Here is a 111,427-nt window from a genome sequence, read left to right as displayed (position 1 = left end):
ACCCAGGCCGGATCCGTCCCGGCGGCGTCCACAGGGGTGGGGAACTCCCCCGCCGCGGGGTCGTCCACGAGCACCACACCGGGCGCGGCCTCCAGGATCTCCCGGGCGTGCGCGGCCTTCACCTCGTTCTCGAAGCCGGCCCGCACCGTCAGCGAGTCACCGGTCAGCACCGGCACCCGGACACAGGTCACCGACACCGGGAGCGTCTCCAGCTGAAGGATCCGGCGGGTCTGCGCCCGTACGGCGAGCTCGTGCGAGGACCAGCCGTCCTCGTCGAGCTCACCGCACCAGGGCACGACATTGAGGGCCAGCGGGGCCGCGAAGGGCCCGGTGTCCTCGCCCACGGCGCGGCGTACGTCGCCGGGCTGCTCGCCCAGGGAGGTCCCGGCGACCAGCGACAGCTGGCGGCGCAGCGCCTCGGAGCCGGCCCGGCCGGCCGCGCTCGCCGCCTGGTACGTGGAAACGGCCAGCTCGGTCAGGCCGTACTCGGCGTGCAGCGCGCCCAGGGAGGCGACCATCGCGGCGGTGACGGTGTCCGGCGCGGCGACGATCCCGCGCGGCCGGATCCGCGCCGCGTGGGCGTTGATCTCGGGGACCACGAGCGGCACCTCGGGATCGTCCCGGAAGGCGGCGGACTGGTCGACGACGACCGCACCGCGCGCGGTGACGACGGGGGCCCACCTGGCCGAGATCTCGGCGGGAGTGAGGAAGAGGGCGACGTCGCCCGGGCCGAGGCCGTCGAAGGCGTCCTCGGTGAGGGCGAGCACCTCGCACTCCTGCCCGCGGACGGACAGCATCCGGCCCGCCGAGCGGCCGGAGGCGATCAGGCGTATGTCGCCCCAGACGTCGGCCCGCTCGGACACCATCCGGAGCAGGACCGAACCGACCGCTCCGGTCGCCCCGACGACGGCGAGTGCCGGAGCCGGGGTCGACCGGGCTGCCGTCATCGTCCGGTGCCCCCGTAGACGACGGCCTCGTCGCTGTCGGAGTCGAGCCCGAAGGCGGTGTGCACGGCGCGGACGGCCTCGTTGACGTCGTCCTGGCGGGTCACGACCGAGATCCGGATCTCCGAGGTGGAGATCAGCTCGATGTTGACTCCCGCGTCGGACAGCGCCTGGAAGAACGAGGCGGTGACGCCCGGGTTCGTCTTCATGCCGGCGCCGACCAGGGAGATCTTGCCGATCTGGTCGTCGTAGCGCAGGGAGTCGAAGCCGATCGCGCTCTTCGCCTTCTCCAGGGCGTCGATGGCCTTGTGGCCCTCGGCCTTGGGGAGGGTGAAGGAGATGTCGGTGAGGCCTGTCGAGGCCGCGGAGACGTTCTGCACGATCATGTCGATGTTGATCTCGGCGTCCGCGATGGCGCGGAAGATCGCCGCGGCCTCGCCCGGCTTGTCCGGGACGCCGACGACCGTGATCTTGGCTTCGGAGACGTCGTGCGCGACTCCGGAGATGATGGCGTGCTCCACCTGCGCGTCCCCTTGCGGATTCTCGTTGCTGACCCAGGTGCCCGGCAGTCCCGAGAAGGACGAACGGACGTGGATCGGGATGTTGTAGCGGCGTGCGTACTCGACACAGCGGTGCAGCAGCACCTTGGAGCCGGAGGCGGCCAGCTCCAGCATGTCCTCGGAGGAGATCCAGTCGATCTTCCGGGCCTTCTTCACGACGCGGGGGTCCGCGGTGAAGACGCCGTCGACGTCGGTGTAGATCTCGCAGACCTCGGCGTCCAGCGCCGCGGCGAGCGCCACGGCGGTGGTGTCCGAGCCGCCCCGGCCCAGGGTGGTGATGTCCTTGGAGTCCGCGGACACGCCCTGGAAGCCGGCGACGATGGCGATGTTGCCCTCGTCCAGCGCGGTGCGGATACGGCCCGGCGTGACATCGATGATGCGCGCTTTGTTGTGGACCGAGTCGGTGATGACGCCTGCCTGGCTACCGGTGAACGACTGGGCCTCGTGGCCCAGGTTTTTGATCGCCATGGCCAGCAGGGCCATGGAGATCCGCTCTCCGGCGGTCAGCAGCATGTCGAATTCACGCCCGGCAGGCATCGGGGAAACCTGCTCGGCGAGATCGATCAGCTCGTCCGTCGTGTCGCCCATCGCAGACACCACGACGACCACTTGGTGGCCGTTCTTCTTGGCGTCCACGATCCGCTTGGCGACGCGCTTGATGCCCTCGGCATCGGCTACGGAGGAGCCTCCGTACTTCTGCACGACAAGGCCCACGTGCGCTCCTCGCTCAGTCCGTCTCATTGCTGGTGCAGTCTAACGAGCGACCGGGATCCGACCGCCTCGTACCGCATCATGAGACGAACAGATCAAAATCCGGGTTCCCGTGCCGGACGATCACTTTCGCCGGGTCATCCGGGGCGGGTCACCCGCGGCAGGTCATGCGCGCGGGTCACCTGCGGCCCAGGCGGCCCAGCTCCTGCGCCATGACCTGTCCGGCCTGTTCGGCGAGGTCGTCCTCGGTCAGGTCCTCGTCCGTGTCCAGGCCGTCCAGCGCCGCCAGTGGCTGGTTCAGGCGCACGTGCGAGATCAGGGACTGCAGGGCCCGCAGGGTCGCCGAGGCGGTCGGGCCCCAGTTGGTGAAGTACGAGAACTGCCACCACCACAGGGCCTCCGTGATGCGGCCCGCCTGGTGGTGGATCAGCCCGTGCCGCAGGTCGGCGACCACGTCGGCCAGGTCGTCGGAGATCCGGTGCGCCACCGGGGCCTTGCGCGGCTCGTACGGGTCGAAGACCTCGGAGTAGACGTCCACCGGCTCCAGCATGATCGCGAACCGCTCGCGCAGGTCGTCGACGTCCGGCTCCGGGCCGAGATCGGGCTCGTAGCGCTCGTCGGGCAGCACGTCCTGGTACGCACCCAGCCGGCCGCCCGCCAGCAGCAGCTGGGACACCTCCAGGAGAAGGAAGGGCACCGCACTGTCCGGGTCCTCGCCCTTGGCGACCTCGGTGACCGCGACGATGAACGACTCGATCTGGTCCGCGATCGAGGCGGCGAAGTCGTCCGGATCCTGGCCGAGAGCGTGCAGCGTTGCGTCAGACATCGAGAAGTCGCCTTCCTTCAAAGGCCCGCCCCAGCGTGACCTCGTCCGCGTACTCGAGATCTCCCCCGACGGGGAGCCCGCTGGCCAGGCGGGTGACCTTCAGGCCCATGGGCTTGATCATGCGGGCGAGGTAGGTGGCGGTCGCCTCGCCCTCCAGGTTCGGGTCGGTGGCGAGGATCAGCTCGGTCACCTCGCCGTCCGCCAGGCGCGCCAGCAGCTCGCGGATGCGCAGGTCGTCGGGGCCGACGCCCTCGATCGGGCTGATCGCGCCGCCGAGGACGTGGTACTTGCCCCGGAACTCGCGGGTCCGCTCGATCGCGACCACGTCCTTCGGCTCCTCGACGACACAGATGACCGTCGCGTCCCGGCGCGGGTCGCGGCAGATGCCGCACCGCTCCTCCTGCGCCACGTTCCCGCACACCGCGCAGAACCGGACCTTGTCCTTGACCTCCAGCAGCGCGTGCGCGAGGCGGCGGACGTCGGTGGGCTCGGCCTGCAGGATGTGGAAGGCGATCCGCTGCGCGCTCTTGGGCCCGACGCCGGGCAGCCTGCCCAGTTCGTCGATCAGGTCCTGGACCACGCCTTCGTACAACGGACTGCCTTCTTTCGGATGGGATGCGTCGGGTGGGAGGGACGAGGGAGGGTACTGCTAGAACGGCAGCCCGGGAATCCCGCTGCCGCCGCCCAGGCCCTGCGCGAGCGGGCCCAGCTTCTGCTGCTGGAGCGCCTGCGCGTTCTCGCCCGCGGCCTGGACCGCCGCGACCACGAGGTCGGCGAGCGTCTCCGTGTCCTGCGGGTCCACGGCCTTCGGGTCGATCACCAGCGCGCGCAGCTCACCGGAGCCGGTCACGGTCGCCTTGACCAGGCCGCCGCCGGCCTGGCCCTCGACCTCGGTCCGCGCCAGCTCCTCCTGGGCGGCAGCGAGGTCCTGCTGCATCTTCTGGGCCTGCTGGAGCAGCTGCTGCATGTTGGGCTGGCCACCACCGGGAATCACAGGGCACTCACTTCCGTACGTCGGTACCGTCAGGACCCTCGCGCCCCGAGACCTTCGGAACGCTTGGTCAATCCGAGCCTACGTGCTCCCCGGGCGCAGCGCCCTACGCCGTGAGGACCAACTCTTTCGAGTGAGAGACGGGGCATGCGCGTACCTGATGGAGCCCTCCTTGCGAGCGGAAATCCCGGGATTCGTTGTCCATCGCCCGTCATTCGAAGGTAGGAAGAGCATGCGCATCATTGCGCACACGCGCACCACCACACGTCAGCGCAGGCAGAGGGAGTGCCGGGTGAGCCAGCCGGAGATGCAGCCCGAGGGGCCACCCCGGGATCCCCGGGAGGAAGGCGGCGGGCCGAAGGCGGCGGGCGATCTGACCGGCCGGCCCTTCCCGCTCGGCGACTGGGGGGAGCCCGCCGAGCGGCTCGACGAGCTCTACCGGCGGGTCGAGGCGGACGCGCTGCGCACGGCCGAGTGGTACCTGTCCGACCGGGCCTGGAAGCGCCGCGGGGCGCGCGTCCTGCGCGTCGGCGCGGCCCTGGGGGCCGTCACCGGCGCCGCGATGCCGGTGCTGGAGCTGACGGGCTCGGCGCCGGGCGGATCGACGTACGGGTACCTGGCGCTGCTGCTGGGCGCGGCGGCACTGGCCTGCGACCGGTTCTTCGGGCTGACGTCGGGCTGGATGCGGGACGTGGCCACGGCCCAGGCGGTGCAGCGCAGGCTGCAGACCCTCCAGTTCGACTGGGCGTCGGAGAACGTCCGCGAGGTGCTCGGGCCCACCGAGGGCACCGCCAGCGAGGCCGCCGAGCGGTGCCTGACCGTGCTGCGCCGCTTCTCCGAGGACATCACGGAGCTGGTGCGCTCGGAGACGGCGGACTGGATGGTGGAGTTCCGGGCCGGGCCCGCGCCGCTGGTGATGCAGTCGCTGGGCGCCTCCGGGGCGCGCGGCGCGGACGCGTACATCCCGCCGGCCCGCTTCCCGCTGCCGCCGGGCACCCGCCCGAACATGCCGCGGCAGCGGCCCCCGGAGCAGCCCCGCTGAGAGGGGGAGGGGCGGGGCGGTGGCGCCCCGCCCGCCGGCTCGGTACCGGGCGTTCGTTGAGCCGGTTCAGCCGGTTCAGCTTGGTCAGCTTGGTCAGCTGAAGATGATCATTGAGCCCTGGCCGAGACTGCGGGTGGCCGCCGCGTGCAGTCCCAGCCAGACGTGCCGCTCGCGGGCGAAGGGGCTGCCGTCGTACGGGATCGGTCCCGCCGGCTCCTCCAGCGACGTCGGCCGCCCGGGAGGCGCCGGAGCCGCGGGCGGGTTCCCGGGGTCGATCCCGATGGCGGGTGCGACGAACATCAGCTCCCGCAGGAGGCCCTGTGCGGACCCCAGCGGGCCGCCTCCGGCCAGCAGTTCCTCGTTCGCCAGCGGTGCCGCGAAGTCGACGGGCACGTAGGCGCCCGCGTGGTCGTAGTGCCACACCAGGTGCGACTGCTGCGCGGTGGGCTCGAACATCTCCAGCAGCTGTTCGTAGTCCCCGCCCAGTTCGTCCACCGGGGTCACCGGCAGGCCGCAGAGCTGGAGCAGGTAGGCCCGTCTCAGGAAATGCAGGGCGTCGTAGTCGAAACCGGCGACCGGAGCGACGTCCCCGCTCAGACCCGGCATGTACGCGAACACGGGCACGGACGGGAGTCCGGCCTCACCCAGCGCCTTGTCGTACGAGGCGATCTCTTCCGCGAAGGGGTTGTCGGGGCTGTGGCACAGCACGTCGACAAGGGGGACGAGCCACAGGTCACAGGCCAACACGGCCTCCGATCAGTCGTTGTCGCCGATCCGGCCAGCGTAGTGCGCCGAACACCCTCCGCGAAGGGGTGCGCAGAACTGCGCGCCCCCGCAGCCCGCTCAGGGCTCACGGGACCGACCGCAACGGACCGGGACCGACCGGGACGCCCCACCGGGAACGACGCGGCTCAGAGCCGGTCGGCCCAGGCCAGCGCGTGCTCGTTGTAGCCCTGCACGATGCGGCGTACCTCGTCCGCGTCCGCCAGCGTCACGGCGTCCACCAGATCGCCGTGCCCGTCCCAGAGGGCCTCCCGCAGCCGCGGCTCGCGCTGGAGGTGGGGAACGGCGAAGACCCAGCACTGCACACGGATCCGGTGCAGGAACTCGGTGATGTAGGTGTTGGCCACCAGCCCGCTCAGCTCCCGCCAGAAGCGCAGGTCGTAGCCGATCAGCACCTCCAGGGAGCCGCTCTGGGCGGCCCTGCGCGCCTCCTCGCCCCGGCGGCGCACCGACACCAGCATCTCGCCGGAGCCCGGGGCGGCGCCCTGCTCGGCGAGCCGGCGGAATATCCCGTCCACGACCAGCGAACGGGCCTCGATCATTCCGCGGAAGTCGTCGACCGTGAGGATCCGCACGCGGAATCCCCGGTGCTGGACCAGTTCGAGCAGCCCCTGGGCCGACAGGTCCACGAGCGCCTCGCGCACCGGGGTCGCGGAGACCTCGTACTGCTCGGCGATCTGCTTCACGGTGAACTCGGTCCCCGGAGGCAGACGTCCCGCGAGCACCTCGTCACGCAGCGCGTCCGCGATCTGCTGGCGAAGTGTGTTGCGGGTGACAGCCGCGCTGCCTGGCATAGGGGTCCGTCCTGTCGTCGAGCTTCGGACACCATAGGCCAGACAGCGAGGCTGAAACCGAGCGGTTTGTGATCGTTATGTGGAGGTCAGGACCGTTATGCGGACGAGAGCCGTATCTAGGTCGTGGTGTGGCGGTCGGCGACCGTCAGCGCCTCGTCCAGCAGGGCCAGACCCTCCTTCGCCTCCGCCTCCGTGATGGTGCACGCGGGGACGACGTGGGTCCGGTTCATATTGACGAAGGGCCACAGGCCGGAGGCCTTGCAGGCCGCCGCGAACTCGGCCATCGGGGCGTTGTCCGCACCGGCCGCGTTGTACGGGACGAGCGGCTCGCGCGTCTCCTTGTCCCGTACGAGCTCCAGGGCCCAGAAGGCGCCGAGGCCGCGGACCTCGCCGACCGAGGGGTGGCGCTCGGCGAGCTCCGCGAGCGCCGGGCCGAGCACGTTCTCGCCGAGGTGGGCGGCGTGCTCGACGACACCCTCCTCCTCCATCGCGTTGATCGTCGCGACGGCGGCGGCGCAGGCCAGCGGGTGGCCGGAGTACGTCAGTCCGCCCGGGTAGGGGCGGGTCGCGAAGGTCTCGGCGATGGCGCCCGAGATGGCCACGCCGCCGAGCGGCACGTAGCCGCTGTTGACGCCCTTGGCGAAGGTGATCAGATCGGGGGTGACGCCCCAGTGTTCGGCGGCGAACCACGTGCCGGTCCGGCCGAAGCCGGCCATGACCTCGTCGAGGATGAAGACGATGCCGTAGCGGTCGCAGAGCTCGCGGACGCCCGCGAGGTAGCCGGCCGGCGGGACCATGATGCCCGCGGTCCCGGGCACCGTCTCGAGGATGATCGCCGCGATCGACTGCGGGCCCTCGAAGGCGATGGTGTCGGCGAGGTGGGCGAGGGCGCGCTCGCACTCCTCGGCCTCGGTGGTCGCGTGGAAGGCGGAACGGTAGAGGTACGGGCCCCAGAAGTGCACGACGCCGGCGGCGGCCGTGTCGGACGGCCAGCGGCGCGGGTCGCCGGTCAGGTTGATCGCGGCGGCGGTGGCCCCGTGGTACGAGCGGTAGGTGGAGAGCACCTTGGCGCGGCCCGTGTGCAGACGGGCCATGCGGACGGCGTTCTCGACGGCCTCGGCGCCGCCGTTGGTGAAGAAGATCTTGTCGAGGTCGCCGGGGGTGCGCTCGGCGATGAGGCGTGCGGCCTCGGAGCGCACGTCGACGGCGAAGCCCGGCGCGAGGGTGCAGAGCCGGGCGGCCTGCTCCTGGATCGCGGCGACGACCTTGGGGTGCTGGTGGCCGATGTTGGTGTTGACCAGCTGGGAGGAGAAGTCGAGGTAGCGCTTGCCCTCGTAGTCCCAGAAGTAGGAGCCCTCGGCCCCCGCGACGGCGAGCGGGTCGATCAGGGCCTGGGCCGACCAGGAATGGAAGACGTGCTTCCGATCTGCGTCCTTCACGGCGGCAAGGGTGTGCGGGGTGGCATGAGGGGTCATGGGGTCACGCTAGAAGTGCGCAGGTGGGGAGGGATATCGGCGGACTGTATGGGGGTGGCGGGCGGGTCTCGGCAGTCTGTCTGCGCCACCCGAGCACCCGGAGGAAGTATTGACAGCATCCTGTCGTTATGACAGTCTCTTGTCATAGGCGCCTTTCGTGGAAGGCCGGCACAGGGACGGCCCGCGACACCCGCCGCAGGCACCGCAGGCAACGCACGTACCACGAGCACCGCAAGCGCCACGAGGCACTACGAGCACCGCAAGCACCTGGCACCACCCGACGCTGGAGGCGAACCACCATGAGCGAGACCGCACACAAGCCCGTCCACCTCGCGGTCTACGACACGTACGCGGACTGGGAGACCGGCCACACCACCGCACACCTCACCCAACGCGGCCACGCCGTGCGGACGGTCGGCTTCGCAGCCGAAGCGCCGGTCACCACCATGGGCGGCGTCCGGATCCAGCCTGACCTGGCCCTGGCGGAACTGCGACCGGAGGACTCCTCGCTGCTGATCCTCACCGGGGCCGCACTGTGGGACGCGGGTGACGAGCTGGCGCCCTTCGCGGCGAAGGCGCGGGAGTTCCTGGACGCCGGTGTGCCGGTCGCGGCGATCTGCGGAGCCACCGCGGGCCTCGCCCGCGAAGGCCTGCTGGACGAGCGCACCCACACCAGCGCGATGTCCCTCTACCTGGCCGAACAGCCCGGATACGAGGGCGCCGAGCACTACGTCGAGGCCGATGCCGTGACCGACGGGAACCTGATCACGGCGGGCCCGACGGAGCCGGTCGCCTTCGCCCGCGAGGTCTTCGCCCGCCTGGACGTCTACAAGCCGGACGTCCTGGACGCCTGGTACGGGCTCTTCCACCACTCGGACGAGAACGCCTACCCGGTCCTGATGGCGGCGTCGGAGGCCGGCGATGCTTGAGCCGTCACCGTCACCGTCGCCGATACGCGAGCCGTCACCGTCGCCGAGACGTGAGCCGTCGCCGACGCTTGAGCCGTCTGAGCCGTCGCCCACCGGGTCCGCCCGGACCCGGCAGGACCTGCTGAGCCGCACCGCACTCGGGGTGTTCCGGCTGAACGGCCAGTTCCTCTCCCTCTCCGAGGAGCTGGCGCGGCCGGCCGGGCTGACCGCCGCGTGGTGGCAGGTGCTGGGAGCGGTGCTGCGGGAGCCCCTGCCCGTCGCGGGAATCGCCCGGAACATGGGGATCACCCGGCAGAGCGTCCAGCGCATCGCGGACCTGCTCGTCGCCAAGGGCCTCGCGGAGTACGCGCCGAACCCCGCCCACCGGCGGGCGAAGCTGCTGCGGCCGACGGAGGAGGGCCGCGCGGCCGTGGACCGGATCGGCCCGGGCCACTCGGCCATGGCCGCCCGCCTCGCGGCGGAGCTGGGCGACGCGGCCTTCGCGGAGACGGTGGGCGTCCTGGAGCGCCTCGCCGCGGCACTGGACACCCTGCCCGCGGCGCACGATCCGGCCGATGCGGCTGGTCCGGGCGGTCCTGCCTGAGCCGCCGCTCCGAGGGGCCGGCCGGGCAGGGGTCTGCGGGCAGCCCCCTTTCCGGCCGGCGCTCCGGTTCGCGCAAGGATTCGGGCCCCCCGAGGGGGTGACCGGAGGCAACCGGCGGGCGCCCCCGGCCGTCTTTCCCGGCGGAGCTGTTCGGCCAGCAGGGGGAGGACCACCCGGCCATGGAACAACTGCAGCCGCACGACCCGCACCGCATCGGCCCCTACCGCCTGCTGTCCCGGCTCGGCGCCGGCGGCATGGGCCAGGTCTACCTCGCCCGCTCCGACCGCGGCCGCACCGTCGCGGTCAAGCTGGTCCACCACGAACTCGCCGCGCGGGAGGAGTTCCGCATCCGCTTCCGCCAGGAGGTCGCGGCGGCCCGTCGGGTCGGCGGCGAATGGACCGCCCCGGTCCTCGACGCCGACACCGAGGCCGCGACCCCCTGGTTCGCCACCGGCTACGTCGCCGGACCGAGCCTGCGCCGCGTCGTCGCCCACGACATGGGCCCGCTGCCGGCCCGTTCGTTACGGATCCTGGCCGCGGGCCTGGCGCACGCCCTCCTGGACATCCACCGCGCCGGGATCGTCCACCGCGATCTGAAGCCCTCGAACGTCCTGATCACCCTCGACGGCCCGCGCGTCATCGACTTCGGCATCGCCCGCGCGCCCACCGGGTACGACGCGGGCCTGACCCGGGCCGGCGAGGTCATCGGCTCCCCCGGATACATGGCCCCCGAGCAGATCCGCGGCGAGCCCGTGACCGCCGCGTGCGACGTCTTCTGCCTCGGCGCCGTCCTGGCGTACGCGGCCACCGGGCGACTTCCCTTCGGTGACGCGGAGCAGCCCGGCGGTCTGGCGGCGCTCCTGCTGCGCAGCACCGAAGCGGAACCCGACCTGGCCGGCGTACCGGGCGAGCTGCTGGACCTCGTACGGGACTGTCTGCACCGGGATCCGGGCGCGCGGCCCGGACCCGCCGAGGTACTGGCCCGGGTCGGCGCCGACGACACCGTGGCCGACGGGAGGGCCCTGGAGCCCTGGTTACCGGCTCCGCTGGTGGCCCTGCTCGGGAGGCACGCCGTACAGCTGCTGGACCGCGAGGACGCCGGGCCGGACCGCGCGGTGCCGACGACGCCTCCGCTGCCGCCCTCCTACTCCGCGTGCCCGCCGCTGGAACCGGAACCTCCGGCCAGGCCCTGGACGGCGTCCACCGCCGTGCTCCTCGTGGTCGCCGCGGTCGTCGCGGGCCTCTCGGCCGGCACGGTGTACGCGGTGATGAGCGGGGCCGAGGATCCGCGACCGCCTGTCACGGGCCCCCGTACACCGGTGTCGACCGGCGCGGGCTCGATCGTGGGTGCGGGGTCGGAGACGGGGTCCGGATCGGCCTCCGGGTCGGCGTCCGGATCGGCGGCCGGATCGGGCACGACGTCGGGTGCTGGCTCCGCTTCGGCTTCCGCCTCGCCCCTGGGTGCCGCGCCGGCCCCGGTGGCTTCGGTTGCCCCGGTGTCCGGCAGCCTGCCCGAGGCCTACGTCGGCACCTGGCAGGCCGTACGCGGCAGCCAGACCTGGCGGCTCACCCTCACGCGCGGCGGAGTCGGCGAGCCGGTGATGGCGCTGTCCGTCCTGGACCCCGGATTCGGCTGTGCCTGGACCGCGCCCCTGCGCAGCGCCCACGACCCTGTGGAGCTGGAAGCATCCACCGTCACCTCCGGCGCCCCGCCGACCTGCACGGCGGGCGGCCGGAGCCGCCTCCTGCTGCTGCCCGGTGGCGCCCTGCGCAGAGAGCTCGCGGGCAGCGACAGCCCCCCGCTCGACTACCGCAGGCAGTGACCGGGACCCGTTTGTGTCGAGGTCAATAAGCCTGCAAACAAAGCTTGTTGCGCACGAAGGTGCTGTCGGACACTGCGGCACATGGAGCCGTTGAGGGTTGTGGCACGACTGTGGGAGCGGATCGAGGCACGTGACTGGGACGGCGTGGCCGGGCTCATCGCCGAGGACGCCGTCATCGAGTGGCCCGTGAGCGGTGAGCGCATCGTCGGGCGCGCCAACTTCATCGCGGTGAACAGCGACGACGGCTACTCGGACGAGAAGCCCGTGAGAGTGCTGCGGATCCTGGCCGACGGGGACGACGTCGTCACCGAGGTCGAGATGCCCCAGGATCACGTCGTCTACCGGGCCGTCTCCCTGTGGACGGTGCGCGACGGGGAGATCGTGGGGGCGAGGGAGTACTGGACGAGCCCCGGCCAGGACCCGGCCCCGCGCTGGCGGGCGGGATACGTCGAACCCATGGCGGCAGACTGAGCCGCGTGCTCACCGCGCTCCTCGGCGCGACCGGGGTGCTGGCGCTCCTCACTCTCGTCCCCGGTCCCGACCCGGGTCCCGACCCGGTCCCGCCCGGTCCAAACTTGGTCCCGACCGGTCCAAACTTGGTCCCGACGTGGGCGATCGTCACCCGGCGCGCCGTATCCCGCTGCCACGGGTGACGGGGTCGTCCTGATCGGCTTCGGTGTGCGAGTGGCGACGACGCGACCGGGAGCCGCCCGCCGGTCAGGCCCACGGGCCGACTGCTCCGAGCCGGTCCAGTTCCTCGCCGATCGCCGCCCGCAGCGCGTCGTGGCGCGGAGCCAGCGCGTGCCGCTCGCCACGCCAGCACTCCTCCTCGTCGTACAGCCACACGGGCCGCCGGACGCGGTCGGCCGGCTCCCAGTCGTAGCGGGGCCAGACGTGGGCGTGGAGGTACGGGTCGGTGTTGCCGAGGATCTCGATGTTCACCCGGCGGAAGGCCGGATCGAGCCGCGCACAGGATCGCTCGACGGCCTCGGCCAGGCGTTCCGTGTCCGCTAGGTACGCGGCCCTGCGGGGCCGGGGCAGGTCCGAGAGCCGGGTCGCGGCCGGGTCGTCGGTCAGCAGGACCGAGTAGCCGGGGAGGAACTGCCGGTCCCCGATGACCGCGAAGGCGGCGTCGAGGCGGCGCAGGACGGTCGGGTTCGTCCCGCGGTGTGCGCTGCCGATGCGATCGTGACGCCAGTCTTCCTCGGTCATCGCCTTCCTCCAAGTGGTCTTGTGCGGCTCGATGTTGGCTTCTCGTCGAGGCGGGCCGCCGGACGCGTCGTGGCTCTGGAGTATCTGCCGTCATACCTAAGAGCTACGTACGGACACGGCTCCGTGGCGGGACGCCGACGAGGGGCGGCGATTTCTAACTTCGGCAGTGGAGAAGGGCGCTGACGGCTCTTCCGGGAGACCGAAGGAACACCTCATGGCGACGGGGACGGCGGCACGGACGGCGGGCACCGCCGGGACCGCGGGCACGGCACGGACGGCGGCGGGGGCTGGGTCGGAGGGGGCGGGGGCGGGGGCTGCGGGGGCGGGGGAAGTCGGCTCGGGTGCAGCCGCGTTCGGCTCCCGGCGGGCGGGGGCCCGTGGGGGGCGGCTGCGTCGTACGCTGCTGGCGTCGCTGATCGCGGCCGCCGTGGTCGTCCCGGTATCCGCCGCCGCCTCCGCGCAGGCGCCGGCCCCGGCGCCCGCCGTGTTCACCGAGGACGCCTCGCTCCGGAGCCGGTATGCCGCTCACCGGGCCAACCTCGCCGAGGCGGTCCGTATGGCCGAGGACGCCGACCGCGTCGGACGGGCCGACCGGCTGCGGGCCATGGCGGCGGCCGGCACGGCGCAGTTCCTGACCTTCGACGGCCGCGGCAGGGGCCGGGCCGTGGAGGTGTTCGGTGACCTGGAGACCGCCGAGCGGGTCGCCGTCCTGGTGCCCGGCTCCGACACCACCCTCGACACGTACGAGAGGTTCCGGTCCGGTGCGGTCGCCCTCCAGCAGCGCCTCCAGGCGGAGCGACCGCGCTCCGCCGTGGTCGCCTGGCTCGGGTACGACACCCCGGGGACGGTCAGCACGACCGTGCTGACCGCCGGCCGGGCCGACGATGCCGCGGCCGAACTGGCGCCGTTCCTCGACCGGTTGGCGGGCATGGCGGCGCCCGGCGCCCGGCTCTCGCTGCTCTGCCACTCCTACGGTTCCGTCGTCTGCGCGCGGACCGCGACGGGACCGGCGGTCGGAGACATGGTCCTGTTCGGCAGCCCAGGCACGGGGGCCGCGTCGGCCCGGGAGCTGCCCACCACGGCCCGGGTCTGGAGCGGCCGCGGCGGTGCCGACTGGATAGCCGGCGTGCCGCACGTCCGGCTCGGCGGGCTGGGCTTCGGCACCGACCCGGTCGACCCCGCCTTCGGTGCGCGGGCGTTCAACGCCGGATCCGGCGGGCACAGCGACTATCTCAAGCCGGGCACCCGGTCCCTCGACACCCTGGCAGCCATCGTCCTCGGCACCGCTCCCGTCGAGGAGGCCGGCCATGCGTGAGCTTCGCGCGCGCTGGTCCGCTCTGGCGGCGGACATCGAGGCGGCCACGCCGGCCGGCCGGGACCGGGCCGTGGACGCCCTCCGGGCCCTGGCGATCCTCGGGGTCGTCCTCGGCCACTGGCTGGTCACCTCCCTGACCGTCGCCGACGGCGGTCTGCGCGGCACCAGCCCGCTGCTGCACATGCCCTGGCTGGCCCCGGTGTCGTGGGTGTTCCAGACGCTGGCCGTCTTCTTCCTCGTCGGCGGCCGCGTCGCCGCCCGCGGGTACGCCTCGGCGCGCGAGCGGGGCATCTCGTACGGGGCCTGGGTCGGGCAGCGGCTGGGCCGGCTGTTCCGGCCGGTCGCCGCGGTGCTCGTCCTCTGGACGGTCGTGGCGGGCGGGATGCTCCTCGGCGGGGTGGAGTTCGACACCGTACGGACGCTGGTCCGGCTGGTCCTGTCGCCGCTGTGGTTCCTGCTGGTGTTCGCCGCGCTCACCGCCGCGACTCCGCTCGTGGCCCGGCTCCACCCGCTGTGGCCGGCCGCCGTGGTGGCGGGCGTCGACCTGTGGCGCTTCGGGCCCGGCGGGCCCGAGTGGATCGGCTGGGTCAACGTGGCCGCCGGCTGGCTGGTCCCCTTCACGCTGGGCGCCGCGTGGTCGCGCGGGGCCTTCGCCCGGCGCGGCCGGCTCCTGCTCCTCGTCGCGGCGGCCGCGGCGGCCGCCTGCGCGCTGGTGCTGTGGGGCGGGTATCCGGCGTCCATGGTGGGCGTGCCGGGGGCGGACGTCTCGAACCTGGACCCGCCGACCCTTGCCGTGGTCGCGTTCGGACTGGCCCAGTGCGGGCTGGCCCTGCTGGCCCGCGACCGACTGGCCCGGCTCATGCGCAGGCCCGCCGCCTGGGCGAGGGTGGCGTGGGTGAACCGCTCCGCCATGACGGTCTTCCTGTGGCACCAGACCGCCATGATGGCCGTCACCGCCCTCGGGCTGCTGCTCCCGGCCCGGCTGCCCGGGCTGCACACCGCGCCCGACTCGGTGGGCTGGATAGCGGTCCGGGTGCTGTGGCTGCCGGTGTTCGCGGCCGCGCTGGGGCTCTGCTGGGCGGCGTTCCGCATACACGAACAGGACCGGCGTTCCCGGGCGGGCGCGGTCACCGCCGCCCGCCGTGCCCCGGGGCCTTCCGCCAAGGAGATCACCCATGCCTAGGCTGACCGACGTGAACGAGCAGCGCCTGTCCCCGGCCGAGCCGAAGCCCGCCGTGCCCGCCCAGGGCGTGGGACCGCGCATGGCGTTGGCCCTGGAACTGTTCACCATGCGGCGCGATCCCCTTCCCGGACTGGGGCGGCCGAAATGGCTGGCCCGGCTGCCGCACGTGTTCGTCGCGTATGCGGCGGTGTTCTTCGGGTTCCTCACCACCGAGCAGCTCATGGACCACTACCACGTCAAGGGCGGGCCGCCGCTGGCGGTCGCGCTGCTGACGGCGCTGTCCATCTGGCTGGCGATGTTCCGCCCGATCGCGGCCTGGTGGCTGGGACTGCTCGCCGCGGGCTGGATCGCCTGGATGATCCACGACAACGTCGGACAGGGCCAGACCTGGCCCTGGACACCGGGCGGGATGTTCGCGTTCGCCCCCGTACTGCTGCTGGTCGCCCTCCGGGTGCCGCCGCGGGTGACCATATGGGTCGTCGGCGTCTCCGTCGCCCTCACCGGCGCGGCCGAGCTGACCTTCCATCCGGACGGAAGCCAGATCTCCTCCCTGCCGGCATCCGTCCTCTTCGGCTTCGTCGGGCTCCTCGGGTACGCGCTGCGCGCCCTGCGGCTGGCCCGTGGCGAGCTGGTCGAGCAGGAGACCCTCACCGCGGAGGAACGGGCCCGGCGCACCCTGCTGGAGGAGCGCAGCCGTATCGCCCGCGAGCTGCACGACGTCGTCGCGCACCACATGTCGGTGATCTCCATCCAGGCACAGGTCGCCCCGCACCTCGTGGAGAACCCGTCGGAGGAACTCAGGGAGAACCTGGCGGGCATCCGGGAGAACGCGCTGGAGGCCCTCACGGAGCTGCGCCGGGTGCTGGGGGTGCTGCGCTCGGAGCAGCCCGGTGATCCCGCCGCCCCGCAGCATCCGCAGCCGACCCTCGCCGAGCTGGCCGGCCTCGTGGACAACGTGCGGGGGGCGGGGCTGGACGTCACCACCGAGGTCGCGGGCATCCGCCGGTCGCTGGCCCCCGGCGTCGAGCTCACCGCGTACCGGATCGTGCAGGAGGCGCTGAGCAACTGTCTTCGCCATGCGCCCGGTTCGCGGGTGGAGGTGGGTGTCGCCTACGGCCCGCGCGAGCTGCACCTGTGCATCGCCAACAGTGCGCCGACCCGGCCGGCCCCGCCGTCGCAGGGAGCGGGGCACGGGCTGCTGGGGATGCGGGAGCGGGCGGGCATGCTGGGTGGCGAACTGGCCGCGGGCCCACGTCCCGACGGCGGGTACGAGGTCAGCGCCGTGCTTCCGATGGATCCGCAGAACCCGGCCGCCGGTACCGGCCACGAGACGAAGAAGGCCCCATGAGCACCCCGATCAAGGTGATGATCGCCGACGACCAGATGATGGTGCGGCAGGGCTTCACCGTGCTGCTCGACGCCCAGCCCGACATAGAGGTCGTGGGGCAGGCGGTGGACGGGGCGGACGCCGTCGCGAAGGTCGCCGAGCTGGCTCCGGACGTGGTGCTGATGGACATCCGCATGCCGGGCATGGGTGGCATCGAAGCCACGTCCGTGATCACCCGCGTCCCCGACTCCGCGGTGAAGGTGCTGGTGCTGACCACCTTCGACCTCGACGAGTACGTGTACGAGGCGCTGCGGGCCGGGGCTTCCGGGTTCCTGCTGAAGGACGCTTCCGCCGATCAGCTCGCCGAGGCGGTGCGGGTGGTGGCCGCGGGCGAGGCGCTGCTCTCCCCGAACATCACCAAACGGCTGATCACGGAGTTCTCCCGGCTGGGGGCGCCGCGCGCGCCGTCGCGGGCCCGGATCGACGCGCTGACCGAGCGGGAGACCGAGGTGCTGTCGCTGATCGCGCAGGGCCTGTCGAACGCGGAAATCTCCGAGCACCTGGTCCTGGCCGAGCAGACGGTGAAGACGCATGTGAGCCGGATCCTGGTGAAGCTCGGCCTGCGGGACCGGACGCAGGCGGCGGTCTTCGCGTACGAGACCGGTCTGATCCGTCCGGCGGGCTACTGACGGGCCCGCGTAGTACTTGAGAGGGACCCGGGGAAATCCCCATCAGCGGCGACGCGGACGAAGGCGGTACAGACCTACGGTTGTGCGTATGACCGAGACGACCACCGGGGGGACAGCCCGGACGCCTGAATTCCGACTGGCATCGGAGGCGATCGCGACCCTGCGCCAGGACCTCCTCACCGATGCCTTCGCCTACCGGCCGCTGCCCCTGGCGGGCCCCCCGGGGCGCTTCTCGCGGCTGCTCCCCCGGGCGATACGCCAGTACGCGCCGTGGCGGCGGCACATGGCGGTGGGACTGCTGGCCTTCGTCGCCGTGCTCTTCACGGTGGAGGGGCAGTCGAGCTATCTCGGTGATCTGGGGCAGTTCGTCATGGGTCTGACAGCCGCGGTTCCCGTCCTGATGACGCTGGTGCGGCCGATCGGGGCGTGGTGGGCGGCCGTCGCGATGACGGTGGTCCTGGCCGCCCTCGGTGGTAGCGGCAACTGGCCCTGGACCCCCGGCGCCTTCTTCTCCTACATCGTGGTCATGGTCCTCGTCACGCTGCGGACCGGCCCCCGGGTGGCGGCCTGGATGTGGGCCCTGACCCTCGCGCTGGGCACCGCGCTCTCCGTGGTCTTCAGCGGCGAGTGGGGGTCGAACGCGCCGGCGATGGCGGTGACCTCGGCCTTCGCCCTGGTGGTCGCCGGCAGTTTCCAGATACGCCGGCACGCGAAGGCGGAGGTGAGCGCGCAGCAGGAGGTCACGGCCGTCGAGCGGGACAAGCGGACGCTGCTGGAGGAGCGGACCACGATCGCGCGGGAGCTGCACGATGTGGTGGCGCACCACATGTCGGTGGTGGCGATCCAGGCGGAGGCCGCTCCGTACCGGGTGAAGAACCCGCCACCGGAGCTGGAGGCGGCGTTCGCCACCATCCGGGAGAACGCGGTGGCGGCCCTGACGGAGCTGCGGCGGGTGCTGGGTGTGGTGCGGTCCGCGGACTACGAGGCGCCGGAGGCCCCGCAGCCGACGCTGGCCTCGCTGGACGGGCTGCTGGCCAATGTGCGCGAGGCCGGACTGAGCGTGGAGAAAACGGTCACGGGTGCGGTGCGGGAGCTGCCGCAGGGCGTGGAGCTGTCGGCGTTCCGGATCATCCAGGAGGCCCTGAGCAACACCCTGCGGCACGCGCCGGGCGCGGCGGCCGGGGTGGAGGTGTCGTACGTGCTGGGCGGTCTGGGGATACGCGTCGTCAACGAGGCGCCGACCGGGGACGTGCCGCCCTCCGCCGGGGCCGGCCACGGGATCACCGGGATGCGGGAGCGGGTGGCCATGCTGGAGGGGGAGATGACGGCCGCGCGGACGGAGTCGGGCGGGTACGAGGTCGCGGTGTTCATTCCGGTCCCCCACCGTCCCGAGCCGGCGCCCGAGCCTCGGGAGGGGACGGTATGACGATCAGAGTGCTGATCGTCGACGACCAGATGATGGTCCGCGAGGGGTTCTCCGTTCTGCTGAACGCCATGGACGGTATCGAGGTGGTCGGCGAGGCGGTCGACGGCCGGGAGGCCATCGCGCAGGTGGCCGCGCTGCGGCCGGACGTGGTGCTGATGGACATCCGGATGCCGCAGATGAACGGCCTGGAGGCGACACGGGAGATCGTCGCCGCGGACACGGACGCGAAGGTGCTGGTCCTGACGACCTTCGACCTCGACGAGTACGTGTACCAGGCACTGCGGGCGGGAGCGTCCGGATTCCTGCTGAAGGACGCGTCGGCCCGTCAGCTGGCCGACGGGGTAAGGGTGGTGGCGGCCGGCGAGGCGCTGCTGGCGCCCTCGGTGACCAAGCGGCTGATCGCGGAGTTCTCGAAGATCTCCGAGGCGCGCAAGCTCGCGGATCCGGAGGGGGTGGGCGAGCTGACGGAACGGGAGACCGAGGTGCTGATCCTGATCGCACAGGGGCTGTCCAACGCGGAGATAGCCGACCGGCTGATCGTCGCGGAGTCCACGATCAAGACTCATGTGAGCCGGATCCTGGTGAAGCTGGGCCTGCGCGACCGGACGCAGGCGGCGGTGTTCGCCTATGAGACCCGCCTGGTGACACCGGCCTGATCCGGCAGGCACAGCCCTCAGCGGGTGTCCGGCGGCCCGGCCCGGCCCTGATCCGGCGGGCACCCCCTAGGCTGCGGGGATGGGCTTTGATCCGTGGGATGCCGCGTTCGTCGCCGATCCGTACCCGGCCTACCGGGAGTTGAGGGAGCGGGGGCGAGCCATCTGGTGGGAGGCCACCGGGCAGTGGCTCGTGCCGCACTACGCCGATGTGAGCGCACTGCTGCGGGACCGGCGGCTGGGGCGGACCTACCTCCACCGGTTCACGCACGAGGAGTTCGGGCGGCAGGCGCCGCCGCCGGAGCACGAGCCCTTCCACGTGCTCAACGGCAACGGCCTGCTGGACCTGGAGGATCCCGCGCACGCGCGGGTGCGCAGGCTGGTGGCGAAGGCCTTCACCCCGCGGACGGTGGAGCGGCTGGTGCCGGCCGTGCAACGGATGGCCGGGGAACTGGTGGGGCGGCTGCTCGCGGACGGGGGCGGGGACCTGCTCACGGTCGTCGCCGAGCCGCTGCCGGTGGCGGTGATCGCGGAGTTGCTGGGGGTGCCGGAGGCGGACCGGGGGCTGCTGCGGCCCTGGTCGGCGGACATCTGCGGGATGTTCGAGCTCCGGCCGGACGAGGAGACGGCGCGGCGCGCCGTGCGGGCGAGCGTCGAGTTCAGCGCGTACCTGCGGGAGCTGATCGCGGAGCGGCGGGCGCACCCCGGCGAGGATCTGATCTCCGGACTGATCGCCGCCCATGATGACGAGGGGCGGCTCAGCGAACAGGAGATGATCTCCACCTGTGTCCTGCTGCTGAACGCCGGGCACGAGGCCACCGTCAACACCACGGTCAACGGGTGGTGGGCACTGTTCCGCAACCCCGACCGGCTCGCCGCGCTGCGTGCCGGTCACGATCCCGAAAAGTTGTCCACAGCTGTGGATGAACTCATGCGGTACGACACTCCGCTCCAGATGTTCGAACGCTGGGTGCTCGACGACATCCGGGTCGGCGACACCGACATCCCTCGCGGGGCCGAGGTCGCGCTGCTCTTCGGATCCGCCAACCGGGATCCCGCGCGCTTCGAGGACCCCGACACCCTGGACCTGGAACGGGCCGACAATCCCCACCTGACCTTCGGGGCCGGGATCCACTACTGCCTGGGGGCGCCGCTGGCGCGGCGGGAACTGGAGGCCTCGTTCGGGGCGCTGCTGGCGGACGGCGTCCCGCCGATGCGGCTCGTCGAGGAGCCGCGGTGGCGGGACGGGTACGTCATCCGCGGGCTGGAACGCCTGCTCGTGGAGTTCTGAGCGTTCGGGACTCAGCCGGTGATGTCGCGGCGGCGCAGGGCGGCGAGGCCGGCCGCCGTCAGGGCCGCCGCCGGGGCGGTCAGGACCAGGAGCGGGGACCACGACACGATTCCCCGGTCACGGCACCGGCCACCGCCCCGTCACCGGCTCGGGTCACGGCACCGGCCACCGCCCCGTCACCGGCTCGGGTCACGGCACCGGCCACCGCCCCGTCACCGTCACCGTCACCGGCCCCGGTCACGGCTGCGGCGCCGGTCACGGCTGCGGCGCCGGCCCCGTCACGGCCCCGGTCACGGCCCCGCCTCGGCCGCGGCCTGGGTCAGCGGGGCAGGGTCAGCGTCCATGCCCCGGGGCGCAGCGTCCACGTACGGCGGCGGACCGGGCCGGTCATCGCGCCGTCGGCGCGGTAGCGGAAGTCCGCCCCGGACACCGTCACCGTCTTCGCCCGGGCCGTCACCGTAGAGCCGCCGAATCCGCCGCCCGTGCGCACCGACACCTCCGCCGGTTCCCCGTCGCCCCGCGTGCGCACCGAGACGTCCGCCACGGGCTGGTCCACATCGGCCAGCACGACCCCGTCGGCCTCCACCCGCAGCCGGTGGTGCCCGCCGCCCACCCCGCCCGCCGCCGCCACCGGGCGGACCAGCGTGCGCACCAGCGAGCGGTACGCGCTCCACACCGACGGCCCGGCCGGCCGCGGGACCCCCCGCTCCGGCCCCCGCAGCGGCGGGATCCGCAACTCGCCCAGCACCACCCCGTCACTGTCGTCGACCAGCAGGTCGCACACCCGCACCGACCCGTCGAGCACCGCCCGGGCCGCCGCCACGGCGGACTCGGGCACGCCCAAAGACCTCGCCAGCGCCAGGGACCCCACCGGCCCCACCGGAACCAGCGCCAGAGCGCTCTCACCCAGCCCCCGCTGCCGGTGCAGCAGCGCCACGGTGCGCACCAGCGCCCGGTCGTCGCCCACGACCACCGGCTGCCGATGACCCCGGCGGGCGAGCGCCCGCGCAAACTCCTCCTGCGAATCCGGGAGGCAGATCTTCGCCGCCGCGCCCGCTGACAACACATCTTTCGCGATCCGCACGGACTCGCCGTCAAGACGGCGGGCGACCGGGTCGACGAGCACCAGCAGACCGCCTACCGGCGCGCCCGCTTCGCTCATGGTGGGCTCTGGAGCCGACACCTCGGTCCTTCCTCGGGTAGCATCTTTGTGCAAGAGGCCCTTGCGCTATTGCGCCAGGGCCTTCGTCTATTCCGGGGCAACCCGTCCGACGGTTCAGCCCGCGTACATCGTCGTACGCCCCCCTGACCTTGGACATGCCCCATCCGGAAGAGGTGTACGCCTGTGCCCGCTCTTGTGCTGCTCGGAGCTCAGTGGGGTGACGAGGGCAAGGGAAAGGCCACCGACCTGCTCGGTGGATCCGTTGACTATGTAGTGCGCTACCAGGGTGGCAACAACGCCGGCCACACGGTCGTCGTCGGCGACCAGAAGTACGCGCTGCACCTTCTCCCTTCCGGCATCCTCTCCCCCGGATGCACCCCGGTCATCGGTAACGGCGTCGTGGTCGACCCGGCCGTCCTGCTCTCCGAGCTGCGCGGTCTCAACGAGCGCGGCATCGACACCTCCAAGCTGCTCATCAGCGGCAACGCGCACCTGATCACGCCGTACAACGTCACCCTCGACAAGGTCGGCGAGCGCTTCCTCGGCAAGCGCAAGATCGGCACCACCGGTCGCGGCATCGGCCCGACCTACGCGGACAAGATCAACCGCGTCGGCATCCGGGTCCAGGACCTCTACGACGAGTCGATCCTCACGCAGAAGGTCGAAGCGGCGCTGGAGGGCAAGAACCAGCTCCTCGCGAAGCTCTACAACCGCCGCGCGATCGAGGCGGGCCAGATCGTCGAGGAGATGCTCCAGTACGCGGAGCAGATCAAGCCGTACGTCGCCGACACCACCCTGATCCTCAACAACGCGCTGGACGAGGACAAGGTCGTGCTCTTCGAGGGCGGCCAGGGCACCCTGCTCGACGTCGACCACGGCACCTACCCCTTCGTCACCTCGTCGAACCCGACCGCCGGCGGCGCCTGCACCGGCACCGGCGTCGGCCCGACGAAGATCAGCCGTGTCATCGGCATCCTCAAGGCCTACACCACCCGTGTCGGCGCGGGCCCGTTCCCGACCGAGCTGTTCGACCAGGACGGCGAGGACCTGCGCCGCATCGGCGGCGAGCGCGGCGTGACCACCGGACGTGACCGTCGCTGCGGCTGGTTCGACGCGCCGATCGCACGTTACGCCACCCGGGTGAACGGTCTCACGGACTTCTTCCTCACCAAGCTGGACGTGCTGACCGGCTGGGAGCAGATCCCGGTCTGCGTCGCGTACGAGATCGACGGCAAGCGTGTCGAGGAGCTCCCCTACTCGCAGACCGACTTCCACCACGCGAAGCCGATCTACGAATACCTCCCCGGCTGGTCCGAGGACATCACCAAGGCCAAGACCTTCGCGGACCTGCCGGCGAACGCCCAGGCCTACGTCAAGGCCCTGGAGGAGATGTCGGGCGCCCCGATCTCCGCGATCGGCGTCGGCCCCGGCCGCACCGAGACGATCGAGATCAACTCCTTCCTGTAAGCAGGACACGCACCACCGGCAGGGGCGGGACGCGCACACGGCGTCCCGCCCCTCCGGCGTATCGGCCGCCCGGCCGACGCCGTCTCGGGGGGCGCGGTCGGGGTGGGCGGAAATATGATGGGCTGGTCCTTTCCACGGCGGAAGCAGGGACGGATGCACCATCGTCGGAGCCATCCATGAGCCGGCGCCGTCCCCCGCGGGTGGCCAGCGCAGACCTGCTGAGCATGCTCGGCAAGCTGACCGCGCAGGCGCGGCAGGGCGTGGAACTCCAGCAGGCCCGCGTGGAACTGGCCGAGGCCCTGCAGCGCGAGATGCTGCCCACCGCGCTGCCGTGTCTGCCGGGGCTGCGCACGGCGGCCCGGTACTCGCCCGCCCGGCACGGCCTGGACATCGGCGGCGACTGGTACGACGGCTTCCGGCTGCCGGAGGGCGCCCTCGCCTTCTGCATCGGCGACGTCCAGGGGCACGACGTCGACGCCGCCGCCTTCATGGGGCAGGTCAGGATCTGCCTGCGCGCCGTGGCGGCCGTGGTCGTCGACCCCGGCGAGGTACTGAGCCGGGCCAATGAGGTGCTGCTCTCGATGAACCGCGACCTCTTCGCGACCTGCAGCCTGCTCCGTTTCGACCCTGACACCTGGGAGCTGGAGAGCGCCCGGGCCGGTCACGTCCCGGCCGTCTGGGCCACGGTCGACGGCCGGTACGGCATAGCCGAGGACCGCGGAGGGCTGCCGCTGAACCTGGTACCCGGATCGCCGTACACCGTGACCCGGCGACGGCTGACACAGGCGGGATCGATCGTGCTGCTCACCGACGGCGTGGTCGAGGGCCCGCGGTTCCCGCTCGAAGCGGGCCTGGAGCGCGTGGTCAGGGTCGTCCGGGAGGCGGCCGGCACCGACCCGGCCGAGCTCGCCGCCGAGGTGATGAAGGTGGCCGATTCGACGGGCCACGCCGACGACGCCGCGGTGCTCGTCCTCAGCCACGACGCGGCGGCACCCGCCCCGGCAGCGGATGACGCCGACCTTCCCTAGCGCGTGTCACGCCCCGCGCGGTGCGTGGGCTGTTGTCTGATGATGCGGTGCGCACCGAGGGATGGCGACGTCCGGCCGAACTGCTCCTGCTGATCCTCGCTGTCGCCGTCGCCTACTACATCGGCGGGCGGATCGGCCTGCGCCAGAGCGTGACCGTCGACGGCGCCGAGGTCACCCCGCTGTGGCTGCCCACCGGGATCGCGCTCGCCGCGCTGCTCTGGCTGGGCCTGCGGGTCTGGCCGGGGATCTCCCTCGGCACCTACTTCGCCATCGAACGCATCAGCGAGTTCGATTTCAGCGACCTCGGCATCCTCGCGGGGAACACCCTCGCGCCGGTGTGCGCGTACCTGATGCTGCGCCGGGCGGGCTTCCGTCCGCAGATGGACCGGCTGCGGGACGCGCTGGCGCTGGTCTTCCTGGGCGGCCTGCTGCCGATGCTGCTCAGCGCGACGGCCGGGACCTGGACCCTCGTCCTCACCGGCGATCTGCCCCGGGGCGAATTCTGGCCGGTGTGGGCGGCCTGGTGGGTCGGGGACGCCATGGGGGTGCTCGTCGTGACCCCGCTGCTGCTGGTCCTGCGCCGGGCCCGGCTGCCCCGGGACGACTACCGGCTGGCCGAGGTGTCGGCCCTGGCGGTCGCGTCCGTGATCGTCACCCTCGTGGCCACCCGGAGCCACCTGTCCGTGCTCTTCCTCGTCTTCCCGCTGCTGATCTGGGCGGCCGTACGCTTCCAGTTCGCCGGGAGCGCGCCGTGCACCCTGTTGATCTCGGTCCTGGCGATCTCGGCGGCGCACGATCACGTCGGACCGTTCACCGAGTACAGCCTGCTGGAGCTGATGGTCAACCTCCAGGCCCTCAACGGAGCGGCCGCGCTGACGGGGCTGCTGCTGTCCGCACTGGTCACCGAGCAGAACAACGTACGGCTGCGGATCGAGCAGGTCTGCGAGGACCTGGCCGAGCTGGTGGAGCACCTGGCCCCGGGCGGCAGACCGCCCGAACGCTGAACGCCCCGGGGCGGCCGAGGCCGTCCCCGGGGGCACCCGGCGGTGGATCAGTTGCTCTCGTAGTAGCCGAAGATGTCGACGACGAGATCGGTCCTGTCCCAGCCCTGGTTCCAGAAGTCGACGATGCCGTTCTTCCCGGAGCCCGCCTGGACCAGGTTCGGAACGGTCTTGCCGGCGGTCCAGTTCAGGGTCGAGGCGGTGGGGCGCTCCGGGAGGACCCGGCGGCCCTCCCGGTACTGCTCCAGCGTGTTGGGGTCCTGGGCGACCGACAGGAAGCCCGCACCGGCGGTGTTGGTGACCGTCGCGTTGAGGACGTAGCCGGCGATACCGGGCTCGCCCGGGGACAGCGCCTGCCAGATGTAGCCGCGGCCCATCAGCGGACCGTGGGTCCAGCGCGGGTCGCGGGTGTCGAGCACCCGGACGGGCTTGAGGCCCATGTAGGCGGCCTTGCTGTCGGTGCTGTAGTAGCCGACGACGTCGACGATCACGTCCGTACCGGCCCAGGCGCCGTTGCGGACGTCGATGGTGCCGTCGGGACCGACCGGCACGATCACCGAGTTGGCGATCGTCTGGCCGGCGGTGAAGTTCAGGTTGGAGGTGCTCGGGACGTTCCCGCCGCCCGGGAAGACGGACAGGTGCCCGGCCTCCCTCGGGTTGGTCACCGTCACGTTCAGCGCCACGGCCGTGATGCCCTCCGGCACTCCGCGCAGGCCGCTGATCCTCGTACCGAAGGTCTTCTGCCCGGCCACCTGGCCGGGGGCGGTGCCGAGGCCCTCACGGGTGTCGACGAACCGGACCGGCGTCATCGGCGTGTAGCCGGCGGCATCGGTGCGCGTGAAGTAGCCGGTCACATCGGCGATCAGGTCGACGGACTCCGAGCCGCGGTTGGCGAGCTCGACGTAGCCGTTCTTGCCGACGGGCACGATGACCAGGTTCGGGACGGACTGGCCCGCCTCGAAGTTCACGTTCGAGGTCGTCGGCCGCTCGGTGTCCTCCGCGAAGGCCGTGATGTGGCCGCCGCTGGTGGTGTTCGTGACGGTCACGTTGAGGGCGACGGCGGTGACCCCCTCCGGAATCGCCCCGTTGCCGCCGACCTTCACGCGGGTCGAACCGTACGCCGGGACCTTGCCCCGGACCGCGCCGGTCCCGTCGCGGGTGTCCAGCAGGCGGGTCGGGGTGTGCGCGACGAAGTCCGAACCGGCGGTCATGACCTGGAAGTCGTTGACGACCTCGGCCTGGTTGGCGGGGTCGGTCACGGTGACCCGGACGGTGTACCGGCCGAGCCTCGCGTAGGTGTGACTGCTCTTCAGCACGGTCGAGCCGTACGCGTCCATGCCGTCCGGGGTGCTGCCGTCGCCCCAGTCGACGGTGACCTTCAGGGTGGAGTCGGCACTGATGACGGTGGTTTCCAGGTCGAACGCGTGGGCGGTGGTGGCCGCGGCGTTCAGGACGAGGGCCAGGTCCGGGTTGCCGGCCGCCTGCTGGGCGGAGACCCCGCCCTTGGCGCCGGGCAGGGCCTTGCGGACGGAACGTTCCGCCAGGCTCTTGAAGGTGCTCAGGTTCGGCGCCGCGGCCTTGGCCAGGTCCACGGCGGGCGCGCCCACCCCTTGTGCGACCGGCTCCTGCGCGACCGGCTCCGCGGCCTGGGCGATGCCCGGCGCGAGACCGATGGTGGCCGCAATGACGGCGACGGAAATTACGAGACGGCTGCTGCGCACGGATCCCCCATTTTTGAACGTGCTCAGGTCTGGGCTTCAGGGTACACAGATCTTCAGCCGCGAGATCGCGAAGACGTGTGCGCTCAGGGGGAGTTGGCTCGTTTCTGCCCCGAACTGATCCCAATGTCCGGGAAGAACGGGCGAGGGCCCCGGCCGATCGTGGGATCGGACGGGGCCCTCGCCGTCGTGCGCGGACCGGCGGATCAGTCGGTCTCGTAGATGCCGTAGTAGTCGACGATCAGGTCGGCGTCCTTCCAGCCCTGGTTCCAGAAGTGGACGATGCCGTGCTCGCCGCTGCCGGCCTGCACCAGGTTCGCGACGGTGGCGCCCTTCGTCCAGTTCAGGCTGGAGGAACCGGGCCGGGGCGGCACGGGCGCCCCTGGCTGGTCGTTCACCAGCCACGGGAAGGGGCTCGGGGCCACGGAGAGGAATCCGGAGTCCACCGTGTTGGTGACGGTGGTGTTGAGCACGAAGGCCTCGTCGGCCGCGGGGTCGTCATCGGGCGCGTACCACTGGGGAACGTACCCCCGAGCCGGCAGGCGGCCGCCCCACCAGCTGCTTTCCGGGTCGCGGGTGTCCAGGGTCCGCCACGGACCGATCGGCCGGTACGCCGCCCTGCTGTCCTTGTTGTAGTGGCCCACGACGTCGACGATCACGTCCGCACCGGCCCAGGCGCCGTTGAAGACACTGATCGTGCCGTCCGCGCTCACCGGCACGATCACGGAGTTGGCGACCGTCTGGCCGGCGGTGAAGTTCAGGCTCGACGCGGTCGGGGCCGGGCCACCGGGGAAGACGGACAGGTGTCCGGCCTCCTTCGGGTCGGTCACCGTCACGTTCAGCGCCACGGCCGTGATGCCCTGGGGCACCCCCTTCAGGCCGGCGATCTGCGTGCTGAAGGTACCCCGCCCGGCGAGCCGGCCCTGGGGCGTGCCCAGGCCCTCCCGGGTGTCGACGAACCGCGCCGGGGTCATCGAGGTGTAGCCACTGCCGCCGGCACGGACGAAGCGGCCCGTGATGTCGGCGATCAGGTCGACCGAGCTCCAGCCGCCGTTGAAGAGCTCCACGTAGCCGTCGGCGCCCACCGGCACGATGACCATGTTCGGGACGGACCCACCGGCCGTGTAGTTGAGGTTCGACGTGTCGGGCCGGCCGGCGTTCTTGTCCCCCGACCACACCGTGACGTGGCCGCTGTCGGTGGTGTTGGTGACGGTGACGTTGAGGGCGACCGCAGTGAGTCCGTCCTGGACGTCGCGACCGGACGCCACCTTCACGCGGGTCGAACCCCGCCCGGGAACCTTGCCGGCGTCGGCGCCCGTACCGTTGCGGGTATCCAGCATCCGGGTCGGTTCGAGCGGTACGAACTTGGCGCCCGGGGTCACGAACGCGACCTCATTGGCAGCCTGGACTCCGTTGGCGGCGTCGGTCGCAGTGACCTTCACCGTGTAATTGCCGAGCTCGGCGTACGAGTGCCCGTGGGACAGCGCGCCGGACCCCTTGATGCTCGCCTTCTCCGTCCGGCCGTCGCCCCAGTCGATGACGACGTCGAGCGAGGAGTCCGGTGCGGTGATCTTGGTGTCGATCACAAGCCCGTACGCGCTGTCACTTCGGCCATCGATCTCCACCGAGATTCCCGGGTGGTCGGCGGCGGCCTTGGTGGCGGCGCCCGGCGATGCCGTGCGGACCGTGCGGTCGGCAGGGCTGTGGAACTTCTTGCCCGCGGACTTCGTTCCCTTCCCCGCCTTGGCCGCGCCCGGCGCGCCCGGCGCGACGGGCTTCGACGGCCCTTCGGTGGCCGAGGCCATGCTCGGGACGAGCCCGAGACCCGCCGCCACGAGGGCAGCGGTCATTACGAGTCGGCGATTGCGCACCGGCCCCCCATTTTTGTGTGCTCTTCAGCGTTCTCCGGTCAAAGCCTGATCAGCGTACCGAGCGGGCAGACGATCTCCGTCACGGGTTTTCGCCCTGGTCACAAGGGGTGTGCGCGGAAGGCCGGAGTCCGCTACCAGGCCAGCTGGGAGATCTCCTCCGCGACCACCGCGCAGGCGTCCGCCGCCGGATCGATCAGCGGGAAGTGCCCGACCCCGTCGAGGAGGGTCAGCCCCACCATCTCCCCCGCCTTCGCCGCCGCCGCCACGTACGCCTCGGCCACCTGCTGCGGGACCACGATGTCGTCCCGGCCGTGGACCACCGTCGTGGCGATGCCGGTCGGCAGCAGCGACGCCGGGTCGGCCGACGGCAGCCGCTCGTCCCAGTGGTCGGCGCCGCCCAGGAGTTGCGCGCTCGCCCCGCCGCACACGCCCAGCTCCTCCGCCACCGCGAAGTCCGCGATCGGCGCCAGCGCCACCACTCCGCGCAGCATCGGCGGGTCCGGCAGCCGCCACGGGGAGCCGTACGGGAGCACGTGCCGGGCGGCGGCCCACAGCGCGAGGTGGCCGCCCGCCGAGTGCCCGGTGACGACCACGCGGCGGAGATCGGCCTGCGGCAGGGCGGTCCCGACGAGGCCCGGGAGGGCGTCCATCGCGGCGGCGACGTCGTCGAAGGTCTCCGGCCAGCGCCCGGCGACCGGCCCTTCGGCGTTCTGGCGCGGCAGGGAACTGCCGCGGCGGTACTCGACGTTGGCGACGGCGAAACCGCGCCGGGCCAGGAAGTCCGCGAAGGGGGTGACGTGTTGCCTGTCGTAGGGCGCCCGCCACGCCCCGCCGTGCAGGACGACCACCAGCGGGACCGGTCCCCCGCTCTCGCCGCGCGGGGCGTAGAAGTCGACGACGTGGTCGGGGTGTTCCCCGTACGCGGCCGTCACGTCCGGTGCGACCGCCGGATGGGCGAAGGCCGAGGCGGCCTCGGCGGCGTCCCGTTCCACGGCGGCGGGGTCCGTCATCGGCTCAACCTCTCGGTAACGCGTGGGACAGCGGGGACAGATGTTCCGGTGTTCCGGCAGAGCGGGACCGTATCAGTCTGGAACAGCAGGTTCCGTGCGGGGCCCGGAATATGACCGGGCGGACGGAGCCGTAGCCCCGCCCGCCCAGCGATGTGACGTTTCGCTACCCCGTCACCCGAAAATGTGACCCAGGGTGCGCGCTGCGCGCTCCGCGTCGGCGAAACCAACGTAGAGCGGGGTGAAGCCGAAGCGCAGGACGTCGGGTGCGCGGAAGTCCCCGATGACACCCCGGGCGATGAGCTCGCCCATGACCTCGCGGGCGTTCTCGCACCGCAGCGAGACCTGGCTGCCGCGGTGCTCGTGCTCGGCCGGGGTGACCGACTCCACCAGGCCCTGCGGGACGTACGCCGCCACGCATGCGAGGAAGAAATCGGTCAGGGCGAGGGACTTGGCGCGCACCGCCTCGACGGCGACGCCGTCCCAGGCGTCGAGCGCCGACTCCAGCGCCAGCATGGACAGGATGTCCGGGGTGCCGACGCGGCCGCGGGTCGCGCCCCGCGCCGCCTCGTAGTCCGGGGTCATCGCGAAGGGATCCGCGTGACCGTTCCAGCCGGGGAGGGGGGAGTCGAAGGCGTCCTGGTGACGGGCGGCGATGTACAGGTACGCGGGCGCGCCGGGGCCTCCGTTGAGGTACTTGTACGTGCAGCCCACCGCGAGGTCGACGCCGTGCTCGTCGAGCCCCACGGGCAGGGCGCCCGCGGAGTGACACAGGTCCCAGACGACGACCGCGCCGGCTGCGCGGGCCGCCGCCGTGAGGGCCGGCAGGTCGTGGAGCCGGCCGCTGCGGTAGTCGACGTGGTTCAGGAGCACCACGGCGGTGTCCGCGTCCATCGCCTCCGCCGCCCGCGAGGGGTCGACCGGGACGACGGTCAGGCCCGCCAGCCGGGCCGCCGACCGGGCGATGTAGCCGTCGGTGGGGAAGGTGGCGGAGTCGACGAGCAGCTTCGTCCGGCCGGGAGCTGCGAGGCGGGCGCCTCCGACCAGGGCCTTGAAGAGGTTGACGCTGGTGGAGTCGCCGACGACCACCTGACCGGGGGCCGCGCCGACCAGCGGGGCGATCTTGTCGCCTATTCGCTCCGGCGCGGTCCACCAGCCGCTCTCCTCCCAGGAGCGGATGAGGAGCTCGCCCCACTGCCGGGCGACGACGTCGGCGGTGGTCGCGGCCACGCCGGCCGGGAGCGCGCCGAGCGAGTTGCCGTCCAGGTAGACGACACCGTCGGGGAGCGTGAAGCGCTCGCGCAGCTTCGCGAGCTCGTCGGCGGCGTCCAGGGCCGCCGCGCGGTCGCGCAGGTCGGTCCCGGGGTCCGTGGAGGTCTCAGACATGGCTGCGCGCCGTCCAGAGCTCCGGGAAGACGTTCTTCGTCGCGCGCTTCTCCAGCCAGGTCACGCCGGCCGAACCGCCCGTGCCGGTCTTCGCACCCATCGCGCGGCGGGTGGCCACCAGGTGGTCGTTGCGCCAGCGCCAGACGAGTTCGGCGACGTCGGTGAGGACCTCGCCGAGCCGGTGGAGGTCCAGGTGCTCGTCGGGGGCCGCGTACAGGCCGGTCCAGACGGCCTCGACCTCGGCCGAGGCCTCGTAGCGCTGCGAGAGGTCGCGGTCCAGGACGGACTCCGGGACCGGCAGGCCGCGGCGGGCCAGCAGGCGCAGCACCTCGTCGTAGAGGCTCGGCTCCTGGAGGGCCTTCTCCAGCTCCGCGTGGACGCGCGGCGCGCCGCGGTGCGGCACCAGCATGGAGGCGGACTTCTCACCGAGCAGGAACTCCATCCGGCGGTACATGGCCGACTGGAAACCGGAACCTTCACCGAGGGCGCCGCGGTAGGCGTTGAACTGCGCCGGGGTGAGCTGGGCGAGCGGGCGCCAGGAGGCGTTGAGTGCCTCCAGCTCACGAAGGGAACGTTTCAGCGCGTCCATCGCGACCGGGATGCGGTCCTCGCGCAGCGCGTTCGCGGCGGTTTCCCACTCGTGGACGATGACCGTGAACCACAGCTCCATGACCTGGGTCGTGACCAGGAAGACCATCTCGCCGGGGTCGTCCGAGCGGAGGTGCTGGAGGTGGGTGAGGACGTCCGCCTGGACGTAGTCCTCGTACGGGGTCGTGCCGTCGAAGTCGAGGTTCGGGGTGTCCCCGCCGACTCCGGAGGCATCAAGGGTGTTCGACATCGCTGTCTCCTCGACACGTGCTTCCGGGTAGCGGTCCGCTCCTTCCGTGAGGTGAGTGGAGCCCCGGTCCCCTGCCCGCATCATAGGACCCCGTCGCGCCGGCGCTCCAGCGGGGAGTGACGCAGACCACACGACATGTCGGCGCGTCACTCCCCGCTGTACGGCCTCAGGCGCTCAGCGTGTCCGCGGCCGTCGGGGACGAGTCGCGCAGGAAGGTCGTGCAGCGCTCGTACTCCTCCTTCTCGCCGATGGCCCCGGCCGCGCGGGCCAGGGCGTGCAGGGCGCGCAGGAAACCGCGGTTCGGCTCGTGCTCCCACGGGACCGGGCCGTGGCCCTTCCACCCGGCGCGGCGCAGCGCGTCGAGACCGCGGTGGTAGCCCGTACGGGCGTAGGCGTACGACTCCACCGTGCTGCCGGCGGCGAAGGCCTCGTCGGCGAGGACCGCCCAGGCGAGGGAGGAGGTGGGGTGCGCGGCGGCCACCTCGACGGCCGGGGTGCCGGCGGCGATGGCCTCGCGGCCGGGCTCGTCGGGGAGGTGGGTGGGGGCGGGGCCCCCGAGGAGGTTCTGGTGAATGGACATGCCCCCAGTCTGCCGGGTGCGGTGATCCGCAAAACCCGCCGTCTCCCCCTGGCAGCTCCGGCCGGGTCCGGTGACAACCCTGCCCCGGTCGGCCCCCGGCCGGGTCGGCCCCGGTCCGGGGGATACCCCGGCCCGGTCGGCACCCGGCCGCGGTCCGGGTGGGCCAGGTCGGGTCGGCCAGGGTCGGGTCGGCCGCGGTCGGGTCGGGCCCCGGTCCGGACGGGCCCCGGTCCGGTCGGCCCCCGGTCCGGTCGGGCCCGGCACCGCCGGACGCGGTGGTCCCGCGGGAACGGGCGGCCGGCGTCCAGCGGCTTCGGTGAATGCCGGAGGGCCCGGCCTCCGTCGTGGGACGGGGGCCGGGCCCTCCTGTGCGTCTGCTGCCGCGACTGCGGCGGCCGACTACTTGATCCGGGTGCCGGCGGAGCGCAGGTTCGCGCACGCCTCGACGACACGCGCGGCCATGCCGGCCTCGGCGGCCTTGCCCCAGGTGCGCGGGTCGTACTTCGACTTGGTGCCGACCTCGCCGTCGACCTTCAGGACACCGGCGTAGTTGGTGAACATGTGGTCCACGACCGGCCGGGTGAAGGCGTACTGGGTGTCGGTGTCGAGGTTCATCTTCACGACGCCGTTCTCCAGCGCGGTGGCGATCTCCTCTGCCGTGGAGCCCGAACCACCGTGGAAGACGAAGTCGAACGGCGAGGCCTTGCCGAACTTCTCCGCCACACCGGCCTGGAGGTCCTTGAGCAGCTCGGGGCGCAGGACGACGTTGCCCGGCTTGTACACGCCGTGGACGTTGCCGAAGGAGGCGGCCAGCAGGTAGCGGCCCTTCTCGCCCAGGCCCAGGGCCTCGGCGGTACGGATCGCGTCCTCGACCGTGGTGTAGAGCTCGTCATTGATCTCGTGGCTGACGCCGTCCTCCTCGCCGCCGGTCGGGGTGATCTCGACCTCGAGGATGATCTTCGCCGCGACGGCCTTGGCGAGCAGCTCCTGGCCGATGGCCAGGTTGTCGGCCAGGGTCTCGGCGGAGCCGTCCCACATGTGCGACTGGAAGAGCGGGTTCAGACCGCGGGCGACGCGCTCGGCGGAGATGTCCAGGAGCGGACGTACGTAGCCGTCCAGCTTGTCCTTGGGGCAGTGGTCCGTGTGCAGGGCGACGGTGATGTCGTACTTGGCGGCGACGATGTGCGCGAACTCCGCCAGGGCGACCGCGCCGGTGACCATGTCCTTGTTGTACTGGCCACCCAGGAACTCCGCACCACCGGTGGAGATCTGGATGATGCCGTCGCTCTCGGCCTCCGCGAAGCCCCGCAGCGCGGCGTGCAGGGTCTGGGACGAGGTCACGTTGATGGCCGGGTAGGCGAACTTGCCTGCCTTCGCCCGGTCGAGCATCTCGTTGTAGACCTCGGGGGTTGCGATGGGCATCTGTCCGCTCCTTGGATGTGCGGGGAGTGTGCTTATTACGGGCCCTGACCTGGGGGCGACGTCATCGTCGCGCTTATCTTTCCAGACTCCGCGCAAGGGTCCAGCCCGCCGGTCTCACGTGGTGGGCGAACGGCCCGGGATGTTTCACGTGAAACATCCCGGGCCGCAGGGAAAGGCCAGGTCAGCGCCGTCTCACCGGCGGCCGGGGACCTGTGTCGCCAGATGTCGCAGTGGCCGGTCAGGACAGGCCGAGGTCCTCGAGGCGGTAGCCGGTGAGGTACTGCAGGCCCGCCTCGGCGATCGCGTCGGCCGCACCGCGGTCGACGATCGTGGCGACGGCGACGACCTCGCCGCCGGCCTCGCGGACGGCCTCCACGGCGGTCAGCGGGGACCCTCCGGTGGTCGAGGTGTCCTCGACCACCAGGCAGCGCTTGCCCTTCACGTCGGTGCCCTCGATGCGGCGCTGCATACCGTGCGCCTTCTGCGCCTTGCGGACGACGAAGGCGTCCAGGCGCTGACCGCGCGCGGCGGAGGCGTGCAGCATCGAGGTGGCGACCGGGTCGGCGCCGAGGGTCAGGCCGCCGACGCAGTCGAAGTCGAGCTCGGCGGTGAGGTCGAGCATGACCTGGCCGACCAGCGGGGCCGCCTCGCCGTCGAGGGTGATCCGGCGGAGGTCGATGTAGTAGTCGGCCTCCCGGCCGGAGGAGAGGATCACCTTGCCGTGCACGACGGCCTTGTCCTTGATCTGCTGCAGAAGCGCATCCCGTACGTCACTCATGCCGACGAGCTTAGTTGCGGGCTAGCCGAGCCGCCGCCACGTCCAGGTCGTGGAGACCTCCAGCGGGTCGACGGGGGTGACCAGGCGCGGAGCGGTGTTGATCCCGTTCGGCGGGCCCGACTGCGGCTCGACGCAGACGGCCTCGTCCTCCTGGTCGTAGACGACCACCCATTCGGACCGGCTGGTGATGCGCAGTTCCAGGGCGCCGGGCCAGGTGAGGGTGACGTCGACCCCGTCGGGCATGCCGAAGCAGTCGTCCCAGGGGCCGGGCTTCCGGTCGATGCGGTGGCCGGTGGGGAGGTGGTCGGCGCCGCGCTCCTCCTGCCAGGCGGGGTCGAAGGAGATCTCCACGTCCTGGCCGCCGAGGTTGCGCAGGAACCAGGGGTGCCAGCCGGCCTGGGCCGGGAAGGAGTCCCCGTACGTCTCGACGCCCATGGTGAGGGTCAGCGAGTCCTCGGTGAGCGTGACGACCTGCGTGACCCGGCCGGGGGTCGGCCACGGGTCGACGAGGTCGTAGGTGAAGGCGGCCTCGGTGGCGGTGGCGCCGGCCGGCCGCCACCGCGCGTCACGGCCGAGGCCGTGGAGGGCGTGCGGCGGGTGGTCGAGGGGCATCTGGTGCACGGTCGCACCGTTGTGGAAGCGGCCGTCCTTCATACGGCCGCACCACGGCACCATCGGGAACGATCCGTACCGCGGCCCCTGGCGCAGCAGCTCGGTCCCGTCGATGCGCAGACTGCCGATCCGGCAGCCGTTCTCCTGGTCGACAGTCACCTCGGTGCCGCCGGCGCTCAGTTGCGTACTCATGCGGTCGACATTAGGGGGTGTCTTGTCGATCGAGGGGTCGAGGGCGCAGGTCAGCGGCGGCGGCGCAGGGCCCGGCCGATGACGACGGCCGAGGCGACCGCGAGCGCCGCGGCCGGGGCGATCCAGCGCATGCTGTCGCCGGTGACGGTCGCGGCGGGCGCGGGCACCGGGGCGTACCGGCCGCGCGGGGGCGCGTGGTCCACCTCCTCGGCGCTGCGGCCGATCATGGTGCGGCGGGCATGGGCGGCCTCGGCCGGCGGCCGTGCGGCTCCGGCCGCGTCGAGGTCCTCGAAGCCGCCGGCCAGGAACGGGTCCAGGGAGGGGTCCAGGGACGGGGGCGGCACCTCGGTCTCGAAGACCGTGGCACTGACCTCGGTGACGTCGTCGTCCGGCCCCGCCGGACCGGCGACGTCCTCGGCCTCGGACTCCTCGTTCCCCGCCGCTTCCTCGGCCTCGGCGACGGGGTCGCCGATCACGGACCCGGCGGCCAGCCGGCCCGCGGCCCGGTCGAGCAGCCTGCGCAGGGCGGTGGCGGCGGCCTCGGGGGCGAAGGCGGCGGCCCGCCCGTCGGCGGTGGCGTGGGCGGTGACGTCCAGCCGGGTCCCGTCCGGGGCCGGGGTCAGACGCAGGTCGAGCGAGAACTTCACGGTGCCGCTGCCGCGTACCTCCGTGCCCTCACCCTCAATGGTGAAGTGGCCGGGGTCCTGCTCGATGACGGCCGCGGACCCCCGGTAGGTCACCGTGCTCCCGCCGGCCCGCACCTTGAGCCGCCCGGAGAGCGGGCCGACGCCCGTGTCGGCGTCCTGCTGGAGTCCCGGCACGCACCGGGCCACCCGTGCGGGGTCGCGCAGCACGGCGCGGAGGTCGTCTGCCGGTACCGGGACGAACACCTGATGCTCCATGCGGTCGAGCCTACGGCCTGGACCCCACCGGGTCACGAATACCGCGGATGCGGCAGCGTCGACGGCGGAAGTCCGTTCATCCGGAAGCGTTCGGCGTCGCGCGCCGCGTCCTGGAGGGAGCCGGTCGTCAGCGAGCTCAGCGCGGACATCCCGTGGTCCACGCGCAGCCGGGGCTCCTGGTCGCGGGCGGCCAGGACGAAGCCCCAGTCCCGGGGCGGCTCGCCGGTCCCGCCGAGGGGGGTGCGGTCGGGTCCGGCGGCGAAGCCCGTGAGGCGGCCGCCCGCACTGTAGGGGGCGGTGCGCAGCCCGGCGGCGCGCAGCGTGGAGTCGACGGTCCAGTACGTACGGGGGCGCGTGGCCAGCGGCCCGGCGTGCACGGCCATCCGGCCGCCGGGGGCCAGGGCCCGCGCGGCCAGCCCGTAGAACTCCTGCGAGTACAGCTTCGTGCTGGGGGTGATGCCGGGGTCGGGGAGGTCGGAGACGATCACGTCGAAGCGGTCGTTCGCGGCGGGCCCGCGCAGCCAGCGGAAGGCGTCCTGGTGGACGACGGCCAGGCGCGGGTCGGCGTACACGCCGGCGTTGAGCGCGGAAAGCATGGGATCGGTGCGGGCGAGGCGGACCACGCCGGGGTCGACCTCGACGACGGTGACGGAGGAGACGTCCCGGTAGCGGAGCACCTCGCGGGCGGCGAGCCCGTCTCCGCCGCCGAGGACCAGGACCCGGGCGTGCGGGCCGGTCATCGCGGGGTGGACCAGGGCCTCGTGGTAGCGGTGCTCGTCGTAGCCGCTGACCCGCAGGCGGCCGTCGAGGTACAGGTCGAGGGAGCGCGGGGAGCCGGTCGCGGGGCCGGTGAGCACCAGTTCCTGCACCCCGGTCTGGACGGCGACGCGCACCTCGGAGCCGTAGACGGCGCGCCGGGCGACCCGCTCGAAGTCGTCGGCGAGGACGGTCGCGGAGGCCAGCACGACGAGGACGGCGAGGTTCACGGCGACGAGCAGCCAGCGGCAGCGTCTGCTCAGGTCGTGGCGGAACAGCCACAGGACCAGCCCGCCGCCGACGACGACGTTGACGGTGCCGGTGAGCATGGCGCCGGTGAGCTGGCCGAGCATCGGCAGCAGCAGGAAGGGGAAGGCGAGGCCGCCGACGAGGGCGCCCACGTAGTCGGCGGCGAACAGGTCGGCGACCGCGCCGCCCGCGTCCTGTCTGCGGATGCGCTGGATGAGGACCATCAGCAGCGGGATCTCCGCGCCGATGAGCATGCCGATGGCGAAGGAGAACGCGACGAGCGCGGGACGGGACTCGCCCAGCCAGGCGAAACTCGCGTACAGCGCCATGGCGGAGAGGCCTCCGAGGAGGGCGAGCCCGGCCTCGATGGCGGCGAAGCCGAGGGCGGGCCGGTGCCGCAGGCGTTTGGCGAGCAGGGAGCCGACGCCCATGGCGAAGACCATGACGGACAGCACGATCGACGCCTGGGTGACGGAGTCGCCGATGAGGTAGGTGCCCAGGGCGAGGAGCTCCAGCTCGTACACGAGCCCGCAGGCGGCGCAGACGAACACGGTGGCCAGGACGAGGAGTCGGCCGGTCCGGGGCCGTACGGGCAGGGCGGCCGGGACGGCCGCGGCGCCTCCCGGCTCCGGAGCCGGGAGGACCCGGCGCGGGACGGAACGGTCGATCATGAAGCGAACCGTACGTCACCGCACACGCACATCCGGTCACCCACATGGGTGTAAGTGGGGCACTGATCCGGCCAGTTGGCGTAACCACATCGCGCACCCCGCACCACAGAACGCCGATCGGCCACGCCCGCCCGTCGGCCCGTCCCTCGCATGGCCTAAAGCAGTGCGGGCGATTCCAGAGGCGGCGTCGCGGCGCCCATCGGGAGCCCGACCCGGGTCCGGGTGGCCACCAACTGCCCCTCCTGCGGGTACGCGTGCCAGGTGCGCCACCGCACCTGGCCCTCGTACCGCTGGGCGAGCATGGCGGTGAAGGCGTGCGGGCTTCCCGGGAACGTCCCCGCCAGTCCGTTCGGGTGATCCGCGACCAGTGCGAGCAGTTCCTGTGCCCGCCCCGCGAAGGAGCCCCGGGACAGGGTCTCGACCCGCGCCGCGAACTCGTACTCCCAGTCGCCCACCCGCTTCGCGACGCCCAGCGGCAGCGGCGTACTGCTCCCGGGCATGCAGGCGACCGTCTCCGAACAGAGCACCTCCCGCTCCTCCAGCAGAACCTGATGGGAGGCCCCGAGCAGGCGCAACTCCACCTTCGCACCCGAAAGTTCGAGGTTCAGTACGGCCAGGGCGGGCAGCCGGTCCCGACCCAGGGCCCAGGCGAGATCGGCGGCACGCGTGTCGGTGTATGAGGTCTGGAGGGTCGTGAGCATGAGTCGGCTCCGCAAACGCGCGAGGGAGATGGGCCGGGGCCCGCCAGCGGTAGCAAGCACGGGTGGGGGGAAACCGGCACGGGTCCACAGGAAGTCCCGGGAGGTCCGAGGACTGGTCTACTCAACCGAGGGAATCATGAAAGGCACGGCACTCACAGCGTTTTTACCCAAGTTGAAGGGGTTTACATCCCCCCGGGGGCTCGGCAGTTCACGTGTTCAACAGGTTGCGTCCCGCGCGTCGGGATGCATGGACAACGCACGGGACGCCCGACGGGAAACGAACCGTCGGACGCCCACGTCAGGACGGCGCCGGCCGCCCCGTGCCACGCACCGCGTCAGCTGCCACCGCCGCACCCCCCGCCCCCGCAGGAGGACGAGCTGCAGGAGGAGGACGACGACCCGCAGCCCGCCGAGCCGCTGTCACCCGCCCACCAGCTGCGCCTGCTGCTGCGCCTGCTGCGGCGCGGCCGGCTCGCACGCGAAGCGTGCACGGACCGGGGCCGGACCAGCCGGCTCCAGAGGAAGGCGATCCCCAGACACAGCACGAGCACTACCAAGACGAACTCCATGTCCGCCCCTCTCTCACGCCCCGGTCCTCCCGGGGAGCGGGATCCCCGCGTCCCGCGTGAAGGGGGAATGCCCCCGGCCCGCACGGCCCAAAGCACACTTGAGCAAGTCCAGAGGTTGCCCGCAGGATGGCGCCCATGAGCGCACCCGTGAGCAGCGACCGCCCCTTCCTGAACCGCCGGCTGGCAGCCTTCGGAACCACGATCTTCGCCGAGATGTCGGCACTGGCCGCACGCACGGGGTCGATCAACCTCGGCCAGGGCTTCCCCGACACCGACGGCCCGGCGCAGATCGCCGAGGCGGCCTCCCGCGCGGTCCTCACGGGCCTCGGCAACCAGTACCCGCCCGGGCCCGGCGTCCCGGAGCTGCGCACCGCGATCGCCGCGCACCAGCAGCGCTTCTACGGCCTCGGCCACGACCCCGACACCGAGGTCCTCGTCACCGCGGGCGCCACGGAGGCCATCGCCGCCTCCCTCCTGGCGCTCCTGGAGCCCGGTGACGAGGTCATCGCCCTGGAGCCGTACTACGACTCCTACGCGGCGTGCATCGCGATGGCCGGCGCCACCCGCGTCCCCGTCACCCTGCGCCCCCACGACGGCGGCTTCGCCCTCGACCTGGACGAGCTGCGCGCGGCCGTCACCCCGCGCACCCGGCTGCTCCTGCTGAACACCCCGCACAACCCGACGGGCACCGTCCTGACCGCGGACGAGCTCACGGCGATCGCCGCGCTGGCCGTCGAGCGCGATCTGCTGGTCGTCACCGACGAGGTGTACGAGCACCTGGTCTTCGAGGGCTCCCACCTCCCCCTGGCGGGCTTCCCCGGTATGCGCGAGCGCACGGTCACCATCGGCAGCGCGGGCAAGACGTTCTCGTTCACCGGATGGAAGGTCGGCTGGGTCACCGCCCAGCCGGCGCTCGTCTCCGCGGTCCGCTCGGCGAAGCAGTTCCTCACCTACGTCTCCTCGGGCCCCTTCCAGTACGCCGTCGCGGAGGCCCTGCAGCTGCCGGACGCCTACTACGACGCCTTCCGCGCCGACCTCGCCGCCAAGCGCGACATCCTCGCCGACGGCCTCGCGTCGGCCGGCTTCCAGGTCTTCCGCCCGCAGGGCACCTACTTCATCACCACCGACATCACCCCCCTCGGCGAGAAGGACGGCCTCGCCTTCTGCCGCGCCCTGCCCGAGCGCTGCGGGGTCGTCGCCATCCCCAACTCCGTCTTCTACGACGACAAGTCCGCCGGCGCCACCCAGGTCCGCTGGGCCTTCTGCAAGAGGACCGAAATCCTCGAAGAGGCCGTGGAGCGGCTGCGGGGGCTCTGAGCCGGGCGCCCGGGGCGGGGGCCGGCGGGGCCGCGGGCCGGGGTGCCCGATGTCACGCGGGCTTCCGGGCCATTCGGCCACGGCGGGAGGCGGGGACGCTTAAGGTGCCCGAGGCTCCTCCTGGTCCGGAGAGGCGTCCTCACGCACGCGCGCAGGAAGTCGGGGTAGATGACGGCGACGGGCAGTACGTCTGTTTTCGTGCGGCCGCGGGACGTCAGGACCGCCGGTGTGCCCACGGCCGCGCTCGCGCTCGGCGTGTTCGCCGCCGTCCGCGTGGCCGGGGCCGCCGTGCTGGCCCTCGCCGCGTGGTGGGCCGGGCGCAGCCCCGTACGGGTGCTGGGGCACTCCTGGGACTCCGTCTGGTATCTCGCCATCGCCCGGCACGGCTACGGCCGCACCCAGATCTGGCCGGTCACCGGGCTGGTGCAGAGCGACCACGCCTTCTTCCCGCTCTACCCGGCGCTGGTGCGCCTGGCCGGCGGCGGCGAGTGGGGCGGGCTGCTGGTCTCCTGGACCGCGGCCGCCGTGGCCGCGGTCGGCGTGTACCGGGTCGGGGAGCTGGTGGCCGGGCGGCGCGTCGCGCTGCTCCTGGTCGCGCTGTGGGCGGCGGTGCCGCACGCGGTGGTGCTCACCCTCGCCTACACCGAGCCGCTGCTGGTCGCGCTCGCCGCCTGGTCGCTGTACGCGCTGCTGCGCGGGCGCTGGCTGCTCGCCGCCTCGCTGGCGCTGGTCGCGGGGCTGACCCGGCCGACCGGGATCGCCGTGGCGGCGGCCGTGTCCGTCACGGCCCTGCACGCGCTGCTCGTCCGAAGATCCGCCAGATCCGGCAGATCCGGCAGATCCGGCGGATCCCGCGAGCCCGAGGTGTGGGCGGCCGGGCTGCTGGCCCCGGCGGGCTGGCTGGCGTACGTGGTGGCCGTCGGCGTGCACAGGGGGGACCCGGCCGGGTACTTCACCGTGCAGCGGCAGTGGGGATCCCGCTTCGACGGGGGCGGGTACGCGCTGTCCATGACCTGGCGGGTGCTGAGCGGCGAGCCCGTGGCGCTCGCCACCGCCGTCACCGCGGTGCTGCTGGGCACCGCCCTGCTGCTGGCGGTCCTGCTGCTGGTCGACCGGCCGCCACTGCCGCTGCTCGTCTACACCGCGGTGCTGCTGGTGATCGCCGTGGGCGGGGCGGGGTACTTCGAGTCGAAGCCGCGCTTCCTGCTGCCGGCGTTCCCGCTGCTGCTCCCGCTGGCCGCCGTGCTGGCACGAGCCCGGCCGCGCTCCGCGGTCGTGGTGACCGCGGGGCTGGCCGGGCTCGGTTACGGCTACGGGGTCTACCTCCTGGTGTTCGCCAAGATGCCCCTGTGAGACCGGGACCGCGGGATCAGTTGTCCCCGCCGTCCTCGTCCTCGCCGTCGGCGGAGTCGATGTCCTTCTCCAGTCCGAGCTGCTCCGTGAGCCACTTGTCGAACTCGATGGACGCGCGGACCCAGCTGACCGTGGAGGACACGAAGTGCTCCAGGTTGACGCCGGTGCCGATCAGCATCTGCGCCTCGCCGATCAGGCGGACGGAGCCGTCGTCGTGCGTGTGGCTGTAGACCTTCGGCCACAGGGTGCGACGGTTCCAGTCGTCGATCGACTCGAGGAGCTGCGGCTTCTCGTCGATCTTGTGCGGACGGTCGTAGAAGGTCCGCACCGAGAAGACCTGCTGCTCCGCTTCGCCGCGGAACATGAAGTACGTACGGAACTCCTCCCACGGCGCCGCGAGGTCACCCTCGTCGTCGACGACGTACTTGAGCTCCATCTGCTCCAGCAGCTGCTTGACCAGATCCTGGTCGGGGACGACGGGGCCCGCCGGTCCTGTGGCCTGCGGATCGGGCTGCTGCCCTCCGAAGTTCGGAATCGAGGCCGGGTCGATGCTCACCGTGTACTTCCCTTCGTGCGGATACTTGCATCCTCCCCCATCCCGCCCACCCCATGTCCAGCCCGACGGTCACGGATCCGCTGCGGGCGGACAGGAGTGCACCCCGCGCACGTTCCTGTACGCGGGGTGCAACGGCGCTCGGAGTGGTCAGAGTGCCTTGCCGACCAGCAGGTCCTCGCCGGCCACGTCGACCCGTACGGTGTCGCCGTCGCGCACCGCGCCGGAGAGGATCTCCTTCGCCAGGCGGTCGCCGATCGCCGTCTGGATCAGGCGGCGCAGCGGCCGGGCGCCGTACGCCGGGTCGTTGCCCTTGTCCGCCACCCAGGCCAGGGCTTCGGGGGTGACGTCCAGGGTGAGCCGCCGGTCGGCCAGGCGCTTGGCCAGGCGGCGGATCTGGAGTTCGGCGATGTGCGCCAGCTCGTCCCGGCTCAGCGCGGAGAAGACCACCAGGTCGTCCAGGCGGTTGAGGAACTCCGGCTTGAAGCTCGCCCGGACCACGTCCAGGACCTGCTGCTTCTTCCGGTCGGCGGGGGTGGCCGGGTCCATCAGGAACTGGCTGCCCAGGTTCGAGGTCAGGATCAGGATGGTGTTGCGGAAGTCGACGGTGCGGCCCTGGCCGTCCGTGAGCCGGCCGTCGTCCAGCACCTGGAGCAGGATGTCGAAGACCTCCGGGTGGGCCTTCTCCACCTCGTCGAGGAGCACCACGCTGTACGGGCGGCGGCGGACGGCCTCGGTGAGCTGGCCGCCCTCCTCGTAGCCGACGTAGCCGGGCGGGGCGCCGACGAGCCGGGCCACGCTGTGCTTCTCGGAGTACTCCGACATGTCGATGCGGACCATGGCCCGCTCGTCGTCGAAGAGGAAGTCGGCGAGCGCCTTGGCCAGCTCCGTCTTGCCCACGCCCGTCGGCCCGAGGAAGAGGAAGGAGCCGGTCGGCCGGTCCGGGTCGGCGATGCCGGCGCGGGTGCGGCGCACGGCGTCGGAGACGGCCCGTACGGCCTCCGTCTGGCCGATCAGGCGGCGGCCCAGCTCGTCCTCCATGCGGAGCAGCTTCTGGGTCTCGCCCTCCAGCAGGCGGCCCGCGGGGATGCCGGTCCAGGCACCCACCACGTCGGCGATGTCGTCCGGGCCGACCTCGTCCTTGACCATCGTGTTCTTCGAGGCGCCGGCCTTGGATGCCTCGGCCTCCTCCTCGGTGGCCTCGGCCAGCTCGCGCTCCAGGGCCGGGATCTCCCCGTAGAGCAGCTTGGAGGCGGCGTCGAAGTCGCCGTCGCGCTGGGCCCGCTCGGCCTGGCCGCGCAGGTCGTCCAGGCGCTCCTTGAGCTCGCCGACCCGGTTGAGGGACTGCTTCTCCTTCTCCCAGCGGGCGGTCAGGCCCCGCAGCTCCTCCTCCCGGTCGGCGAGGTCCTTGCGGATCTTGTCGAGGCGCTCGCGCGAGGCCGGGTCGGACTCGTTGTTCAGCGCCAGCTCCTCCATCCGCAGGCGGTCCACCGAGCGCTGGAGCTCATCGATCTCGACGGGCGAGGAGTCGATCTCCATGCGCAGCCGGGACGCGGCCTCGTCGACGAGGTCGATGGCCTTGTCGGGCAGGAAGCGGGAGGTGATGTACCGGTCGGAGAGGGTCGCGGCGGCGACCAGCGCGCTGTCGTTGATGGCCACCTTGTGGTGGGCCTCGTAGCGGCCCTTGAGCCCGCGCAGGATCGCGATGGTGTCCTCGACGGACGGCTCGGCGACCAGCACCTGCTGGAAGCGCCGCTCCAGCGCCGGGTCCTTCTCGATGCGCTCGCGGTACTCGTCGAGGGTGGTCGCGCCGACCATGCGGAGCTCACCGCGGGCCAGCATGGGCTTGAGCATGTTGCCCGCGTCCATGGCGGAGTCACCACCGGCGCCCGCTCCGACGACCGTGTGCAGCTCGTCGATGAAGGTGATGATCTGGCCCTCGCTGGACTTGATCTCCGCGAGGACGGTCTTGAGCCGCTCCTCGAACTCACCGCGGTACTTGGCGCCGGCGACCATGGCGCCGAGGTCGAGGGAGACGAGCCGCTTGTTCTTCAGGGACTCGGGCACGTCGCCCTTGACGATGCGCTGGGCCAGGCCCTCGACGACGGCCGTCTTGCCGACGCCGGGCTCGCCGATGAGCACCGGGTTGTTCTTGGTGCGGCGCGAGAGCACCTGGACGACGCGCCGGATCTCGTGGTCGCGGCCGATGACCGGGTCGAGCTTGCCGTCGCGGGCGGCGGCCGTGAAGTCGGTGCCGAACTTCTCCAGGGCCTTGTACTGGCCCTCCGGGTCGGGGGTGGTCACCCGCCGTGCTCCTCGTGCGTTCTGGAAGGCGTCCAGCAGCTTCTTCGCCGTCGCGCCCTGGGCGGAAAGAACCTCACCGGCCGCGCCGCCCTTGGCGGCGACGGCGATGAGCAGGTGTTCGGTGGAGAGGTACTCGTCACCGAGCTTGCCCGCCTCGCTGTCGGCCTCGGCCAGTACGGCGAGCAGCTCGCGGGTGGGCTGCGGGGGCGCCACCGTGGAGCCGGTGACGCTGGGCAGTGCGGCGAGGAGGCGTTCGGCGCCGCTGCGCACGGCGGCCTGGTCGGCGTCCGTCGCGATCAGCAGGTCGATCACGTTCTCGTTGTCCTCGCCGGCGAGCAGGGCCAGCAGCAGGTGCGCGGGGGTCAGATCCGCATGGCCTTCCTTGACGGCCCTGCTGGTCGCCGCGTTCAGCGCGTCCCGGCTCTTGTTGGTCAGCTCGGCGTCCACTGCGTCTTCTCCTCTCCGAAGGATGCACAACTGGGTCTGACAGAGTCAGCGTATGCAAAGTTGAGTCTATTCCACTCAAGGCAGGTGAGGGGACGCCTTGCCCGTACCCTTCGGGCCATGTCCCATGACGTACTCAACCCGACGCCCGAATACCTCGCCTTCTGGCGGGAGCGGCACGTCTGCACGCTGACCACCCCGCGCCCCGACGGGACCCCGCACGTGGTGCCGGTGGGCGTGACGTACGACCCGGAGGCCGGCCTGGCCCGGGTGATCAGCAACAAGCACAGCAAGAAGGTCCGCAACGTCCTGGCGGCGCAGGCCGCGCAGGACGGCGGGGCGCGGGTGGCGGTCTGCCAGATGGAGGGGCGCCGCTGGGCCACGCTGGAGGGCCGTGCGGTGATCCGCACGGACGAGGCGTCGGTCGCCGACGCGGTGGCGCGCTACGCGCAGCGGTACGGGCGGACCCCGTCGCCCAATCCGGACCGCGTGGTCGTGGAGATCACCCTGGACCGGGCGATGGGGCGGGCGTGAGCCGCCGGTCCTCGCCGGCCCCTGGCCCTCGTTGATCCTTCGGCCCTCGTTGATCCTTCATCTTGTCCGGATCACGCACTGGACGCAGGCATCACAACGGCGCCATCGTGGTCAGGTCCACGATGGCGCCGTTGTGTGGGGGTAGCGCCTGAGCGATCTGAAACGACGGGGGAATCGCGTCAGGCACTGCGGGGGGTGGCGGTGGTGATGTCGGGCTCGAAGAGCTGGTGGTCCCGCTGATCGAGATTGACGAAGACCATTCCGTAGCGCACCTCGCAGCGGACGGGCTGCGGCGCGCCGCGCGGGCGGCGCAGGCACCGGTAGGCACGTACGTCCTCGTCCTCCTCGCGCACGATGACGATCGGCTGGCCGAACAGGGTGACCATCAACGAGTCGCCGGGGTGGGGGATGGCCGTGGCGAGGTCGATGAACTGCCAGCCCGAGCGGTACGCCGACGCCATCTCGCGGCGGAAGCCGCGGTCGTCGGGGGTCATGCGGACACCGTCGCAGGAGCCTCGGTCCAGCCCGTGTCGTCCTTACCGCCCAGCTCCGCGGCGGTCCAGCCGGTGTCCGCGTACTTGCCCACGGGCGCCGTGGTCCAGCCGGTGTCGAACTCCGTGCTCGTCAGGCTCGTACCCTGACCGTCCCTAGCGCTCCCCGCGTCACTTTCGACGGCGCTGACTGCCCCAAAAACCGCAACGGCGGAGAAACCTATGGCAAGCACCGAGCGAAGCATTCTCTTGTACATGGTCGGCTTCGTCCTCACTTGATGGAATCCTCTCCCCCGCGTGTCAGACGATGGCTCATTCAGGCACGTCAATGCCACAGGGACGATGCATCATGTTCTTGCATGTTCAGGACCCTGGGGGGTGGAGATTTGACGCAAAAACCGACAATGGCGACACATCCCCACCCCGTCACGTCCATGTGCGCCGAGGGGACCCGCCTCTACGCGGCTGCCCTGAGCACCGGCCGGATCGCCCGGGGAGAGATCCAGAACGCCCCCTGCCTGCTGGAACTCGCTCTTCTGCAGCCCGACCCGGATGACGCGAACCAACTCCGCCCGGTTCCCCCGTCCGTGGCTTTGGCTCAACGGCTCCATCCGATTGAACGCGAGATCCAGGACCGCCGACGCAGCGCTGTAGATCTCACCGACACTTTCGAGCCTTTCCTGGCCATCAGCGCACAGAGTCCGGCCGACACCCATGCCATCACGGTGCTGGAGGGTTTCGAAAGGATCAACGCCGCGCTGAACCTCGCGACGGCCGAATGTCACACCGAGGTGCTGACGGTCCAGCCGGGCGGAGCACGGCCCTCCGAGGCTCTCACACAGGCCCTGGAGCGCGACCAGCCGCTGATCGACCGCGGGGTCAGCATACGGACCCTCTACCAGCACACCGCACGGCACAGCCAGGGCACCCTCGCCTACGTGGACCGCATCTCCACCGGCAAGGTCGAGATCCGCACCCTCGAAGAGCTGATAGAGCGCCTCATCATCTTCGACCGCACGGTCGCCTTCATCCCGGTCAGCGACGACCGCCGGGTCGCGCTGGAACTGCGCCACCCCGGCCTCGTCGACTACCTCATCAAGGTGTTCGAGCAGCTGTGGCACCGCGCCGTGCCCCTGACCGAGGAGGTGACGTACCGCAGCACCCCCGGCGGCGTCACCGGCGTGCAGCGCACCATCGCCCAGCTCCTCATCGAGGGGCACGTGGACGAGGCCATCGCCCGGCGCCTGGGGATGAACGTACGGACCTGCCGCGCCCACATCGCCAAGCTCGCCACGACCCTCGGCAGCGGCAGCCGGGCCCAGCTCGGCTATCTCATCGCCCGGTCCGGCATCCTGGGCCGCCCCTCCGCCGCCCAGGAGTGCGAGGACCCCGCCGCCGGCCGGGAGCCGGAGCACGGCCCGGAAGGCCTCTAGAAAGCCCTCGCAAAAGCCTTCCGGCCCCGCCCCGGGAGGGGCGGGGCCGGAAGGTGTGCTCCGGGGGTCCGGGGGCCGGGACGACCCTGCCGGTCAGTCCATCGGGCGCTTGGGGCTCGGCCGCCAGACGACCAGGGCGCTGCCCGGCTGCGGCGGCTGGTACGGGACCAGGTCGCGCCGGTACGAGGCGTGCACCTGGGCCTCGCGGGCCCGCAGCGTGGCGGCGGCGCCGTCCACCGCGGCCGAGAGCTCGGCGACGCGCTGCTGGAGCGCGGCCACCTGGTTCTCCAGTTCGATGATCCGTTTGATCCCCGCCAGGTTGATGCCCTCGTCCTGGGACAGCGTCTGCACCGTGCGGAGCAGCTCGATGTCCCGGGCCGAATAGCGCCGGCCGCGGCCGGCCGTGCGGTCCGGGGAGACCAGGCCGAGACGGTCGTACTGGCGGAGGGTCTGCGGGTGCAGGCCCGAGAGCTGGGCGGCCACCGAGATCACGTAGACCGGGGTCTCGTCGGTGAGTGGGTAGGCACCGCTCCCCAGACGGGAAGACTGTCGTCGGCGGCCGTCCATGTCATGCTCCCTTCGCGGACTCGAACAGCGCGGAGCGCGGGTCCTGCGACTCCGTCGCCTCGCGGTACATCTCCAATGCCTCGCGTGCCTTGTCGGACAGCTCGGTCGGAACCGCCACTTCCACGGTAACCAGCAGGTCCCCGCGGGTACCGTCCTTGCGGACCGCACCCTTGCCGCGGGCCCGCATCGTACGCCCGTTCGGGGTGCCCGGGGGAAGTTTCAGCGTCACGGACGGTCCGTTCAGGGTCGGGACCTTGATGTCGGCGCCCAGTGCCGCCTCCGCGAACGTCACCGGAACGGTCACCGTCAGGTTGTCGTCCTTGCGGCCGAACACCGGGTGCGTCCCGACGTGCACCACCACGTAGAGGTCACCGGCGGGACCGCCGCGCTCGCCCGGGGCGCCCTTGCCGCGCAGCCGGATCCGCTGGCCGTCGGAGACGCCCGCCGGGATCCTGACCTGCATGGTGCGGGAGCTGCGGGCCCGACCACTGCCCTTGCAGACCTCACAGGGGGTCTCCGCGATCAGGCCGCGGCCCTTGCAGTCCGCGCACGGGTCGGTCAGCGAGAAGCCGCCGCCGCTGCCGCGCGAGACCTGACCGGTGCCGACACAGGTCGGGCACACCCTGGGCGTGCCGTTCTTGTCGCCGGTGCCCGAGCAGGCCTTGCAGGGCGCCTGCGAGGACATCCGGAGCGGGACCGTGGCCCCGTCCACCGCCTCCGTGAAGGAGAGGGTGACCTCCGACTCGATGTCCTGGCCGCGGCGCGGCTGGGTGCGGGTGCCCGCACCCGGGCCGGCGCCGCGGTTGAAGAGGCCGCCGAAGACGTCGCCCAGGCCGCCGCCGAAGCCGCCGGCCTGACCGCCCTGCTGGGTGCCCCCGAAGAGGTCGCCCAGGTCGAAGTTGAACGAGCCGCCGCCGCCCGGCCCGGGGCGGAAGCCGCCGTTGCCGAACAGCGCGCGCGCCTCGTCGTACTCCTTGCGCTTCTTGGCGTCCCCGAGGACGTCGTTCGCCTCGGAGATCTCCTTGAAGCGCGCCTCGGCGGAGGCGTCGCCCTTGTTGGCGTCCGGGTGGAACTCGCGCGCGAGCTTCCTGTACGCCTTCTTGATCTCGGCCTCGGTGGCGTCCTTCGGGACACCGAGGACCTTGTAGTAGTCCTTCTCGACGAAGTCCTTCGTGCTCATCCCCGGTGTCCCTCCTCCCGTGCCGCTACGTGTCCTGCGTCAGCCCTGGTCGGCTGCATCCGCGTCCTCGCCGGACGGCTTGTCGCCCTCCGCGGACTCGGACTTGGGGGCCGCGCCCGGCTGGGGCTCGGCCACCGCGACCCGTGCGGGACGGATCGTACGCTCGCCGATCCGGTACCCGGGCTGCAGGATCGCCACGCAGGTCGTCTCGGTGACGTCCGGCGCGTACGAGTGCATCAGTGCCTCGTGGACCGTCGGGTCGAAGGGCTCGCCCTCCTTGCCGAACTGCTGCAGGCCCATCTTGGCGGCGACCGTCTCCAGGGATTCGGCCACCGACTTGAAGCCGCCGACCAGTTCGCCGTGCTCGCGCGCCCGGCCGATGTCGTCGAGCGTCGGCAGGAGCTCCGTCAGGAGGGACGCGACCGCGATCTCCTTGACGGTGATCCGGTCCCGCTCCACCCGGCGGCGGTAGTTCTGGTACTCCGCCTGGAGCCGCTGGAGGTCCGCGGTGCGCTCACCGAGCGCGGTACGGGCCTGGTCCAGCTGCGCCAGCAGGGCCACATCCTGTGCGCTGTCCCCGGCCGGGGCCGCCCCCTCCGCCGTGTCGGCGGAGTCGGCGGCCTTCGGCTCGGCGTCGTCCTGAGCGGCGTCGGCGGGGACTTCGGGCTTCTCGTCGAAGCCCGGGGTCTCCTCCGACATCAGGCAGCGCCACCCTTCGGCTTCTCGTCGTCGACGATCTCGGCGTCGACGACGTCGTCGTCGGCCTTGGCCTGGCCCGCGTCACCGGCGCCGCCGGCGGCGCCCTGGGCGGCCTGCGCGTCGGCGTAGATCGCCTGGCCGAGCTTCTGGCTCACCGCGGCGAGCTTCTCGGTCGCGGTGCGGATCTCGCCGGTGTCCTCGCCCTTGAGCTTCTCCTTCAGCTCGGCGACGGCGGACTCGACCTCGGTCTTGACCTCGGCCGGGACCTTGTCCTCGTTGTCCTTGACGAACTTCTCCGTCTGGTAGACGAGCTGCTCGCCCTGGTTGCGGGACTCGGCGGCCTCCTTGCGGCGCAGGTCCTCGTCCGCGTACTGCTCCGCCTCCTGGCGCATGCGGTCGACCTCGTCCTTGCCGAGCGAAGAGCCGCCGGTGACGGTCATCTTCTGCTCCTTGCCCGTGCCGAGGTCCTTCGCGGTCACGTGCATGATGCCGTTCGCGTCGATGTCGAAGGAGACCTCGATCTGCGGGACGCCACGCGGGGCCGGCGGCAGGCCGGTCAGCTCGAACATGCCGAGCTTCTTGTTGTACGCCGCGATCTCGCGCTCGCCCTGGTAGACCTGGATCTGCACGGACGGCTGGTTGTCCTCGGCCGTCGTGAAGATCTCGGACCGCTTGGTCGGGATCGTGGTGTTGCGCTCGATGAGCTTGGTCATGATGCCGCCCTTGGTCTCGATGCCGAGGGACAGCGGGGTCACGTCGAGGAGCAGGACGTCCTTGACCTCACCCTTGAGGACACCGGCCTGGAGGGTGGCGCCGATGGCGACGACCTCGTCCGGGTTGACGCCCTTGTTGGCGTCCTGACCGCCGGTCAGCTCCTTGACGAGCTCGGCGACGGCCGGCATGCGGGTGGAGCCGCCGACCAGGACCACGTGGTCGATCTCGGACAGCTGGATGCCGGCGTCCTTGATGACGTTGTGGAACGGGGTCTTGCAGCGGTCGAGCAGGTCGGCGGTCAGCTGCTGGAACTGGGCGCGCGTGAGCTTCTCGTCCAGGTGCAGCGGGCCCTCGGCGGACGCCGTGATGTACGGCAGGTTGATCGAGGTCTCCGTGGAGGAGGACAGCTCGATCTTCGCCTTCTCGGCGGCCTCGCGCAGACGCTGGAGCGCCATCTTGTCCTTGGACAGGTCGACGCCGTGGCCGTTGGCGAACTGCTTCACCAGGTAGTCGACGACGCGCTGGTCCCAGTCGTCACCACCGAGGTGGTTGTCACCGTTGGTGGCCTTGACCTCGACGACACCGTCGCCGATCTCCAGGAGCGACACGTCGAAGGTGCCGCCACCGAGGTCGAAGACGAGGATGGTCTGGTCGTCCTTGTCGAGACCGTAGGCCAGGGCGGCGGCCGTCGGCTCGTTGACGATGCGCAGGACGTTCAGGCCCGCGATCTCGCCGGCCTCCTTGGTCGCCTGACGCTCGGAGTCGTTGAAGTAGGCCGGGACGGTGATGACCGCGTCCGTGACCTTCTCACCCAGGTAGGCCTCGGCGTCGCGCTTCAGCTTCTGCAGGATGAAGGCGCTCATCTGCTGCGGGTTGAAGTCCTTGCCATCCAGGTTGATCTTCCAGTCAGTGCCCATGTGGCGCTTGACGGAGCGGATGGTCCGGTCCACGTTCGTGACCGCCTGGCGCTTGGCCACCTCGCCGACGAGGACCTCGCCGTTCTTGGCGAAGGCGACGACGGACGGCGTGGTCCTGGCGCCCTCGGCGTTGGTGATGACGGTGGGCTCGCCGCCTTCCAGAACGCTGACGACGGAGTTAGTGGTGCCCAGGTCGATGCCGACCGCACGTGCCATTTCGATTCCTCCAGCTGACTTGAGTGGAACGGACTCAACCATGCCGCATCGCCGCGCCTGCGTCAACAGAACTGAGTCGGGTCGACTCAACCTTTAGCTGCCGCTTACGCGCAACCTTGGGTTCTTCCGGCGGCGGGACGGCCGGACGAGGGACCCACGCCGCGCGGCACGCCGGGGTCCGGCCGCCCGTGCGGCAGCGTGCTGGCATGCCGCTCACACTCACCGCCCCCCGGCTCCGGGTACGGCTGCCCGCGGCCCCGCCGGCGAAGCGGGTGCTCGACCTCGTCGGGGCGGTGGCCCTGCTCGCCGCACTCGCCCTCCCGCTCGCGGCCGTCACCGCACTGCTGTGCGCGGTCCGGGGCGGCCGCCCCTTCGTACGGGAGCCCGCCGCCGGCCTCGCCGGACGGCCCTTCCGGACCTGGCGCTTCGACACGGCCGGGGCGGGGCGGACGGGCGCGCTCCTGGAGCGCTGCGCCGTCGACGGGCTCCCCCAGCTGCTCAATGTGATCCGCGGGGAGATGTCGCTGGTCGGCCCGCGCCCCGAGGCCCGTACGGACCGCCCCGACCGGCTCCTCGTACGTCCCGGAATGACCGGGTTGTGGCAGGTGAGCGCGCGCTCCGACCTCCCCTGGGAGGAGATGCCACTGCTGGACCGGCATTATGTGGAGAACCACTGGCTCGGGATGGACCTCGCGATCCTTGCTCAGACCCCGCGGGCGGCCTACCGACAAAGGCTCGCCTGAGCGACACAGATCACCGCACGCTCAGCTACATTGCGGCGTCGGGAATGGGTAACCTCAAGCCTTGACTTCATAAGTTACCGCTTAGTAAGTGCCGCCCGAGGAGCCCTCCCATGCAACTCGCCGCGATCATCGTGTCGCTGGTCCTGACCGTGGTCGGCGTCGCGCTGCTCGCACGAGCCGTGGCGCAGATCTACCGCTTCGTGAAGATCGGCCAGCCCGTGCCGGCCGGCAGCCGCACGGACGACCCGAAGGCCCGAACGTTCACCCTCGTCCGGGAGTTCCTCGGCCACAGCCGCATGAACCGCTGGGGCATCGTCGGCTTCGCGCACTGGTTCGTCGCGATCGGCTTCCTGACGCTCCCGCCGACCCTGGCGCAGGCCTACGGCCAGCTCTTCCAGGCCGACTGGACGCTGCCGGTCCTCGGCGGCTTCCTGCCGTTCGAGCTGTACATCGAGTTCATCGGCCTGATGACGGTGCTCGGCATCCTGGTCCTGATCGCGATCCGCCTGCTCAGCCTGCCCTCGCGGGCCGGCCGCAAGTCGCGCTTCGCGGGCTCGAAGGCCTGGCAGGCGTACTTCGTCGAGTACATCATCCTCACCATCGGCCTCGCGATCCTGTGCCTGCGCGGCCTCGAGGGCGCGATCCACCACGTGGACAGCTGGGAACCGGCGTACTTCATCTCGTACCCGCTGGTCATGGCCTTCGACGGGCTCTCGGCGAGCGCACTGCAGAACGCCATCTACTTCACCGCGATGATCAAGATCGGCACCTCGCTGATCTGGATGATCGTGGTCTCCCTGAACACCAACATGGGTGTCGCCTGGCACCGCTTCCTCGGCTTCCCGAACATCTGGTTCAAGCGCAACGCCGACGGCGCGAGCGCGCTGGGCGCGCTCCAGCCGATGACCAGCGGCGGCAAGGAGATCGACTTCGAGGACCCGGGCGAGGACGACGTCTTCGGCGTCTCGCAGGTCGAGCAGTTCTCCTGGAAGGGCATCCTCGACTTCTCCACGTGCACCGAGTGCGGCCGCTGCCAGTCGCAGTGCCCCGCCTGGAACACCGGCAAGCCGCTGTCCCCGAAGCTCCTCATCATGTCGCTGCGCGACCACGCGCACGCCAAGGCCCCGTACCTGCTGGCCGGCGGCGGCAAGACGATGGAGGGCGAGGAGAAGGCGTCCCAGGAGCAGCTGGCCGGTGTGCCGGCCGCCGCTCTCGCGGAGGCCGAGCGCCCGCTGATCGGCACCGTCGAGGAGAACGGCGTCATCGACCCGGACGTGCTGTGGTCCTGCACGACCTGCGGTGCGTGCGTGGAGCAGTGCCCGGTCGACATCGAGCACATCGACCACATCGTCGACATGCGCCGCTACCAGGTGATGATCGAGAGCGCCTTCCCGTCCGAGGCGGGCACGATGCTCAAGAACCTGGAGAAGAAGGGCAACCCCTGGGGCCTGGCGAAGAAGCAGCGCGTCGAGTGGACGAAGGAGGTCGACTTCGAGGTCCCGATCATCGGCAAGGACGCGGAGGACCTCTCGGAGTTCGACTACCTCTACTGGGTCGGCTGCGCCGGCGCCCTGGAGGACCGGGCCAAGAAGACCACGAAGGCCTTCGCGGAGCTCCTGAACATCGCGGGCGTCAAGTTCGCGATCATGGGCGGCGACGAGAAGTGCACCGGTGACTCGCCGCGCCGCCTGGGCAACGAGCCGCTGTTCCAGCAGCTGGGCCAGGAGAACGTGGCCATGCTGAACATGGCGTTCGGTGAGGACGACGAGGACCCGTCGACGAAGAAGCCGAAGTCGGCGAAGCGGATCGTCTCGACCTGCCCGCACTGCTTCAACACCATCGCGAACGAGTACCCGCAGCTGGGCGGCGAGTACGAGGTCATCCACCACACGCAGCTGCTCCAGCACCTGATCGACGAGGGCCGGCTGACGCCGGTGACGCCGGTCGACGGGCTGATCACGTACCACGACCCGTGCTACCTGGGCCGCCACAACAAGGTCTACACGCCGCCGCGCGAGATCATGTCGGCCGTGCCGGGCCTGCGCCAGCAGGAGATGCACCGCCACAAGGAGCGGGGCTTCTGCTGTGGCGCCGGTGGCGCGCGGATGTGGATGGAGGAGCGGATCGGCAAGCGCATCAACAACGAGCGCGTCGACGAGGCCCTGTCCCTGAACCCCGACATCGTCTCCACCGCCTGCCCGTTCTGCCTGGTCATGCTGACCGACTCGGTCAACGGCAAGAAGAACGAGGGCCAGGCCAAGGAGTCCGTGCAGGTCGTGGACGTGGCCCAGCTGCTGCTGGAGTCCGTCAAGGCCCCGGGCCCGACGGAGGAGGAACTGGCCGCCCTGGCAGCCGAGGCCGAGGCGGAAGCCGCTGCGGCAGCCGCCGCGGCGGAGGCGGAAGCCGCGGCCGAGGCGAAGGCTGCCGAGGAGGCGAAGGCCAAGGCGGAGGCTGAGGCGGCCGAGGCCAAGGCCAAGGCGGAGGCCGAGGCGGAAGCCAAGGCGAAGGCAGAGGCTGAAGCCAAGGCGAAGGTAGAGGCTGAGGCGAAGGCTGCAGCCGAGGCCGCGCCGGACGCCGAGACCGAGGCTGAGCCCGCGGCGGAGGCGGAAGCCGAGCCGGAGACCGAGCCCAAGGCCGATGCCGACGCCGACGCCGAGCCGGCGGCAGCGGCGGACGCCGAGACCAAGACGGACGGGGCGGCGGACGCCGAGGCCAAGGACGAGGCGGCCGAGGCGAAGGCCGAGGACGCCAAGTAGGCAAGGCCCTGCACGACGCGCCGGAACGGCCGGTCCCCACTCGGGGGCCGGCCGTTCCGGCGTTTCCGGCCGGCCCCGGTCAGCCCCGGGCCGGCACGACGGCGAAGCCGAGCCCCGCCGCGCCGGCCGAGGCCCGGGCGGGACGCTTCGCCGGCTTCGGCGCGTCGACCGTGTACTTCTCGATCAGCCGGCCGTCGAAGTCGTACACCCAGCTGTTCCCGCCGCCCTTGCCGTCGATGACGACGAACTTCACGCGCTTGCCGTCGCGGAGGAGCCTGTACGTCCAGCCGTCGTTCTGCGTGCTGGGACGCTTCAGGTCGATGGTGCCGAGGACGTGTCCGTTCGGCATGGAGATCACCGCGTACGTGCCGCGCGGACCGTCCACCAGCTTGGCGATCCGCCCGTCCGGCATCCCGACCCGCACCGAGCTCTCCACCCCGACGCGCTTCTCGGCCTGCGGCACCGGCTCGGGCTGCGGCTCGGGCTGTGGCGCCCCGTCCATCCACGACGTCACGGTGCCGTTCGGCCGGAGCACCACGTGCAGGCCGGTGTTCTGCCCGTACGACGCCGCTCCGCCCCGGCTGACCAGGGTGTCCAGCCTGGTCGAGCCCGCGAGGATGTCGGCCTCGAAGTGGCTCCCGCCGACCTTGTGGACCTTGTGGACCTCGGCGACGGACCCGTCCGCCAGCCTCACGGCCGTGACGAAGGTACGGACGACGCCCTTCGGGTCTGCCGAGGGCCTGGCGGGCGGCTGGACGGGAGGCACCACGGGCGGTTCCACCGAAGGCCGCTCGATACCGGGCAGCACCCCCGGCTCCGGCACGGCCGGGGAGTCCGCGAAGGCGGATCCGGCCGGCAGCGCCAGGACGGTGGCGGCGCCGGCGACGACGGCGGCGGCGGCGGCGGCGGTACGGAGGGTGGTGCGGCGGATGCTGCGCATGACGGGACTCTTCCTCGTGCTCGTTCGTACTCGTTCGTGCTGAGTGGAGGCGACGGACACGAAGCTACGGGCCGGATATGTGGGTGTTCCGTAGAGAACGTAACGAAGAGCCGCAGAAAGCGACGCAAGCACGTAAACCAGACAGGCGACAAGGATGGCCGGGAGGTGGGGACAACCCCCCGGGGAACCCCTAGGGGATGTCACAGGTCAGCCGCAAAGGGTGCTTGTTACCCCCGCCCGGCCACCGGGGCGCTCCGGACCAGGTACGTTCGATCACGTGGCTGGATTCAGGATCGGACGCGGCCGGGACGACAACCGCGGTCCGCAACAACCCCCGCAGCAGCAGCAGTCGTACGGTCAGCAGCAACCGCCGCCGTACGGCCGCCCGTCGTACCCTCCCGTCGGCGGCCCGCCACCGCAGCAGCAGTGGCCGCAGCCGAACGCCGGGGACCACGGCGAGCCGGAGTACTTCGACCCGTACGGGCAGCAGCACCCGCCCGCGCAGCAGCACCCGTACGGCCACGGAGGCGGCGGGCACTACTCGAACGACAACCCCGGGCACACGCAGGTCTTCGCCGTCGGCGAGGACCCGTACAGCCAGGGCGGCACGTACCAGGCGGGCGCCGTCGCCGCGGCGCCGTCCGGTCCGCGACTGCCGTGGAAGGACCTGCTCCGCGGCATCGTGACGCGGCCCGGCCAGACCTTCCTCCAGATGCGCGACTACCCCGTCTGGGGTCCGGCGCTGACCGTGACCTTCCTCTACGGCCTGCTCGCGGTCTTCGGCCTCGACGAAGCCCGCGAGGACGCGATCAACGCGACCCTGTCGAAGGCCGTCCCGATCGTGCTGTCCGCCGGTGTGGCCTTCGTCGTCTGCGGTCTGCTCCTGGGCGCGGTCACGCACACCCTGGCCCGTCAGATGGGCGGTGACGGCAGCTGGCAGCCCACCGTGGGCCTGTCGATGCTGGTCATGTCCATCACGGACGCCCCGCGTCTGATCTTCGCCGTGTTCCTCGGCGGCGACAACATGATCGTGCAGGTACTGGGCTGGGCCACCTGGGTCGCCGCGGGCGCGCTCTTCACCTCGCTGATCAGCAAGTCGCACGACCTGCCGTGGCCGAAGGCGCTGGGCGCCTCCGCGATCCAGCTGATCGCCCTGCTGTCGATCATCAAGCTCGGCACCATCTAGCGCGGAAGCTCACGCGCAGGCACGCGCATACGAGAGGGGCCCCCGGCCGTGGCCGGGGGCCCCTCTCGCACGTCCTGGTCACGGACGATCAGGCGTCGAGGACCTGACCCTCGCGCTTGACGACCGGCGGCTCGACCGACCAGGGGAAGTTGATCCACTCGTCGGTCTTCTTCCACACGTACTCGCACTTCACGAGGGAGTGGGACTTCTCGTAGATGACCGCGGAGCGCACCTCGGCGACGTGGCCCAGGCAGAAGTCGTGCACCAGCTTCAGCGTCTTGCCGGTGTCGGCGACGTCGTCGGCGATGAGGACCTTCTTGTCAGTGAAGTCGATCGCCTCGGGGACGGGCGCGAGCATGACCGGCATCTCCAGCGTGGTGCCGACGCCGGTGTAGAACTCCACGTTCACCAGGTGGATGTTCTTGCAGTCCAGGGCGTAGGCCAGACCGCCGGCGACGAACACGCCGCCGCGGGCGATGCTCAGGATGATGTCGGGCTCGTAGCCGTCGTCGGCGATGGTCTGCGCCAGCTCGCGCACGGCCGCGCCGAAACCCTCGTAGGTCAGGTTCTCGCGTACTGCGTCGCTCATGCCTCGTGCCTCACCTGGGTGCGGTGGAAGTTCTGGAAGGAGCGCGAGGCGGTCGGCCCGCGCTGCCCCTGGTACCTGGAGCCGTACCGTTCGCTGCCGTACGGGAACTCCGCGGGCGAGCTGAGCCGGAACATGCACAGCTGCCCGATCTTCATGCCGGGCCAGAGCTTGATCGGCAGCGTGGCCAGGTTCGACAGCTCAAGGGTCACGTGACCCGAGAACCCGGGGTCGATGAACCCGGCGGTCGAGTGCGTCACGAGGCCGAGGCGGCCCAGGCTGGACTTCCCCTCCAGCCGGGAGGCGATGTCGTCGGGCAGCGTGATGACCTCGTAGGTCGACGCCAGGACGAACTCGCCGGGGTGCAGGATGAACGCCTCGTCCCCCTCGGGCTCGACCATCCGGGTCAGGTCCGGCTGCTCGACCGCGGGATCGATGTGGGCGTAGCGGTGATTCTCGAACACCCGGAAGAACCGGTCGAGACGCACATCGATGCTGGAGGGCTGCACCATCGCCTCGTCGAACGGGTCGATGCGAACCCGTCCGCTGTCGATCTCGGCCCGGATGTCTTTGTCAGAGAGAAGCACGTCCCGAGGATACGCAGAGCGCGCGGGCCTCCCCCAATCGAGAGGGAGCCGCCCGCGCGCCCGGCCGTACGTCTGAGAGGTGTCTAGCGCTTGACCGCACCACCGACGGGCACCGCCTGGCGCAAGCGCGCGCACCGCGGACACCGCAGCAGCCGCCCGGGCCCGATCCGGCCGGCACCGAGGTGCTGCAGCGGGAAGGAGGCGGTACTGAAAACGTGCCCTTCGGCACAACGGACGACGGTGTGCTCCATCGAGTCCCTTTCCCAACGAGCCGTACTGCGACGAATCGCCACATTAGGGGATGATCGGCACCCGGCTCCAGCCGCCGCTCCGCCACCCCACGGTACGCCCCAACTCCCGCCCCCACACGCCTCGGTGCACACGGCAGACAACAACGACCCCGCGGCGAACGCACCGGGGGTCGATCATGGGGTAGAGTGTACAACGGTAGGGCTCCAGGCAACTGGCCCGCTACGCGGATGTAGTTTAATGGTAGAACATGAGCTTCCCAAGCTTATAGCGCGGGTTCGATTCCCGTCATCCGCTCTTGAACGAAGGCCCAGGTCAGCGACCTGGGCCTTCGTCGTTGTCTAGACCTCTCGGCGGGCGCGTGTCTTTCAGGGATCAGTGGAGCCGGATCGAGCTGGCCGCATCGTTCATCACGGTCAGGCGCGGGACCGCGTTCTCGTAGTAGGCGTGTGCGCCCTTGAAGTAGGTGTCTTCGAACAGTTCGACATGACAGTTGCCGGCGGTGAAGAAGGAGGAGACCGCGTCGTTGTACTTGAGCGTGGAATAGCCCCAGTCCCAGCCTCCGTCGTCCTTGCACTTGGCGGGAGCGGTGAAGGTCAAGCTGGAGCCCTGGTAGTTCCAGTGCTCGAAGAACGTGGCAACGATGACCCCGCCCGAGTCCGCGACGGCCATCGCTGCGGGACGCGGGCCGTCGGCCTTGGCGAGCGGGGGCGCGCCGCCAGGGCTGTTGTAGATGCGGTCGGCCAGCTTCCTGTCCTTCAGGGCCTTGGCGGGGTCGGCCGGAGCGTCGATGACGCGGCCGCCCGTGGCCCTCGCAATGGCTGCCGTGAAGGAGGTGACACAGACGGGCTGCGCCGCCGGGCCCTGGGACAGGTCCACCACGCAGTGCCGGGGCGCCTCGGCAGCCAGGGTCGGCGTGGGGGTGGTGAGGGCAACGGCGGTGCCGATGGCGGCGAGGCTGGCCAGGGTGCGGATTCTCATGCGGTTCCCGGGGTGTTGACGGGGCGTTGGGAGTTCTGACAGGCGTCGTCGTGGGGGTGCGGGCGGGTCAGGAGAGCTTCGCGGCCAGGACGTCGACGGTCAGGATCTCGGGGGCCTCGGCGAGCAGCTCGGGGGCGTGCTCCATGAGCGCCGCCGCGATCTTGCCCTGAAGGTGTGCTTGGCGGCCCTCCTCGGTGGCGAAGGCATCGAAGATGCCGAAGGTGGTGGGGCTCAGGCGCAGGGCGAACCAGACGGTGGTGCCGGCCTCTTCCCGGGCCAGGGCGAGGGCACCGGTGAGGAGTTCCTCGACCTCGCGGACGTACTCCGGCTTGGCCTCGATGCGGGCGAGCAGACCGATGCGAGTGGTCTCGGGGACAAGGGCGTTGGTCATGGAGTGCTCCTCGGTGCATGGTGGGTTCGGGGCGACTCGGTGGGGTGTCGCGCCGTCGTGCGATGTGATCACCGTATGAGCGGCCGAGGGGCTCCGGTCAGTGGCGGATCCGCCGGATGTTTTACCGTTTCCGACATGAGGATTTCGGTACTGGTCATGGATGGCCTCTTCGACTCCGGGCTGGCCACGGTCCTCGACGTCCTGCAGATGGCCAACGAATTGCGTGAGGAACTACCCCACCCCCCACCGCGCTGGGAACTGACCCGCGTCAGCGGGCGGGGTGCCGTCCGTACGGCCTCCGGGCACGTGATCGAAGCCCAGGCCGCCGGCGACGGACCCCGGCCCGACCTCCTCATCGTGCCCGGGGCCGGCCCCAAACAGCCCGCACCCCTGCTGGAGTGGGTGGCCGCGCCGGAACGCGAACCCGAACGCGAGGCGCTCCGGCGGGCCCGGGGCGAGGGCGTCCCCCTGGCGGCGGCGTGCACGAGTACGTTCCTCCTCGCCGAGGCAGGGGTGCTGGACGGGCTCGCCGCCACCACCAGCTGGTGGCTGGCCCCGGCCTTCCGGCAGGCGTACCCCCACGTGACCCTGGACGAGAGCCACATGCTGGTCCACGCCCCGGGGGTGACCACTGCCGGAGCCGCCATGGCGCACCTCGACCTCGCCCTCGCCCTGGTGCGGCAGGCAAGCCCGGCCCTCGCCGACCTCACAGCCCGCTACCTCGTGGTCGACGACCGCCCCACCCAAGCCGGCTACGCCATTCCCAGCCACCTCGCCCGCACCGATCCCACCGTCAGCGCCTTCGAGAGCTGGGTCCGCGCACACCTCGACCAGCCCCTGCGGATGGCCGAAGCGGCCCGGGCGGTCGGCGCGAGCGAGCGGACCCTCCAGCGCGCCGTGGACAAGGTCCTGGGCGTCTCACCCCTGCGGTTTGCACAGACCATCCGGCTCGAACAGGCCGCCCACCTGCTGCGCACCACGGACCTGCCCACGGAGACCGTCGCCCGCCGCGTCGGCTACGAGAACGCCTCCACGCTCACCACCCTGCTGCGCCAGCGCCTCGGCACCACCCCCGGCCACCTCCGCAACAGAACCGCGCCCGCCGGCGCTTAGGCCGGGACGGCGCCCTGGAGCGCCGCGCACATGCGGCGCAGTGGCCTCGATTCCGTCCTCCGCTCTTCCACGAAGCCCCAGGTCAGCGACCTGGCGCTTCGTCGTTGTCTAGACCTCTCTGTCCTTGCCGTGCCCTCCGCGTGCCTGAGCTCGCGGAAAGCCCCTGGCCGGAGGGCTCTTCGCGCACCACTTGCACCGCGCGGGCCCACGCCGTCCCGCATCGCGAGACGCGCTCTCGATGACCTGCGTCACACCCCAGCCGCTGCCGCGCGAATTCGCTTTCCAAAAAGGGCGGTTGGCCGGAGGAGCCGGCGCAGTCCCGCCGCGGGACCATCTGGTCCTCTCTCCCCGCCAACACGCGATCGGCGGCTTAATGCGGGCAGGAAGGGAGGTGCCACGTCACCGTCACCCGGCGCCGGTCGGCGGCGATGGTACGGGCCTGCCGAGTGGCCGGGCAGGCCGCGCAGTGCGGGCACACGACGGTTTGGAACTTCAGCTCAGCCATCACCCACACCACCTTCCCGGCCGATGGTGCTCGCGACGAGAGTGCCACGCCTCTCAGCGGGACAGGCTTCACACACCGGTCCCCACTGATGCAGGTCAGAGGGCGGCGCACCGGGACTCGGGGGCGGCTCGGTCCGGCGGTCACGTGTGGGCCACGGTCGGCCCACCATGCCTTCCCGCTGAGGCGGCCGCCACCATCGAGGCCATCGTGCGGGCTGTGCACCATGACGATGGCGTTCGTATCCGGATCCTGGTGGCAGCCCTGGCGACATCGCAGACACCGAGGTTCTCCTCCACCTGCGGGAGCAGCTTCGCGAGCGACCGCAGTGACGGTCAGGCGCTGCGGACCCACCCCGCAGGCTCACGTCTCCTGGACTGCACGTCGCAGCTGGCGGACGCCCGTGCTCGCGAAACGCTGTACTCGGTGGGAACCAATATCTATTCCCGCGGTCAGAGGGTTCAGTGGACCCCGCAGGGAGAGTTTTTCCGCACCGCGCACGATGGAGATATTCACCGCACACGAAGCGCTGCGGCGTGCTACTGTCGGTCTCGGTTGCAGTTTTGGTACCCAAAAACTTCAAGCGCTCCAGTCGGCCTTCACCACATTCGAGCGCTTCATATTTCCGGTCTTTTTCCGGCGGGGCATCATCGCGGCGACACGGTGTCCGTATGGTGCGGATGCCGGTGTACTGCCCCAAGGGAGATATGACATGGCATCTGGCACCGTGAAGTGGTTCAACGCGGCCAAGGGTTTCGGTTTCATCGAGCAGGACGGTGGCGGCGACGACGTCTTCGCCCACTTCTCGAACATCGCCACCCAGGGCTTCCGCGAGCTGTTGGAAGGCCAGAAGGTGACCTTCGACATCGCGCAGGGCCAGAAGGGCCCGACGGCCGAGAACATCGTTCCCGCCTGACTCTGACGCGCATTTCGTAGCTGGGGCCCGCATCCCTCGGGGTGCGGGCCCCAGCTGCACTTATTTCCCGCAGTGGCATCAACTGCGCGGCGAAGCATTCAGGGTTACGACCCGCTCGGCGCTTCACCCCCTCAAGTTTTCCTGGCTTCGCGTCGGCATGACGCCATCCCACCTGAGCGCAGGCACCCGCACCGAATCCCGGTGGACCGGAGTCGCTTTCGCATTCCATTCGGCCCGTTCTTGTGATTTCCCGCGCCGCGTTTCCGCTGCGGAAATTCCTTGATATGAGCCGCATCAAGGAAGGTTCTCAATGAACCGCACACGTACGAACGGCCGTTCCTCTCGCACCCTCAACCGCGCCCGCGTTCCCGTCTTCGGGACTGTCTCCGGTCCGGAACGAGGCAGCCGTTTCGGCTCGTCAGCCCCGAGCCGTACCGGAGTTCCGAGCCGCTCGGGCGGCTACGGCCGCCGGCCCGCTGCGGTCCAGGGCGAGTTCGCCCTGCCGAAGACGATCACTCCCGCGCTGCCCGCCGTCGAGGCCTTCGCCGACCTGGCCATGCCGGCCGAGCTGTTGGCCGCCCTCACCGCGCAGGGCGTGACCGTACCCTTCCCGATCCAGGGCGCGACCCTGCCCAATACCCTTGCGGGCCGTGACGCGCTCGGCCGCGGACGCACCGGCTCCGGCAAGACACTCGCCTTCGGCCTCGCCCTGCTGGCCCGCACCGCCGGGCAGCGCGCCGAGCCCCGCCGGCCGCTCGCCCTCGTCCTCGTCCCCACCCGCGAGCTGGCCCAGCAGGTGACCGACGCCCTCACGCCGTACGCCCGCGCCGTGAAGCTGCGCCTGACCACGGTCGTGGGCGGCATGCCGATCGGCAGGCAGGCCGCGGCGCTGCGCGGAGGCGCGGAGGTCGTCGTGGGCACGCCCGGACGGTTGAAGGACCTCATCGACCGCGGTGACTGCCGGCTGGACCAGGTCGGGACCACCGTGCTGGACGAGGCCGACCAGATGGCCGACATGGGCTTCATGCCGCAGGTCACCGCCCTCTTGGACCAGGTGCGTCGTGAGGGGCAGCGGATGCTGTTCTCCGCCACCCTGGACCGCAACGTCGACCTCTTGGTCCGCCGCTACCTGACCGATCCCGTCGTGCACTCGGTGGACCCCTCGGCCGGTGCGGTGACCACGATGGAGCACCACGTGCTCCACGTCCACGGCGCCGACAAGAACCGCACCACCACGGAGATCGCGGCGCGCGAGGGCCGGGTGATGATGTTCCTCGACACCAAGCGCGCCGTGGACCGGCTGACCCAGGACCTGCTGAACAGTGGTGTCCGGGCCGCGGCCCTGCACGGCGGGAAATCGCAGCCGCAGCGCACCCGCACCCTGGCCCAGTTCAAGACCGGCCACGTGACCGTGCTGGTCGCGACGAACGTGGCGGCGCGCGGCATCCACGTCGACGACCTCGACCTCGTCGTCAACGTCGACCCGCCCACCGACCCCAAGGACTACCTCCACCGCGGCGGCCGCACCGCCCGCGCAGGCGAGTCCGGCAGCGTCGTGACCCTCGTCACCCCCGACCAGCGCCGCGATATGACCCGCCTCATGCAGGCCGCGGGCATCACCCCGCGGACCACCCAGGTCCGCTCCGGTGAAGAGGCCCTGAAACGGATCACGGGCGCCCAGGCACCCTCCGGGATCCCCGTCGTCATCACCGCACCGGCCGTCGAACGCGCCAAGCGCGGCTCGGCCTCGCGTGGCAGGCGACGGCCCGCTGCGACGGCCCGGCGCGTGAGCGTGCGGCAGTCCGCCCTCGACGCGGCGGCCTGAGAAGCACGTGATCAGGGAACTGACCCATCTCTGCAGGAGGCACCTTTTGACGCTGATCCAGATGCAGCCCCGCCCGGCGAACGCCCACCCTGTGCACCGGACGGTGGAGGACGCGATGGAGGCGGCCTGTCCACAGGTGTGTGACGACATGACGGTCGAGGTGGCCCTTGCCGTCATGGCCAGTGCCCGCACGGAGCACCTGCTCGTCTGCGACGAAGACGGCCTGTGCACCGGGCTGGTCACCCGGGCCGGGCTCGCCACCGTCCGCGACAGCGCGGCGTACACGGACCAGGTCCGTCTCCGCGACCTCCCGGGAGAGCGCGGACCGGTCGCCTCTCCCATGACCACGATGGCCGAAGCCCAACATGCGATGCGCTACCGCCGGCTCGATGCCCTGCCGGTCGTCGACGCCCAGGGCAGCGCTCTGGGCGTCCTCGCCGTGGCCCACTGAACCACCTCCGGCCGCCGTGCCTGCGGACCGCCCGAGCCCCTGACCTGCTGTGCAAACCGCTCTGCGGATCCTGAACCCACCGTGTAGGTCTAGCTCTCCTCGACGGAGTCGAAAATCTATGACGGCCAGAGTAGACATTGCGCGGTGACGTGGTTATGGTTTCTCTCGTAGCCCAGAGAGACAGCAGGGCCCGGCAGAGACGAACTGCCGGGCAGCGGTCACCGCAGTTGCAGTACGCAGGACGGTGCGGTGGTGGAGTTCCGAAGCCAGGGTTGTTGCAGGACGGCGACGGGGCTGACGACCGGACCGGGTGGCCCGCAGTCACAGGGGCGCCGAGAGCAGTACCGCAGTCAACGCATGGCAGTACCCGCACGTGCAGTCCGCAGTACCAGCGGTAAGCAGTTGATCACCGAGGAAGAACGGAGGAGCCGATCACCATCAGGATCGCCCGGACAGAAGTCTTGAGTCCGGGTACCGCAGGACATCGATAGCGAGGTGGTCTCCGGTCAAGCAACCGCGATCCCCGCACTCCCGGCAGCGTGTCGGCCGGGTCGGCGGAAACATAGGGTCGGCGCAGTATCAGGGCCGACAGATGGTGTAGTAGTTCCTTCGGGGCCCTGGTGCCGTACGGCACCAGGGCCCCTCCGTGCGTTCCATAAGAGAGGTTCAATGACAGCAGACGCCTCGTTCGGCCGTCTCGACGACGACGACTACCCCGCCTACACCATGGGCCGGGCCGCAGAAATGATCGGCACCACCCAGGGCTTCCTCCGCGCCCTCGGAGAGGCCCGCCTGATCACCCCGCTCCGCTCGGAGGGCGGCCACCGCCGCTACTCCCGCTACCAGTTGCGCCTCGCGGCCCGCGCCCGGGAACTCGTCGACCAGGGCACCCCCATCGAGGCCGCCTGCCGCATCATCATTCTCGAGGACCAACTCGAGGAAGCCCAGCGCATCAACGCCGAGTACCGCCGCGCCGCCGGCTCGTCCACGCCGCCGCCCTCGGCCTGAACCGAGCGTGCCCGTCGAAGTCGGCGGTCGTGGACGTACTTCGACACCCCTCCGGTCCTGGTCGGTCTTCTCGCTGAGCAGGTGCGCCCAGAGGCCGCCGGTACACCGTGGGGCGGGTCGCTCACGCGCTCGGTGGCGCCGTGCGCAAGCCTTCGAGGAGGGCGGCGAGGTAGCGGTGTGCGGTGTCGACCCGGTCGGCGGGGGTGCCGCCGTGGACGCTCACGGCGTGGGCGATGCCGCACATGAGCGGGACGAGGTCGGCGGCGGCCAGGTCGGGGCGGACCGCTTCCGCATCGCGGGCCCGGGCGAGGAGGGTGGCGCCGGCCGACGCCACTGACTTCTTGAGTTCCGTGGTGCGCGCCAGGGCGTCCGTGGCCGCGGCGGCGACGGGGGGCAGAGCGGCGTCGGTGACCTGCGCCTCGACGGTGTGGAAGAGGAAGCCCGTCAGGCCGCGCCAGGGGTCGGCATCGGCCAGCGCCTGCCGGCCGTGGGCGGCCAGGGCTTCCAGGCAGGGCGCGGCGACGGTCTCCAGCAGAGCCTCGGGCGTGGCGAAGTGACGGTAGACGGTGCCTACCCCGAGTCCTGCCCGGCGTGCGACGTCGTTGAGTTGCAGCGGTGTCCCCTCGTGGACCAGGTCGCGGGCGACGGAGACGATCCGTTGCCAGTTGCGGGCCGCGTCCTTGCGTAGAGGCGTCGTCATGGGGCCCATGCTAATCGGATGGTTCATCCGGATGGTTCCGTCGCCCGCCCGGTGGCCGCCCGGCCGCGTGTATGACGCTCAGGCGGGGGCGAGCGGTGCATGCCGTTCGCTGAGCCGGCGTACGGCTTCGGCGACGCGGGGGTCGGCCGCCGCGCGGTGCGGGGCGACCGGGTGCGCCTGGGCGCCGATGACGATGCCGGTTCGGCCCGTCAGCGTGTCGTCGGTGGCGGCCATGATGGAGGGCCTGGCTGCCGCGGACGCCGGACCGGAGGTCGAGCGTTCGAATGTGCGGCGCACCAGGGGCCACAGCAGCCGCAGGGCGGGCGAGACGATCTTCGAGTCGCTCATGGTTCCGTTGGTCATGTCGGTCGCGGCCCCTCCGGGGTCCGCGGCGAAGACCGAGACGCCCGTGCCGTCCAGCCGGGCTGCCAGGTCCAAGGTGTAGGCCAGGTTGGCGAGCTTGGCGCGGCCGTACCAGTGGAAGCCGTAGTAGCCGCCCGGCGGCTCGACGGCGTCGAACACCCGCTTGGCCAGGACGACTGCGCCCGACGTCACGTTCACGATCCTGCTCGGCGCACCGGCCGTGAGTGTGGGCAGCAGCAGTTCGGTCAGCAGGTAGGGCGAGAGGTGGTTGACGACGAACGACGCCTCGACGCCTCCCCGGGTCTGGCGCTCGGCGAACATCGCCCCGACGTTGTTGACCAGCGCCGTCAGCGGTTCCCCCGAGGTGGCGTGGTCGGCCGTGATCCTACGGGCGAGCGCACGCACCTGGTCGAGCGAGGCGAGGTCCGCGGACAGGAAGCGGGCCGGGTGCACCGGGCCCGTCGCGTTGATCCGCTCGACGGCCTTGGCCCCCCGTTCGGCGTCGCGCCCGATCACCGTGACCGCGAACCCGGCGACGGCCAGCCCCAGCGCCGTCTCCAGGCCGATGCCCCCTGTTCCGGCCGTGACCACTGCTGTCTTCTTCATGTGCTCCTCCACCCCGACACCCAATCGGATAGATCATCCGGTTAGCCTCGGACGTTAGCACACATGCGGATGAGCTATCCGGTTGAGGCGGCGCAGTCACGTTCCCCCCGTGCATGGTGAGACGGGCGCGACGGAGGAGGCGCTGGAGTCGATGGAGGCCGCGGCCTCCATCGCGATGGCGCCCGCGTGGCCGCTCCCGTGGGGCGCGAGTGAGCAGGCGCACCCCGCCGACAACTGCTGAAAGCAGTAGCCGGACCGGAGCGGCGGACGACATCTGTAACGTTCGCCGCTCTTTCCGTCTCTGCATACCCAGTGCCCGGTACCTGGCACGAACACCGAGAAGAAACGGAAAACCCTCATGTGCCGCAGCAAGCGCCGCAATGCCCTCTGGATCACCACCGCCGCCGTTGCCGTCGTGGCAGCCATCGGGCTGTACCTCTTCCAGCCCTGGAAGCTGTTCACCACCGACCGCGTGGACGAGGCGCCCCCCGCGGCCGCCGGCCGGCAGGCGGGCACGGTCAAGCAGGTGGCGGACGGGGCGTTCATCTCGCACGAGCACGAGACCAGCGGCTCGGTGGAGATCCAGCAGCTCGCCGACGGGAAGGCGAACCTGCGCCTGACGAGCCTGCGCACCTCCGACGGTCCGGCCCTGCGCGTGTGGCTCAGCGACCAGCCCGTCAAGAAGGACGGCGGCGGCAACCTCGACGACGGCAAGCACATCGACCTCGGCAGCCTCAAGGGCAACGAGGGCAACCAGAACTACGCGATCCCGGCCGGCACCGACCTGGACAAGTTCTCCACGGTGACCATCTGGTGCGAGCGCTTCAGCGTCTCCTTCGGCGCCGCCGAGCTCAAGCAGCGTGCCTGACGGAGTCGGCTCGCACGGAAGAGCCGAGGGGCGGGTGGCATGTCGCCACCCGCCCAGTCCGGCGACGACACCGAACAAGGGTGTTCTGAGCAGAGTCGCGCACGTTCAGTGCGGCCGCGCCGCACGAGCGTCACACGTCCCGTGCCAGTCCCGGAAGGCGGAGAGGAGGTGCTGCCTGGCGTCCGACGTGATGCCGTCCGGGGTCAGTTCGCCCGTGGTGGCGATCGTCCGACGGAACTGGTCGAGGTAGGTCTCGCACCCGGAGCACTTCGCCAGGTGCTCGATGAAGCGCCGCTCGTCCCCTTCGGACAACGCGCCGTCGAGGAACTCGGTCACCAGCTCCACGAAGTCGTTGCAGTTCACGCGTGTCCCCTCCCGCTCGCGACGTCATGGGCACCGGACAAGTACGACTCCAGCTTATGGCGCAGCAGCGCCCTGCCCCGATGGAGGAGGACACGCTGGTTCCCCGGTGAGATCTCAAGGAGCGAGCACACCTCGTCGGATCCGTACCCGGCGACGTCGCGCAGGGTGACCACGGTACGGAGGCGGGGCGGGAGTTCGTCGATCGCCTCCGCGATCACCTCGCGGACCTCACCGCGCAGCACGTGGTCCTCGGGGATGTGCCAGGGTCGCGGCTCCTGGCCGGCGACCCAGTGCCCGGCGTACTGCTCGCCCGGGGCGCGGAAGCGCTCGGCGTCGACCGTCGGCCCTTCCTCTTCCTCCGGCAGCAGGCTGGCGAAGGGGACGGTCCTGCTCTCCTTCGTGCCGCGCGCCTTGGCGGTGTTGACGAGGATCCGGTACACCCACGTCTTCAGGGACGCGCGGCCCTCGAAGCCGTCGATGCCCCTGATGACCGCGAGCCAGGTGTCCTGGACGGCCTCCTCGGCGGAGGCCTTGGTCGACACGAACGACATGGCGAGCCGGAGCATGGAGCCCGACCAGGAGTCCAGGACCAGGGCGAACGTCTCCTCGTCACCGGCGCGGAGGCGCTGCACCAGGACCTCGTCCGGGGGAAGTTCGCGTGGGCCCGCCATTCTTCTCTCCTCGCCGGACGTCAACTTCAAGCGCCAGCCTAGGGCAGCGGGACACGTGCGGACCTCCACGGGGTGCGTACGTTCACCTCCCGGCAAGAACCTTCACCGCCGGCGGCCGCTGAAGTCAGTCGCGCCGCAAACTGCGGAACGCCCCGAGGAGTTGATCGCGTGCCGAGGCGGGCAGGTCCGGGCCGGGCTGCGCGCCCACGGCCGCCACGGTCTGCCGGAACTGGTCGAGGTACGTCTCGCAGCCCTCGCAGCGCGCCAGGTGCACGAGACACCGCAGCTCGGTCGGCTCTCCCATGGCTGCGTCGAGGAACTCGGTCACCACCTCGACGAACTCGGCGCAGTTGATGGCACCTGCCTGTTCTCGCGCGGCGGACGGACGGCCGGCCGGGCAGGTCCTCAGCGGCTCATCCCGGTGAGCGGTCAACACCTATCACGCTCCTGTCGCCGCGCCGAACCACCGGGGAGCCACGACCGCCGGCCTGCCCGGCGGTCGTGGCTCGGTCAGGCCGCCGCCACCGCCGGGGGCCGGGCGGCCTCCCCCTGTACGGGTCCCGCCCCCGGCCCGGGAGCCGTACGCGGGCGGTGGTGACGCGCCACCACGAGGCCGCCCAGCGCGAACAGCGCCATGGTCGCCGCCACGCTCCAGAACCCGGCGCCGAGCGAGGCCCCGGCGAAGTGGCCCACGACCGGCATGAGGGCCGCCGTGCCCAGGCCGATGGCGAGCAGCCGCAGGGACGCCATCTTGGCCTTGTCGCCCTCGGCCGCGTACTGCTGGAGCGAGGTCAGCAGCCAGGTGAGGCTGTTGAGGTTGGCGAAGCCCGCCAGGAAGAAGGCGGCGAAGTGCACCGCGCCCGATCCGCTCAGCGCCAGCAGGGCCGCCGCCGCGGCCTGGCCGAGCAGCCACACCGGCAGCAGACGCTGCGAGACCAGGTAGCGGGTCAGGAACGAGGCGCTGATCATTCCGGCCGCGAAGGTGGCCTCCAGGGCCGCCACGTACCATCCCCGGCCCTCGTGGAACTCGGCGGTCAGGGGGATGACCAGGGTGCTCAGGCCCTGGGCGAAGACGAAGTCCCCTCCGCACAGCACGATCATGAGGAAGACGGTCCGGTCGTCCCGGTGACGGACCAGCATCCGCCGCCACTCGCCCACCGTGCCCGCCACGGCCCGGGTCAGCAGGCGTGCGGAGACGGGCGGATTGCCCTCGTCCGCGGTCAGACGGATCCGGCTCACCACGAGGGCGCAGCACAGCGACATCAGGACGTCGATCATCAGGGCCTGCTCGGCGGTGCCCCAGGTCAGGATCAGGCCGAGGAGGGCCATTCCGCTCAGCGCACCGGCCTGGAAGGCCACGCCGATCAGGCTGTTGAAGCGGGTGGAGAGCTCCGGGTCCACGTGGTGCGCGGTCAGCTTGAACAGCGCCGACCGCTCGACGTTGTCGAAGACGGCCAGCAGCGCCGACGCCGCCACGATCCAGGGCACCGCCCCGGTCCCGGGTATCAGGGCCGCGGCGCCCACGATCAGCGCGACGGTGCCTGCCCGGCCCAGCCCGCACAGTGCGTACACCCGCTTGGAGTCGAGGGCGTCGACCAGCGGACCGCACACCGGCAGGACGCACAGGGCCGCCACGCCCTGGAGGGTCAGCACGAAAGCGAAGGCGGCCGGGCTGCCGGTACGGCCGTACAGCAGTTGCCCCATGGCGAGCGTGTGGATGCCCACGCCGACACTGGAGAGGGTGATCGCGCCCAGCATGGTGCGCGCGACCCGGTCGTTGCGGAGCATCAGCGCACCCCTTCCAGCCGGCGGTCGATGACGTTCTTGACCTTGCCGCTGACCGTGTTGCGCGGCAGGCCGCCCTCGGCGAGGCTGTCGATCCTCAGCTCGTACGCGTCCAGCGCGGCGTCGAAGTCCTGGTAGCCGCCCAGCACCGGGAACGCCTCGACCAGCAGCTCGCGCACGGCCCCGGTGTCCGGCGGGGAGGGGGCCTCGGTGCGCAGCGTCAGGATCTCCCGGCTGCCCTCGGTGGCCACCTCGATCTGGAGCTGCGAGACCCCGAAGGGGGCGAGGGCGTCGAAGACCTCGCCGTACAGCACCGTTTCGCCCTTGAAGCGGACCAGGCCGTCGGAGCGGCCCAGGTACTCCAGTACGCGCCCCGACACCCCGCAGGCGCAGCGGTGCTCGTACGTGCGGCCCATGTCGCCGATGCGGTAGCGGATCAGCGGGCCCTCGAACTTCTGCAGGCCCGTGACCAGCAGTTCGCCCGTGGTGCCGTCCGGGACGGGCCGGCCGGCCTCGTCCACGACCTCGATGAGGTTGTAGTCGTCGTTGACGTGGTGCACGGTCCCGCCGAGGAACCCGCACTGGTAGCCGAGCTGCGCGCCGTCGTTCGCGGCGAGGATGCTGGAGACGACACGGGCGCCCAGCTCCTGGCGCAGCCAGGTCTTGTCGGTCTCGGTCATCGGGGTGCCGCCGTAGATCACCTTCTCGACGCGCAGTTCGGGACGGCGCTTCTTGGCGTCGCGCAGCAGCGGCAGGATGAGGGCGGGCATCCCGAGGATCACGTTGGCGTCGAAGCGCCCGGTGAGCATCAGCAGATCGTCGACGGTCACGAACTGCGCGGTGGCGTACGACTCCACGGGCATCCGGGACAACTCGCTGAACGTGGTGGTCAGTCCGCCGTACATGCCGCCGCCGAACAGGGTGTTGATGACGCGGTCGCCCGGTTCGAGCCCGAGCGCGTACAGCATGGGGACGGCCTCGCGGACCATGTTGTCCCAGTCGGTGCGCGAGTAGACGATGTAGCGCGGCTCGCCGCTGGTCGCGCCCGAGCGCAGCACCTCCCCGGAGGCGGGGTCCCCACTGCTCAGGTCCCGGCTCGCGGGCAGCGAGTGCGCCTCCAGCGCGGCCTTCTCCAGGACGGGCAGCGCGGTGAGGTCGCCGTCCCCGGTGATGTCGGGCAGCTCCCGGTAGTACGGGGTGCGCCGGGCGCGCGCGACGAGGTAGCGCAGGCGGGCCGCGAGCCGGCCCGCGCGCTCGTCGTGGTCCTCGCTGCGGGCCTGGTCCAGGGAGACACCGGGCAGGTGCCGGAGCCGGAACAGCCCCTGCGTCCATCCGGCCCGGCAGTCCACGGCGAGGTCTGCGCCGTCGGGCAGTGCCGGGACGTCCAGCGGTTCCCCGGGCGCCTCGGCGCCGGGTCCGGTCACCTGGCCCGGCGGCAGCGGAACGCCGGCCTCCCGCAGCGCCGTCATCACCTGCTCCCACAGCTGCGGCCGCGCCGAACGCAGCGTCACCCGGTTGCCCAGGGCCCAGGCGAGCAGCAGACCGCGCAGGGTCGCCTCGGCCCGCCCGTCGTCGAGGACGACGGTGCCCGCCGGGCCCAGCTCCAGGACGTCGTCGCGGTCGGTCAGCGGCTGCCACGGGTACTGGCAGACCCCCCCGAGCAGCCGGTCCAGCCCCTCGAAGAGGCGGCCGCTGTCGAACCGGCGCAGCGGGTCGGTGACGCCGGCGTGCCGCAGCCGGGCGTCGAGCGGGGCGAGGGCGCCGGACGCGAGGGCGCGCTCGACGTGTTCGACGGCCAGCAGCAGGTCGGTGGGGTAGTGCCTCATGGTCATGTCCTCGTCGTAGGTGTGGGTGGCTGCTGTGCGTCTCACTGCCGTCCCCGTGCCTCGAGCCGCTCGGTGATCACCGTGGCGAGCCGGCGGACGCCCTCGTCGATCTGCTCCGCCGACGGGTACGAGAAGGACAGCCGCAGGTGCCGGGCGCCGCGGCCGTCCGCGTAGAAGCCGGTGCCGGGGACGAATGCGACGCCCGCCGCCAGCGCGTGGGGCAGCAGGTCCCGGGAGTCCAGGCCTTCGGGGAGCGTTATCCAGATGAAGAAGCCGCCGTCGGGCACGGTCCACGACACCCCGGCGGGCATCGAGGCGGTCAGGGCGCGCAGCATGGCGTCGCGCCGGGCGCGGTAACCGGCGCGGAAGCCGGCGAGCCGGTCCTGCCACGGCTGGGTGCGCAGGTAGCGGTCGACCGTCAGCTGGGCGAGCGCCGAGTGGGAGAGCATGGCGCTCTCGGCGGCGAGCACCAGCTTGCGGGTGAGGGCGGCGGGCGCGTGCACCCAGCCCACCCGCAGGCCCGGCGCGAGCGTCTTGGAGAACGACCCGAGGTAGACCACCCGCTCGGGGTCGTCGGCGCACAGGGCCCGCGACGGCTCGCCGTCGTAGTGCAGCAGTCCGTACGGGTTGTCCTCCACGACCACGACCCCGGCCCTGCGGCAGACCTCAAGGATCCGGGCGCGGCGGCCCGCGGGGAGGGTGGCGCCGGTGGGGTTCTGGAAGGTGGGGACGGTGTAGAAGAACTTCGCGGGGCGGCCCTCGGCCGCCAGCCGGCCCAGTGTCGCGGCCAGTTCGTCCGGGACCACACCGGCGCGGTCCATGGCGACCTGCACCACGCGGGCGCCGGCGGCCTTGAACGTTCCGAGTGCGGTGACGTAGGTGGGGCCTTCCGCGACGACGGTGTCCCCGGGGTCGAGCAGGACCCGGGCCAGCAGGTCCAGGGCCTGCTGGGACCCCACGGTGACCATGACGTCGTCCGGCCGGGCGGAGATCCCCTCGAGCGCCATGACGGAGCAGATGCGTTCCCGCAGGCCCGGATCGCCCTGCGCCGCCCCGTACTGGAGCGCCGTCGGGCCGTGCTCGCGCACCACGTCGGCGACCGTCTCGGCCATGACCTGCTGCGGGAGGGCGCGGACGTCGGGCATGCCGCCGGCGAGCGAGACGATGCCGGGCAGGGCCGCCACGCTGAAGAGGGAGCGGACCTCGGAGGGGACCATGGCGTGGGCGCCGCGGGAGAAGTACCGCTCCCAGGGCACCGGCCCGCCGTGCCGCGCGGGCGGCGGCACCATGCGTACGGTCGGTTCCGGTTTCGGTTCCGTGGTCAGGCGCATCACTGTCTCCTGGGGTGGGAAGGGCGGGTTTCTTCGCCCGCGGTGGCGTCGGTGGTCCCGGCCGACGTCAGGAGCCCCACCGTGTAGTCGCGCAGGACCCGGTCCTGCCGTGCGTGCAGCAGCGTCACGTCCCTGCGCGGACCGTCCGGGTCCCGGGTGACCAGGCACGCGGCCTGGCGGCGCAGGGTGTACGGGCGGGCTGCCGTGGCGTGGAAGGCGGCGGGGTCCGCGCGGGCCAGTTCGGCCCACTCCCGCTGGCCCTCGCCCAGTGCCGTACGGGCCAGGCCCAGCAGGTCGGAGGCGCACGGTCCGGGGCGGATCCCGGCCGGTTCGATCCCGCCGGCCGTCGTGGTGAGGTCCACGCAGAGGGGACCGTCCGCGGACCCGTGCTCCGCCAGCGCCGCCAGGGCGGTCTCGACGGCCCAGTCCTGCTCCGCCCCCCGGCGGGGCAGGAGGAGGGCTCCGGGGAACTCACACAGGTCCGCCGGGGTCCCCCGTACGCTCCAGATGGCGCAGATCCGGTGGGTGGAGCCGAGCGTCACGACGCTGATGTGCAGTCCGGTTCGGACGTGTGCCATGGGGCCCTCGATCGCTCAGGGGGTGCTCAGGGGGTGCTCAGGGAGTGGGTCCGGCGGACCGCTCCGGGGCGTCGCGGCCCAGCCGGACGACCGCCTTGCCGGTGTTCTCGCCGCGCAGCATCCCGAGGAAGGCGTCGACGGTCCTCTCGAAGCCCTCGGTGACGTGCAGCCGGTCGGTGACGCGGCCGGAGCGCAGGTGCGGGACCAGGAACCGCTCCAGCTCCGCCTGTGCGTCGCGGTGGCGGGAGACGAGGAAGCCCTCCAGCCGGATGCTCTTCTCCACGAGGTCGAAGAGGTTGCGGGGGGCCGCCGGGGCGGAGCCCGCGTTGTACTGCGCGACGGCTCCGCACCAGGCGATCCGCCCGTCCTCGCGCATCGCCCCGATCGCCGCCTCCAGGTGTGCGCCGCCCACGTTGTCGACGTAGACGTCGATGCCGTCGGGGGCCGTCCGGGCCAGCTGGTCGGGCAGCGAGGGGCCGGCGCGGTGGTCGAAGGCCGCGTCGTAGCCGAGTTCCTCCGTCAGCAGGCGGACCTTCGCCGGGGATCCGGCGCTGCCGACGATCCGGCCCGCGCCGAGGAGCCGCGCCAGCCGGCCGGCCGCCGTGCCGACACCGCCCGCGGCGGCGGAGACGTAGACCGTCTCGCCGGCCCGCAGCCGGGCGATGCGGGTCAGGGCGACGTACGCCGTGAGGCCCGTGCCGCCGAGCAGGCCGAGGAAGGACTCGGTGGCGACCCCCTCGTACCGGGGCAGGACACGCGCCTCGGCCGCGGCCAGGACGGCGTGGGTCCGCCAGCCCTCCCGGTGGAACACCAGCGTCCCCACGGGGAGTCCGGCGCTGCCGGACTCCACGACCCGCCCGATCGAACGGCCTTCCAGCGGAGCGCCCAGCTCCCACTCGGCGTCCATGCACTCGCGCATGTACGGGTCCACGGAGAGCCAGAGGTTCTCCACCAGGACCTCGTCCTCGGCCGGCGCCGCCAGGGGCAGTTCGGCCTCGGCGAAGTCCTCGGGTACGGGCATGCCGCGGGGCCGGCGGCGTTGCGTGATCACCCGCGTGGTGCGGACCGGGGCGTTCATGCCGCCACCCGCGTGGCCGGGGCGGTGCGCACGGAGACGGCGCGGGCGCACTCCCGCAGGAAGCGGCGCAGTTCGGCCGCGTCGGTGTGGGAGGCCTCGATGAACACCGGCACCTCCCACTCCTGGTACGTGATGTGACGCGGCGTCTCCTGCTCCGGCGCGAGGACGTGCAGTCCGTCCAGGCACGGATGGGTCCTGATCCAGTCCGGTACGTCGATCGTCCGTACGCCGCCGGCCGCCAGGTGATGGCCGGGGAAGGCGATCCAGCCGTGGTGGCGGCCGCTGGGCGGACCGGCCGGCGGGCGCTCCAGGCCGAGCCGGACGGCGATCTCGTGCGAGGGCAGGTGCACCCCGGTGTGCAGCTCGTGCGTGGAGACCACGGCGGCGCCGCCGACCCGGTTGGCCACCTCCAGGAAGACCAGCTCGCCGCCGGGTGTCTCGAAGAACTCCAGGTGGACGCAGCCCTCCTCGATCCCGAGGACCGCCACCACCTGCTCGGCCAGGGCCCGCTGGGCGGGCGTGCACGGCTCCTGGTGCGAGCCGAGCGGGGCGCCCTGCGCGTACTCGACCGGCTTGTTGACGTAGCGGCTGACCGCCAGATCGACCAGCCGGCCGCCCTCGACCAGCCCGTCGGCGTGCAGGATGTCGCCGTCGATGTGCTCCTCCAGCTGGAACTCCCCGGCGTCGGTGAGGCGTGCGTACGCGTCGAGCGCCTCACGGGCCGTCGCGTGGATGGAGACGTCCTCGCTGGAGGCGCCCTGGCGCGGCTTGAGGACCGTACGCCCGGCCCACGGCAGCGTGCCGTCCGGCGCGGGCCCCGCGACGAAGCGCGGGTGGCGCAGGTCCGAGCCGGCCAGCGCCTCCTTCATCCGGACCTTGTCCCGGACCCGCTCGACGGCGGCGAGGTCAGGGCCGTCGATACCGAGGTGCTCGCGGACGTGGCAGGCCTCGATGATGCCGAACTCGGAGAGCGCGAGCACCTTCTCGTAGCCGTCGTCGGGCGAGGTGCGGGCACGGATGCCGGCGACCAGGTCCTCGTCGGCGTCGAGGACGATGCGCCGGGCCGGCAGGCCCTCGGGGAGGTCGGCCATCCGGTGCGGGTGCCCGATGTACGTCACCTCGTGGCGGTCGTGGTCGATGCCGCGCTCGTAGCCGATCTTCCGGTACGGCACCTGGTGAATGACGAGGATCTTCATCCGAGATACTCCAAGGTCGTGATGCCCCAGCTGAAGCCCATGGCGCTGGTGGCGAGCATGATCAGGTCGCCGTGGCGCAGCCGGTCCCCGCGTTCGAGGTCCTTCAGGGCGATGAGGGTGTCCGCACCGCCCATGTGGGCCAGCCGGTCGTAGTTGAAGACGCTCCGTGCGGCCGGGATGCCCAGGGTGTCCAGCAGCCGCCGGTGCATGTCCTGGTCGCCGTGGTTGACGAGGAAGTGGGAGACGTCGTCCGTCGTGATGCCGAGCGCGCTCAGCGTCTCGTCCACCAGGGCGGTGAAGTGCCGTACGTAGGCGTCCGCGAGGCCCTTGCGGTGCGGGCCCCGCCGGATCAGGACGCGGGAGCCGGCAGGTTCCCCGGCGTAGTAGTCGGACCAGCCGCCGTCGGTGCGCATGGTGGAGTGGACGACACGGAAACGACTCGGACCGCCGCCCAGCAGCACCGCCGCAGCCGCATCACCGAAGTTGAACAGAGCCTTGGAATCCGGGTCACGGTAGTCGACCATCCGGCTGAGCCGGTCCCCGACGAGGACCAGTGCGTACGTGTTCTCGTCCAGGGCCCCCGCGGTGGTCAGGAGCCTGATGGCGGTCATTCCGGCGTTGCAGAAGTTCGCCACTTCGAAGCAGTGGGCGCCGTCGATGCCGAGGGCGTGGGCCACCTTGGCCGCGGGCGACCAGAAGGGGCGGTCCCACGCGCCGGACCCGGCGTAGACGACCTGCCGGATCCGCTCCGGCGGCACGCCGGTCCGCTCCAGCACCGTCCGGGCGGCCGCCAGGGCGAGCTCCCAGGCCTGCTCCCCGTCCGCGAGCACCGGGAAGGTCTCGCAGTGCGTGATCCGGGCGAGGTCCGCGACGGGGACGCCGGAGGCGGCGGACATGTCGCGGATGTCGGCCCTCGCGGACGGGAAGGAGACGTCGAAGTCGGCTATGCCGCCCACGTCTCGCCCTCTTCGATGCTCACGCGGTGCACGGTCCGCGTGGCACCGGGCTCGACGGCGGTGGCCGCGTGGTAGGTCGTCGCCGTCTTCCACACCACCAGGTCGTTGGTCGTCCAGCGGTGGGTGTAGACGTGCTCGGGGTCCTGGATGAGCCGGTCGATGAGGGCGAAGAACTCGGCGTTCTCGTTGGCGTCGAAGCCGACGACGGAGTCCATGTACTCGGGGGCGCCGTAGAGGTAGGGGCGGCCGGTGACCGGGTCCTGCTTGACCAGCGGGTGCTCGGTCGGCGGGTACTCCATCTCGACCAGTGCCTTGAGCTCGGCGATGGAGAGCCCGGCGTGCTCGGGCGAGATCCGCTGCCGCTTGCTCACGGTGTGCAGGGCGGTGCGGCCGGCGATCTTCTCCTTCCACTCCTGGGGAAGGCGGTCGTAGACGTCGAGGGCGCTGGCGTACAGGGTGTGGCCGCTGGTGGCGGGCACGTCCACGCCGTGCAGCATCGTGTAGGGCGCCGGGTCCTTCATGTACGAGGAGTCCTGGTGCCAGAAGTTGCCGACGCGGGCGACGCCCACCGGGCGGTTCGCCTTCATGGCGTTGGAGGAGATCATGATCTCCGGGTGGTCGGGGTGGCGGTACTTCGCCATGAGGAAGGGCACGGGCCGGCCGATGCGGGAGGCCAGCTCGATCTGCTGCTCGGGGGTGATGTCCAGACCGCGGACGACCACAAGCTCGCGGCGGTGCACGGCGTCGACGAGCCGGGCGAAGATTTCCGGGTCCTGGAGGTCCTCGTAGCCGACACCGGTCAGCTCCGAGCCGATGAACGGGGTGATTTCCTTGATCTGCACGAGCGGATCTCCTTGATGCACGAAGTGCGACGAGAATGGAATGGCGGAATTGACTGTTGCGCTATCGGAGGTCGTCGAGGCACGCGCGCAGCGCACGGACGAATCCCTCGATGTCCGCGCGGGTACGGAACGGCGCGACCGTCACCCGGAAGCGCTCGCCCCCCTTCGCCACGGACGGGAAGTTGATGGGCTGGACGTAGATGCCGTACTCGTCCAGCAGGCGGCGGGAGATTCTCTTGACCCGCTCGCCTCCCGGGACCAGCACCGGGACCAGGTGGGTGGGGGCGTCGATGAAGTCGATACGGGCCTCGCGCAGGAGGCTGCGCATCAGCGCGGCGTTCTCCCGGAGTTTCAGGCGGAGTTCGGCTCCCGCCGCCCCCTGGATGACGTCGAGGCTCCGCAGGGTGGCGTCCAGGCTCGAACGGGGAATCGTGGTCGTGAAGATGAAGCCGGGCGCGTGCGACCGGACGTAGTCGAGGGCGGTGTCGGGGCCGGCGACGTAGCCGCCGGTCGTGCCGACGGCCTTTCCGAAGACACCTTGGACGAAGGTCGCCCGGTGTTCTCCGATCTCCTCGCATATTCCGGCCCCCGAAGGGCCGTTCACACCGATCGCGTGCGTCTCGTCAAGATAGGTCATGGCATTGTGACGCTCGGCCAGATCACAGATCTCGGTGATCGGCGCGATGTCACCGTCCATTGAATAGACCGATTCGAAGACGATCAACTTCGGCTGTTCCACCGGGTATTGACCCAGCATGTCGTCCAGCGCGGCGATATCGTTGTGCGGGAATATGTGCCGGCGGTTCTTGGACGCACGGATTCCCTCGATCAGTGACCGGTGGTTGAGCGAGTCCGAGAAGACCACCATGTCCGGTACGGCGGCGAGCAGCGTGGTCAGAGTTTCGAAGTTGGCGACGTATCCGCTGGTGAATATCAGGGCGCGGGCTTTTCCGTGCCAGGCCGCCAGCCGCGTCTCCAGCTCGACGTGCGCCTCGCTGGTCCCCGCGATGTTGCGGGAACCGCCGTTGCCCGTGCCGTGCTGCAGGGTCGAGGCGACCTGAGCGTGCATGACCTGCGTGTTCTGGCTCATGCCCAGGTAGTCGTTGGTGCACCAGACCTGGACGCGCGCCCCCCGGTGCATCGCGTGACCGGGCTGCTCGGCCAGGTACGAACAGGGGGTGAATTCTCGGTACAGACCCGAGCTCCTCAGGTCTGCCAGGCGCTCCTCCAGCCCGTCGAAGACCGACATGGGCCGTGCAGATACGGGAAGGGCGGACATGTCTCTCCTGTAACTAGAATTTAATGATCCAGGGACGAGGCAGGGTGTCTGCCGGCCCGGTCAGCCCCACTGCGAGTCGCTCTCCAGGGCGGCGGTGACGACGTCTTCCTGCGGTGCGGATTCACCGCTCGCGACCACGCCGAGAGTCGCGAGAACCGTGACTGCGAGTGCACCGATGAGCTGCTGGAAAGTCGTCTTGAACATTGGTTCCCCCTGATGAGTGCTGCACGGCCGGGTTTCTCCGGCCCGTGACAGGAATCATGTGCCGGGCTTCTCGCCGAACACAGGGATTTCCGGGAGCATGATCACGCAATGCAGAGACTTGAAGGATGGCTAAATGTGCGTGAAACCGGACAGAGGGGTACGTGTTCCACCCGTCGAGCTCTGCAGTGAGGGACTGGCCTCCTACGAGGCGGCCGTCCGCGGCGACCTCCCGGACCGCGACTGCCCGCAGTGCCTGCTGGACCTGGGCCTGCTGCGGGCCTTGCCCGACGGCCGGCTGATACCCCTGCCCCCGGGCCTCGCGGCCAACGCCGTCATGCGGCCGCTGGAGACCGACATCGAGGAGAAGCAGCGCGCGCTGGCGGCTGCCCGGGTCGCCATGCACCAGGCGGAGGAGGTCTACCGCGCGCACACCGGCACCGGCACCGGCACCGGCATCCGCGCGATCAGCGGTGCGGACGCCATCAGCGCCACGCTGTCCTCGGTGGTGCAGTCCTGCGAGGAGGAACTGCTGACCGCCCAGCCGGGCGGCGGCCGGCCGGCGGAGCTGCTGGAGAAGGCCCTCGCCAGCGACGTGGCCGCCCTGGAACGCGGCATCCGCCAGCGCACCATCTACCAGCACACCGTCCGCTCGCACGCGCCGACGCTCGCCTACGTCGAGCAGATCTCGGTCGCCGGCGCCGAAGTCCGCACCCTGGACGAGGTGTTCGACCGGCTGATCGTGTGCGACCGGAAGATCGCCTTCGTCCCCGACCCGGGCGAGGAACGCCAGCAGCTCGCGCTGGTCATCGAGCACCCCGGGATGATCCGCTACCTCGTCGGCATCTTCGACAAGTCGTGGGAGCGCGCCGCGCCCCTGCGGCACACCCCGACCGAACACCGCCCGCCCCTGCTCACCGACGAGACCCGCCGGGCGGTCCTGCACCTGATGGTGAACGGCTACACCGACGAGACCATCGCCGGCCGTCTCGGCATGAGCGCCCGTACCGTGGCCACCCACGTCCGCAAGGCCTCGGAGCAGCTGGGCAGCCGCAGCCGCGCCCAGCTCGCGTACCTCATCGCGCGCAGCGGCATCCTGGACGAGGACCTGTACGCCCCCGCTCCCCGCCGTCCCTGACCCGGCCGGACCGGCCCGGCGCGCGTCCGCCTCAGCGTGTCGGCGCGGGGGTGGGCGGTGGCGCCAGGAGGATGTGGCGGACGTTGCCCGGGAGCTGCCGCGAGTACCGTGGGAGGGGCATCCGGGCCGCACCGGCGGATGGGGATGACAGGCGTGTCGACATCGAGTCACGAAACATTCGGCGCACCCTGCTGGGTGAGTCTCATGGCCCGCGACGTCGGTGCCGCGCAGGCCTTCTACAGCGCGGTCCTCGGCTGGCGCTTCGGCGGCGACCGGCTCGGCGGGGGTTTCGTCGTCGGCTTCAGCGACGGGATCCCGGTGGCCGGCCTCGGTGCCGTGCCCGCCGGTGTCACCGTCCCCGTCGCCTGGACCCCGTACTTCGCCGTCGACGACGCCGACGCCACCGCCTCGCGCATCCTGGAGCGCAGCGGGACCGTCGCCGTCGGCCCCCTCGCCTTCGGTACCGGACGGGCGGCGCTCGCCTCCGACCTCGACGGCGCGGTCTTCGGGATCTGGCAGGGCGACGCCATCCCCGACTGGGGTATGGGCGGCGAGGCCGCGCCGGCCTGGCTCGAACTGCGCACCCGGAACGCCTTCGACGCCGCCATCTTCTACGGCGAGGTCCTGGAATGGGCCTGTGCCCAGGCCGGGTGCTGCGAGGTCGCCTATGTGGAGGAGGACAACCGCATCCTGCTCCGCCACGGGGGCCGTACGGTGGCCCGCCTGCACGGCGGCACGCTCGCGCAGGCCCCCGACCCGTCACTGCGGCCGCGCTGGCATGTCCACTTCCGGGTGCCCGACCTGGAGACCGCGGTGAAGGCCGCGACCGGGCTGGGCGGCAGCACCGTGTCCGTGGCGGACTCCGGGCCCGGCCCGCACGAGATCACCCTGCGGGACCCCGAAGGCGCGCTCTTCGGCATCGTCGGGCCGGACGACTCCGTGCCCTTCTGATCCCCAGCCCCGTCCCCTCGTCCCCCGGTCCCCGTGGGCACCCTGCCGGGGCCGGCGACCGGGCAGGTGACACCGCCTCCGCGGCGTCACCTGGAGGGCCCAGCTGAACAGGCGGTTCCGGTTCGGGTCTGGATCCAATGGCAGGGCGTGGCCGACCCGCCGCGCCCCCGCCCCTCCCCCTGCCCCGTCGTCCCCGGGAGTGCCATGAGTGAGCCGACCCCGTCCCCAGGCGACCCGCCCGGCGCGGCGCCGACCGCGCCTGCGACCGTGGGACCGGGCGGCGGATCCCGTGGGGGGCGCATCGCGAAAAGCGCCGTCTCGGCGGTACTGATCACGCTGACGTGCATCCTCGTACCGGTCTCGCTGCTCACCGTCTGGGTGCACGACATCGTGCTGGACACCGACCGGTACGTCTCCACGGTCGAGCCGCTCGCCTCGAACCCGGCGATCGAGGAGGCCGCCGTCCACCGCATCGCGGAGGCGGCCGACGTACGGGTGGACGGCTCCCAGGTCACGGCCGACCTGGCGAAGTGGCTGGAGGCACAGGGGCTGCCGCCGCGCGTGGGCGCGGCGGTCAAGGCGCTGGGCCCGCAGCTGGACTCGGCCGCCGACCAGGTCGTCACCAAGGTGGCGACCCGGTTCGTCGAGAGCGACCGCTTCGAGAACGTGTGGACCGTCGCCAACCGCGCCGCCCACAACGCCGTGGTGCACGCGCTCACCGGCGAGGGCCGCGGTGCGGTCGGGGTCGACGGCGGCACCGTCACCCTCGACGTCGGTGAGGCCGTCGAGAAGGTCAAGGAGGAGCTGGTGGCCGCCGGGGTCTCCCCGGCGGAGAAGATCCCCGAGGTCAAGAAGCAGATGGTGCTCTTCCAGAGCGACAAGCTGGGGCAGATCAGGGGCGCCGTCCACCTCCTCGACGTCCTCGGCAACTGGCTGCCGGTCCTCACGGTCGTTCTCGGCGCGGCCGGGGTGCTGCTCGCCCGGCGCCGGCGCCGGGCCCTGGTGACCACCGCGCTGTGCGCCGCCTTCGCCTGCCTGCTCGTCGCCATCGCCCTGGCCGTGGGCCGCCGTTACTACCTCGACCACCTCCCCCCGGAGGTCCAGTCGCCGGCTGCGGCGGCGGCCGTCTTCGACACGCTGGTGCGCTTCCTGCGGGTCAGCCTGCGGACCGCGATCGTCCTCGGCATCGTCGTGGCGCTCGGCGCCTACCTGTCGGGAGCCGGCCGTCTGCCGCGCGGCGTGCGCGGCAGGGCCGACCGTACGGCCGACTCCGCGGCGCTCTGGGGTGCCGGGCACGGGGTGCGCACCGGCGGTACCGGCCGGTGGGTCCAGGCACACCGTCGGGCGCTCACCGTGGGCGCGCTGGTCGTTGTCGCGCTCGTGTTCGCGCTGTGGAACCACCCGACCGTGCTGACGGTGCTGCTGCTGGTGCTGATCCTGCTCGTGGTGCTCGCCGTACTGGCCCTGCTGGCCGCGGGCGGCCGCGTCGCCGACGGGCCCGGCGACCGGCCGGAGCAGCGCGAATGAGCCCGGCGGGCCCCGCCCCGGGCGGGGCGGGGCCTGCCGGGCCGGTGCGGCTCAGGCCAGGATCCTGGCTTTGGCCCGGTCGAACTCCTCCTGGCTGAGGTCGCCCTTGTCCTTGAGCGCGGAGAGTTTGCTCAGCTCGTCCGCTCCACCGCCGCCACCGCCGACGGCCGCCTGCTGGACGTACGAGCGGAAGGCCGCCTCGTTCTCCTTCATCTGCTTCGCGTCCCGCTCGTGCATGCTGCGGCCGCGCGCGATCACGTAGACGAACACGCCGAGGAAGGGCACCAGCAGCACAAGAATGAGCCATCCGGCCTTCCCCCAGCCGTGCAGGCTGTGGTCACGGAAGATATCCGTGATGATTTTGAAGAGCAGGAAGAACCACATGACCCACAGGAAGAACCACAGCATCGTCCAGAAGAGGTTGAGAAGTGGATAGTCGTCCATACCCGACTCCGATCATGCACGTGTTACTTCATTGATACAGGCGGGTCGGTTGCTCCGCATGCGGAGCGAATGCGGCATCTTTTGCACCCTTACGCGGGACAGCGCGATGATGAAGGCATGAAATCGCCTTCCGCCGTTCATGAGGAAGGCGCGTTCCACCGACGGGGAACAGCCGATGGTGCTTGACCTGATCGTCATCGGGTTGATGATCGCGCTCAATCCGCTGCCCATCATGGCCTTCGTGCTGGTGGTGTCCGCGCCCGGGGGCGTGTGGAAGGGGCTCGCCTTCATCCTCGCCTGGCTGGGCTGCCTCGTCGCCGTGATCGCCATCGTCCTGCTCGTCACCGGGGGCCAGCCCCCGCCGCCGCGTTCCCCGCCGTCCACCGCCGGGCTTGCGGTCCGACTGGCCATCGGCATCGGGCTGGTGGCGTACGCCGAGCACCGGCGCCGGCGGCGCCCCGTGGCGGGTGCCGCCCGGAAGTCCGGAGGGTCCCGGTCCCGCTCCGCGGAGGAGCCGAGCGCGCTTTCCCGGATGGACCGGACGTCCGTGTGGTCCGCGGCCGGGCTCGGGGTGCTCCTCCAGCCGTGGGGCATGGTCGCCGCGGCCGGCACCACGGTCCTCCAGGCGGACCTCTCCCACAGCGCCACCTATCTGGCCCTGATCGGCTTCTGCCTCCTGGCCACCTCCACCCTGCTGGCGATGGAGCTGTACATGGTGTTCGCCCCGGAGCGGGCCGCACGGGCGCTGACGGGCATGCGGGCGTGGCTGTCGGACCACAAGGACCCGGCGATCGTCCTCGGCTGCCTCGTCCTCGGCGTGTGGCTGGCCGCCAGGAGCCTCTACGACCTCACCCGCTGACGGCCGGAGCGCGGTACGCCCGCCGCTCCGGTCGCCGGATGCGGCGGGTGCCGTTCTCCTGAAGGCATGGAACGCAATGCCGCCCACCGCCGCCGACGCGTCCTGCTGGGCCACTGTGTGCGCGGGACCGGCTCGGTGGTGCTGCTCACGGCGCTGTACTTTCTGGCGCCCCTGGAGGGCGGGTTCGGCGTCCTGACGGTCCTCACGCTCGTGCTGGGGCTGGTCGCGTTCGGCCTGCTGACGGCCTGGCAGGTCACCGCCATCACCCGGGCGGAGTATCCGCGGCTGAGCGCGCTCGAAGCCATGGCCACCGCCGTCCCGCTGTTCCTGTTCGTCTTCTCCGCCACGTACTTCATGCTCTCGGAGAGCATTCCGGCCACCTTCTCGGAGGCCCTGACCCGCACGGACGCCCTCTACTTCACGGTGACGGTGTTCGCCACCGTGGGCTTCGGGGACATCGTCCCCGTGACCGGGACCGGGCGGGTGCTGACCACCGTGCAGATGATCGCCGACCTGGTCGTGGTGGGCGTGATCGCCAAGGCCCTCTTCGGCGCGATGAAGATCGGGATGCGCAGGCGGGGCGGTGAGCGACACGGGGGACCCCCGTTCGTGGACGACGAGGATGCCTGAGCGGGTGACCCGGCCCCGCGGAGAAGGCCCCGCCCGAGGTACCGGACGGGGCCTTCCGCGCAGCAGGAGCGGCTGTCAGCCGGGGCACTTGAGACCGGAGGCCGCGGCCGTCGCGGCTTGGTCCAGCGACTGGATCTGGGGCTGCAGCTGGGTGAGCGCGTCCTTGCCGGTGGTGTCGCCCGGCAGGTCCTCGTAGCCCTTCTTGAGGTTCTCGGCGGCGGACCGGACCGCCTCGCGCTCCGCGTCCTTCATCTTGCTCGCGTTCTCCTTGACGTCCTCCCAGTCCTGCTGGACGGCGTCGTAGGCGTCCTTGAGCTCGTCCTTGGTCGCGACGGCGGGGTTCAGGGCCTTCAGCTTGGCGTTGTCGGCCTTGAGCGCGTTCAGGTCGGTGCACAGGTCGGCCGCGGCCTCGGTGGCCTCCTCGGCGGGGGAGCTGTCGTCGGAACACGCACTGAGGCCGAACACCGCGCTCAGGCAGAGCACGCCGATCACCGGGAAACGCTTCATGGAGGGGGCCTTCCTCGATCAGGCAAACCAGGCGTACGGGACCTTCCGGTACTACGACAAAATACGCATAGCCGGACACGGTCCGCATCCGCACCGCTCCGCCCCGCCACCGGCCCGCCCCGGCGCCGGCCCGGCTAGGCGGCGGGCTGGATGTTCTGGTTGAGGTGGAAGAGGTTGCCCGGGTCGTACGTCCGCTTGACCGCGGCCAGACGGTCGTAGTTCCCCTTGTAGTTGGCCCTGATCCGGCTCTGGTCGTCCTCGGCCATGAAGTTGATGTAGCCGCCCTCCTCCGAGTGCGGGGCGGTGGCCTCGTAGTAGTCCCGGACCCAGGCGATGTTCGCCTCGTTGTCCGCGGGGTCCGGCCACATCCCGGCGATGACGGTGGCGAAGGAGGCGTCGCGGTAGGCGAAGGCCGTCTCGTCCGGCCCCACGCGGTGGCAGGCTCCGTTGATCGGGTAGATGTGCATCGTCGAGTTCACGGCGGGCAGCTTCGGACCGTGGACCAGGTGCGCCTCGATGGCGGCGTCGGTCAGCTCGGTGACGAAGTTGGCCTTCCAGTAGTGCTGCAGGCCGGGCGGCACGAGCGCGTCGAAGGCGCTGTTGAGCGCCGGGTACGGCATGGGGCCGACGTGCTCCGCGACCACCGGGGCGAAGTCCCGGAAGACCTGCAGAGCCTTCTCGCCCTCGTCGAGCGGCCCGGCCCAGCACCCCACGATCAGCGCGAAGGGATCACCGTGCCGGTCCTCCGGGATGAACGGGAGCGGCGGGGCGAGCTGGAAGGCGGGGAAGCCGCCGAGCTGCTCCGGGGCGTCGGCGATGTACTCGGCGAAGGAGCGCAGCACGGTGGCGGCGTCGTCCACCTCGAAGAGCATCGGCCCGCCGTAGATGTCCTTGACCGGGCTGAGCCGGTACTCGAACGAGGTCACCGCGCCGAAGTTGCCGCTGCCGCCGCGCAGCGCCCAGAAGAGGTCCGGGTTCTCCTCCTCGCTGGCCACGACCAGCCGGCCGTCCGCCGTCACCACATCGGCCGAGACCAGGTTGTCGCAGCTCAGCCCCAGCCCGCGGCACAGGTAGCCGATGCCGCCGCCGAGGGTGAGCCCGCCGATGCCGGTGGTGGAGATGATCCCGCCCGTGGTGGCCAGCCCGAAGGCGTGGGTCGCCGCGTTGAAGTCGCCCCAGGTGGCGCCGCCCTCGGCGCGTGCCGTGCGGCGCGCGGCGTCGACGCGTACCCCGCGCATCCCGGACAGGTCCGCGACCACGCCGTCGTCGCAGGTGCCGAAGCCGGGCACGCTGTGACCACCGCCGCGGACCGCGAGGTCCAGCCCGTTCTCCCGCGCGAAGTCGACCGTCGCCATGACGTCGCCGGCGTTGGCGCACCGCACGACGACGGCCGGCCTCCGGTCGATCATGGCGTTGTTGACCGCGCGGGCTTCGTCGTAGGCGTCGTCACCGGGGGTGACCACCGCCCCGCGTACGCGTTCCCGCAGCTGGTCGATCGAGAGCTTGCCCATGACCATCGCTCCTCGTCCTTCGTACCTCTCTCTTACGCCGCGCCGGGACGCGTGCGCCGGAGGCTGCCGCTAAGGCCTCAGATGGCTGAAGCCCACCTCGAAGTGCTCGACCCCGAGAACCTGCTGGCCCTCCCGGCGCGCGGTCTCCTCGCGGATCCGGTGGGCCAGCTCCTCGCTGTCCCGCATGCTCTGCTCGTCCTCCCACAGGGTGAGCGACTTCGCCTCCCCGGTGGCCCGGTCGACCAGGTAGTAGACGCCCAGGAAGCCGGGGGCGTCCGCCACCTGCCGGACGATCTGCTCCGAATGCGCGCCCAGGTCCCCCTCCGCGGGGACGGGTGATCCCTGGTAGGTGCTCAGCCTCGCGAACATCTGCGGCAGTCCTTCCTGGCCCGGCCGCCGTCGGGGGACAGGCAGCTCCAGGACCAGCGTGCTCCGGCAGACCGCGCCGCGCATGCCGGAGCGGCGGACAATGGTGGCGGGGGGACGCGTCTGCCGGTGCCGTTGCGGAGAGGCGGGACGTCGAGGTGACGTACATAGCTGTGACCGCCCTGAGCCATGTCGGTCTGGTCCGCGAGCACAACGAGGACAGTCTCGTCATCGGTCCGTGGACCCTGTGCGGGACGGTGACCCAGAACCCCCAGACGCTGGTGTTCCCCTTCGGCAGACCGCTCGTCGTCGCGGTCGCCGACGGGCTCGGCGGGCAGCCGGCCGGGGAGGTGGCCAGCGAGCTCGTGGTGCGCCAGCTCTCCTCGCTCGGCCCCTCGCTGGACTGCGCGGAGGCGGTCGGTGACGCGCTGGACCTCTGCAACGACGCGGTGTACGCGGCCACCGACGGCCGGCCGGACCTGACGGCCATGGGGACCACGGTCGCGGGCACCCTCGTCCTGGCCGAGTCACTGCTGGCGTTCAACGTCGGCGACAGCAAGGTGTTCCACGCGGGGCGCGACGGGCTGCGCCAGGTGAGCGTGGACGACAGCCCGCCGCCGGCGCCCGGGCACCGCACGACCTCCGCCGTCACCCAGGTGCTCGGCGGCAGCCGCGGGCGCACGGCGATCACCCCGCACATCGGGACCTTCACGCCGGCCGAGGGCGACCGCTACCTGGTGTGCAGCGACGGGCTGACCGACCCGGTGCCGGACGAGGCGATCGAGGAACTGCTGCGGCTGCACGACGACGGCAGGGCGGCCTTCGAGCTGTGGAAGGCCGCGATCGACGCGGGCGGGCCCGACAACATCACCCTGGCGCTGGTGCGGATCGGCTCCTGACGGGGAATTCCGGTATTACCCCTCGAATTTCCGGGCTGCTCATATCATTTCCGGACCGGCAGCCCGGTGGGGCGACGCCGAAATTACCTGAGGGAAAGACGTTCCCGGCCCAGCGCTTTTCCCTGTGCTACGGTGACGCCAGTTGCGGTTGAGGTCCCCAAAAAGCTTACAAGTGCTCTCACCTGATCGTCCGGTGGGCGCACTTTTCATTTCCGGTTCAGATTTCCGGTCGGGGCAATCATCTCGGCGACGCCGGGTCCGCACAGTGCGGCCCGGGCACTGCCCCAAAGGAGACATCTCATGGCATCCGGCACCGTGAAGTGGTTCAACGCGGAAAAGGGTTTCGGTTTCATCGAGCAGGAGGGCGGCGGCGCGGACGTCTTCGCCCACTACTCCAACATCGCCACGTCCGGCTTCCGTGAGCTCCAGGAGGGCCAGAAGGTCACCTTCGACGTCACGCAGGGCCAGAAGGGCCCGCAGGCCGAGAACATCGTTCCCGCCTGACGCCCTCGCCGGCACCGACAGCGGCGACGACGACGCGAAACGTTCAGGCGCGGCCCGCACCCCTGGGTGCGGGCCGCGCGCCCGTTTCCGCGCCCCCGCCGCGAATCGGCCGCCGTCGCGGCGGAAGCACCGCCCGGAACCGGGCCCGCTTGCTAGAGTCCCTGCCCATGTCGATCCCTGACGACCTGCTCCACGACATCGCCGCCATGGTCGAGTCGGAGCAGACCAATCAGATGTCCCTGACGGTCGTCGTGAACGGCGCCGTCATCACCGGCCGCCTCGCCCCCGAACACGTGTGGCGCGAACGGGTCGCGGAGGTCCTGCGGGACTCCGAGCAGCTGGGCCCGTTCGCCGAGGTCTTCAGATCCACCACCGCGGCCACGGCCAGACGGCCCGCGGGCCCGCCCTCGCACCTGCACTTCCACGTGGCACGCATCCTCCAGGGCCCGGTGGGCATCCCCGAGACCGGCGGGATGTACCGGATCGCCCTGAGCGACGTCAGCGCCTGGACCGTCGGGGACTTCAGCTACTTCGACAAGTAGCCGCGCCCCGCCGCGATTTCCGCACGGCGCCGCACCGCACAATGTCCGCATGCGCATCTCGATGCTGGGGGCCCTGGACGTACGGGGCGAGGACGGGAGCGGCGTCGGAGTCGGGGGGACACGGCTGCGGGCCCTGCTGATTCTGCTGGCGCTCGAACCGGGCCGCGTGGTCGCCTCCGAGCTGCTGATCGACGGGATCTGGGCGCAGGATCCGCCCGCGTGCGCCGCGAACGCCCTGCAGGCGCTGGTGTCCCGGCTGCGCCGGGCCCTGCCCGCGGGGGCCGTCGCCTCGCATCCGGCCGGCTACCGGCTGGCCGTCGAGCCCGACGCGGTGGACGTCGTCCGCTTCGAACGGCTCGCGTCCGAGGGCCGCGCGGCGCTGGCCCGCGACCCCGGGGCCGCCGCGCGTCTGCTCCGCGAGGCACTGGAGCTGTGGCGCGGACCCGCCCTGCTCGACGTCGCGGGCTCGGACTTCTTCCGGCCGCCGGTGGCCCGGCTCTCGGAACTGCGGATGGCGGTCCTGGAGGACCGTATCGAGGCGGACCTGCGCGGAGGGCGCGGCCGGGAGCTGACCGCCGAGCTGACCTCCCTCGTCGCCGAACACCCCTTGCGCGAACGGCTCGTCGGCGCGCTGATGCGGGCGCTCGTCGCGGCCGGCCGCCCCGCCGAGGCGCTCACCGCGTACGCGGCCGCGCGCGAGGCTCTGGCCGAGGAACTCGGCGCCGACCCCTCGCCGGAACTGTCGGCCCTGCACACCGCCGTACTGCGCGGCGAGGTCCCTGCGGGCGCCGCACCGGCGCCGCCGGCACCTCCGCCGCAGCAGCCGCAACCGCAACCGTCGGCACCTGTGACGACACCGGTACCGGCACCGGCGCCGACGCCGCTCACCAACCTGCGGGCCGGACTGGCGAGTTTCGTCGGCCGTGACGACGATCTCGCCCATATCGCCGCCCTCGTATCCGAGTTCCGGCTGACCACGCTCACCGGCCCGGGCGGGGCCGGCAAGACGAGGCTGGCCGTCCAGAGCGCGCGCCCGCTGCTCGACCGGTTCCCCGACGGCGTCTGGCTGGTGGAGCTCGCCCCGCTGAGCACGGACGCCGACCTGGTGCCCGCCGTCCTGAACGCGCTGGCCCTGCGGGAACACGGGCCGGCGGCAGGCGACCCGCTGGACCGGCTCACCGCGGCGCTGCGCACCCGTACGGCCCTGCTGGTGCTCGACAACTGCGAGCACCTGATCGAGGCGGCGGCGGCGACGGCCGGCCGGCTGCTCGGCGAGTGCCCCGGGCTGCGCGTCCTGGCGACCAGCCGGGAGCCGCTCGGCCTCACCGGCGAGGCGCTGTGGCCGGTCCCCCCGCTCGCCCTGCCGCCCCGCGAAGCCGATGGCGACGCGGACCGGGCCCTGTCCTACGCCGCCGTCCGGCTGCTGCACGACCGGGCGGTCGCGGCGCGTCCCGGCTTCGCCGTCACCGACCGGACGGCCGCGGCGGTCACCCGGATCTGCCGGGCCCTGGACGGGATGCCGCTGGCGATCGAACTGGCCGCGGCCCGGCTGCGCACGATGAGCGCCGAGCAGCTCGCCGCCCGGCTCGACGACCGGTTCCGGCTGCTGACGAGCGGTGCCCGGTCGGCCCCGCGTCAGCACCGCACGCTGCGAGCCGTGGTCGACTGGAGCTGGGAGCTGCTGTCGGAGCCGGAACGGGCGCTGCTGCGGCGGCTCGCCGCCTTCCCCGGCGGCGCCACCGTGGAGGCGGCCGAGGGTGTGTGCGCGGGCGGCCCGGTCGAGGAGGACGACGTACTCGGCCTCCTCGCGTCGCTGGCCGACAAGTCCCTGCTGGTGACCGACGGCGACGGGCGCCACCGGATGCTGGAGACGATCCGGGCGTACGGCCTGGACAGGCTCGCGGAGGCCGGCGAGGAGGAGCGGATCCGCCGCGCGCACGCCGCGTACTTCACCGGGCTCGCCCGGACCGCGGACCCGTACCTGCGGCGGGCCGAGCAGTTGGACTGGCTCGCGCGGCTCACCGCGGAGCACGACAACCTGTCCGCGGCGCTGCGCGGTGCGATCGCCGCGGGCGACGCGCGGGCCGCCGTACGGCTGGTGGCGGCGGCCGGGTGGTACTGGTGGCTGAGCGGCCGCAAGGCGGAGGGCGCCCAACTGGCGCTCCAGGCGCTGGCGTTGCCGGACCGGGCCGAGGCCTCCGACCCGGCCGCCGGGGACCGGGCCGAGGCCTCCGACCCGGCCGCCGGGTGCCGGGACGGGACGGACGGACGCGGCGGGACGGACGGCTCCGACGGGAGGGACGGCTCCGACGGCACGGACGGCACGGACGGCCGGGACGAGGAGTCCCGTGCCGTCGCGTGTGCGCTGGCCGTGCTCTTCGCGACTGCCGGACTCGGCGACGACCGGCAGAACGCGGAGCTGCTCCGTGAAGGCGTGCTGCTCGCCGGACGGACGGGGAGCCGGCACCCGGTGGTCCGCTTCCTGGACCCCCTCGACCGGATCCTGCGCGGCGCGGCCGCGGGCGAGGGCCCGCCGGCGGACGCGTGGGAGGGGGCCCGGTCCGACGAGGACCCCTGGGTCCGGGCGCAGGCGCTGCTGGAGGGCGCCAAGACTTTGCTCGGGACCGGCGGCCGGCCCGAGCGGGCGGAAGCCGCGATCGAGGCGGCCCTGGCCGGTTTCCGCGGTCTGGGGGAGCGCTGGGGGATCTCCTTCGCGCTGACGCTGCTGGCCGACCTGGTGGCCCGGCGCGGCGACCTCGCCGCGGCAATCGGCCACTACGAGGAGGCCGTGGCCGTCCTCGGCGAGCTCGGCGCCGTCGAGGACCGGCTCTACGCCTGGGTGCGGCAGGCCCAGCTGCGCCTGCTGGCCGGGGATCCGGCGGGCGGCGCCGCGGCGATGGCGCGGGCGGAACGGGCCGCGGTGGCGGCCGGCTGGCCGGAGGCGCTGGCCATGGTGGCGCACGGCAAGGCCGACCTGGCCCGCTGGAACGGCGAGCCGGAGGTGGCCCGGGCGGAGCTGGTGCGGGCCCGGGAGGCGGTCCGTGAGGTCGCCGTGCACCCGGTGTTCCGGGCGGTGCTCCTCGACTCGCTCGGGTACCTCGACGCGGCCGCGGGCGGGCCGGCGGCCGCCCGCGCGCACCGGGCCGAGGCCCTCGGCCTGGCGCTGGACGCGGGCCACGCGCCGACCCTCGCCCAGGTGCTGGTCGGGGTCGCGGACCAGGCCCTGCGGCTGGACCGGCCGCAGGAGGCGGCCCGGCTGCTGGCGGCGGCCCTGGCCGTGCGCGGCGGGCCCGACCATTCGCGGGCGGACGCGGCCCGGGTCGAGGACGCGGCCCGTGCGGCGCTCGCCGGGGAGTACCCGGCGTACGGGGAGCCCCCGGGCTCCGCGGCCGCCACGGAGGCGGCGGAGGCCGCGACGGAGCTCGCGCGGGAGGTCCTGGGCGCCTGATCACCCCCGGCGGCGAGCTCGGGAGCCGGCGGCCGGCCAGGGGCCGGGGCCGCTCCGGGCGGCGCGGGCCCGGCCCCCGCCGTGTCCACATCCTGGACGACTACGCTCATTTCATGAACGCAGAAGCCGACGCCCTCGCGACCGTGAAAGACGCTGACCGGAAGCACGTCTTCCACTCCTGGTCGGCGCAGGAGCTCATCGACCCGCTCGCCGTCGCCGGCGCCGAGGGGTCGTACTTCTGGGACTACCAGGGCAACCGCTACCTCGACTTCTCCAGCGCCCTGGTCTACACGAACATCGGCTACCAGCACCCCAAGGTCACCGCGGCCATCCAGGAGCAGGCGGCCAGGCTCTGCACCGTCGCGCCCGGCTTCGCCGTCGACGTGCGGTCCGAGGCGGCCCGGCTGATCGCCGAGCGCACCCCGGGCGACCTCGACAAGATCTTCTTCACGAACGCCGGGGCCGAGGCGGTGGAGAACGCCGTCCGCATGGCCCGGCTGCACACCGGGCGTCCGAAGGTGCTGTCCGCGTACCGCTCGTACCACGGCGCCACCTCCACCGCGATCAACCTGACCGGCGACGCCCGCCGCTTCGGCAACGACTCCGCGACCGCCGGCGTCGTGCACTTCTGGGGGCCCTTCGCCTACCGGTCGCCCTTCTACGCGGCGACGGAGGCCGAGGAGTGCGAGCGGGCCCTGCGCCACCTGGAGGACACCATCGTCTTCGAGGGGCCGCAGTCCATCGCCGCGATCATCCTGGAGACCGTCGGCGGCGCCCCCGGCGTGCTCGTGCACCCCGACGGCTACCTGGCCGGGGTGCGCGCGCTCTGCGACCGCTACGGCATCGTCTTCGTCCTCGACGAGATCATGGTCGGCTTCGGGCGCACGGGGAAGTGGTTCGCCTCCGAGCACTGGGACGTCACGCCCGACCTGATCTGCTTCGCCAAGGGCGTGACCAGCGGCTACGTACCGCTCGGCGGGGTCGCCGTCTCGGCGGCCATCGCCGGGACCTTCGCCCGCCGGCCCTACCCGGGCGGGTTGACGTACTCCGGGCACGTGCTGGCCTGCGCGGCGGCCGTCGCCACCATCGGCGTCATGGAGGAGGAGGGCGTCGTCGAGCAGTCCGCCCGCACCGGCTCCGAGCTCCTCGGGCCCGGCCTGCGCGCGCTCGCCGAGCGCCACCCGTCGGTCGGGGAGGTCCGCGGCCTCGGCACGTTCTGGGCCCTGGAACTCGTCCGCAGCAAGGAGACGCGCGAGCCGCTGGTCCCGTACAACGCCGCCGGGGCGGACAACGCGCCGATGGCGGAATTCGGCGCGGCATGCAAGAAGGGCGGGCTCTGGCCGCTCGTCGCGGGCAACCGGATCCACATCGCGCCGGCCTGCAACATCTCGCCCGAGGACGTGGCGAAGGGGCTGCGGATCCTGGACGAGGCTCTGACGGTGGCCGACGCGCACACCGTCTGACCTGCGCTTCTGTGGGGTCGCCCAATCCGTCGGTACCGGTGTTCGGAGGATCCGTGCGGTGGTCAACCCGCCACGCGCATGCTGCAATCCGTGCAGGCCACCAATGCCTGAACAGGCCGAGCACCACCTACGGACCGGGATGCACGTCAGTCCCGGGGCGGCCCCCTCGGGGCCGAACGGCGGGGAGCGGGACGACCGCTGGACGCCGGGCGTACGGGATCCAGAAAGACGGACTCCGTGTTCCCGAGTACCCGAAGGAAGACAGCATGAGCAAGCACGTCCTGGCCCAGAACCAGTACGGCAAGGCCGAGAACCGCATCGTCAAGGTCACCCGCAAGGGCAACGACGGTTCCTGGCACGAGATCCGCGACCTCAACGTCTCGGTCGCGCTCCGCGGTGAGTTCCGCGACGTCCACCTCACCGGCGACAACGCCAACTGCCTGCCGACCGACACCACGAAGAACACGGTGTACGCCTTCGGCAAGGAGCACGGCATCGAGTCCCCGGAGGCCTTCGGCATCCTGCTCGCCAAGCACTTCGTCTCCTCGCAGGCACCCATCCGCGAAGCCCAGATCCGCATCGAGGAATTCGCCTGGGAGCGCATCCCGGTCCCGACGCGCAAGGAGCAGCACTCCTTCGTCCTCAAGGGCCAGGAGGTGCGCACCGCGCAGATCACCTACAGCGAGACGACCGGCCTCCAGGTCATCTCGGGCCTGAAGGACCTCACGGTGATGAACTCGACGAACTCCGAGTTCCACGGGTACATCAAGGACAAGTACACGACGCTCAAGGAGGCGTACGACCGCATCCTGGCGACCAAGGTCACCGCGCGCTGGGCGCATTCGGCGCTGGCTGCCGACGACCCCGGGTACGACTGGGACCAGGCGTACAAGAAGGTCCGCAAGAACATGCTGGAGGCCTTCGCGGAGACGTACTCGTACTCGCTCCAGCAGACCCTGAACCAGATGGCCGAGCGGGTGCTCGACAACTGCCCCAGGGTCAACGAGGTGCGGCTCAACCTCCCCAACAAGCACCACTTCCTCGTCGACCTGGAGCCCTTCGGCCTCAAGAACGACAACGAGGTCTACTTCGCGGCGGACCGCATGTACGGCCTGATCGAGGGCACCGTCCACCGTGACGGCGTGCAGCCGGTCATCGCGACGTCCGACTGGATCGTGGCGTAGCGGACCCGCTCCCGCGCCGGTCGTGAGCCGGGCCCGGACCGCGTCGCGGGGTCCGGGCCCGGCCTCGCGCTACGCGTCGGGCAGCTCCTCCTGCGGCCGGCCCACGAGCAGGTTCCAGCGCCCGGCCCGTCCGGTCAGGGTGGTCACCCACTCCGGCCGGACGTCGAGGCGCCAGAAGGCCGCCGCCGGCAGCTCCAGGGCGTGCACCACGGCCGCCCGTACGACGGCCTGGTCGACCTCGAAGCGGTACGTGCCCGGCGCCAGGCCGGCCAGCTCCGCCCCGACGCGGCCGATCAGCGCGTCCACGGACTCTCCGCCCGGTGGCGCGTACCCGGGGTCCGTCAGCCACGCGTGCAGGGCCTGCGGTGCCTGCGCGGCCACCTCGTCCAGGGTGCGGCCGGCCCACTCCCCGGTGTCCGGCCCGCGCAGGCCCTCGTGGCCGGGACACGGCCGCGGGTGGCCGAAGCGGCCCTGGCGGGCGGCCGGGTCCAGTGGGGGGCGCACGAGGTGGACGCGCACCGACTGACTCTTCATAAGGGGAGCCTAAGCGCGGTACCGTCACGAACGAGACAAGTCCATGACGACGGTACGGCGGAAGCACCGGTGAGAATCCGGCACGGTCGCGCCACTGTGAATCCTCCCGTGGGGGAGGCGAGTCAGACCCGCCACCGTCGTCGAGCGCACCACTGACCGGGACGCGTGTTCCCTCTGGAGGTTCTGCAATGGCCGACTCCGCCGTGCCCACGACGAACGCCCCCACCCTCACCCCCATCTCGCTCTCCGTGCTCGCCCCCTGGGCGGTGTTCGCCGGCGTCCTGATGCTCGTCCTGCTCTACTTCGTCGGCGCCGAGCAGGGCGCCACCGCCCTCTTCGAGGGCGAGACCATCCACGAGTGGGTGCACGACGGCCGCCACCTGCTCGGGTTCCCCTGCCACTGATCCGCTTCCCGCACCACCGCCCTCCGGTGTCCCGGGCGTCCGGACCACCGTGGGGACGACTTTCGGCCTGGCCTTCCGTTTTCTAGCCGACCGGGCCCTTGTGTGCGCTCCCGCACCCAAGGAGGCTTTGCAGCCCACAAGTTGACGATGAAAGGCCGATGGTCCATGGCAACGGCGATCAGGGAATGGCGGGGCTGGACGGGTGCCGCACCCTTCTGGCTGAATTCCTTCCTGCTGCTCCTGGCCCCCTGCTGCGCCATCACGCTGTTCGGCCAGATCGGCATCATCGCCGCGCTGGCCGCGCTCGGCGGCCTGGCCCGCCACCTCTGGTACGGCGACTACGGCCATCCGGCCATGCACCTGGCCGCCGCGCTCATGGGGGCGGGCACGGCGGCTGTCGTCATGTGACCGCTGCGGGCCAGGCCGCCGGGCTCCGCCGGCGCTCCCCCGGTGCCTCCGGGCCCTCCCCCCGCTCCGTCGGGCTCCCACCCGGTGCCGCCGGGCCCTCACCCGTTCGGGCGTATCCGCGCCGCCCCCGGCGTCCGGTGCGCCCGACCGGCGCGAACTGCGAAAACTCCCCGAACGTGCGACGACACGCCCGTGACCCCATGTCAGTCTCTCGTGTTTCACGGTGTGCCGATGGGCAGAGGAAGTGTCCACTGCTCACATGACCCGGCCGCACGAGCCGGACAGGAGGGAATCCCATGCCCCGCGCCAAGTGGGTCGTCGCCTCTCTGACGGTGGCGCTGCTGTCCACCACCGTCGTGGTGTTGCAGCGGACCGAGGGCGGCACGCCCGCTGCCGCCGGCACCGACGACGCACTGCCCTCGCGGGCTCTGGGACTCTCCGGCCACCGCCGTCTGGTACGGGAGCTGGAACAGTCCGGTGCGCACGGCCCCGGTGAGGTGACCCGGCCGCGCAGGGTGGCCGCCGCCGAGCCGCTGAGAACGGTCTCCGGGCCCCTGCGGGCCGCCCGGCCGCTGCGGTTGCGCATCCCGAGTCTGGGCGTCGACGTGCCGTTCGGCGGGGACCGCGAGGAGGCCGCCTGGGACTCCGGAGGACCGGCGCCGGGCGCCGCCGGAACGGCGGTGGTCACCGGAACGGGCCTGCGGCTGGGGGAGTTGCGCCGGGGCCGGACCATCGAGATCCCGCGCGCGGACCGCCGTACGGCCGTGTTCACGGTCGTAGGGATCTCGCCCGGCAGGGTGACGGAGCTCGATGAGCCCCCCGGCCGCGCCCAACTGCGGGTGATCGGCGGGGAGACCGCCGTACTGGCCCGGCTGACGGGACACCGCAGCAGCAGTTGACACCTGGCGGGCTGTCAGCCGTGGGGGGTGTCTTCGTCCCCCGGTCGGCGGCTTCTGGGGGTCCGTACGGGAGTCTTCCGGCGTGGCGGGGCACACCCCTCGCATGACCTGGAGGCGACACGCACGCACGGCACTGACGAGGGCGCTCACCGCGGCCTGCGTCGTGCTGCTGTGCGTGTTCGGTGCCGGTCCGGCCGGAGCGGCCGCCGCGGAGCACCGCCCGGCCTCCTCGGCCCCCGCGGAGCCCACCGCTCCCGTGGAGCCCGCCGAGCCCGCGGAGGGCCAGTCCGATCCGGCGGCCGATCCCGAGGCACGCACGGCCGTCCGTGCGACCGCGCGCGGGCCGGCCTGTGTGCAGCGGACCCCGCTCGCTCTGTTTCACGTGAAACAGAGCGGCGCCCCGGGCCGCGGGCCCCGCGCGGAGGCGGCCGAACCGGCCTTGTCCCTGCGGACGGTGCGGAGTGTGGTGCTGCGCTGCTGAGCGGACCAGGTCCCCAGCGCATCCCCCACACCCCCCTGAGCACCGTGAGGTTCCGCCATGCCCATCGACCCGTACGCCGCACTGAACGCCATGCTCCGCGCCGAGGTCACCCGCTTCGCGCCGCCCGTACGCAAGGCAGAGCCGACCGCCCCGCCGAAGACCCCGGCCCCGTCCGTGGAGGACGAAGGTGATCCGCAGCGGACCGCGGCCGGCGGCTCGGCCGCGTAGCAGCCGCGCGGACAGGGAACGGCGCCGGTGCCCCCGCCCCGGATCGGGGGGCGGGGGCACCGGCGCCGCTGCGAGCCCGGCCGTGCGGCCCCGCTCAGTCCTCGTGCGTGTAGTAGCGGTAGAAGGCGACGGCGCCGACGCCCACGGCGACCGCAAGACCGATCACGACGGATGTCAGGATCGACTGGTCGGTGAGGCTGTGCAGGTAGCCCACGGCGATACCGCCGAAGGCCCCGTAGGCGGTGGCGTGGACTTCGCGCATCATCCGCGGGCCGACCCTGGCGAGACCGAACATGATCGCCGCGAAGATCACGCCGCACAGGATCCCGTAGAAGACGTTGGCCGCGGTGACCGGGCCCTCCTGGCGCTCGATGAACGCGCACCAGACGCCGTAGACCAGTCCGAGGAGCAGTGGCCTCACATAGGCGCCCTTGCTCAAGTGGGTCATGTCCGCCATCTGCCGGTGCCGCCGAGGGGCAGCGTGTGCCGCATGTGCCATGACGGGCTCCTCTCTCCCATCCTCCAGGGCACACCCGCCGCCTCCGCCCGGCAAGTGGATCAGCGGACCGGCTCTCAGGGCGTGCGCACCGCCACGGCGTCGATCTCGAAGAGCATGCCGGGCAGGGCCAGGGCGGCGACCCCGATGAGGGTCTGCGCGGGAAGTCCGGTGCCCCAGGTGGCGTGCAGGTGCTTCAGGAGCACCTCCAGCTTCCGCTGGTCGTGATCGACGATGTAGGTGCCGACGCGGACCACGTCGGCGGGGCCGAGGCCGGCTGCGGCGAGCGCGGTGCGGAGGTTGGCGAAGGCCCGTTCCACCTGGTCGGCGAAGTCGTCGGAGACGACGTGGCCGCTCTCGTCGGAGCCGTACTGGCCGGCTATGAAGACCTGTTCGCCGGGGGCGGAGACGATGTGGCTGTAGCCGTAGCCGGTGGGGGTGTGGAGTCCTGCGGGGTTGATGATGCTGCGCGTCATGCCGAGCTCCCTGCTTCCGTGTCCATGTCCGTGCCTGTGCCGGCGTCCGTGCCTGTGCCGGCGTCCGTGCCCGTGCCCGCGTCCGTACGGGCGGTACTCGCTGCTACTGCGCGGCGAGCCAGGCGCGCAGCCGCTGCGGGGCCTCGGGGGCCTGCCGTTCGGCCTGCTGCCGGATCTCGTCGAGGTTCTGGGCCGCGAGCGCCTTGCGCCAGGCCAGTTCGGCCCGGCTCATGGCGTGCGCGATGGCGCAGTCGGCGGCGGCGCCCTCGGCCGTCGGCCCGTCCGCGCCGGGCCCCCGCCGGCGGATCTCCGCGCACCGGAAGGCCTCTTCGGGCCCCTCGACGGCGGCGACCACGTCCATGAGCGAGACGGCGGCGAGCGGCCGGGCCAGCCGGAAGCCGCCGCGCGGTCCGGGGCTGGAGGTGAGGATGCCCGCCCGGGCCAGCGCCTGCAGCTGCTTGTTGAGATAGGCCGCGGGCAGGTCGTGCCAGGCGGCGAGCCGCGCCGCCGACACCGCGCGGTCCGGTCCGCTCCAGGCCAGGTTGACGCAGCTGTGCAGCGCCCACTCGACGCCCTCGCTCATCCTCATATTCTGGATATTAGATATCCAGGATAGGGAAGGCAAGGATCCCACGCCGTCCGGGGGCCCACCACCCGACCGCAGCAACACCGCTCGCGCCGCGGCCCGTCCCCGCTTTCCCTGGTGACGTGCGCAGCATCCTGTCGGCGGTTCTCATCGTGCTCGTGACCCTTCTCGTGCCCGCGAGCGCCGTCGCGTACTGGGCCGACCGCGAGCTGGGCGACGCCGACCGCTACACCGCGGCCATGTCCCCGCTCGCCGAGGACCCGGCCGTGCGGGAGGTCGTCGTCACCCGGACCGCCCGCGCCCTCACCGGGCAGATCGACGCGGGCCCCTTCCAGGCGGGCGTGGACGCCCTGCTCGGCGAGGCCCTGCACTCCTTCGCCGACACCCCCGCCTACCGGACGGCCTGGGACGCGGCCAACCGCGCCGCCCACGCCGCCTTCCTCGACGCGCTCACCACCGGACACGGCAACGCCGTCACCATCGACCTCGCGCCCGTCATCGACCGGATCAAGAGCGAACTCGTCTCCGACCAGGTGCCCTTCGCGGACCGCATCCCCGTGACGCGGCTGTCGGTGGAGGTCATGGAGTACGACAACCTCGGCGCCCTCCGGAAGGGGTTCCGCATGCTCCAGATCGCCGGCGTCTGGCTCCCCGTCCTGACCCTGGTCCTGGCCGTGTCGGCCATCGCGGTGGCCGTCCACCGGCGGCGTGCCGTCATCGCCACCGGACTGGGCCTGGCGGCGGGGGCCGGACTGCTGTGGCTCACGGTGGAGGTGTGCCGCCGCCTCACCCTGGACGACCTGCCCGCCGACATCGACCGGGCCGCGGCCGGAGCGGTGTACGACGCCCTCACCGCGTTCCTGCGGACCACCGCCTGGGCCGTGCTGCTGATCGGGCTCGCGGCGGCCCTGGCGGCATGGGTGACGGGACGACTACGCCGCACCCCATAAGCTCGGAAGGTACAACACGCGCAGAACGACGCAGAAGAGCGCAGAAGAACCGATTCGCGAGCGGCGGCACGGAAGCGGAATGAGCACCGAACGCACCGAACACATATCGTCGCGGCGAGCCCGGCACCATCCGCTGGCTCCGCCCGCCTGGCTGCTCGAAGGGCTGCGGCCGACCACCGCGCCCGTCCCCTGGGCCGCCGCGGCACGGGCGGCGGTCGCGCTGTCCGTCCCGCTCGCCGTCGGCTTCGCCCTGGACGAGCCCGAGTACGGCGCGCTCGCCTCCATGGGCGCCCTGTCCGGGGTCATCGGCGACACCGCCGACGCCTACCGGATGCGCGTCCTGAACATCGCCGTGCCGCAGCTCTTCGGCGCTGTCGGCGTGGCCCTGGGCACCCTCGTCTACGGCCACGGCTGGGTGGCCGTCGGCGTGCTCACCCTCATCGCCCTGATCTCCGGGATGATCTCCTCCATCGGCACGGTCGCCTCCGTGTCCGGGCTGCTGCTCCTGCTCAACGCCGTGGTCGGCGCCGGACTCCCGATGCCGCAGCCCTGGTGGACGGCCCCGCTGCTGCTGGGCGCGGGCGGGCTGTTCGTCCTCGCACTGACCCTGCTGGGCTGGCCCCTGCGCGGCCGCCGGCCCGAACGGGAGGCGGTCGCCGCCACCTACCGGGCCCTGGCGGACACGCTGGAGGCCGCCGGAGGCCCCGCCGACCTCTACGACGAGCGGCGCCGCCGGGTCACGCGGGAACTCAACCAGGCCTACGACCTGCTCCTGGGCCGCCGGGCCCGGGTGCACGGGCGCAGTCAGTCGCTCGTCCGCATGCTCGCCCAGCTCAACGTGGTGATCCCGCTGGTGGAGGCCGCGCCCGCCGCACACCTGCGCGGCCGGCCGCTGCCCCCCGCGATCCCCGCCGCCGTACGGGAGCTCGCCGCGGCCGTCGAGGAGGGCCGCACCGGGACACCCGTCCTGGACCTGCCCGCCGCCGGCACCCCCGCGGAGCGGGCCCTCGACACGGCGCTGCGCCACGCCGCGACCGTCGTGCACCTCGCCGAACCGGACCCGTCCAACGTGGACGACCGCCTCGGCCGGCCCGCCGCTCTCAGGGTGCGTGCGAAGCGGGCGGTGCGCGACATGATGCTGTCCGAGGCCTCCTGGCGCTACGGACTGCGGCTCGCCCTCTGCATCGGCCTCGCGCAGTCGCTGGTGTCGGTCGTCGAGGTCGAGCGGTCCTACTGGATCGCGCTGACCGTCACCTTCGTGCTCAAGCCCGACTTCGGCTCGGTGTTCTCCCGGGCCCTGCTGCGCGCGCTCGGCACCGCGCTCGGGCTGGTCGTCGCCGCCGCCGTGCTCGCCGAGGTACCGCGCGGCTGGTGGGACGTACCGGTGATCATGGTGCTCGGCGCCCTGATCCCGGTCTTCTCCGCCAAGGGGTACGCCTTCCAGACAGCCGCGATCACCCCGGTGATCCTGCTGCTCTCGGACCTGCTCAACCACCAGGGCTTCGACCTGATCCGCCCCCGGCTGCTGGACAGCCTGATCGGCTGCGCAATCACCCTGACCGCCGGATACCTGCTGTGGCCCGAGAGCTGGCACACCCGGATCGGGGACCGGCTCGCCGACACCGTCGACGACGCCGCCCGCTATCTGGAGCGGGCCTTCGCACCGGCCGCCGACGACGCCGCCCTCGCGGCGGCGCGGACCGCCCGGCTCCAGGCCCGGCGGCGGCTCTACCGCGACCTGTCCGGCGTACGCAGCGAGTTCCAGCGGGCACTGACCGAGCCGCCGCCGACCGGCACCCGGGCCGCCGCGTGGTGGCCGCTGGTCGTCGCCGTGGAACGGATCGTGGACGCCTCCACCGCCGCCCGGGTCCGCGTCAACCACGGCGCCCCGCCCCCGCCCGCCGAGGAGGTGGCCGGGCTCGCCCGGCAGTTGCGCGAACTGGCCGGCCGCGTCCGCAGCAGCACCACCCCGGTACGCGTCGAGGGCGAGCCGACGGGCGACGGATCGGGCGTCCTGGCCCCCGTCCACCAGGAGCTCGCGGCGGCCCGGGCCATCACCCAGCCGGAGCGCTGACCGGGCCGGGCGGGACCGGACGGGGGAGCATCGGAGCATGTACCGCGCCCCGGCCGTCCTGGCCCTCGTCCTCACCCTGGCGGGGTGCGCCGACGTGGAGGGGCTGCAGAGCGAGGGTGACCTGGGCACGGTGCACGCCCCGCAGAGCCTGTGGAAGGACTTCCGCCCCGCTCCGCCCGACCCCGCCCAGAAACCGGGCACGGCCACCGTCGTCCCGGGCCTGCCCGAGGTCGCGGACCTGAGCATGCGCGGGGTGAACCCGGTGAGCGTCGTACGCGCCGACGTCACCTCCGCCACCGAACAGGACGGCGGCACGGGCCGGCTCGTCGACCCCCGGGCCGTCCGGCGCATCGCGCTCTGTACACAGGCTGTGGACGGCGGCCCCGACTGCCCGGTGCGCCCCGCGGTCTACCACGACCTGACGGGCAACGGCCGGGAGGAGCTGATCACCGCCCTGGACCTCGACGGCCGGCTCAGCGAACTGCGCGTCTACACCGTCCAGGACGACGGCAGGATCGCCCGGATCCTCACCCAGCGGGCGGTGCTGGAGGGAGTGGAAGTGGCCGCCGAGCATCTGGCGGTCCGCGAACCGACATCGAATCCCGCCTACGTCGCCGTCTCCGACTACGTGTGGGACCCGAAGGCCGGGATCATGAACCTCAGCCAGCTCACCCTCGACGACTGCGCCTCCCTCACCGGCGTCCCGCCCAGCCCGGACGCGCAGCGATGCACGCGCTGAGCAGCCTGCGCTGGAAGATCGCCCTGACCACCACGGCGGTGTGCTGCATGGTGGCCGCCGCCCTCGGGGTCCTGGTGCACAACGTGGTCGCCCGGCAGATCGTCGGCGAGGTCCGCAAGGACGCGGACACCGCCCTGGAGCACGCCCTCAGCCACTACGAGTACGGCACCACCCACGGCGACGTGAACATCGTCCTCGACCCGCCCCAGCTGCCCCGCCCGCTGCGCGACCTGGTCGCCCGCGGCGACACCGGCAGCATGGTCGGCTCGCTGAACGGCAAACCCGTCATGTGGGCCGCGGCCCCCGCGGACCGGCAGGCCCTCGCCGTCTGGATCCCGTTCGAGGGCACCCGCAACCGGTTGCGGGACATCGACACCGCGATCCTCGCCTCCGCCGCGCTGGCCGCCGGTGTGGTGGCGCTGGCCGGCCTCTTCCTCGCCGACCGGATCAGCCGGCGGCTGGCGACCACCGCCGCCGTGGCCCGCCGGATCAGCGCCGGGGACCTGGACGCCCGCGTGGGATTCCCCTCCCGGGCCGACGAGCGGCGGGCGGGCCGCCGCTCCCGGGACCGGGACGAGGTACGGGACGTGGCGCAGGCCCTGGACCTGATGGCCGGATCGCTCCAGGAACGGCTGGAGGCCGAGAAGCGCTTCACCGCGGACGTGGCGCACGAGCTGCGGACCCCGCTCACCGGCTCCCTGGCCGCGGCGGCCCTGCTGCCCGAGGGCCGCCCCAAGGAGATGATCAACGACCGGCTGAAGGCCCTGCACCTGCTCACCGAGGACCTGCTGGAGATCTCCCGGCTGGAATCGGGCGTGGAGCGGGCCGATCTCGCCCGGGTGGAGCTCGGCCGGGCGGTGGAACGGGCCGTGGCGGGAGCCGGGCCCGCCGTCTCGGTACGGGTGATCCGCGACGCCGCGGTGCTCACCGACCGGCGGCGCCTGGACCGCATCCTGACCAACCTGCTGGTCAACGCCCACAAGCACGGCCGGCCACCGATCGAGGTGACCGTGGACGGGCCGGTGGTGACGGTCCGCGACCACGGGCCCGGCTACCCGCCGGAGCTGATCGAGCAGGGCCCGCAGCGCTTCCGCACCGGAGACCCCGGACGGGGGCGCGGCCACGGACTGGGGCTGACGATCGTGGCGGGCCAGGCGGCGGTCCTGGAGATCGCGCTGAGCTTCGCCAACGCCCCGGACGGAGGCGCGTTGACGACGCTCAGGCTTCCCGTCGGACGTCTGCCGGACGGAAGTTGACCGATCCGGGGCGATGCGGGCCGTGTTTCACATGAGGGATGTTTCACGTGAAACACGGCCCAACAGGCCATGGATCAGACGCCGATGTTCTTTCCGTCCTTGCGCCAGACCGAGACGACGGCCGGACGGACGAGCTTGCCGGGGCCGTCGGGCCACACCGACTGCGGCTTCTCGACGGAGGCGCCGTCGATCTCGCCCGGGTGCTGGACGGCCACCAGGACACGCTTGTCCTGGATCAGCGGGCCGCAGGTCTCGGCGCCGCGCGGCACGGTGAGGAACTGCTTCAGCTCGCCCCGGCGCTCGCCCGACGTCGCGACGCCGAACAGGCCGTCGTGGGAGCCGAGCTGGTTGCCGTCGGTGGAGATCCACAGGTTGCCGTGCGGGTCGAAGGCCACGTTGTCCGGGCAGGAGATCGGACTGACCTTGTCCTTCGGGAAGCCGGCGAAGTAGGTCGCCGGGTCGTTCGGGTCGCCGGCGACGAGGAAGAGCCGCCAGGCGAAACCGTCACCGGCCGGGTCGTCGAAGTTCTCGGCGAGCTCCAGGATCTGGCCGTGCTTGTTCAGGTTGCGCGGGTTGGCCTCGGTGGCGCCTTCCTTGCCGGGCTTGCCGCGGTCGGTGTTGTTGGTCAGCGCGACGTAGACGCGGCCGGTGCGCGGGGACGGCTCGACGTCCTCGGGGCGGTCCATCTTGGTGGCGCCCACCTTGTCGGCGGCCTGGCGCGTGAAGACGTACACCTCCTCGGCGGTCATGCCCTCGACGTGCGAGACGTTGCCGGTGGCCAGCTTGATCCAGACGCCGGAGCCGTCGAACTCGCCGTCGGAGGGGAGCTTGCCGGTGCCGTCGAGCTCGGCGGCCGGGGTGTCACCGGTGAGCTTGGCGACGTAGAGGGTGCCCTCGTCGAGCAGCGTGAGGTTGTGCTCCTTCGCCGCGCGCGAATTGCCCTTCTTCATCCGCTTCGACGAGACGAACTTGTAGAAGTAGTCGAAGCGCTCGTCGTCGCCCATGTAGACGACCGGACGGCCGTCCTCGGTCAGACGGGGCTGCGCGGCCTCGTGCTTGAAGCGGCCCAGCGCGGTGCGCTTGCGCGGGACGGAGTTCGGGTCGTACGGGTCGAGCTCGACGACCCAGCCGAAGCGGTGCGACTCGTTGGGCTCCTGGGCCACGTCGAAGCGCTTGTCGAAGCGCTCCCACTTGCGCTCGGTGGCGCCGGAGGTCACGCCGTAGCGCTTCAGGCGGGCGGCGGCGGTGGGGTCGGTGACCTGGCCGGCGTTGCCGAAGTACTGGTTGAAGTTCTCCTCGCCGTGGAGGGTGGTGCCCCACGGGGTGGTGCCGCCGGCGCAGTTGTTGAGGGTGCCGAGCACCTTGGTGCCGGAGGGGTCGACGGAGGTCTTCAGCAGGGCGCCGCCCGCGGCCGGGCCGGCCATCCGGAACTCGCTGGTGGCCGTCAGACGGCGGTTGAGCTGGTGGCGGGTGACGGCGGTCAGCTTGCCGCTGCGGTGGTCCTCCTGGACGACGACCACGGACAGGCCGTGCGCGGCCCAGGCGATCTCGACCTGCTCACGGGTCGGGTTGGCCGGGTCGTAGCCCTTGAACATCAGGACTTCGTCCGTGTACTCGTGGTTGGCCACGAGGAGCTGCTGGCGCTCGTAGTCCCCGCCGAGCGGGAGAAGGCTCAGGAAGTCGTTGTTGTAGCCGAACTGACCGGCCTGCGCGGCGGCGGTCTGCTTGTCGGGGTTGAAGCCCGGGGCACCCTTGATGATCGGGTCGCCCCAGCGGATGACCACGTTCTGCTCGTGGCCCTCGGGGACGGTGACCTTGTCGTCGGTGTTCGGCGCGACGGCCTTGAAGCGCAGGCCCCGGGCGGCCTCGCCGCCCTTGCCCGCACCGGCGGCCGCGGCGTCGGCGCCGGGGGCGGCGTTGGCGGTCTGCCCCGGGGTGCCGAGCGCGACCGCGGAGCCGGCGGCGGTGGCGACGGTCACGACGGCGGCGGAGCGCAGCATCGAGCGGCGGGAGTAGGCGCGGGCTATGACGTCGCCCGCGTACTCGTTGTCGCTGGTGTTGGGCACCTCGTGGAAGCAGGCGTCACCACAGCGGTAACGACAGGTGAGAGCGGACCGGCCGCTGCCATGCGGGTTGCCGATGAACGGCAGGAGCTTGCGCACGAGTGTCCTCCGAGTAGCTGCGTGGGCGCCGACAACGTGTCGGGACGATCCAGCCGCGACGGTAGGCCCGGGTTGCGCCGAAGCGGCGGCGCTGGGATGAACGATGGGTGAACCCGGCACGTCGGAGCGGCAGTTCGGGAACGGTCCGAGAGCCCCTGGGAGGCGGGCGCCACGAAAGGTGCCCCTGCCGAAGATCCAGCCGGGCGGCCGATAACCTTACGTGTCCACTCTGGGCAGGGATCAACCGCGCAGCACGGACAAATGACGCACGCACTCATGCGAAAGGCCTGGCCCATGGGTATTCGGAGCTTGTTGCGCAAGGTGTTCGGACGGTCTGCGGAACCGGTTCCGGAAACTACGGACGCCGCGTCGGCGGCTGTCCCCAACCAGGCGGAACGCAACCCCTTGGATGCGGCCGCCGACCTCGTGGCGGCATCCTTCGACAACCCGACGGTGCCCCCGCAGTCCACGCGGGACCGCGAGGCGGGCACGGTCCTCACGGCCCCCGCCCCGGCCGCCGACCCCACGGTCCCGGAAGCCCGCCGCCCCACGCCTGCGGTGTCGCCTGCGGCGAAGCCCGACGGAGAAACCCCGGCGGCCGCCGAGGCCGCCCCCGCCGAGCCCCCGGCTGAGCCGGAAACCCCCGCTGCGGAGCAGCCCGAGCCGGCACAGGCCCAGGCCGCCCCGGCGGAGCCGGACACCACCCCGGCGGCGGAGCCGCAGGCCGCTCCCGCGGCGGAGGCTCAGGCAGAGGCCGTCGAGCCGGAGGCTCGGGACGAGCAGTCGGCAGCCGGCGCTGACGCGCTGCAGGCCGAGGCCGAGGCCCCGGCGCAGCCGGAGCCCGCCCCCGCGGCGGAGCCGCAGGCCGCTCCCGCGGCGGAGGCCGAGGTTGTGCCGGAGCCGCAGGCCGAGGCCGCCGAGCCGGACCGGGCCGAAGCCGCGGCGGAGCCGGAAACCCCCGCTGCGGAGCAGCCCGAGCCGGCACAGGCCCAGGCCGACACCCCGGCCGAGCCGGACACCACCCCGGCGGCGGAGGCTCAGACAGAAGCCGTCGAGCCGGAGGCTCGGGACGAGCAGGCGGCAGCCGGCGCTGACGCGCCGCAGGCGCAGACCGAGACCCCGGCCCAGCCGGAGCCCGCCCCCGCGGCGGAGGCCGAGGTTGCGACGGAGCCGCAGGCCGAGGCCGCCGAGCCGGACCGGGCCGAAGCCGCGGCGGAGCCGGAAACCCCCGCTGCGGAGCAGCCCGAGCCGGCACAGGCCCAGGCCGACACCCCGGCCGAGCCGGACACCACCCCGGCGGCGGAGGCTCAGACAGAAGCCGTCGAGCCGGAGGCTCGGGACGAGCAGGCGGCAGCCGGCGCTGACGCGCCGCAGGCGCAGACCGAGACCCCGGCCCAGCCGGAGCCCGCCCCCGCGGCGGAGGCCGAGGCCGCACCCGCGGCGGAGGCTCAGACAGAGGCCGCCGAGCAGCAGCCCCAGGCGGCAGCCGAGACCCCGGCGCAGCCGGAAACCCCCGCTGCGGAGCAGCCCGAGGCGCCCGCGCCGCAGGCCGAGACCCCGGCGGAGCCGGAGGACGCACCCGCGGCGGAGCCGCAGGCAGAGGCCGAGACCCCGGCGGAGCCGCAGGCAGAGGGCGAGGCCGAGGTGCAGGTGGGGCCGGCTCATGCGGCGGCAGCCGTGCGGCGGCGGGCGCCCGAGGTGGCCGCCGCGTACAAGGCCGCCGGCCAGGTGCTCCGCGGCAAGGGCAAGGCCGGCGCCCGCGCCAAGGTCTACCTCGTCCTCGACCGCTCCGGGTCGATGCGCGGGTTCTACAAGGACGGCAGCGCCCAGTACCTCGCCGACCACGCCCTCGCCCTCGCCGCGCACCTCGACGACGAGGCGACCGTGCACACCGTGTTCTTCTCCACGGAGGTGGACGGCACCGCCGACCTGTCCCTCGACACCCACTACGGCTCCTGGGTCGAGGGCCGCCACGCCGAGCTCGGCCGGATGGGCCGCACCAGCTACCACGTGGCCGTCGAGGCCGTCGTCGCCCGCTACCGTGAGGACGGCGGCGAGGGCCCGGCCCTGGTCGTCTTCCAGACGGACGGCGCCCCCGACAACCGCCAGCCCGCCCGGCAGGCGCTGACCGACGCCGCCGCCGCGGCCCCCGGCATCCACTGGCAGTTCGTCGCCTTCGGAGACCACGATTCCAAGGCCTTCGACTTCCTGCGCAAGCTGGACGCCGAGAACGCCGGCTTCTTCCACGCCGGGCCGGCACCCACCGAACTGACCTCCGCGGCCCTCCTCAAGGGCGTCCTGGAGAAGTTCTAGAAGTTCCCGCACGCGAAAGGGCCCGGGGTCGACCCCGGGCCCTTTCGTACGGCCACCGCCTACCGGCTACCGGCTACCGCTCAGCGCGCCGCGTCCGGGTGGACGGACTCGGCGACCGGCTTGGAGTCGGCCGGCTTCGTCTCGACCGGCTTGCGCAGCGCGATGTTCAGCTCACGCAGACGGGCCTCCTCCAGGACCGTCGGCGCGCCCATCATCAGGTCCTGCGCGTTGCCGTTGAGCGGGAAGGCGATGGTCTCGCGGATGTTCGGCTCGTCGGCCAGCAGCATCACGATGCGGTCCACGCCCGGGGCGATGCCACCGTGCGGCGGGGCGCCGAGGCGGAACGCGCGCAGCATGCCCGCGAACTCGCGCTCGACGGTCT

Annotated in this window: 109 protein-coding genes, 1 tRNA gene and 1 pseudogene (2 of these 111 cut by a window edge); 51 read left to right on the top strand and 60 right to left on the bottom strand. The window is 71.9% G+C overall.

From position 1 onward, the window contains the following. From NRK68_RS18180 to NRK68_RS18160, 5 genes are all read right to left on the bottom strand, one after another. On the bottom strand, nt 1–947 hold the 5' portion of the coding sequence (locus NRK68_RS18180; protein WP_183066560.1) for an aspartate-semialdehyde dehydrogenase. The gene continues 130 nt to the left of window position 1, outside the view; only the first 947 of its 1,077 coding nucleotides appear in the window; its start codon is at nt 945–947; its stop codon lies beyond the left edge, outside the window. Next, a complete protein-coding gene (locus NRK68_RS18175; RefSeq protein ID WP_046777819.1) occupies nt 944–2,218 on the bottom strand; it encodes an aspartate kinase in 1,275 nt (424 codons plus the stop codon). The genes NRK68_RS18180 and NRK68_RS18175 overlap by 4 nt, the downstream gene beginning before the upstream one ends. Nucleotides 2,219–2,393: 175 nt before the next feature. Then, the gene (locus tag NRK68_RS18170; RefSeq protein ID WP_046777818.1) at nt 2,394–3,041 is read right to left on the bottom strand and encodes a DUF5063 domain-containing protein; all 648 of its coding nucleotides are present in this window, start codon (nt 3,039–3,041) and stop codon (nt 2,394–2,396) included. Then, nucleotides 3,034–3,633 carry a recombination mediator RecR gene (recR, locus tag NRK68_RS18165; protein WP_030648057.1) on the bottom strand — a complete coding sequence of 200 codons (600 nt, stop codon included), beginning with the start codon at nt 3,631–3,633 and terminating at the stop codon, nt 3,034–3,036. The genes NRK68_RS18170 and recR overlap by 8 nt, the downstream gene beginning before the upstream one ends. Before the next feature lie 57 nt (nt 3,634–3,690). Continuing rightward, nucleotides 3,691–4,035: a YbaB/EbfC family nucleoid-associated protein gene (locus NRK68_RS18160; protein WP_075970649.1), complete on the bottom strand. Its 345-nt coding sequence runs from the start codon at nt 4,033–4,035 to the stop codon at nt 3,691–3,693. 289 nt (nt 4,036–4,324) lie between these two features. Here NRK68_RS18160 and NRK68_RS18155 point away from each other — a divergent pair, with 289 nt between their 5' ends. Beyond that, entirely contained in the window at nt 4,325–5,074 is a 750-nt protein-coding gene (locus NRK68_RS18155; RefSeq protein ID WP_200904413.1) for an SLATT domain-containing protein, read from the top strand. A 93-nt stretch (nt 5,075–5,167) separates the two neighbouring features. On the opposite strand, the gene NRK68_RS18150 is transcribed toward NRK68_RS18155, so the two are convergent. The 3 genes from NRK68_RS18150 to NRK68_RS18140 all read right to left on the bottom strand — a co-directional run bounded on the left by NRK68_RS18150 (nt 5,168) and on the right by NRK68_RS18140 (nt 8,126). Then, nucleotides 5,168–5,818 carry a putative DNA-mimic protein gene (locus NRK68_RS18150; protein WP_183066558.1) on the bottom strand — a complete coding sequence of 217 codons (651 nt, stop codon included), beginning with the start codon at nt 5,816–5,818 and terminating at the stop codon, nt 5,168–5,170. 167 nt (nt 5,819–5,985) lie between these two features. Then, on the bottom strand, nt 5,986–6,651 hold the full coding sequence (locus tag NRK68_RS18145) for a GntR family transcriptional regulator (protein WP_183066557.1): 666 nt from the start codon (nt 6,649–6,651) through the stop codon (nt 5,986–5,988). A gap of 116 nt (nt 6,652–6,767) precedes the next feature. Beyond that, nucleotides 6,768–8,126: an aspartate aminotransferase family protein gene (locus NRK68_RS18140; protein ID WP_257856227.1), complete on the bottom strand. Its 1,359-nt coding sequence runs from the start codon at nt 8,124–8,126 to the stop codon at nt 6,768–6,770. A gap of 299 nt (nt 8,127–8,425) precedes the next feature. Here NRK68_RS18140 and NRK68_RS18135 point away from each other — a divergent pair, with 299 nt between their 5' ends. From NRK68_RS18135 to NRK68_RS18120, 4 genes are all read left to right on the top strand, one after another. Then, nucleotides 8,426–9,055: a DJ-1/PfpI family protein gene (locus NRK68_RS18135; RefSeq protein ID WP_183066555.1), complete on the top strand. Its 630-nt coding sequence runs from the start codon at nt 8,426–8,428 to the stop codon at nt 9,053–9,055. A 142-nt stretch (nt 9,056–9,197) separates the two neighbouring features. Beyond that, the gene (locus NRK68_RS18130) at nt 9,198–9,638 is read left to right on the top strand and encodes a MarR family winged helix-turn-helix transcriptional regulator (protein ID WP_308296202.1); all 441 of its coding nucleotides are present in this window, start codon (nt 9,198–9,200) and stop codon (nt 9,636–9,638) included. Nucleotides 9,639–9,817: 179 nt separating this feature from the next. Beyond that, nucleotides 9,818–11,461, top strand: a complete 1,644-nt coding sequence (locus tag NRK68_RS18125) for a serine/threonine-protein kinase (protein WP_257856226.1) — start codon at nt 9,818–9,820, stop codon at nt 11,459–11,461. 81 nt (nt 11,462–11,542) lie between these two features. Further along, nucleotides 11,543–11,932, top strand: a complete 390-nt coding sequence (locus tag NRK68_RS18120; protein WP_183066552.1) for a nuclear transport factor 2 family protein — start codon at nt 11,543–11,545, stop codon at nt 11,930–11,932. Nucleotides 11,933–12,178: 246 nt separating this feature from the next. On the opposite strand, the gene NRK68_RS18115 is transcribed toward NRK68_RS18120, so the two are convergent. After that, entirely contained in the window at nt 12,179–12,673 is a 495-nt protein-coding gene (locus NRK68_RS18115; protein ID WP_183066551.1) for an HIT family protein, read from the bottom strand. Between the two features lie 214 nt (nt 12,674–12,887). Here NRK68_RS18115 and NRK68_RS18110 point away from each other — a divergent pair, with 214 nt between their 5' ends. From NRK68_RS18110 to NRK68_RS18080, 7 genes are all read left to right on the top strand, one after another. Beyond that, nucleotides 12,888–13,988: an alpha/beta hydrolase gene (locus NRK68_RS18110; RefSeq protein WP_183066550.1), complete on the top strand. Its 1,101-nt coding sequence runs from the start codon at nt 12,888–12,890 to the stop codon at nt 13,986–13,988. Then, the gene (locus NRK68_RS18105) at nt 13,981–15,171 is read left to right on the top strand and encodes an acyltransferase family protein (protein WP_183066549.1); all 1,191 of its coding nucleotides are present in this window, start codon (nt 13,981–13,983) and stop codon (nt 15,169–15,171) included. The genes NRK68_RS18110 and NRK68_RS18105 overlap by 8 nt, the downstream gene beginning before the upstream one ends. Further along, a complete protein-coding gene (locus NRK68_RS18100) occupies nt 15,164–16,519 on the top strand; it encodes a sensor histidine kinase (RefSeq protein WP_183066548.1) in 1,356 nt (451 codons plus the stop codon). Before NRK68_RS18105 ends, NRK68_RS18100 begins: the two co-directional genes overlap by 8 nt. Next, complete coding sequence (locus NRK68_RS18095) at nt 16,516–17,187, top strand: response regulator (protein ID WP_183066547.1); 672 nt, start codon at nt 16,516–16,518, stop codon at nt 17,185–17,187. The genes NRK68_RS18100 and NRK68_RS18095 overlap by 4 nt, the downstream gene beginning before the upstream one ends. A gap of 88 nt (nt 17,188–17,275) precedes the next feature. After that, nucleotides 17,276–18,613 carry a sensor histidine kinase gene (locus tag NRK68_RS18090; protein ID WP_183066546.1) on the top strand — a complete coding sequence of 446 codons (1,338 nt, stop codon included), beginning with the start codon at nt 17,276–17,278 and terminating at the stop codon, nt 18,611–18,613. Continuing rightward, the gene (locus NRK68_RS18085; RefSeq protein WP_183066545.1) at nt 18,610–19,269 is read left to right on the top strand and encodes a response regulator; all 660 of its coding nucleotides are present in this window, start codon (nt 18,610–18,612) and stop codon (nt 19,267–19,269) included. The genes NRK68_RS18090 and NRK68_RS18085 overlap by 4 nt, the downstream gene beginning before the upstream one ends. Before the next feature lie 79 nt (nt 19,270–19,348). Further along, entirely contained in the window at nt 19,349–20,557 is a 1,209-nt protein-coding gene (locus NRK68_RS18080; protein ID WP_183066544.1) for a cytochrome P450, read from the top strand. Nucleotides 20,558–20,876: 319 nt separating this feature from the next. On the opposite strand, the gene NRK68_RS18075 is transcribed toward NRK68_RS18080, so the two are convergent. Next, nucleotides 20,877–21,719: a diacylglycerol kinase family protein gene (locus NRK68_RS18075; protein ID WP_183066716.1), complete on the bottom strand. Its 843-nt coding sequence runs from the start codon at nt 21,717–21,719 to the stop codon at nt 20,877–20,879. A gap of 183 nt (nt 21,720–21,902) precedes the next feature. On the opposite strand from NRK68_RS18075, the gene NRK68_RS18070 reads away from it, so the two are divergent. The 3 genes from NRK68_RS18070 (at nt 21,903) to NRK68_RS18060 (ending at nt 25,218) form a co-directional block, all read left to right on the top strand. Next, entirely contained in the window at nt 21,903–23,186 is a 1,284-nt protein-coding gene (locus NRK68_RS18070; RefSeq protein ID WP_046777800.1) for an adenylosuccinate synthase, read from the top strand. 176 nt (nt 23,187–23,362) lie between these two features. Further along, on the top strand, nt 23,363–24,214 hold the full coding sequence (locus NRK68_RS18065; protein WP_183066543.1) for a PP2C family protein-serine/threonine phosphatase: 852 nt from the start codon (nt 23,363–23,365) through the stop codon (nt 24,212–24,214). 47 nt (nt 24,215–24,261) lie between these two features. Continuing rightward, nucleotides 24,262–25,218 carry an MASE1 domain-containing protein gene (locus NRK68_RS18060; protein WP_257856225.1) on the top strand — a complete coding sequence of 319 codons (957 nt, stop codon included), beginning with the start codon at nt 24,262–24,264 and terminating at the stop codon, nt 25,216–25,218. Between the two features lie 47 nt (nt 25,219–25,265). Here the strand turns inward: NRK68_RS18060 and NRK68_RS18055 are convergent, their stop codons facing one another. The 12 genes from NRK68_RS18055 to NRK68_RS18000 form a co-directional block, all read right to left on the bottom strand. Further along, nucleotides 25,266–26,936: a PKD domain-containing protein gene (locus tag NRK68_RS18055; protein WP_257856224.1), complete on the bottom strand. Its 1,671-nt coding sequence runs from the start codon at nt 26,934–26,936 to the stop codon at nt 25,266–25,268. A 203-nt stretch (nt 26,937–27,139) separates the two neighbouring features. Beyond that, complete coding sequence (locus NRK68_RS18050) at nt 27,140–28,783, bottom strand: hypothetical protein (protein ID WP_257856223.1); 1,644 nt, start codon at nt 28,781–28,783, stop codon at nt 27,140–27,142. Between the two features lie 152 nt (nt 28,784–28,935). Continuing rightward, nucleotides 28,936–29,814, bottom strand: a complete 879-nt coding sequence (locus NRK68_RS18045) for an alpha/beta hydrolase family protein (protein WP_183066539.1) — start codon at nt 29,812–29,814, stop codon at nt 28,936–28,938. A 171-nt stretch (nt 29,815–29,985) separates the two neighbouring features. Further along, nucleotides 29,986–31,197 carry a kynureninase gene (kynU, locus tag NRK68_RS18040; protein WP_257856222.1) on the bottom strand — a complete coding sequence of 404 codons (1,212 nt, stop codon included), beginning with the start codon at nt 31,195–31,197 and terminating at the stop codon, nt 29,986–29,988. Further along, a complete protein-coding gene (locus NRK68_RS18035) occupies nt 31,190–32,035 on the bottom strand; it encodes a tryptophan 2,3-dioxygenase family protein (protein ID WP_046777794.1) in 846 nt (281 codons plus the stop codon). The genes kynU and NRK68_RS18035 overlap by 8 nt, the downstream gene beginning before the upstream one ends. Nucleotides 32,036–32,201: 166 nt before the next feature. Next, nucleotides 32,202–32,615, bottom strand: a complete 414-nt coding sequence (locus tag NRK68_RS18030) for a DUF3151 domain-containing protein (protein WP_257856221.1) — start codon at nt 32,613–32,615, stop codon at nt 32,202–32,204. 399 nt (nt 32,616–33,014) lie between these two features. Continuing rightward, entirely contained in the window at nt 33,015–34,037 is a 1,023-nt protein-coding gene (fbaA, locus tag NRK68_RS18025) for a class II fructose-bisphosphate aldolase (protein ID WP_183066537.1), read from the bottom strand. A 238-nt stretch (nt 34,038–34,275) separates the two neighbouring features. After that, on the bottom strand, nt 34,276–34,815 hold the full coding sequence (pyrE, locus tag NRK68_RS18020; protein WP_183066536.1) for an orotate phosphoribosyltransferase: 540 nt from the start codon (nt 34,813–34,815) through the stop codon (nt 34,276–34,278). Nucleotides 34,816–34,836: 21 nt separating this feature from the next. Next, nucleotides 34,837–35,619, bottom strand: a complete 783-nt coding sequence (locus NRK68_RS18015; protein ID WP_183066535.1) for an aldose epimerase family protein — start codon at nt 35,617–35,619, stop codon at nt 34,837–34,839. Nucleotides 35,620–35,669: 50 nt separating this feature from the next. After that, nucleotides 35,670–36,521 carry an SRPBCC family protein gene (locus tag NRK68_RS18010; RefSeq protein ID WP_257856218.1) on the bottom strand — a complete coding sequence of 284 codons (852 nt, stop codon included), beginning with the start codon at nt 36,519–36,521 and terminating at the stop codon, nt 35,670–35,672. A gap of 32 nt (nt 36,522–36,553) precedes the next feature. After that, nucleotides 36,554–38,197, bottom strand: a complete 1,644-nt coding sequence (locus tag NRK68_RS18005) for a polyamine aminopropyltransferase (protein WP_183066533.1) — start codon at nt 38,195–38,197, stop codon at nt 36,554–36,556. Between the two features lie 155 nt (nt 38,198–38,352). Beyond that, entirely contained in the window at nt 38,353–38,898 is a 546-nt protein-coding gene (locus NRK68_RS18000; RefSeq protein WP_257856217.1) for a DUF2617 family protein, read from the bottom strand. A 695-nt stretch (nt 38,899–39,593) separates the two neighbouring features. Between NRK68_RS18000 and NRK68_RS17995 the strand changes: the two genes are divergently transcribed. Together NRK68_RS17995 and NRK68_RS17990 are read left to right on the top strand one after the other, a co-directional pair. Then, entirely contained in the window at nt 39,594–40,784 is a 1,191-nt protein-coding gene (locus tag NRK68_RS17995) for a pyridoxal phosphate-dependent aminotransferase (protein ID WP_373023619.1), read from the top strand. A gap of 228 nt (nt 40,785–41,012) precedes the next feature. Further along, entirely contained in the window at nt 41,013–42,137 is a 1,125-nt protein-coding gene (locus NRK68_RS17990) for a mannosyltransferase family protein (protein ID WP_257856216.1), read from the top strand. A 16-nt stretch (nt 42,138–42,153) separates the two neighbouring features. Here NRK68_RS17990 and NRK68_RS17985 read toward each other — a convergent pair whose 3' ends face one another. Then, on the bottom strand, nt 42,154–42,693 hold the full coding sequence (locus NRK68_RS17985) for a YbjN domain-containing protein (protein WP_030647953.1): 540 nt from the start codon (nt 42,691–42,693) through the stop codon (nt 42,154–42,156). Nucleotides 42,694–42,840: 147 nt separating this feature from the next. Further along, a complete protein-coding gene (gene clpB, locus NRK68_RS17980) occupies nt 42,841–45,441 on the bottom strand; it encodes an ATP-dependent chaperone ClpB (protein ID WP_183066529.1) in 2,601 nt (866 codons plus the stop codon). A 117-nt stretch (nt 45,442–45,558) separates the two neighbouring features. On the opposite strand from clpB, the gene NRK68_RS17975 reads away from it, so the two are divergent. After that, nucleotides 45,559–45,972, top strand: coding sequence for a pyridoxamine 5'-phosphate oxidase family protein (locus tag NRK68_RS17975; protein ID WP_046777783.1), 414 nt, complete (start codon nt 45,559–45,561; stop codon nt 45,970–45,972). A 179-nt stretch (nt 45,973–46,151) separates the two neighbouring features. On the opposite strand, the gene NRK68_RS17970 is transcribed toward NRK68_RS17975, so the two are convergent. Further along, nucleotides 46,152–46,466 carry a Rieske (2Fe-2S) protein gene (locus tag NRK68_RS17970; protein WP_030026718.1) on the bottom strand — a complete coding sequence of 105 codons (315 nt, stop codon included), beginning with the start codon at nt 46,464–46,466 and terminating at the stop codon, nt 46,152–46,154. Continuing rightward, nucleotides 46,463–46,738, bottom strand: a complete 276-nt coding sequence (locus NRK68_RS17965; RefSeq protein WP_030026719.1) for a hypothetical protein — start codon at nt 46,736–46,738, stop codon at nt 46,463–46,465. Before NRK68_RS17965 ends, NRK68_RS17970 begins: the two co-directional genes overlap by 4 nt. Before the next feature lie 84 nt (nt 46,739–46,822). Here NRK68_RS17965 and NRK68_RS17960 point away from each other — a divergent pair, with 84 nt between their 5' ends. Then, nucleotides 46,823–47,896, top strand: coding sequence for a helix-turn-helix transcriptional regulator (locus NRK68_RS17960; RefSeq protein ID WP_183066528.1), 1,074 nt, complete (start codon nt 46,823–46,825; stop codon nt 47,894–47,896). Nucleotides 47,897–47,989: 93 nt separating this feature from the next. Here NRK68_RS17960 and NRK68_RS17955 read toward each other — a convergent pair whose 3' ends face one another. The 4 genes from NRK68_RS17955 to dnaK are packed head-to-tail and all read right to left on the bottom strand — an operon-like array spanning nt 47,990 to nt 52,189. After that, nucleotides 47,990–48,463, bottom strand: a complete 474-nt coding sequence (locus NRK68_RS17955; RefSeq protein ID WP_046777781.1) for a heat shock protein transcriptional repressor HspR — start codon at nt 48,461–48,463, stop codon at nt 47,990–47,992. Between the two features lies 1 nt (nt 48,464). Further along, nucleotides 48,465–49,643, bottom strand: a complete 1,179-nt coding sequence (gene dnaJ / locus NRK68_RS17950) for a molecular chaperone DnaJ (RefSeq protein ID WP_183066527.1) — start codon at nt 49,641–49,643, stop codon at nt 48,465–48,467. 39 nt (nt 49,644–49,682) lie between these two features. Next, nucleotides 49,683–50,342, bottom strand: coding sequence for a nucleotide exchange factor GrpE (gene grpE / locus NRK68_RS17945; RefSeq protein ID WP_257856215.1), 660 nt, complete (start codon nt 50,340–50,342; stop codon nt 49,683–49,685). Further along, a complete protein-coding gene (dnaK, locus tag NRK68_RS17940) occupies nt 50,342–52,189 on the bottom strand; it encodes a molecular chaperone DnaK (RefSeq protein ID WP_046777779.1) in 1,848 nt (615 codons plus the stop codon). The genes grpE and dnaK overlap by 1 nt, the downstream gene beginning before the upstream one ends. A 206-nt stretch (nt 52,190–52,395) precedes the next feature. On the opposite strand from dnaK, the gene NRK68_RS17935 reads away from it, so the two are divergent. After that, on the top strand, nt 52,396–52,932 hold the full coding sequence (locus tag NRK68_RS17935; RefSeq protein ID WP_257856213.1) for a sugar transferase: 537 nt from the start codon (nt 52,396–52,398) through the stop codon (nt 52,930–52,932). A 110-nt stretch (nt 52,933–53,042) separates the two neighbouring features. Continuing rightward, a pseudogene (locus NRK68_RS17930) lies at nt 53,043–55,265 on the top strand ((Fe-S)-binding protein); the annotation flags it as partial. 502 nt (nt 55,266–55,767) lie between these two features. Here NRK68_RS17930 and NRK68_RS17925 read toward each other — a convergent pair. Further along, entirely contained in the window at nt 55,768–56,628 is an 861-nt protein-coding gene (locus tag NRK68_RS17925) for a hypothetical protein (protein ID WP_257856212.1), read from the bottom strand. A 277-nt stretch (nt 56,629–56,905) separates the two neighbouring features. On the opposite strand from NRK68_RS17925, the gene NRK68_RS17920 reads away from it, so the two are divergent. Further along, nucleotides 56,906–57,814: a Yip1 family protein gene (locus NRK68_RS17920; protein ID WP_257856211.1), complete on the top strand. Its 909-nt coding sequence runs from the start codon at nt 56,906–56,908 to the stop codon at nt 57,812–57,814. Nucleotides 57,815–57,902: 88 nt separating this feature from the next. Here the strand turns inward: NRK68_RS17920 and NRK68_RS17915 are convergent, their stop codons facing one another. Both NRK68_RS17915 and dcd read right to left on the bottom strand, forming a co-directional pair. After that, on the bottom strand, nt 57,903–58,403 hold the full coding sequence (locus NRK68_RS17915; RefSeq protein WP_030647900.1) for a phosphoribosyltransferase: 501 nt from the start codon (nt 58,401–58,403) through the stop codon (nt 57,903–57,905). Next, nucleotides 58,400–58,987 (bottom strand): dCTP deaminase, encoded by a 588-nt coding sequence (gene dcd / locus NRK68_RS17910; protein ID WP_030771835.1) that lies wholly within the window; start codon nt 58,985–58,987, stop codon nt 58,400–58,402. Before dcd ends, NRK68_RS17915 begins: the two co-directional genes overlap by 4 nt. A gap of 475 nt (nt 58,988–59,462) precedes the next feature. Here dcd and NRK68_RS17905 point away from each other — a divergent pair. Further along, a tRNA-Gly gene (locus NRK68_RS17905) sits at nt 59,463–59,533 on the top strand. Between the two features lie 78 nt (nt 59,534–59,611). Here the strand turns inward: NRK68_RS17905 and NRK68_RS17900 are convergent. Together NRK68_RS17900 and NRK68_RS17895 are read right to left on the bottom strand one after the other, a co-directional pair. Then, nucleotides 59,612–60,217, bottom strand: coding sequence for a peptidase inhibitor family I36 protein (locus NRK68_RS17900; RefSeq protein ID WP_257856210.1), 606 nt, complete (start codon nt 60,215–60,217; stop codon nt 59,612–59,614). Between the two features lie 67 nt (nt 60,218–60,284). Next, nucleotides 60,285–60,608 carry a putative quinol monooxygenase gene (locus NRK68_RS17895; protein ID WP_257856209.1) on the bottom strand — a complete coding sequence of 108 codons (324 nt, stop codon included), beginning with the start codon at nt 60,606–60,608 and terminating at the stop codon, nt 60,285–60,287. A 135-nt stretch (nt 60,609–60,743) separates the two neighbouring features. On the opposite strand from NRK68_RS17895, the gene NRK68_RS17890 reads away from it, so the two are divergent. From NRK68_RS17890 to NRK68_RS17870, 5 genes are all read left to right on the top strand, one after another. Then, nucleotides 60,744–61,721 carry a GlxA family transcriptional regulator gene (locus NRK68_RS17890; RefSeq protein WP_257856208.1) on the top strand — a complete coding sequence of 326 codons (978 nt, stop codon included), beginning with the start codon at nt 60,744–60,746 and terminating at the stop codon, nt 61,719–61,721. A 1,214-nt stretch (nt 61,722–62,935) separates the two neighbouring features. Beyond that, nucleotides 62,936–63,139: a cold-shock protein gene (locus NRK68_RS17885; protein WP_030228768.1), complete on the top strand. Its 204-nt coding sequence runs from the start codon at nt 62,936–62,938 to the stop codon at nt 63,137–63,139. Between the two features lie 310 nt (nt 63,140–63,449). Then, on the top strand, nt 63,450–64,964 hold the full coding sequence (locus NRK68_RS17880) for a DEAD/DEAH box helicase (RefSeq protein ID WP_257856206.1): 1,515 nt from the start codon (nt 63,450–63,452) through the stop codon (nt 64,962–64,964). A 46-nt stretch (nt 64,965–65,010) separates the two neighbouring features. Further along, on the top strand, nt 65,011–65,415 hold the full coding sequence (locus tag NRK68_RS17875) for a CBS domain-containing protein (RefSeq protein WP_257856205.1): 405 nt from the start codon (nt 65,011–65,013) through the stop codon (nt 65,413–65,415). 669 nt (nt 65,416–66,084) lie between these two features. After that, nucleotides 66,085–66,423 (top strand): helix-turn-helix domain-containing protein, encoded by a 339-nt coding sequence (locus NRK68_RS17870; RefSeq protein WP_183066521.1) that lies wholly within the window; start codon nt 66,085–66,087, stop codon nt 66,421–66,423. Between the two features lie 121 nt (nt 66,424–66,544). Here the strand turns inward: NRK68_RS17870 and NRK68_RS17865 are convergent, their stop codons facing one another. Further along, complete coding sequence (locus tag NRK68_RS17865; RefSeq protein WP_257856204.1) at nt 66,545–67,123, bottom strand: TetR/AcrR family transcriptional regulator; 579 nt, start codon at nt 67,121–67,123, stop codon at nt 66,545–66,547. A gap of 78 nt (nt 67,124–67,201) precedes the next feature. Continuing rightward, the gene (locus tag NRK68_RS17860) at nt 67,202–68,092 is read right to left on the bottom strand and encodes an SDR family NAD(P)-dependent oxidoreductase (RefSeq protein ID WP_257856203.1); all 891 of its coding nucleotides are present in this window, start codon (nt 68,090–68,092) and stop codon (nt 67,202–67,204) included. A gap of 109 nt (nt 68,093–68,201) precedes the next feature. On the opposite strand from NRK68_RS17860, the gene NRK68_RS17855 reads away from it, so the two are divergent. Beyond that, the gene (locus NRK68_RS17855; protein ID WP_257856202.1) at nt 68,202–68,333 is read left to right on the top strand and encodes a hypothetical protein; all 132 of its coding nucleotides are present in this window, start codon (nt 68,202–68,204) and stop codon (nt 68,331–68,333) included. 117 nt (nt 68,334–68,450) lie between these two features. After that, nucleotides 68,451–68,960: a DM13 domain-containing protein gene (locus NRK68_RS17850; protein ID WP_183066518.1), complete on the top strand. Its 510-nt coding sequence runs from the start codon at nt 68,451–68,453 to the stop codon at nt 68,958–68,960. A gap of 105 nt (nt 68,961–69,065) precedes the next feature. On the opposite strand, the gene NRK68_RS17845 is transcribed toward NRK68_RS17850, so the two are convergent. The 13 genes from NRK68_RS17845 to NRK68_RS17785 form a co-directional block, all read right to left on the bottom strand. Further along, the gene (locus tag NRK68_RS17845; RefSeq protein ID WP_257856201.1) at nt 69,066–69,323 is read right to left on the bottom strand and encodes an anti-sigma factor family protein; all 258 of its coding nucleotides are present in this window, start codon (nt 69,321–69,323) and stop codon (nt 69,066–69,068) included. Further along, nucleotides 69,320–69,994: an RNA polymerase sigma factor gene (locus NRK68_RS17840; protein WP_257856200.1), complete on the bottom strand. Its 675-nt coding sequence runs from the start codon at nt 69,992–69,994 to the stop codon at nt 69,320–69,322. Before NRK68_RS17840 ends, NRK68_RS17845 begins: the two co-directional genes overlap by 4 nt. Before the next feature lie 124 nt (nt 69,995–70,118). Beyond that, complete coding sequence (locus NRK68_RS17835) at nt 70,119–70,430, bottom strand: anti-sigma factor (RefSeq protein WP_257856199.1); 312 nt, start codon at nt 70,428–70,430, stop codon at nt 70,119–70,121. A gap of 74 nt (nt 70,431–70,504) precedes the next feature. Next, nucleotides 70,505–71,782 carry an MFS transporter gene (locus NRK68_RS17830; protein WP_183066514.1) on the bottom strand — a complete coding sequence of 426 codons (1,278 nt, stop codon included), beginning with the start codon at nt 71,780–71,782 and terminating at the stop codon, nt 70,505–70,507. Then, nucleotides 71,782–73,650 carry a phenylacetate--CoA ligase family protein gene (locus tag NRK68_RS17825; protein ID WP_257856198.1) on the bottom strand — a complete coding sequence of 623 codons (1,869 nt, stop codon included), beginning with the start codon at nt 73,648–73,650 and terminating at the stop codon, nt 71,782–71,784. Before NRK68_RS17825 ends, NRK68_RS17830 begins: the two co-directional genes overlap by 1 nt. Next, on the bottom strand, nt 73,647–74,936 hold the full coding sequence (locus tag NRK68_RS17820) for an aminotransferase-like domain-containing protein (protein WP_257856197.1): 1,290 nt from the start codon (nt 74,934–74,936) through the stop codon (nt 73,647–73,649). The genes NRK68_RS17825 and NRK68_RS17820 overlap by 4 nt, the downstream gene beginning before the upstream one ends. Then, the gene (locus tag NRK68_RS17815; RefSeq protein WP_183066513.1) at nt 74,936–75,514 is read right to left on the bottom strand and encodes a hypothetical protein; all 579 of its coding nucleotides are present in this window, start codon (nt 75,512–75,514) and stop codon (nt 74,936–74,938) included. Before NRK68_RS17815 ends, NRK68_RS17820 begins: the two co-directional genes overlap by 1 nt. Before the next feature lie 37 nt (nt 75,515–75,551). Further along, nucleotides 75,552–76,592, bottom strand: a complete 1,041-nt coding sequence (locus NRK68_RS17810; protein WP_183066512.1) for an MDR family NADP-dependent oxidoreductase — start codon at nt 76,590–76,592, stop codon at nt 75,552–75,554. Continuing rightward, entirely contained in the window at nt 76,589–77,788 is a 1,200-nt protein-coding gene (locus NRK68_RS17805) for an ATP-grasp domain-containing protein (protein ID WP_257856196.1), read from the bottom strand. The genes NRK68_RS17810 and NRK68_RS17805 overlap by 4 nt, the downstream gene beginning before the upstream one ends. Then, nucleotides 77,785–78,744: a 3-oxoacyl-ACP synthase III family protein gene (locus tag NRK68_RS17800; protein ID WP_257856195.1), complete on the bottom strand. Its 960-nt coding sequence runs from the start codon at nt 78,742–78,744 to the stop codon at nt 77,785–77,787. Before NRK68_RS17800 ends, NRK68_RS17805 begins: the two co-directional genes overlap by 4 nt. Continuing rightward, a complete protein-coding gene (locus NRK68_RS17795) occupies nt 78,732–79,586 on the bottom strand; it encodes a TauD/TfdA dioxygenase family protein (protein WP_183066509.1) in 855 nt (284 codons plus the stop codon). The genes NRK68_RS17800 and NRK68_RS17795 overlap by 13 nt, the downstream gene beginning before the upstream one ends. Nucleotides 79,587–79,647: 61 nt before the next feature. Continuing rightward, a complete protein-coding gene (gene hemA, locus NRK68_RS17790; RefSeq protein WP_183066508.1) occupies nt 79,648–80,865 on the bottom strand; it encodes a 5-aminolevulinate synthase in 1,218 nt (405 codons plus the stop codon). A gap of 60 nt (nt 80,866–80,925) precedes the next feature. Further along, complete coding sequence (locus NRK68_RS17785; RefSeq protein ID WP_183066507.1) at nt 80,926–81,069, bottom strand: hypothetical protein; 144 nt, start codon at nt 81,067–81,069, stop codon at nt 80,926–80,928. A gap of 139 nt (nt 81,070–81,208) precedes the next feature. Between NRK68_RS17785 and NRK68_RS17780 the strand changes: the two genes are divergently transcribed. From NRK68_RS17780 to NRK68_RS17770, 3 genes are all read left to right on the top strand, one after another. After that, a complete protein-coding gene (locus tag NRK68_RS17780; RefSeq protein ID WP_257856193.1) occupies nt 81,209–82,204 on the top strand; it encodes a LuxR C-terminal-related transcriptional regulator in 996 nt (331 codons plus the stop codon). Between the two features lie 204 nt (nt 82,205–82,408). Further along, on the top strand, nt 82,409–83,155 hold the full coding sequence (locus NRK68_RS17775; RefSeq protein ID WP_183066505.1) for a VOC family protein: 747 nt from the start codon (nt 82,409–82,411) through the stop codon (nt 83,153–83,155). Between the two features lie 204 nt (nt 83,156–83,359). Then, entirely contained in the window at nt 83,360–84,682 is a 1,323-nt protein-coding gene (locus NRK68_RS17770; RefSeq protein ID WP_257856192.1) for a hypothetical protein, read from the top strand. 51 nt (nt 84,683–84,733) lie between these two features. On the opposite strand, the gene NRK68_RS17765 is transcribed toward NRK68_RS17770, so the two are convergent. Then, complete coding sequence (locus NRK68_RS17765; RefSeq protein WP_183066504.1) at nt 84,734–85,126, bottom strand: SHOCT domain-containing protein; 393 nt, start codon at nt 85,124–85,126, stop codon at nt 84,734–84,736. A gap of 175 nt (nt 85,127–85,301) precedes the next feature. Between NRK68_RS17765 and NRK68_RS17760 the strand changes: the two genes are divergently transcribed. Then, nucleotides 85,302–85,985: a GAP family protein gene (locus tag NRK68_RS17760; RefSeq protein ID WP_183066503.1), complete on the top strand. Its 684-nt coding sequence runs from the start codon at nt 85,302–85,304 to the stop codon at nt 85,983–85,985. A 66-nt stretch (nt 85,986–86,051) separates the two neighbouring features. Beyond that, entirely contained in the window at nt 86,052–86,615 is a 564-nt protein-coding gene (locus NRK68_RS17755) for a potassium channel family protein (RefSeq protein ID WP_183066502.1), read from the top strand. Nucleotides 86,616–86,690: 75 nt separating this feature from the next. Here the strand turns inward: NRK68_RS17755 and NRK68_RS17750 are convergent, their stop codons facing one another. The 3 genes from NRK68_RS17750 to NRK68_RS17740 all read right to left on the bottom strand — a co-directional run bounded on the left by NRK68_RS17750 (nt 86,691) and on the right by NRK68_RS17740 (nt 89,002). Next, nucleotides 86,691–87,122 (bottom strand): hypothetical protein, encoded by a 432-nt coding sequence (locus NRK68_RS17750; RefSeq protein ID WP_183066501.1) that lies wholly within the window; start codon nt 87,120–87,122, stop codon nt 86,691–86,693. A 134-nt stretch (nt 87,123–87,256) separates the two neighbouring features. After that, the gene (locus NRK68_RS17745; protein WP_183066500.1) at nt 87,257–88,633 is read right to left on the bottom strand and encodes an FAD-binding oxidoreductase; all 1,377 of its coding nucleotides are present in this window, start codon (nt 88,631–88,633) and stop codon (nt 87,257–87,259) included. 69 nt (nt 88,634–88,702) lie between these two features. Beyond that, nucleotides 88,703–89,002 carry a hypothetical protein gene (locus NRK68_RS17740; protein WP_046777743.1) on the bottom strand — a complete coding sequence of 100 codons (300 nt, stop codon included), beginning with the start codon at nt 89,000–89,002 and terminating at the stop codon, nt 88,703–88,705. A 155-nt stretch (nt 89,003–89,157) separates the two neighbouring features. On the opposite strand from NRK68_RS17740, the gene NRK68_RS17735 reads away from it, so the two are divergent. From NRK68_RS17735 to pucL, 6 genes are all read left to right on the top strand, one after another. Next, the gene (locus NRK68_RS17735; RefSeq protein WP_183066499.1) at nt 89,158–89,898 is read left to right on the top strand and encodes a PP2C family protein-serine/threonine phosphatase; all 741 of its coding nucleotides are present in this window, start codon (nt 89,158–89,160) and stop codon (nt 89,896–89,898) included. A 300-nt stretch (nt 89,899–90,198) separates the two neighbouring features. Beyond that, a complete protein-coding gene (locus NRK68_RS17730; RefSeq protein ID WP_030030412.1) occupies nt 90,199–90,402 on the top strand; it encodes a cold-shock protein in 204 nt (67 codons plus the stop codon). A gap of 167 nt (nt 90,403–90,569) precedes the next feature. Beyond that, nucleotides 90,570–90,944, top strand: coding sequence for a GvpU-like protein (locus tag NRK68_RS17725; RefSeq protein ID WP_183066498.1), 375 nt, complete (start codon nt 90,570–90,572; stop codon nt 90,942–90,944). 49 nt (nt 90,945–90,993) lie between these two features. Beyond that, the gene (locus tag NRK68_RS17720; protein ID WP_257856191.1) at nt 90,994–94,392 is read left to right on the top strand and encodes an AfsR/SARP family transcriptional regulator; all 3,399 of its coding nucleotides are present in this window, start codon (nt 90,994–90,996) and stop codon (nt 94,390–94,392) included. A 113-nt stretch (nt 94,393–94,505) separates the two neighbouring features. Next, entirely contained in the window at nt 94,506–95,855 is a 1,350-nt protein-coding gene (locus NRK68_RS17715; RefSeq protein ID WP_183066496.1) for an aspartate aminotransferase family protein, read from the top strand. A gap of 266 nt (nt 95,856–96,121) precedes the next feature. Then, nucleotides 96,122–97,039, top strand: a complete 918-nt coding sequence (gene pucL / locus NRK68_RS17710; RefSeq protein WP_183066495.1) for a factor-independent urate hydroxylase — start codon at nt 96,122–96,124, stop codon at nt 97,037–97,039. A gap of 69 nt (nt 97,040–97,108) precedes the next feature. On the opposite strand, the gene NRK68_RS17705 is transcribed toward pucL, so the two are convergent. Beyond that, nucleotides 97,109–97,573 carry a histidine phosphatase family protein gene (locus NRK68_RS17705; protein ID WP_183066494.1) on the bottom strand — a complete coding sequence of 155 codons (465 nt, stop codon included), beginning with the start codon at nt 97,571–97,573 and terminating at the stop codon, nt 97,109–97,111. 188 nt (nt 97,574–97,761) lie between these two features. Here NRK68_RS17705 and NRK68_RS17700 point away from each other — a divergent pair, with 188 nt between their 5' ends. From NRK68_RS17700 to NRK68_RS17680, 5 genes are all read left to right on the top strand, one after another. Further along, a complete protein-coding gene (locus tag NRK68_RS17700) occupies nt 97,762–97,977 on the top strand; it encodes a CbtB domain-containing protein (RefSeq protein WP_183066493.1) in 216 nt (71 codons plus the stop codon). Between the two features lie 165 nt (nt 97,978–98,142). Then, nucleotides 98,143–98,385 (top strand): hypothetical protein, encoded by a 243-nt coding sequence (locus NRK68_RS17695; RefSeq protein WP_030956595.1) that lies wholly within the window; start codon nt 98,143–98,145, stop codon nt 98,383–98,385. A gap of 296 nt (nt 98,386–98,681) precedes the next feature. Next, complete coding sequence (locus tag NRK68_RS17690) at nt 98,682–99,284, top strand: class F sortase (protein WP_183066492.1); 603 nt, start codon at nt 98,682–98,684, stop codon at nt 99,282–99,284. Nucleotides 99,285–99,387: 103 nt separating this feature from the next. Then, entirely contained in the window at nt 99,388–99,765 is a 378-nt protein-coding gene (locus NRK68_RS17685) for a hypothetical protein (protein ID WP_257856190.1), read from the top strand. Nucleotides 99,766–99,822: 57 nt separating this feature from the next. Then, nucleotides 99,823–99,993 (top strand): hypothetical protein, encoded by a 171-nt coding sequence (locus NRK68_RS17680; RefSeq protein WP_157879730.1) that lies wholly within the window; start codon nt 99,823–99,825, stop codon nt 99,991–99,993. Nucleotides 99,994–100,087: 94 nt separating this feature from the next. On the opposite strand, the gene NRK68_RS17675 is transcribed toward NRK68_RS17680, so the two are convergent. The 3 genes from NRK68_RS17675 to NRK68_RS17665 all read right to left on the bottom strand — a co-directional run bounded on the left by NRK68_RS17675 (nt 100,088) and on the right by NRK68_RS17665 (nt 101,548). Next, on the bottom strand, nt 100,088–100,441 hold the full coding sequence (locus tag NRK68_RS17675) for a hypothetical protein (RefSeq protein ID WP_257856189.1): 354 nt from the start codon (nt 100,439–100,441) through the stop codon (nt 100,088–100,090). 125 nt (nt 100,442–100,566) lie between these two features. Further along, complete coding sequence (locus NRK68_RS17670; protein ID WP_183066489.1) at nt 100,567–100,965, bottom strand: RidA family protein; 399 nt, start codon at nt 100,963–100,965, stop codon at nt 100,567–100,569. 103 nt (nt 100,966–101,068) lie between these two features. Then, nucleotides 101,069–101,548: an RrF2 family transcriptional regulator gene (locus NRK68_RS17665; protein WP_257856188.1), complete on the bottom strand. Its 480-nt coding sequence runs from the start codon at nt 101,546–101,548 to the stop codon at nt 101,069–101,071. 125 nt (nt 101,549–101,673) lie between these two features. Here NRK68_RS17665 and NRK68_RS17660 point away from each other — a divergent pair, with 125 nt between their 5' ends. From NRK68_RS17660 to NRK68_RS17645, 4 genes are all read left to right on the top strand, one after another. Beyond that, nucleotides 101,674–102,501, top strand: a complete 828-nt coding sequence (locus NRK68_RS17660; RefSeq protein WP_183066487.1) for a hypothetical protein — start codon at nt 101,674–101,676, stop codon at nt 102,499–102,501. A gap of 79 nt (nt 102,502–102,580) precedes the next feature. Then, entirely contained in the window at nt 102,581–104,575 is a 1,995-nt protein-coding gene (locus tag NRK68_RS17655) for an FUSC family protein (protein WP_257856187.1), read from the top strand. Nucleotides 104,576–104,612: 37 nt separating this feature from the next. Beyond that, entirely contained in the window at nt 104,613–105,314 is a 702-nt protein-coding gene (locus tag NRK68_RS17650) for a hypothetical protein (RefSeq protein WP_257856186.1), read from the top strand. Next, a complete protein-coding gene (locus tag NRK68_RS17645) occupies nt 105,302–106,570 on the top strand; it encodes a sensor histidine kinase (RefSeq protein WP_257856185.1) in 1,269 nt (422 codons plus the stop codon). The genes NRK68_RS17650 and NRK68_RS17645 overlap by 13 nt, the downstream gene beginning before the upstream one ends. A 74-nt stretch (nt 106,571–106,644) precedes the next feature. On the opposite strand, the gene NRK68_RS17640 is transcribed toward NRK68_RS17645, so the two are convergent. Next, nucleotides 106,645–108,732 carry a PhoX family protein gene (locus NRK68_RS17640; protein WP_183066484.1) on the bottom strand — a complete coding sequence of 696 codons (2,088 nt, stop codon included), beginning with the start codon at nt 108,730–108,732 and terminating at the stop codon, nt 106,645–106,647. A gap of 405 nt (nt 108,733–109,137) precedes the next feature. Between NRK68_RS17640 and NRK68_RS17635 the strand changes: the two genes are divergently transcribed. After that, nucleotides 109,138–111,045, top strand: a complete 1,908-nt coding sequence (locus tag NRK68_RS17635; RefSeq protein ID WP_308296193.1) for a VWA domain-containing protein — start codon at nt 109,138–109,140, stop codon at nt 111,043–111,045. 80 nt (nt 111,046–111,125) lie between these two features. On the opposite strand, the gene aspS is transcribed toward NRK68_RS17635, so the two are convergent. Beyond that, a protein-coding gene (gene aspS / locus NRK68_RS17630; RefSeq protein WP_183066483.1) for an aspartate--tRNA ligase crosses the window boundary here: on the bottom strand, nt 111,126–111,427 show its final stretch. The gene runs 1,516 nt beyond the window's last position; the window shows 302 of its 1,818 coding nt (coding positions 1,517–1,818); the start codon falls outside the window, past its right edge; it ends in the stop codon at nt 111,126–111,128.

This window comes from Streptomyces yangpuensis, assembly GCF_024666385.1.
Lineage (GTDB): Bacteria > Actinomycetota > Actinomycetes > Streptomycetales > Streptomycetaceae > Streptomyces > Streptomyces yangpuensis.
The sequence above is the reverse complement of the archived record's forward strand: the minus strand, read 5'-3'. Positions and strand labels throughout refer to the sequence as shown.

Bases quoted from the DNA above. Each gene is read 5' to 3' on its own strand.
- NRK68_RS18170 (WP_046777818.1), bottom strand. From the start codon at position 3,041: ATGTCTGACGCAACGCTGCACGCTCTCGGCCAGGATCCGGACGACTTC.
- NRK68_RS18145 (WP_183066557.1), bottom strand. From the start codon at position 6,651: ATGCCAGGCAGCGCGGCTGTCACCCGCAACACACTTCGCCAGCAGATC.
- NRK68_RS18140 (WP_257856227.1), bottom strand. From the start codon at position 8,126: ATGACCCCTCATGCCACCCCGCACACCCTTGCCGCCGTGAAGGACGCA.
- NRK68_RS18135 (WP_183066555.1), top strand. From the start codon at position 8,426: ATGAGCGAGACCGCACACAAGCCCGTCCACCTCGCGGTCTACGACACG.
- NRK68_RS18125 (WP_257856226.1), top strand. From the start codon at position 9,818: ATGGAACAACTGCAGCCGCACGACCCGCACCGCATCGGCCCCTACCGC.
- NRK68_RS18120 (WP_183066552.1), top strand. From the start codon at position 11,543: ATGGAGCCGTTGAGGGTTGTGGCACGACTGTGGGAGCGGATCGAGGCA.
- NRK68_RS18115 (WP_183066551.1), bottom strand. From the start codon at position 12,673: ATGACCGAGGAAGACTGGCGTCACGATCGCATCGGCAGCGCACACCGC.
- NRK68_RS18110 (WP_183066550.1), top strand. From the start codon at position 12,888: ATGGCGACGGGGACGGCGGCACGGACGGCGGGCACCGCCGGGACCGCG.
- NRK68_RS18105 (WP_183066549.1), top strand. From the start codon at position 13,981: ATGCGTGAGCTTCGCGCGCGCTGGTCCGCTCTGGCGGCGGACATCGAG.
- NRK68_RS18100 (WP_183066548.1), top strand. From the start codon at position 15,164: ATGCCTAGGCTGACCGACGTGAACGAGCAGCGCCTGTCCCCGGCCGAG.
- NRK68_RS18095 (WP_183066547.1), top strand. From the start codon at position 16,516: ATGAGCACCCCGATCAAGGTGATGATCGCCGACGACCAGATGATGGTG.
- NRK68_RS18090 (WP_183066546.1), top strand. From the start codon at position 17,276: ATGACCGAGACGACCACCGGGGGGACAGCCCGGACGCCTGAATTCCGA.
- NRK68_RS18085 (WP_183066545.1), top strand. From the start codon at position 18,610: ATGACGATCAGAGTGCTGATCGTCGACGACCAGATGATGGTCCGCGAG.
- NRK68_RS18080 (WP_183066544.1), top strand. From the start codon at position 19,349: ATGGGCTTTGATCCGTGGGATGCCGCGTTCGTCGCCGATCCGTACCCG.
- NRK68_RS18075 (WP_183066716.1), bottom strand. From the start codon at position 21,719: ATGAGCGAAGCGGGCGCGCCGGTAGGCGGTCTGCTGGTGCTCGTCGAC.
- NRK68_RS18065 (WP_183066543.1), top strand. From the start codon at position 23,363: ATGAGCCGGCGCCGTCCCCCGCGGGTGGCCAGCGCAGACCTGCTGAGC.
- NRK68_RS18050 (WP_257856223.1), bottom strand. From the start codon at position 28,783: ATGACCGCTGCCCTCGTGGCGGCGGGTCTCGGGCTCGTCCCGAGCATG.
- NRK68_RS18045 (WP_183066539.1), bottom strand. From the start codon at position 29,814: ATGACGGACCCCGCCGCCGTGGAACGGGACGCCGCCGAGGCCGCCTCG.
- kynU (WP_257856222.1), bottom strand. From the start codon at position 31,197: ATGTCTGAGACCTCCACGGACCCCGGGACCGACCTGCGCGACCGCGCG.
- NRK68_RS18035 (WP_046777794.1), bottom strand. From the start codon at position 32,035: ATGTCGAACACCCTTGATGCCTCCGGAGTCGGCGGGGACACCCCGAAC.
- NRK68_RS18030 (WP_257856221.1), bottom strand. From the start codon at position 32,615: ATGTCCATTCACCAGAACCTCCTCGGGGGCCCCGCCCCCACCCACCTC.
- fbaA (WP_183066537.1), bottom strand. From the start codon at position 34,037: ATGCCCATCGCAACCCCCGAGGTCTACAACGAGATGCTCGACCGGGCG.
- pyrE (WP_183066536.1), bottom strand. From the start codon at position 34,815: ATGAGTGACGTACGGGATGCGCTTCTGCAGCAGATCAAGGACAAGGCC.
- NRK68_RS18015 (WP_183066535.1), bottom strand. From the start codon at position 35,619: ATGAGTACGCAACTGAGCGCCGGCGGCACCGAGGTGACTGTCGACCAG.
- NRK68_RS18010 (WP_257856218.1), bottom strand. From the start codon at position 36,521: ATGGAGCATCAGGTGTTCGTCCCGGTACCGGCAGACGACCTCCGCGCC.
- NRK68_RS18005 (WP_183066533.1), bottom strand. From the start codon at position 38,197: ATGATCGACCGTTCCGTCCCGCGCCGGGTCCTCCCGGCTCCGGAGCCG.
- NRK68_RS18000 (WP_257856217.1), bottom strand. From the start codon at position 38,898: ATGCTCACGACCCTCCAGACCTCATACACCGACACGCGTGCCGCCGAT.
- NRK68_RS17995 (WP_373023619.1), top strand. From the start codon at position 39,594: ATGGCGCCCATGAGCGCACCCGTGAGCAGCGACCGCCCCTTCCTGAAC.
- NRK68_RS17975 (WP_046777783.1), top strand. From the start codon at position 45,559: ATGTCCCATGACGTACTCAACCCGACGCCCGAATACCTCGCCTTCTGG.
- NRK68_RS17970 (WP_030026718.1), bottom strand. From the start codon at position 46,466: ATGACCCCCGACGACCGCGGCTTCCGCCGCGAGATGGCGTCGGCGTAC.
- NRK68_RS17960 (WP_183066528.1), top strand. From the start codon at position 46,823: ATGTTCAGGACCCTGGGGGGTGGAGATTTGACGCAAAAACCGACAATG.
- NRK68_RS17955 (WP_046777781.1), bottom strand. From the start codon at position 48,463: ATGGACGGCCGCCGACGACAGTCTTCCCGTCTGGGGAGCGGTGCCTAC.
- dnaJ (WP_183066527.1), bottom strand. From the start codon at position 49,643: ATGAGCACGAAGGACTTCGTCGAGAAGGACTACTACAAGGTCCTCGGT.
- grpE (WP_257856215.1), bottom strand. From the start codon at position 50,342: ATGTCGGAGGAGACCCCGGGCTTCGACGAGAAGCCCGAAGTCCCCGCC.
- dnaK (WP_046777779.1), bottom strand. From the start codon at position 52,189: ATGGCACGTGCGGTCGGCATCGACCTGGGCACCACTAACTCCGTCGTC.
- NRK68_RS17935 (WP_257856213.1), top strand. From the start codon at position 52,396: ATGCCGCTCACACTCACCGCCCCCCGGCTCCGGGTACGGCTGCCCGCG.
- NRK68_RS17925 (WP_257856212.1), bottom strand. From the start codon at position 56,628: ATGCGCAGCATCCGCCGCACCACCCTCCGTACCGCCGCCGCCGCCGCC.
- NRK68_RS17915 (WP_030647900.1), bottom strand. From the start codon at position 58,403: ATGAGCGACGCAGTACGCGAGAACCTGACCTACGAGGGTTTCGGCGCG.
- NRK68_RS17900 (WP_257856210.1), bottom strand. From the start codon at position 60,217: ATGAGAATCCGCACCCTGGCCAGCCTCGCCGCCATCGGCACCGCCGTT.
- NRK68_RS17895 (WP_257856209.1), bottom strand. From the start codon at position 60,608: ATGACCAACGCCCTTGTCCCCGAGACCACTCGCATCGGTCTGCTCGCC.
- NRK68_RS17890 (WP_257856208.1), top strand. From the start codon at position 60,744: ATGAGGATTTCGGTACTGGTCATGGATGGCCTCTTCGACTCCGGGCTG.
- NRK68_RS17885 (WP_030228768.1), top strand. From the start codon at position 62,936: ATGGCATCTGGCACCGTGAAGTGGTTCAACGCGGCCAAGGGTTTCGGT.
- NRK68_RS17880 (WP_257856206.1), top strand. From the start codon at position 63,450: ATGAACCGCACACGTACGAACGGCCGTTCCTCTCGCACCCTCAACCGC.
- NRK68_RS17870 (WP_183066521.1), top strand. From the start codon at position 66,085: ATGACAGCAGACGCCTCGTTCGGCCGTCTCGACGACGACGACTACCCC.
- NRK68_RS17865 (WP_257856204.1), bottom strand. From the start codon at position 67,123: ATGACGACGCCTCTACGCAAGGACGCGGCCCGCAACTGGCAACGGATC.
- NRK68_RS17860 (WP_257856203.1), bottom strand. From the start codon at position 68,092: ATGAAGAAGACAGCAGTGGTCACGGCCGGAACAGGGGGCATCGGCCTG.
- NRK68_RS17850 (WP_183066518.1), top strand. From the start codon at position 68,451: ATGTGCCGCAGCAAGCGCCGCAATGCCCTCTGGATCACCACCGCCGCC.
- NRK68_RS17840 (WP_257856200.1), bottom strand. From the start codon at position 69,994: ATGGCGGGCCCACGCGAACTTCCCCCGGACGAGGTCCTGGTGCAGCGC.
- NRK68_RS17830 (WP_183066514.1), bottom strand. From the start codon at position 71,782: ATGCTCCGCAACGACCGGGTCGCGCGCACCATGCTGGGCGCGATCACC.
- NRK68_RS17820 (WP_257856197.1), bottom strand. From the start codon at position 74,936: ATGCGCCTGACCACGGAACCGAAACCGGAACCGACCGTACGCATGGTG.
- NRK68_RS17815 (WP_183066513.1), bottom strand. From the start codon at position 75,514: ATGGCACACGTCCGAACCGGACTGCACATCAGCGTCGTGACGCTCGGC.
- NRK68_RS17810 (WP_183066512.1), bottom strand. From the start codon at position 76,592: ATGAACGCCCCGGTCCGCACCACGCGGGTGATCACGCAACGCCGCCGG.
- NRK68_RS17805 (WP_257856196.1), bottom strand. From the start codon at position 77,788: ATGAAGATCCTCGTCATTCACCAGGTGCCGTACCGGAAGATCGGCTAC.
- hemA (WP_183066508.1), bottom strand. From the start codon at position 80,865: ATGTCCGCCCTTCCCGTATCTGCACGGCCCATGTCGGTCTTCGACGGG.
- NRK68_RS17785 (WP_183066507.1), bottom strand. From the start codon at position 81,069: ATGTTCAAGACGACTTTCCAGCAGCTCATCGGTGCACTCGCAGTCACG.
- NRK68_RS17775 (WP_183066505.1), top strand. From the start codon at position 82,409: ATGGCCCGCGACGTCGGTGCCGCGCAGGCCTTCTACAGCGCGGTCCTC.
- NRK68_RS17770 (WP_257856192.1), top strand. From the start codon at position 83,360: ATGAGTGAGCCGACCCCGTCCCCAGGCGACCCGCCCGGCGCGGCGCCG.
- NRK68_RS17765 (WP_183066504.1), bottom strand. From the start codon at position 85,126: ATGGACGACTATCCACTTCTCAACCTCTTCTGGACGATGCTGTGGTTC.
- NRK68_RS17760 (WP_183066503.1), top strand. From the start codon at position 85,302: ATGGTGCTTGACCTGATCGTCATCGGGTTGATGATCGCGCTCAATCCG.
- NRK68_RS17755 (WP_183066502.1), top strand. From the start codon at position 86,052: ATGGAACGCAATGCCGCCCACCGCCGCCGACGCGTCCTGCTGGGCCAC.
- NRK68_RS17750 (WP_183066501.1), bottom strand. From the start codon at position 87,122: ATGAAGCGTTTCCCGGTGATCGGCGTGCTCTGCCTGAGCGCGGTGTTC.
- NRK68_RS17745 (WP_183066500.1), bottom strand. From the start codon at position 88,633: ATGGGCAAGCTCTCGATCGACCAGCTGCGGGAACGCGTACGCGGGGCG.
- NRK68_RS17740 (WP_046777743.1), bottom strand. From the start codon at position 89,002: ATGTTCGCGAGGCTGAGCACCTACCAGGGATCACCCGTCCCCGCGGAG.
- NRK68_RS17730 (WP_030030412.1), top strand. From the start codon at position 90,199: ATGGCATCCGGCACCGTGAAGTGGTTCAACGCGGAAAAGGGTTTCGGT.
- NRK68_RS17725 (WP_183066498.1), top strand. From the start codon at position 90,570: ATGTCGATCCCTGACGACCTGCTCCACGACATCGCCGCCATGGTCGAG.
- NRK68_RS17720 (WP_257856191.1), top strand. From the start codon at position 90,994: ATGCGCATCTCGATGCTGGGGGCCCTGGACGTACGGGGCGAGGACGGG.
- NRK68_RS17715 (WP_183066496.1), top strand. From the start codon at position 94,506: ATGAACGCAGAAGCCGACGCCCTCGCGACCGTGAAAGACGCTGACCGG.
- pucL (WP_183066495.1), top strand. From the start codon at position 96,122: ATGAGCAAGCACGTCCTGGCCCAGAACCAGTACGGCAAGGCCGAGAAC.
- NRK68_RS17705 (WP_183066494.1), bottom strand. From the start codon at position 97,573: ATGAAGAGTCAGTCGGTGCGCGTCCACCTCGTGCGCCCCCCACTGGAC.
- NRK68_RS17700 (WP_183066493.1), top strand. From the start codon at position 97,762: ATGGCCGACTCCGCCGTGCCCACGACGAACGCCCCCACCCTCACCCCC.
- NRK68_RS17695 (WP_030956595.1), top strand. From the start codon at position 98,143: ATGGCAACGGCGATCAGGGAATGGCGGGGCTGGACGGGTGCCGCACCC.
- NRK68_RS17690 (WP_183066492.1), top strand. From the start codon at position 98,682: ATGCCCCGCGCCAAGTGGGTCGTCGCCTCTCTGACGGTGGCGCTGCTG.
- NRK68_RS17685 (WP_257856190.1), top strand. From the start codon at position 99,388: ATGACCTGGAGGCGACACGCACGCACGGCACTGACGAGGGCGCTCACC.
- NRK68_RS17680 (WP_157879730.1), top strand. From the start codon at position 99,823: ATGCCCATCGACCCGTACGCCGCACTGAACGCCATGCTCCGCGCCGAG.
- NRK68_RS17675 (WP_257856189.1), bottom strand. From the start codon at position 100,441: ATGACCCACTTGAGCAAGGGCGCCTATGTGAGGCCACTGCTCCTCGGA.
- NRK68_RS17670 (WP_183066489.1), bottom strand. From the start codon at position 100,965: ATGACGCGCAGCATCATCAACCCCGCAGGACTCCACACCCCCACCGGC.
- NRK68_RS17665 (WP_257856188.1), bottom strand. From the start codon at position 101,548: ATGAGCGAGGGCGTCGAGTGGGCGCTGCACAGCTGCGTCAACCTGGCC.
- NRK68_RS17655 (WP_257856187.1), top strand. From the start codon at position 102,581: ATGAGCACCGAACGCACCGAACACATATCGTCGCGGCGAGCCCGGCAC.
- NRK68_RS17650 (WP_257856186.1), top strand. From the start codon at position 104,613: ATGTACCGCGCCCCGGCCGTCCTGGCCCTCGTCCTCACCCTGGCGGGG.
- NRK68_RS17645 (WP_257856185.1), top strand. From the start codon at position 105,302: ATGCACGCGCTGAGCAGCCTGCGCTGGAAGATCGCCCTGACCACCACG.